Below are 105,143 nucleotides of genomic sequence, written 5' to 3' on the forward strand. Positions count from 1 at the left end.
ATATAGCGCAATTCATAATACAGTTATTTTAAAACTTATAATAACAAAAACATATTAAACCCATCAACTACACGATAAACCTTTAATAAATAAGTCCTATTTTGTATAAAACCATTTCTTCCACGTTCCTATTTATAAAATATTTATCCATTTTCTTTATTCTTCCAATTAATTTTCACTTTTATTTTAATTGTGTATTGATTGATCAATTAAAACTTTATATAAATAAATATACGATACCAAAAAATAAATAATTCAATAAAAAAGTATCAATTAAAAATCCTAGTCATCACAGGAAGATGCACAATGAATGATAACAACCTAGAAAATATGCTCGGCAGGAATGAGCATGAAACCAACCACTCACCCGAGCATACGGTACAGAAAGAGCAAGAACTTCATACCCAAGAAAGCTTCGGCTATCAATGGTATGTCGTTGTGATCTGTATGGTGGCTTATATTCTTTCTTTTGTAGATCGCCAGATTCTGTCCTTGATGATCGAACCGATTAAACAAGATCTCATGTTAACTGATACGCAGTTCAGCTTATTACAAGGATTAGCTTTTTCGTTGTTCTATGCATTTATGGGCATTCCGATTGCTGCGCTTGCAGACAAAAAATCACGAATCAAGATTATTTCTATAGGCATCGCCTTCTGGAGTCTTGCTACAGCAGCATGTGGCTTGAGTAAAAACTTTATCCAGATGTTTATTGCCCGATTAAGTGTCGGTGCGGGCGAAGCCGCTTTATCACCAGCATTTTATTCGATCGTTACAGACCTATTCCCCAAGGAAAAACTGGGGCGTGCTTTAGGTTTATATGCGATTGGGGCATTCATTGGCTCAGGTCTGGCCTTTCTAATCGGCGGTTATGTGATAAGCCTGTTAAAAAATGTGGATATGGTCGTTTTGCCTGTGATCGGACAATTAAAAACATGGCAACTCACCTTTTTCATCGTAGGATTACCAGGTGTTTTGCTGGCTTTAGTCATGATTCTGACTGTGAAAGAACCTAAACGTAAAGGTTTAAAGCTGGATCAGAATGGACAGGTCATACAGGCATCGTTTAAAAACTCCATTGCATTTATCAAAACCCACAAAAAAACCTTCTTTTGTCATTTTATTGGTTTTTCTTTCTATACCATGATGCTGTACTCACTGCTGGGCTGGGCGCCTGCATTCTATATGCGTCACTTTGGTTTAGATGCTAGCCAAACAGGTTATATCCTCGGGAGTATCATTTTAATTGCCAATACCGCAGGTGCATTATTTTGTGGATGGCTAATCGATTATTTTTCTAAAAAAGGATATAGCGATGCTGCCATTCGGGCAGGTATGATCGGCTGTGCCGCGCTTGTACTACCAAGTGTTTTATTCACTCAAGTTGACAATATGTATCTATCCTTTGGCCTAATTTTTATCGCCATGTTCTTCTCAACTTTTCCAATTCCCGCCTCGGCAGCGGCCACCCAAATGCTCACTCCAAATCAATTACGCGCTCAGGTTTCAGCCAAATTTTTGCTTATCTCTAATCTAATTGCATTAGGTGTTGGCACAACAGCAGTCGCGTTATTAACTGATAAATATTTTGAAAATACACTGATGGTTGGAAACTCCATTTCGATTGTGAATGCGATTGCAGGAATAATTGGTGTTTTCTTGCTGTTTAAGGGATGCAAATATTATCGGGAAAGCATCTTGCTTGAAAAACTGAATTAAAACAGTCTACTTCAGGCCTTTCTTATTTGTAGTTTAAGGAAGGCTTGAATCTAAGTGTTCAAATAACAACGCTATCTGGAATAACATATTTCTAAATCTGAATAAAAAATTTGACTGGCGAATCCATCTAACTAAATTATTCTAGACCAAAACTTTTGCCAACCTTCAATCAGCTAAACTTAAACTTTGTCATTTTGGTCAATTTTTTTAAAAATTATTTTTCTGATATTTTTTAAAATACATAAAAAACAAAAACCTATAAAAATTTAAATAGGCATTTTACCCTTTATCTTTCTCCAGTCTGCATGTCAAACAAGACATAGTCTTTTGATCAGGAGCATGTCAGCATAATTTTACAACCATCCTTCAGGATATAACCATGTCGAATATGATGAATAAGGCTCAAGGGTTTGGGCTATCTTTGATCACAAAAATCGCAGGAAGCGAAGTACTTGATCAACTCAAATTAAGAAAATTTGTAGAAAAATCATTATATCAAGGTTCAAAAACAGGCTTTAAGGTACTTAATAAAACTCAAAAAGCATTTAAGCCTCAACCCATTGATAAACAACGTCTTCCGAATCAGACCAACAAAAATCTGTTTGATCTCAGCCTGACCGAAGAGCAGCAAATGACCGTTGACGCGATGTCACAATTTGCAGAAGAGGTCTTATATACGCTGGCACACGATGCAGATCACCACGCGCAGTTTCCAGAACAACTCTGGCAACATCTGGTCGATCTGGGTTTAAACTACTACGCACTTCCAGAAGCCTTGGGTGGCGTTGCAGCAGAAAAAAATATTGTTAGCAATATCCTGATTGCAGAAAATCTAGCAAAAGGTGATTTCAGCCTGACTGCGGGTCTATTGAGTACTTTCAGCGTGATCAATGCCATAACCCGTTGGGGATCTACTCAAGTTCAGTCCATGTATTTACCTGTATTTGCTGAAGATACCGATGTCACCGCAAGTTTTGCCTTCCAAGAAGCAACACCCGCATTTAACCCATTTCAGTTAAAGACCAAAGCCACAGAAGCCAATGGACAATTCTATATTACTGGTGAAAAAACCTTAGTAATTTTAGGCGATACCGCGGATGTCTTTCTGGTTAGTGCAGAATTTAACGGTCAGCCTGATATTTTCGTGGTGCAATCCAATGAAACTATTGCCATCAAAGCCAATCCAGCGATGGGTTTAAAAGCTGCTGAAACCGCAACACTCCAATTCAACCAGACTCCCGCTTTACGTTTAGGCGACAGCGATTTTGATTACACCGCTTTTGTCGATCTAGGCAATCTGATGTGGTGTGCCATGGCCGTTGGAACCTGTGAAGCCATCAAAGCCTACTGTATTAAATATGCCAATGAGCGTACAGCCTTTGGTGAACCTATTTCACATCGTCAAAGTGTAGCTTTCATGATTGCGGATATGGCAATTGAAATCGATGCCATGCGTATGCTGGTACTCAATGCTGCAAGCTTGGCAGAAGCCGGACAACCGTTCCATCGTGAAGCTTATCTTGCTCGCCTGCTTTGTGCTGAAAAATCAATGAAAATCGGTACGGATGGCGTACAAATTCTGGGTGGTCATGGCTTTACCAAGGAGCATCCTGTTGAACGCTGGTATCGCGACCTTCGTGCAACTGCAATCCTGCATTCTGGCCTACACGCTTAATTTTGGAGAACAATAATGAACTTACAAAATCCGAAAAAATTCAAAATGCTGGTGGATCAGGCACACGAAACTGCGCTGAATGTTTTACGACCTATTTCCCGTAAATATGACAAAGCCGAACATGCTTACCCGAAAGAACTGGACATGCTTGCTGCCTTACTAGATGGCATGAATGAAAGTGGCGAAGGTGTCGGTGCAGCCAATGCCAGTAAACGCGGCACGGTAAACCCAGATACCGTTGTAAATGGTGGCAATATGTCAGCAGCGCTGGGCATTATTGAAATGTGTTACGGCGATACAGGCTTGTTGCTGAGTATGCCTCGTCAAGGTTTAGGTAACTCTGCGATTGCAGCGGTTGCCAACGATGAGCAGTTAGAACGTTTCAAAGGCACTTGGGCCGCGATGGCGATCACAGAACCCGGTTGTGGTTCTGATTCGGCAGCAATTCGCACAACGGCAACCAAAGATGGCGATGACTATATCCTGAATGGTGAAAAAATCTTTGTCACTTCAGGTGAACGTGCCGATTCGGTGGTGGTGTGGGCAACATTAGATAAAAAGTTAGGTCGTGCTGCCATTAAATCATTCGTGGTACCCAAAGGTACATCTGGAATGAAGGTTGAGCGTCTGGAACATAAACTCGGAATTAAAGCCTCTGACACCGCGGTGATTAGCTTTATTGACTGTCGTGTGCCTGCTGCCAATCTGTTAGGTAATCCTGAGATTGACGTGGCAAAAGGCTTTGCTGGCGTGATGGAAACCTTTGACAATACCCGTCCACTGGTTGCAGCAATGGCAATTGGTTGTGCCAAAGCCTCGTTAGAGCGAATTAAAGAAATCTTCAAAGATCAGCTTGATCCAGACTACAAAACACCCTACTTACAAACTTCAAATTTAGCTGCGCAAATCTATCGAATGGAAGCCGAATGGGAAGCAGCCCGTTTGTTAATGATTAAAGCAACGTGGATGGCCGACAATAAAAAGCCGAATTCAAAAGAAGCATCGATTGCCAAAGCGAAAGCTGGACGGGTTGGCAATGAAATTACACTAAAATGTGTCGAGCTGGCTGCCAGTGTCGGTTATGGCGAAGATGAATTACTGGAAAAATGGGCACGTGACTCAAAAATTCTGGATATTTTTGAAGGTACACAACAGATCCAGCAATTGATCATTGCCCGTCGTGAATTGGGTAAATCATCCAGTGAATTGAAATAATTGTTGTTTTACTTATTCAATGCGAAGAAAAAGGACGTGTTCAGCACGTCCTTTCTATTTTAATAAATTATGCCTTATCTCATCGTCACAAACTCTTCTGCTGAGGTTGGATGAATGGCAACGGTATTATCAAAATCTTTCTTGGTTGCACCCATTTTCAAGGCCACCGCAAAGCCTTGCAGAATCTCATCCATGCCAAAACCGATACCGTGGATACCGACAATTTTTTCATTTTCACCCACACAGACTAGCTTCATTTTAGTCGGCTGACGATGTTGCGTAATGGCGCTGTACATCGCAGTAAAGGATGAGTTATACACTTTAACCGCTTGTTGCCCATATTGCTCAATGGCTTCTTTTTCAGTAATCCCCACTGTACCAATGGGCGGATGACTAAATACCACGGTGGGAATATTGCCATAATCTAAGTGCTCATCTGGTTTATGATTAAATAATCGCTCAGAGAGTCTCCGCCCAGCAGCCACAGCAACCGGAGTCAGTTCCATTTTCCCAGTAATATCACCCACCGCATACACGCCTTGCTGTGAAGTATTCTGGAATTTATCGACTTGAATATAGCCTCGCTCATCCTGTTGGACATTGGCTTTATCCAGATTCAAACTCGCAGTATTTGGCTCTCGCCCCGTTGCCCAGATTAAGCAATCAACCGTATAGGTTTCGCCATTTTCTAAATGTAAAGTAACAGAATCATCGTCATTTTTTGTGATTTTCTTTGGTACAGCTTGAGTATGGACGCTGATACCATCGGTTTGCATGACCTCCACCAAAGTTTCACTGACAAATGAATCAAAGCGTCTTACGGGTAAATCCTTACGAATAAACAATCCAACTTGCGAACCCAAAGCATTGAGTACACCCGCCAACTCAACCGCGATATAGCCTGAACCAATCAAGGCAGTTGTTTTAGGTAAAGCTGTAAGCTCAAAGAAACCGTTCGAATCAATACCATATTCAGCCCCTTCAATATCTAGTAATGACGGCTGTGTCCCTGTTGCAATCAGAATATGATCTGCTGTGAATTTCTCACCGTTGACTTCGATAGTATTTTTATCAATAAAATGAGCCGCGCCATGAATTAAATCAACTTGATTCTTGCTTAGGCTATTTTGATAGGACTGATGAATACGATCGATATAAGCCTGTCTATTCTTAATTAAAGTCTGCCAATCGAAAGATTCAACTTTACTGTTAAAGCCATAATCTGGGCCATATTTATGGATGGCCTCAGCCACATGGGCCGCATACCACATGACTTTTTTAGGCACGCAACCCACGTTGACACAGGTTCCACCGATCTCAGCTTTCTCAATTAAGGCACATTTTTTCCCGTACATGGCAGCACGATTCACTGATGCAATGCCACCACTACCAGCACCAATCGCAATATAATCATAATGTTTTGTCATCTTTGCCTCATAAATCGCTTATAAGATTATTCTTAAGTTATACATAGATATACAGCAAGAAGATGCAAAATCTGTACTTGGTTAAAGTTTTAATACAAGAAAATAAAAAGGCACTGATGATGATTCACCAGTGCCCTGCTTTTAGAGTGTTTTTTGGATTATGCAGTTGCTACCTGTTCTGTAGAAACTTCATTTAATGATTGGTCAACCACACCAAATTTCTTAAATAGTTTGGCACGACGTTTTGGATAAATATTGGCTTTATTCAAGTCACCTTTATAGTGATCAAAGACGCGCTTATCCATCATTTTTGACCATAGTGGTGGAATCAGAGCAGGTAATAACATACTTGCATAACCACTCGGTAATTCTGGCGCTTCATCAAAATGACGCAATGCCTGGAATGGACGGGTTGGATAAGCGTGATGGTCTGAATGGCGCTGTAATTGATATAAGAATAAGTTGGTCACAATATTATTATTGTTCCAGCTATGCTCAGGCATGGTGCGCTCATATTTGCCATTTTTGTCTTTTTGACGTTTTAGGCCGTAGTGTTCAATATAGTTAATAATTTCAAATAAACTAATGCCGTAGAACGCTTGAGTTGCTAAATAAGGAATTACGCCCTTACCAAACAGACCGACCATTGAGCCATGAAACGCGGCACTCATGCCCCAGCCTTGTAGCAATTCATTGTCCCTTGACCAGAACTCTTTGCCTTTACGTTTTAAACGCGTCGTTTCAATTTCAATTGCTGATTTGAAAGAGCCAATGACCGTACGTGGCCAAAACTCATAGAATGTTTCACCCATTTGTGAAGATGCTGGATCTTCAGGTGTCGCAGCACGTTTATGGTGACCATAAGGATGTTCAACACGGAAATGGTTATACCCTGTTGGTACCAACGCCAAATGTGAAAGAATATGGTCAATACGATCAGATTTATGACTTAGCTCATGTGCAGTATTAATGGCAATCCCATTAATTGCGCCCATTGAAATACCAAGAAAAATCTTATCAATGAAAGAGGTTTCTTTACGGCTTGATAAATAACATGCATAAACATTGGCTGCATATTGTAGTGGAATAAAGCTTTTTACCAATCGAGAATAATATGGGTCTTTTTCTAACAGCTTAATATCTTCATCGGTTGGATTATTGGCGTCTTTCCCAATAATCGTATCAATTGTTGGAATCACAATGTGTAAAACAATTGGACCACCTAAAGCAAAGATTTTTTTCAATGGGCGTGGTGCAAATTGATAACCTGCCAAAATACCAATTCCGATTACAGGTAAAGCTGGGCTAATGGCCCATAAATAACGTTTCCGATCCAACTGAGTTTTTGACTTTGGAATGCTTACTGGCGTAAGTTCTTGCTCAACATTTACTGGCGCATTCATCATCGAATCCATGTCTTTGTATATATAAGTATATTTTGAGGAATTATGGAATTCATGACAGTTGCAAGCGTCCAAAAAAGCTATGTCAAAGTCTTTGGCATCATCCTCCCTGTTTTTGTCCTATAAACACATATTGAGTTATTGGCACAGCTCTCTATAATTTAAATGAATACATCGTTAAAAAATCATATGGATGCTTTAAGTAAAATATTTGCTGATATTCATTTAAATCACACTGAATATATCTACTTGAAAACTCAAGGAGAATGGAGTTTTATCTGCCAAGATCAAACTGCTTTAATTGTTCATATTGTTTTAGTTGGTTCTGTTTTTATTCAAATTGATGCGCAAAATAGTTTAACTGCACATGCGGGCGAAATTGTGGTGATTCCTTCTGGGAAAGCCCATACAGGTGCAGATAATGCGATTACCAAACTGGTCGATGCCGTTGATATTTCAAAATTGTTCGATGGTCATAAAGAAGAAGCCATCGAATTCGGCACACAGTCATCCGAAAAAAATCTCATTCTGACGGTACGCTGCCAGATTGACACCATTATGGCGCGTCCTTTTATTCAGGCCTTACCACCGATTATTCATCTCCAGCACGGAGATACCAATGCGCCCGAATGGCTACAAATTGGCTTACATTTCCTTGCCTTAGAAACACAAAATATTCAGGCAGGCCGAGATATCATCATTGATCATCTCGTGAATATCTTATTAATCAAATGTATTCGAGATCATATTCAACAAATCTCAACTCAACATGGTTGGCTCAGTGCCTTAAATCATCCAGAACTCAGCAATAGTCTAGCTGCCATCCATAACCATCCCGAAGATGCCTGGACGGTTGAATCATTGGCAGAACAATGCTGTATGTCACGCTCCAAGTTTGCCAGCCTCTTCCACGAAGTGATTGGCGAATCACCTCTCGCCTATTTACAACAGCATCGCATGCGTCTGGCAAGTCAATATCTGCGTAAAAGCAATCACTCAATACAACAGATTGCCAATAAAGTGGGTTACTCCTCAGAAACTGCTTTTAGCCAAGCCTTTAAACGCACGTTTGAGCATTCACCTAAACAATATCGACAACAATTTGTAGAAGAAGAAAATTGAGCATAAAAAAAGACACTATCGTGTCTTTTTTGCTTTGCATTATCGATTAACGCACAATACCACGTGTGGACTGTTCCAATGAATCGATGAATAGCTGAGCCTCAGGTGTTTTGACCAGAATTTCATTACGAATCTGTTCAATCGCCTGTTCAGTGGTTAAACCAGATTTATAGATCAGCTTGTAAGCTTCTCGTAAACCCTGAATCGTATCACGAGACCATCCTTTACGACGCATCCCTTCAATATTCATACCATAAGCACGCGCTGGATTACCAGAGGCCATGATATAAGCAGGTACATCTTTAAGAATAAGCGCTGCACCACCGATCATGCTATATGAGTCGATTTTGCAGAATTGATGAATACCCGCATTACCACCGACAATCACATGATCGCCGACATGGACATGCCCTGCAACACCAACATTATTAGCAAAAATATTATGGTTACCAATAACACAGTCATGGGCAATATGCGTATTGACCATTAACAGGTTATGGCTACCAATTTTGGTCAGGCTGTGATCCTGAACCGTGCCACGATGCAAAGTACAATGCTCGCGAATCGAGTTATGGTCACCGATTTCCAACCAGGTTTCTTCGCCTTGATATTTTAAATCCTGACAAATTTCCCCAATACTCGAGAACTGGAAAATATCATTATTTTTACCAATTCTCGTAAAACCACCAATGACAACATGTGAATGTAATTTTGTACCAGAGTCAATACTTACATTTGGACCCACAACACAATACGGACCAATTTGCACATCATTTGCAATTTCTGCAGACGGGTCAATAATTGCTGTGGGATGTATTAAATTCTGACTACTCATGTCTGCTCAATTTTCTGGTGTGAAATAATAATCTCTGCCGTTGCAGCAACAATGCCATCAACGCTAGCAGTACAATTGTACTTGTAAATGCCACGTTTTTGCATCACAAGTTCAGATTTTAAGACAAGCTGGTCACCTGCAACAACTTGTTTTTTAAATCTGATCTTTTCTGCGCCTGCAAATAAAAACAATGAACCTGCTTTCGGCTTTTGATTAGTTAAGACAAAACCCAAGATTCCAGAAACCTGCGCTAATGCTTCAATCATTAGTACGCCAGGCATAATTGGATAAGTCGGGAAATGCCCTTGGAAAAACTCTTCATTAATCGAGACGTTTTTATAACCGACAATACTGTTCTCAGTTATTTCCGTAACGCGATCAACTAATAAAAATGGATAACGATGGGGTAAATATTCACGAATGGTAAGAATATCCATTGGTAATTCAGGCATCGTAAATGCTGGAGATGTAGACTCAGTCATAATAAATTATTTACGTAACTTAAAGGTTGATTCAAGGGACTCTAATTGAGCTTGCATATGATCAAGCCTTTTAGTGATTTGGGTCAATGGCACATCTGCTAATTGTCTGAGACGTACAATTGTCTTTTTCCAGTGACTATTTTCAAAAAGTCCCATACCAGAAGAATACGTTCCAGCCTCAGAAATATTTCTTGTGACCATTGACATTGCAGTAAGTGTCACATTATCTGCAATTGTAAGGTGTCCAACCACCCCTGATGCACCACCTAGAATACAGTTTTTGCCAATCCGGGCACTCCCTGCGATCCCACAATTTGCAGCGATGGCTGTATTTTCACCAATGTGCACATTGTGAGCAACTTGCACAAGGTTATCAATAATGACACCATCTTCCAGAATGGTGTCATCCAGTGCACCACGATCAATACTACAATTTGATCCAATTCGAACATCATTTCCGATACGAACCGAGCCTAGTTGTACAATACGGTGCCACTTACCCTGATACGGTGCAAAACCAAAACCTTCCGTACCAATGACGGTATTGGCGTGGATACGCACACGATCTTTCAGTTTTGCAGCACCTGTAATCGTCACATGCGCATCAATAAAACAGTCTTTACCAATTTCGACTTCATCATCCACAAAAGCATGTGCCTGAATAATTGTATTGTTACCAACAACACAGTTTTCACCGATTACAACATAGTGTCCAATATACACATCATCGGCAATCATGGCAGATGGATGAATTTTGGCAGTACTTTCAATGCCACGTTGGGTAATCTTTTTTTCAAATAAATGCGTTAAAGTCGCAAAAGCTAAATAAGGATTATCAACAACAATAAAATTTTGTTTATTGATCAGTTGTGATTTAAGTGAAGCTGTGACGATATATACACCCGCATGGCTTGCTTCTGCCTGCGCGAGATATTTTTCACCATTCACAAAACAGATCTGATTTTCTTGTGCATGTTCTAAACTTGCCAAGCCCGAGATCTGAAAATCTTGTGCACCGAAATACTCACCTTTTACAAGGTGAGCAATTTCTTCTAAACGATAAGTACGTCTATTCATTGATTATTTAATTGAATTAACCTTTTGAATCATTTTATCAGTTAAATCATACTGAGCGTCAGAGGCAATCGTAGAATTTTTATTCAAAATGAAGTCTAAGTTGTTCTCTTTACGCAATTGTTCAGCAGCTTGCTTCACACGTGTTTCAAAAGTTGTATTCATTGCCTGCAAACTAGACTGAACTTTAGTTTGTAAACCTTGCTGAGTTGAGTTGAATTCACTCAGTTTTGACTGATATTGAGCGGTTAACTTTTGAATATCAGCCTGATTCATTTTCTGGCCTTCAGTCTGTGCTTTTTGTTGCAAAGACTCTAACTCTTTACCCAATTGCTCAAGACGAGTTGAAGTCGGTTTTACCGACTGGCTCAAGCTCGCATTTTGTTGCTTGAGATAAGTACTGCTTTCTACAACTTTAGCCAAATCTACTACAGCCAAGCCAGCAGCGTTTACTGTCGCGGAAACCGTTAAACCCAAACCCAACATCAGCTTTGTTAATGTTTTCATTATTGCATCCTTTATATATCTTACAGCGCTAAGCAAGGCCGTACTTAGAAAGTACGACCGATTTCGAATTGGATAGATTTAGTATCATCGCCTGGCTTATCATTTAACGGATATGCATAGCTAAGTGACAATGGACCAATCATGGTAATCCATGTAAAGCCGACACCCACGCTATAGCGCATATTGCCAAAATCAAACTTGTAGTTGTCATTACAGTATTGCTTGATATCGATATCCGCACCATTCATGCGCATTTTTCCAGTTGGGACATCACATTTAGTATCAAATACTTGTGCGCCTTCTGCGAACAACACTGGACGAACTTGACGAGTCCAGTCGCCTTTGAATGGTAAAGGTAAAGCCAGTTCTGTACCAAACTGAACTAAAGCATTACCACCAACTTCCTCTGGATCTGGATCGTTCTTATTAGTTTCCTGGAAAATAACACTTGGATATTTTGGTCCTAAAGTACTATTGTCATAACCACGTACCGAACCATAACCACCCGCATAGAAGTTTTTATAGAACGGTAAATCGTTACCGTAACCTAATTTACCATAACCACGAAGTACGAATCCGGCACCTAAAGATTTAAAGGCTTGCGCATCATAAGTCATCTTTTGATAGTCAACATCACTACCCGGTAAACCAATTTCTAGACCCACACGATGAGACATACCCGAGGTAGGGAAAATTGGTCGATTGAGTGTGTTATAAGACCAACCAAGATTTAACATATAGGTTAAGAAAGTACCTTCGAAAGCACTCTCATAAGTATCGTAACCGCCAATACATATTGGCAAACCATTTTCATCGAGTTTTAATGTACCATCTTCATTTCTATCGTATTCATCACTTAAACAACGCTGAGCAGAATTTGTCGCTTTACCACCATTCGCTTTTAAATAGTCACGAATATAAGTTGAAACGCTTGGACCTGTACGAACCTTAGTCTGGTCAATACCTAAAGATGCACTTAAACTCTGATTTTCATCAATTGGATAACCAAAACTTAAACTACCACCTATACTATCCGTCACATAGTTGTTAACGTTATAGTCTTTATTTAACTTGGTTTTACGGTAGTAAACGTTATAACCACGACTCACGCCATCAATGGTGAAGTATGGATCCGTCACACTTAAGTTATAGTAATCTTGAGTTTCTGAACGAGACAAATCAATCGCTACACGATTACCTGTACCCATAAAGTTGGTTTGACTTAAACCTGCCTGGAAAGTTACACCACCATTTTGTGAGTAACCTACAGCAAGTGTGGTTGTACCAGAATGCTGCTCTTCAACATTCACGTTTAAATCGACTTCGTCAGGAGAGTTTGGTACGCGAACAGGTTTTACATCAACAGTCTTAAAGAAACCGGTACGTTCTAAACGAACTTTAGAAAGATCGATTTTCTCGTTACTTGCTAATGCACCTTCCATCTGACGCATTTCACGACGTAAAACTTCATCTGCAGTTTTACTGTTACCTGTGAAGTTGATACGACGTACAGTCACTTGCTGACCTGGATTGATATAATAATTCAGGTTCACAATGCCAGTTTCATTGTTGATTTCAGGTACAACATTTACTTCAGCGTAGTAATAACCTGCATTACCATATTTACGAAGCAAAAGTTGTTTAACTGCATTTACTTTTTCTTGCGAATAAGTTTCACCATCTTTATAAAGCTTAAGCGCTGTTAGCTCTTCTGGTTTATAAAGTGCATCACCCAAGAATTTGGTTTCACCAAACTTGAACTGGCTACCTTCATCTACTGAAACTTCGATAAAGATGTGCTTTTTATCTTCACTGATGTTCAGTTGTGAATTGATAATATTAAAGTTGATATAACCTTTATTTAAGTACAAAGCACGTAAAGCTTCCAGACTGGCAGCCATTTTTTCACGTGCATAGCGGTCATTACGGGTAACGACAGATGCCCAGCCACTCTCTTTCACAGCGAAAGCTTGCTTGATATCGCTATCACTAAAGACTGTATTACCGATGATGTTAATATCAAATACTTTAGCAGCCGTACCCTCATTAAAGTTTAGCTTTAATTCAACACGGTTATTTGGACGTGCAACTGTTTCAACCGAAACATCAGCATCATAACGACCTTGCTGGGTGTATTGTTGCTCAAGCTCAGTTTCAATAATCTGTAATGCAGATTTTTTGAAAACTTCACCTTCCGCAATACCCATTTTCTTTAAGCCTTGCTCTAAGGCTTCTTTTGGAATCAGTTTATTGCCTTTGAATTCCAGCTTTGAAATAACTGGACGTTCAACAACTTTAAAGACCAAAACATTATTTTCTTTATAGGTTTTGATGTCATCAAATAAACCTGAAGCATATAAAGTACGGATTGCCTCAGCAATCATAGGATCACTTACTCTATCGCCACTATTTATTGGTAACATAGAATAGATACTTGCAGGTGTTAAACGCACTAAGCCATCAATTCGTATATCTTGTGCAAGAAACTCATCTGCAGCGTATGCTTGTTGTACCACTGCCATCGCACTAACCAGTGCCAAAGGCATTAATAAATGTGTGTGACGCATGCCCATATATTTTCCAGTAAGTTAAATTCCATTTGCGTTGTTATAAACGCATGAAGTCGTTAAATAAAGCCAAAAGCATCATGCTACCGAGCAGTACCATACCAACTTTTAGACCAAACATCTGTATTTGTTCAGAAACAGGTTTACCACGAATTGCTTCGATAAAGTAATACACCAAGTGACCACCATCAAGCATCGGAATCGGTAATAAATTCAAAATCCCTAAGCTGACACTCATCAAAGCCATGAAGGAGATAAACGTTTGCCATCCCATTTCAGCACTTTGACCAGCCACTTTCGCAATCGTAATTGGGCCAGATAAGTTATCCAGTCCAATTAAACCGCGCACCATCTTGATAATAGAGTTAAAAATCATGCCCGAGAGCTGAGTGGTCTTATCCACCGCGACACCCAAAGCTTCAATCGGTGAATATTGAATAGTTTGTTTGTATTCGTTTGGAATCGTGATCTTACCTGCATCACTCTTCACCCCAAGCACACCCGTGGTATTGCCCATATTGTCGCGTTGACCTTGAGGCATGACTTGCAAATGCACAATCTGACCTTCACGCAATACATCAATATTCAGCAACTTTTCTGGAGAGCTTTGAACCACATCAACCACATCAAACCAGTCTTTCATTGCAACATTATCAATTGCAACGATCTGATCACCCACCTTCATGCCTTGACGCACTGCCGCACCATCTGCACTGAGTTCTTTCACTTTAGCAGGAATCACTGGACGGTAAGGCAAGAAACCCAATACATCCAATGGAGACTGACTTTGATCTTTCAGGAAATCTTTAATCGGTAAACTAAACTGTTTTTCAGTGCCCGCACGATCAACAATAATCGAGACTTGCCCAGTTTCACCAACACGATTTACCAAAGCGTAATTCAATTTTTCCCATGTTGGCGTTGTTTGTCCGTCAACATTGATAATCTTGTCACCCACTTTCAAGTCAACTTGTGCAGCAGGTGTATTTGGCATCACTTTGCCAATACGTGTATTCAGTTGTTCTTGCGCAGGAAGGAACAAAATCCAGAACAGGAAAACTGCAAAAAACAGGTTAATCAATGGTCCCGCAGCAACAATTGCAATACGTTTCCACGGAGATTGTCGGTTAAATGCATAAGGTAAATCTTGCTCTGCAACATTACCTTCGCGCTCATCCAGCATTTTGACATAGCCACCAAGTGGCAAAGCAGAAAGCTGATATTGGATACCTGATTTTTTAGACTGCCATTTTAATAATGTTGGCCCAAAACCAATCGAATAAACTAGAACTTTAACGCCTAATCTACGCGCGACCCAATAATGACCAAATTCATGAATTGCGATCAGAGGACCAAGCAATAAAATCGCTGCAACAATCATAAATAGTGCATTCATACGATTTGGCCTCCTTTTCTCACAATATACTTTTCTGCAATCTGTCTAGCGATCATATCAGTCTGTAAAATGATGTCTATGTTTTCTGCTTTAGCATTTTGTACAGCTTGCAAAGTATGATCGACCACTTGAGGAATCTCGGTGAATCGGATTTTTTGCTTCAAAAACGCAGCAACTGCAATTTCATTTGCTGCATTTAATACTGTAGGTGCCAAACCACCTGCACGCATTGCCTGACGTGCCAAGTCCAATGCTGGGAACTTAACAATATCTGGTTGCTGAAAATTCAATTGAGCAGTCTCAAATAAATCAAGTGCAGGAACATCTGTTGCCAACCGTTTAGGCCAAGCTAATGCATGCGCAATTGGCGTACACATATCTGGGTTACCCATTTGTGCCAAAGTTGATCCATCCACATATTGCACCATGGAATGAATAATACTTTGTGGGTGAACAACAACTGTAACAAAATGTTCTGATATTGAAAACAAATGGCAAGCTTCGATCAATTCTAGACCTTTATTCATTAAGGTCGCCGAATCAACCGAGATTTTTTGTCCCATTGACCAGTTTGGATGCTTGCATGCCTGTTGCGGTGTTACATCATGCAGTTGTGCCAAGGAATGGTTGAGAAAAGGCCCACCTGATGCGGTCAGCAAAATACGAGACACGCCCAATTGTGGCTGTCCTGTTCTTTCTGCATTGAGATAGTCATGCGGTAGAGACTGGAAAATCGCATTATGTTCAGAATCAACTGGCAACAATAATGCATTATGCTCGCGTGCCGCCTGCATCATGATGTCGCCCGACATCACTAATGATTCTTTGTTGGCTAATAAAACACGCTTGCCTGCTTTTACTGCCGCAAGCGTGGGTAACAAACCTGCCGCACCTACAATGGCCGCCATGACGATATCAACGTCAGCATGCTCAGCAATTGCAATTAAGCCAGCCTCATCTGTGAGGATTTCAATATTTTTTAAATTTTCTTGATTTAAGCGTTGTTGTAACTCAAATGCTTTTTCATTTGGCACAACAACTACTTTTGGATGATGTTTTTTACAAATTTCTAAAAGTTCATCTAAACGACTATATGCAGAGACTGCAAATACGGTGTATTGGTCTGGGTGTTGTTCCAATACTTTTAAAGTACTTTGACCAATTGAACCAGTAACACCCAATATACAAACAGCTTGAGTCATTTAAAGATCTACACCAATAAGTTTTAATATATACATACCTGTCGCAAAAATCGGTGCAGCAGCAAGTAAAGAATCAATACGATCAAGCACACCACCATGTCCCGGTAGTACACGCCCAGAATCTTTAATTCCAGCACGGCGCTTAATCATGGATTCAAACAAGTCACCCAGCACGGATGCAAACACAGTAATGATCGAAAGAATTAAGAATAAGATTAGCTGTATTGCGGTTAAGTTTAAATAGAAATATTGCACAACCAGCATAATGATGACCGTTGTCGCAATACCGCCATATAAACCTTCCACTGATTTATTCGGGCTAACAGAAGGTGCAAGTTTTTTCTTACCAAACTTACGACCAACAAAATAAGCACCACTATCCGCTCCCCAAACCAGAAGGAACAAATACATCAGCCACCACGGTGAGCTATGCCAAACGGCATAAAGTGAAGTTACCGCAGCAGAAATCAGGATAAATCCGATGATATAGAGGGATGGATTGTACCAATTGTCCGATTCAGGATAATTCTTGACCCAATAGATGCTTCCCAACCATGTGAGAATCGATGCTGCCCAAAGTAAAAGAGCAACATCATCAAAAAATAATGCAAGTGTTGATACTGCTGCAACACAGCCACCATATACCCAAGCCTTCGGCTTTGAAACAGCGGTTACACTACGTGGCATAAGCTTAAACCATTCGTAGCCTGCAACCCCTGCAGCTAAAATCATAAGCATAAACATTGGATAATGTGATTGCGTTGCAAACATGCAACTTAAAACAACAGCAACTAACACCAATGCGGTAATAATCCGCTCTAACATTATTAATTCTCTATTTTCGCTTGTTGAATCTGTTCTGATGTCTTGCCAAAGCGTCGTTCACGTCCTGAAAAAACACGAAAGGCATGATCTAGCTCTTCTATGGTAAATTCTGGCCACAAAGTATCGGTAAAATACAATTCTGCATAGGCAGCTTGCCAGAGTAAGAAGTTAGACAAACGATAATCCCCACCTGTACGGATCAATAAATCAACAGCAGGAAGATCATTTAGACTGACATATTTATCAAATAAATCAACATTTATCTGATCTGCTTGAAGCTTTCCTGCAAGCGCATCCTGAGCAATCATTTTCGCAGCTTGCGCCATATCCCACATTCCACCATAACTAATCGCAATGGTCAGTGTCATAGAGCTATAGGCTGCTGTTTTTTGCTCGGCATATTGCATCAAATCACGCAATTCATTAGACAACCGAGAACGGTCACCAATAAAACGCAGTGCAATATTGAACTTTTCCATACGCGGCAGTTGCTCATGAATTGTTTCTTCCAACAATTTCATTAACAAATCAACTTCGTATTGGGGACGGTTCCAGTTTTCGCTTGAAAATGCAAAAACGGTTAAAGCGCGAATGCCAACTTTCTTGCAATGCTCGACAATCGGATCCAAGACATTTTTGCCTTCACGATGCCCATCGCCTTTTTGCATTTGATTTTTTTTGGCAAAACGATTGTTGCCATCCATAATGATGGCAACATGTTGAGGAAGAAGCTGTTCTTCTTGCGAGGTCATAAAAATCAGACCTTCATCAATTCTGCTTCTTTTGCTGCAAGACGTTTATCAACCTCTGCAACATATTTATCAGTGATTTTCTGAATATCATCTGATGCACGACGATCATCATCTTCAGAAATTTCTTTTTCTTTCAATAATGCTTTGAGATCACCTAATACATCGCGACGAATGTTACGAATCGCAACTTTGGCATTTTCAGCTTCAGCACGTGCAACTTTTTGCATATCACGACGAGTTTCTTCTGTTAACGCAGCCATTGGTACACGGATTGCATCAGCAGTAATAGGGTTCAAGCCCAAACCTGCTTCACGAATCGCTTTATCGATCGCAGCAACCATTGAACGTTCAAATGGTTGAACCAACAGCGTACGTGAATCTTCAAGCCCGATATTTGCAACTTGATTCAACGGAACATCAGAGCCGTAGTAAGAAACCATCACACCATTTAAAATAGATGGGTGCGCACGACCTGTACGAACTTTGGCAAAGCCCAACTCTAAAGAGTCAAGCGACTTCTGCATGCGCTGTTCGCTATCTTGTTTGAGATCGTTAATCATATGATCTTCCTTACTTATTCATTAGGTATTACAAAATATTTAAACATTAGTATAAAGAGCTTTATGGCTCACGTACATTAATTCGTAACGTGAGTACCCTCTTTTTCGCCCATTACCACAGAAAGTAATGCACCAGATTTGTTCATATCAAAAACTTGTAATGGCACATTGTGGTCACGACATAAACAAATTGCCGTAAGATCCATCACGCCAAGCTTTTCATCAAGCACTTGATCGAAAGTTAAATTGTCATATTTAACCGCATCATCGTATTTGCTTGGATCTTTGTTATAAACGCCATCAACTTTGGTCGCTTTCAAGATCAGGTTCGCTTCGATTTCGATACCACGCAAGCAAGCTGCGGTATCTGTAGTAAAGAATGGGTTACCTGTACCAGCAACAAAGACACACACTTCGCCTTGGCTTAAGTGACGGATCGCATCGCGGCTTGAGTATGGTTCAACAACCGTACCAATCGACAATGCTGACATTAAGCGTGTTTTGATATTACGGCGCACCAATGCATCACGCATTGCCAAACCGTTCATCACAGTCGCCAACATGCCCATCTGGTCGCCTGTTACACGTCCAACCAGACCATCTTTCTGTAGCTGGCTACCGCGGTATAAGTTACCACCGCCAACAACGATACCCACTTGCACACCCAAACCTACCAAGTGAGCAATTGAAAGTGACATTTGATCTAATACTTGGGCATCGATACCCATATCTTTATTACCTGCCAAAGCTTCACCAGAAAGCTTTAGCAAAATTCGTGCATAACGTGGATTTTTAGAAGCTGACATACTTTTACTCCAAACCGACCAATCTCAAAATTTTCTTAAATTTAATTCAACATCAAGCAGATTTAATCTGGATTAACTTTGCAAATAAATCGTATTCATCTGCATCGGTAATTTCGACTTCAAGCAAATCACCTGCTTTAATCACGCTCTTATCGATATCTTCAACAAAAACGTTGCCATCAATTTCTGGCGCATCTGCATAAGAACGGGCAACAGCAACTGGGAATTCATCTTCCAGACTATCAACTAGCACAGTCATTTTCTGACCAATACGCTTTTGTAGTTTTGCTGCTGAAATGGCTTGCTGCACTTCCATGAAGCGTTCATAACGCTCTTGTTTGATCTCTTCTGGCACATGATCAGGAAGATCGTTTGCAGTTGCACCTTCAACTGGTGAATAGGTAAAGCAGCCGACACGATCTAACTGCGCTTCTTTTAACCATTCCAGCAAAATTTGGAAATCTTCTTCAGTTTCACCAGGGAAACCCACCACGAATGTTGAACGAATTACCAATTCAGGGCATTTTTCACGCCACAATTTAAGGCGCTCTAAGGTATTTTCACTATGCGCTGGTCGCTTCATCAATTTTAAGATGCGCGGACTGGCATGCTGAAAAGGAATATCTAAATATGGCAGGATTTTGCCCTGCGCCATCAAATCAATCGCAGCATCAACATGTGGATATGGATAAACGTAATGTAAACGCACCCAGATACCTAACTGACCGAGGGCTTCACACATGTCATAGAATTTGGTTTTAACAGGCTGACCATTCCAGAAATCCAGCTTATATTTGGTGTCTACACCATAAGCAGAGGTATCCTGAGAAATGACCAGAATTTCTTTTACACCAGCACGTTTTAATGCAGCGGCTTCATCCAGCACTTTTCCGACCGGACGAGACACAAGGTCGCCACGCATACTTGGGATAATGCAGAATGTACAACGATGATTACAGCCTTCCGAGATTTTTAAATAAGCATAATGCTTCGGTGTTAAACGAACACCTTGCTCAGGGACTAAGTCAATAAATGGGTTGTGTTTTGGCGGTGCTGGTACATATTCATGTACTGCTTCCATTACATCTTGATAGGCTGCTGCACCTGTAACTTTAAGAACATTTGGGTGCATCTGGCGAATTTTGTCTTCATCTTTACCTAAACAGCCTGTAACGATGACTCGGCCATTTTCGCTCATGGCTTCGCCAATCGCATCTAAAGACTCTTGTACTGCAGATTCAATAAAACCACAGGTATTTACAACTACCAGATCCGCACCATCATAATCTGATGCAACTTGATAACCTTCAGTCTTTAACTGAGTTAAAATTCGTTCAGAATCTACCAATGCCTTAGGACAACCTAAAGATACAAAACCGACTTTGGGGGTCTTCATGAATCTGCGCTCCACTTGAATCGGCGTATTGTATGACTTTTCTTGGCTTACGCATAGCTGCAAAGCCATCTCTTTGTGTAATGCACCAAAATACGACCAAAATTTTAAATAAAATCCACAAGCGCACTATTTTGGAACATAATAATTTATTGAAATCACTGCATGTATGTGAAAAATACTGCATAAATCCCTTTTTTTAGAATTAAGTTGTTGAAATTTCATTAATACAAAGTTGGCTTGTATTTTGCATAAAGTACATTTTAGAAGTTAATGGCTATTCATTAAAATTTATATTTATTGCGCCATTTTAAAACAGGATGATTCACAAATGGATCAACAGAACATTATCGACTATCGGCTCTTAGTAGATAATTTGAGCACTGCCATTTTACTGGTCGATAGTCAGCTTAATATTTTTTATTTAAATTCTGCTTGTGAAGCATTATTTGATATCAGTTTGCTGCGTGCATCGGGTCAGCCTGTTCTTAACTTGTTACATGCACACGACGACACATTCAACACACATGAAGCTTTATTAAACACTTTGGAAAGTGGACAACACTACACCCGTCGCGAAGCGGTCATTAATGTTAACTTTAAAGCGATTCATGTCGACTATACCGCTTCTCAACTGAATGCGGGCAAAAGCTATCACCCTCTTTTATTGATTGAACTCAACCCGATTGACCGTATGTTGAAAATTTCAAAAGAAGAAAATCTGGTTCAACAGCATCAAGTGGCTCGCCAGTTAGTGCGTGGTGTTGCACATGAAATTAAAAACCCGTTAGCAGGTATTCGTGGTGCGACTCAATTACTGGCACGTAGTTTAAATGATGATCGTTATGGTGAATTTACCGACATTATTATTAGTGAAGTCGATCGTTTGACCAATCTGGCGGATACGATGCTCGGCTCACGTCAATTACCGAGCTATGAACATGTCAATGTACATGAACCACTGGAACGTGTTCGCTCGCTGATTGCCAACCAGACAAAAAAGAAAATCAAGATTACCCGCGATTATGACCTTTCCTTACCCGATGTCATGGCAGACCGCGATCAACTGATTCAGGTCATGCTCAACATTAGTGTCAATGCTGTACAGGCCATGACCGAAAATAAAGACTTTTTTACTGACTCAGAACCAGAGCTGGTGTTGAGAACCCGCATCCAGCGTCTAGTCACGATTAACGGCGTCCTCAATCGATCAACCGTGCGTATTGATATTGAAGACAATGGCCCCGGCGTTCCTGAAAGTATTCTGGAATCAGTTTTCTATCCTTTAGTCACAGGACGCGCCAAAGGTACAGGACTGGGACTCAGTATTGCTCAAAATATTATGCATCAACATAACGGAATGATTGAATGTCAATCAGTTCCAGGAAAAACCGTATTTAGCTTATATCTACCTTGGGAGTTAAACCATGTCACGAAATAAAATTTGGGTAATAGATGACGATCGTGCCATGCGTTGGGTACTGGAAAAAACCTTTAAAGAGGAAGGTTTCGATGTCACCAACTTTGAAGAAGCCCAAACTGCGCTTGAACGCTTACATGAGGATGCACCAGATGTCATTCTGACGGACATTCGTATGCCTGGGATTGATGGCTTAACTTTTCTTTCTAAAGTGAAGAATACTCATCCTGACTTACCTGTCATTATTATGACCGCACACTCAGATTTAGAGTCTGCTGTCTCAAGTTATCAAACAGGTGCATTTGAATATTTACCGAAGCCTTTTGATATTGATGAAGCATTAGCGCTGGTTAATCGTGCAATTTTGCATATTAATAAGTTACAGCAACAAGAAGCCACCAAAGCAGCTTCTCCATTACAGTCGACTGAAATCATCGGTGAATCGCCTGCGATGCAGGAAGTTTTCCGAGCCATCGGTCGCTTGTCACAATCGCATATTACCGTATTGATTAATGGTGAATCGGGCACAGGTAAAGAGTTAGTTGCTCACGCCTTACACAAGCATTCACCTCGACGCGCCAAACCTTTTATTGCGCTGAATATGGCGGCGATTCCAAAAGACCTGATCGAAACCGAATTATTTGGTCATGAAAAAGGTGCTTTTACAGGTGCAAATACGCAACATCAGGGTCGTTTTGAACAAGCCAATGGCGGTACTTTATTCCTTGATGAAATCGGTGATATGCCCTTTGAAACCCAAACACGTTTGCTACGTGTTCTGGCCGATGGTGAATTCTATCGTGTGGGTGGGCATATTCCCGTTAAGGTCGATGTACGTATCGTTGCGGCAACCCATCAAGATCTTGAGAAATTAGTCAATGAAGGCCGTTTTCGTGAAGACCTTTATCATCGTTTGAATGTGATTCGAATTCACATTCCAAAACTGTCTCACCGTAGCGAAGACATCCCAATGCTGGCACAGCATTTCTTAGCACGTGCAGGCAAAGAACTTGGTGTCAGTCCAAAAATCTTACGTACTGAAACCACTGATTATATGCAGCAGCTCCCTTGGCCCGGAAATGTTCGTCAATTAGAGAATACTTGTCGCTGGTTAACAGTGATGATCACGGGACGTGAAGTTTATCCTGAAGACCTACCTGCTGAACTGAAGCAAGCCTCTGTCCAAAAGACAAGTGATAGTCAAGCAGCATCAAATACCAGTCCTGCTTTAGTTGAGCGTATCGCAGTTCATCATTGGGATGAGCTATTAGGTCAATGGGCAATCCAGAAACTTAAAAATGGCGAAATGAAGATTCTTGATATCGCTACCCCAATGTTTGAACGTACGCTGATTAATGCGGCCCTACAACAAACGCGCGGCCGTAAGCGTCACGCAGCTGAACTTTTAGGTTGGGGCCGAAATACCCTGACTCGGAAATTGAAAGAACTGGGCATGGACTCGACAGATGACGATGAAGAGGAAGAAAGCCGCTCTGCTTAAATAACACCAAAAAGCGAGTCGAAATGACTCGCTTTTTTAACATTTTGAGATCTTTTGAAACACACCTAAATTTCATAGTCATACAATAGATATGGTTTTTGTTATACTAGTAACACCCCAACATCCCAAAAGTAAATAATGACCGATCTTTGTTATCCAAGCTGTAGTAAACCGCAAACCCGTCGAGGACATGAACGTCGCCTTGCCCTATTATTGTGCGCAACCGATTTATTTCTTGAGAAAGGTTATGAAGCGGTTTCTCTGGATGATATTGTCAATCATGCGGGTGGTTCAAAAACCTCTATTTATAAATATTTTGGCAATAAAGAAGGTCTGTTTACTGCAATTTGTGATTATCGTCGGGAAGTTTTCTTTCAAGGGGTATGTTTGCCTTATGTTCCAGAAAAAACTGATTTAAGAGCCTACCTGACCCAGACACTGCATCGTTTTTATCAGCATATTATTCAGCCTGAAAATATTGCTTTTATGCGCATGTTTACTGAACAATCACAAAAAGATATCCAGCTCGCTCATTATTTCTATAATCAATGCGCGCTCAATATTCAAAACACCATTGCCTATGCACTTGAGCATGCACATAACAACAATGAAATTTTCTGTGCTCAACCTAAATTTTCTGCAATGATGTATTTTGGTACGCTAAGAGATGTCGAATGGCGCAATCTTATGGGGTTAGATGTGCCAGAAAACGACATCGAAATCATTGATTATATTAACTATTCTGTAGACTTGTTTTTAAAGGCTCATCAAAAGGTCTAATTCTTTTGCATTTTCTTGAACCTATAGTATAGTAGTCAATTCTTTTTTATCCACCACTCGTCAAACAACAATTAATTATTGATTTTTCTCAATAATTATTGTGGGAGTAGCTATGGCGCTTCGGCATTTCCTAACTTTACGTGACCTATCCACACTAGAACTGCAACGCATTTTAGATCGTGCACAAGAACTCAAACGCATGCAACATAGTCATACGCTGTATCAACCGTTTGCAGGTAAAGTTTTAGGAATGATTTTCGAGAAATCGAGTACACGTACACGTATTTCTTTTGAAGCGGGTATTTGCCAATTCGGTGGTAGCGCGATCTTCCTTTCTCCACGTGATACACAATTAGGACGTGGTGAGCCAATTGAAGACTCAGCTCGTGTTATTTCAAGTATGCTGGATATCGTGATGATCCGTACTTTCGGACATGACATCGTCGAACGTTTTGCATCATATTCAAAAGTTCCAGTCATCAACGGTCTGACCGATGATCACCACCCTTGCCAGCTACTTGCTGACTTACAAACTTTTCAGGAACACCGCGGTAGCATCGAAGGCAAAACGGTTGCATGGATTGGTGATGGCAACAATATGTGTAACTCATATATTGAAGCTGCACATATGATGGGCTTTAAACTTAAAATTGCTTCACCAGAAGGCTATGAGCCAAAACCTGAGTTTTTAGCTGAATTTGCGGATTGCGCAGAAGTATTCAATAAAGCAGAAGATGCCGCTGTCAATGCCGACCTGATCGTCACTGATGTATGGGCAAGCATGGGACAGGAAGAAGAACAGAAGCTACGTGAGAAAGCCTTCTCAGATTTTCAGGTTAATGAAAAACTCATGGACTTGGCGCATCCTGATTGCCTCTTCATGCACTGCTTACCAGCACACCGTGGTGAAGAAATTTCAGAAAACATGCTTGACCATAAAAATGCTGTGGTTTGGGATGAAGCTGAAAATCGCCTGCATGCTCAGAAAGCATTGATGGAATTCTTACTCAATGAGAATCTTAAGAAAGATTAAGTAATAAAAACAGCATCTTTTGATGCTGTTTTTATTTGTGCGCTTTAAATTGAACACTGAAATAAAAACACTTATAGTAAGCTAAGCCCTTTAGAATAAGTTTCTCATCATATGAGAACCTCACTCAACACACAGCGGACGTTATGACTTCACTCGAACAAGCATTATCTCAAATACCAAGTTTTTCTTTGGTGCATGAGCATCTGTTTAGCTCAGCTCAACCAACAGCCGAGCAATTACAACAGATTAAGGAATATGGTTGCAGTACGGTCATTAACCTTGCGACCAGCAAATCAGAGCGCTATTTAGCGAATCAGGATCAAATCTGTCTGGATTTAGGTCTGAATTATATTCACATTCCAATTGATTGGGACGTACCTTGTTCTGAGCAATGTTTATTAATTTTAGATTTAATTGACCATTTGGTTCAAAACGAGATCGTTTGGCTACATTGCACTGAGAATACACGTGTAAGTAGCTTAATGTACTTATATCGTCAGTTTTATCTCAATATGGATCTACCGACTGCACAAGAATTACTACATCAGATCTGGGAACCGAATGAAACATGGACGGGTTTAATTCATAGTATTACTCTACAGCTGCAAGGCCGTAAAGCAACACAAGAATTAGAGCAGTCACTCATCAATACCAATCATTTTGCTTGATAGAAATTATATAAACACGCATCAAGATTTAGATGTGTGTTTATATAAGATGTTAGTTACTAATTATCAACTTTAATTAGTTGTAATGCATTATTCATAGAACCAGATGATCTAATTCTAAATTTGGTAGAGCCATTAGGAACTAAATTTAACTCTTCTGTTACTCTTGCATATGGACAAAAGCCAGATGGCGAAAATTCGACTTCAATCGATGTAGATTGAGGCTTAACATAGATCATCGCCTGTTGATTTGATTTAATCGTTAGAATTTTTTTGTTATCAATAGATACAATAAAATTGCAAGCACTACCCCAAACACCCTTATCTCTTAATATCACTAGACTTGCATTTCGCTCATCTGTTTTTGACTGATACTCTGGTTTAAAAAACTTATTAATTTGTACTGTTGAAGCTTTCTCTATAGTCGTTGCTGTAGTACAACCAGTAATAGAAACGATACAAACTAAACCCAGAATTAAATTTTTCCCTCTTTTACCACTTTTTACATCTAAAAAAATTACTTTTAAAACTTGAAAAATTCATCTTATATCAAATGAAAATTACTAATTTCACATTATTTTGCTTGATGTGAAACCAATACGGTTGCAGTTGCCAGAATTCCTTCTTGACGACCTGTAAAACCAAGCTTCTCTGTCGTTGTGGCTTTAATGCTAATTTGAGTCACATCCACATCTAATACATCGGCAATACTTTGGCGCATTTCCAAATTATGTTTAGCCAGTTTTGGACGTTCACACGCTACGGTAATATCCGCATTATTCAGCTGATAACCACGATCTAAAATCAACTGGTATACATGTTTTAGCAACAAACGACTGTCTGCACCTTTATATTCTGGATCTGTATCTGGAAAATGCTGTCCAATATCACCCAGCGCCAAAGTACCCAATAATGCATCACTCAGTGCATGCAAGACCACATCGCCATCCGAATGTGCTTTTAAACCATGCGTATGTGGAATTTTGACGCCAGCTAAAGTAACAAAGTCACCATCTTCAAATGCATGTACATCAATCCCTTGTCCAATACGAATTTGAGCAACCATATGATTTTCCTTTTACAATATACCGAACTAATCTTGTATTCAGGCTTTCTATTTCGCTATAGTACGTTGAGCAAATTAGACTGAAAGTATAAGTGATTATGCTGTTTAACACTGTAAGAAATCAATTAAAGAAATCTGGTTATATCATCACATTGGGTTGTTTTTGCTCAACATTTGCCTATGCGGAATCTATTGACTGCAGCAGCACCGCTTTGGAAGCACAAAAAATATGCACCAAGCAATATAAAGAACAGCGTCAAAAGCTGAATAGCAAGTTTTTAACAGCGTATCTGGTGACGGATGCGCCTTTACAATTGTTACATGATACGCAGACACAGTGGCTCAACCAGATACAGCAATGTAAAACCAAAACCTGTTTTCAGCAGCAATTTGAAGCGCGTCTGGATGACCTGAACTTTTACACGTCAATGAACCAGACTTTGACCCAACATTACCTAAAATATGAACAGGGCAAAATCTCATCTCAACCTGTTCATCTGCAAATTCATCAGCTCGATAAAGACAAGTTAAAAATTGAAGGGATCGCTTACCGCAATCCCAACAATCGTCTAGAAACTCAAACCATGTCATTGCTTGCTTACAGCACCCCTGAGCAAAAAAATCAGATCATTGATAATGAAAAAAAATGCCAATATCAGTTTGATTTTCAGAAAGCACTTTTGATTGTCAAATCAGAGCAGAAAGGTTGTGAGCGTTTTACAGGGATTTATCGTCTGTACGATTAAAGCTTCAGTAAAGTAAAGCCGATGTTCTAACATCGGCTTTATTGTTTCAGCTTGGGAATTTTTGCGCAATTTCCTGACTAATCAACACTGCCGTTGCAGCAGATAAAGTCCAGCCTAGATGTCCATGCCCCGTATTATAAAAGACTCGTGCTTGCTTACCTTGTTTTACCACAGGCAGCATATTCGGCATCATTGGACGTAATCCTGCCCACGGCACCACATGTTCAGTCGAAATATCGAAATTCTGGTTGACCCAGTTAATTAAAGGTTGAATCCGGTCAGCACGAATATCCCGATTATAACCATTAAACTCAGCCGTTCCCGCAATACGTAAACGATCTGCACCTAGACGAGAGGTTACAATTTTTGCACTCTCATCCAGCAAACTGACCCACGGCGCATTATTTACACTACGCTCATCTTTAAGCTGGACAGTGATCGAATAACCTTTGACTGGATACACATTTACACTATCCCCCAACATATCAGCCAATTGATAACTGCCGACTCCACCACAAACCAGCACCACATCTGCAATAATTTCCGTTATACCATCCGCAGTTGGGTTCACATTTTCCGAGCTGTTTTTGCAATGAACAATTGCTTTGTCTTGATTGAACTGAACATCAACCACATCCAGACCAAAACAATATTTTGCCCCATATTGCTGAGTTCTTTCTGCTAACCCCACAGAATATTTATGGATATCCCCCGTTGCATCCCCAGCAGTGTAATAACCACCAAAATATTCGCCTGTTAAGGTCGGTTCAATTGCTTTCATTTCCTCAGGCGTAATTGCATTCCGCTCAAGTTTGCCTTCAACCAGTACATCGTTGACTCTTTTGGCAATCTCATAGTCTTCTCTGGTGTGATACATATGTAAAATGCCACGTTTTTCCAAATCAAAAGAAAGACTTTCTTTTTCAGCAACTTCAAATAGACGTTGTCGAGCCAACAATGCCAAACGCACGGTTTCAATGGTATTGGCTTTATAGTTTTTAATATGCGTTAAAAATTCAATTAACCAGCGATATTTATGCGCACTAAAGGATGGGTTGAGCAGCAATGGTGCATCTTTCTTACTCATCCACTTAATGCCTTTCAGCACCGTGGCTTTCTGGTTCCAGACTTCTGCATTACAAGCAGATAATTGTCCGCCATTGGCAAACGAAGTCTCCATTGCTGGAAAAAGATGACGATCGATCACCGTCACTTCATAGCCCAGTTTAATTAATTCATAAGCAGACGTTACACCCGTAATCCCCGCACCAATAACAACAACATGTGGCATAGCAAACTCCTTGAAATGCATAACATTTCATAATGCTTAGCCCCATCTGTCATGGTACCTGAGAGTTTCGGCAGATGATTACCAATTAATCATTAAGCCTTCCCCTTCGGTGAGTGTTTATCGTAGAAGAAAAATGTCCTGTGTTCCTACAAATTGAGCACTGCTCTCCAGATTTTATGTCTATTATTACAGTCCTTCTGCCTGAGAGTTTCCGGGGTCGTTGCTCCTTCGGCGAGTTCATTGAAGAACTTCTCTCCCGCAATAATATTTATATCCTTATAAGCAATATATATGCCGTTCCAAAATACGCACACTAAAATCTTGTAAATGTTTGTAGATCAAGATTTATACGTATGTACTTATTTATCGAGCATAAAAAAGCAGACTCGATGTCTGCTTTTAAATCTTAGAATTTACATTGCAAAATTTGCTCGGAGAATTGACCTTTCCAAAGTTCACGCAATGTTGGTAAATAGAATTTTTCACCAATCATCACCAGTTCAGCATCAATCAAGGCATGAATCTCATGCATTAACACATAGTCCAAGGCAATCAAGGATAATTGAGGTTGTGCCTGTGCAATCTGCTTACGCTTAACTTGTGCTTTTTTAACCAGCTCGTTGGCAAAGTTCTTATCTTTATAAGTCGTAATCGCACTTAAACGAAGCTCAATCACGCCCCAGCCTTCCAGTAACTTTTTAAATACTTCAAAATCTTTTGAGGTTGCTTCCCAAGTTACATTTTCCAGATTATTGTCTTCTGGCAATACAGGTAACAGTAAATCAGCCGTACTTGGAAAAATTTTCTTTAAATTCAACAGAAACTTAACAGGATTTTCATTGGGTAAATCAGAGAACTGAATGTTGGTTTTAGTATCTGTTAAATAAATAGAGAGCATAATGAAGCAACAGTTTGGTCAATCAAAAGTGTATTGTACGCAGTTCACTTTATAAAAACTACTCTCATAAAAAATCCTTCTATAAGCAGAAGGATTTTTTATCTTACTGATTAAATATTTTTATTTGCTATTTGGCGAAACCATATTTTCAGGTTTAACCACTTCATCAAATTGCTCTGCTGTCACTAAACCTAACTCCACAGCCACCTGTTTCAAGGTTTTATTTTCCTTGTAAGCTGTTTTCGCAACTTTAGCAGAGTTTTCATAGCCGATCACAGGATTCAGTGCTGTCACCAACATCAATGAATTATGTAAGAAGTGATCAATCTTGTCGCGATTCGGTTCAATACCGACCGCACAATGGTCATTAAAACTATTACATGCATCACCAAGCAACTGAATGGATTGCAATAAATTATAAGCAATCACTGGCATAAACACATTCAGCTCAAAGTTTCCTGATGCACCCGCCACGTTAATCGTTGTGTCATTCCCTAAAACTTGAGCCACCACCATGGTCATCGCTTCACTCTGAGTTGGATTGACCTTACCCGGCATGATACTCGAACCAGGTTCATTCTCAGGAATACGGATTTCACCAAAACCACAGCGTGGCCCACTTGCCAACCAGCGAATATCATTGGCAATTTTATTTAAACTTGCAGCCAAGGTTTTCAAGGCACCCGATGCAAATACTGCTGCATCACGACCTGCCAAAGCTTCAAACTTATTTGGCGCAGTCACAAATGGCAGGCCAGTTAATTCAGCTAATTGCTCAGCAGCTTTCACCGCATAATCAGGATGAGCATTTAAGCCCGTTCCAACCGCTGTACCACCCAAAGGCAATTCGTACAGTCCAGCCAAAGCCTGTTGTAATCGTTTTAAACCATGTTCCAGTTGTGATACATACCCACTAAACTCTTGTCCCAAAGTTAAAGGCGTTGCATCTTGTAAATGGGTACGGCCAATTTTAACAATGTCATCAAATTCTTCTGATTTACGCTGTAAGGTATTTTTCAGCTTTTCAACAGCAGGAATGAGTAGTTCATTGATTTGAAGACTTGCTGCAACATGAATTGCAGTCGGGAACGAATCATTGGTAGATTGAGCGCGGTTAACGTGATCATTTGGATGCACAGGTTTTTGCGCGCCTAATGCCTGACCTAGTTTCTGGTTGGCAATGTTTGCAATAACTTCATTACAGTTCATGTTACTTTGCGTACCAGAACCTGTTTGCCAAACCACCAAGGGAAATTGTGAATCCCATTGTCCAGCAATCACTTCTTCGGCAGCACCAACTATATATTGACTTAAATCTTCAGGAAGTTGTTTTAATTCAGCATTGGTGATCGCAGCAGCTTTTTTTACTAAGCCCATTGCACGAATCATCGGGCGTGGTAAGCGCTCCTGACCAATTTTAAAGTTCTGTAAACTTCTTTGCGTTTGCGCACCCCATAAGGCTTCATTCGGAACCTCGATTTCACCCATGGTGTCGTGTTCAATTCGCATTTGCATAAACAACCTCTGCTCTATTTGGTTAAAATTTTCACGGGCTGAAGCAAGCTAATGCTTTGGCTGGTTGTGGATATCCTAATCAAACCAGCTAAATATGTAAATAAGAATCATTATCTTAATTGCCTTTTAAGGTATTCAGATAAAAACGCCATTCATCTTCAATCATTTGTGCTAAAGGCCGTTTCGGTGTCCAGTTTAAAATACGCTGTGCTTTATCTATATTTGCACCAAGCTGAGCTAATTCCTCATGTTGATAGATTGCAGGCTGAACGCGAACTTCGGCCTGCGTCACCTTTGAAATCTCATCCAATAAACTTTGAATAGAGGTCAGTTGCTGATGGGCAATATTAAATGACTCCAGACATCCAGATTGCGTTTTTAGCCAATTCAAGGTCATTAAAATGGCATCACAAGCATCCAGAACATGTAAGAAACTACGCTCCACCGTGCCATCTTTGGTCTGAGCCTGATTTTGCAGTTCAATACAATCACGTTGCATCGCTGCAACTTGCAATGCTAAAGGCACAATATTTTTAGGGAGCTGAGTAACATACTCACCTAGAACGCCATGCTCGAATGCGCCAACAATATTAGATAAACGTAGATTGACTATCTTCCACTCAGGATCAACTTTATAAGTATCGGCAATAATGTCTTCTACCATTTGCTGCGAGCGGATATAAGGATTGGCATAACCGTAGTTAAAGACCGTATCTTCAGAGAGTGCGGTATCCGACTTGCCATACACCGCCAGACTGGACAGGTTTAATAATTGTCTCACGCCCATTCGTTGCATAGCACGTAACAAGCTCATAATGCTACTGACATTATCATTATAATATTCGAGCGGTTTTAGGGCCGATTCTTCAAGCGACTTAAAGCTTGCTGTATGAATAACGGTATCAATTGAATATTGTTCAAATACTTTATTTAAAGCAGGCGTATTACGTACATCTAGTTTTGCAAAAGGAATATACATGCCTGAAATATATTCCAAACGTTCCAAAGTTTGTAAAGTTGAGTTAGCCAGGTTATCAACAATGACAATCTCTTGCCCATGAGCCAATAAACTCAAAGCAATATGTGAACCGATAAAGCCTAAACCACCTGTCACCAAAATCATTGTATACTTACCTTCTTTTTAATCTGTCCATCATCATTTTGCCTACTATGACCATAGTGAATGTTCAATGAGTACACTACTGTTAATTACTTCCTCACCAACTTCTGTGATCGCATGGCATGCATTGGGTTTAGCGCAAGCATTACAAAATAAGCATGAAGAATTTCGTGTTTTCTTTTACCAAGACGCTGTTCATGTTGCGAACGATTTACAGTGGTTTCCTGATGATCAACGCAACCTGAAACAAGAATGGCAAAAGCTGGGCATTCGACTCCCTGTCTGTGTCAGTGCTGCCCTTGCTCGGGGAATCACTGATGCAAGCAATGCACAACGTCATTCGCTTCAACATCACAACTTGGCACAAGGTTTTGAGCTGGTTGGGCTTGGAGAGCTGGCTGATGCAGTGCAAAGCTGTTCTCGTTTAATTCAATTTTAATTTAAGTTCTTTAATAGAGTGTTGCTTTAAAAAGGTAAATTGTGTGAAATCTGTACTTGTCATCCTAACGCAGCCTAATTTAACGAATTTGCAGACCAATGAAAGTCTGTCTGCCACTATGGTTTTAGCAACCTTTGGTATTTCTGTCAAAGTATTATTAAGAGACGCTGCCTTGAGTTTATTGGACAATAAAATAGAATTTGACCAGCTAAAACATGCCTTTAAAATTGCAGCCAATATGGTGGACAGTTTTGAGTTCTATGATTTGACTCCAATCTTGGTTGAGACTAAAAATCAACAACTTAACATCATAAAGAATACCGATCAGGAAATTGAATTTATCGAGATTACCCCTGAACTCATCCGCTCATTTGATCATGTCTTGTATTGGTAAGGTATTTCACAATGAAAAATAGTGTTTTATTTTTAATCCAATCGCCTTATAGCAATCTCGATAAAATCTGGGAACAGTTGGTACAAATGGCACAATCTGATGATCATATCGTTATTATGGGTGATGCGACGTTGTCTATTCCATCTTCAGTTTTTAGCCACTATCCTCATCTTTACTGCTTAGCGAATGAACAGGAGATGCTGAGTAAGGAAGATCAGGAACAGGTTAAATCCATTGATTACGCAGCATTTGCAGATTTAGTTTTACAATTTGAACGTTGTATCACGTTAAAATAATGCTTTGATTCGATTTATTTAAAATTTACTTAGGCTATTTATGCAATTAGAGTTAGATCAAGACGGTCATCTGGTCGATTACACCATCTGGAATCCTGATGTTGCTCAGGAACTGGCGAAGACGCTGGACTTAGAACTTACCGATTGGCATTTTGATGTACTTCATGCAGTGCGCCAGTTTTATCAGCAGTTTGGACATTCGCCAGCAACCCGCCCACTGATTAAGTTTTTAATGAAAACTGTCAGTCCTGAGATTAATAATGCCGAGTTACAGCAACGATTTAATACAGGTCTGGTCGCTCGTCATTTAAGTCGCTTAGCGGGCGTACCCAAACCTGCAAACTGTTTATAAGAGTTCACGCAAATTTCTTTGCACACGCCACACATGCAATGACTGCAACCGTTACCGCAAACATTGCGATACTGACCTGCTCATGCAGAAGTACCGCTGCAATGATTAGTCCAAATATCGGTTGCAGGAGTTGTAATTGGCCTACAGTGGCTATTCCACCTTGCGCCAAACCCTTGTACCAGAAAAAGAAACCGATCAGCATACTGAACAATGAAACATAAGCTAAACCCAGCTTGGCAGAAATCGAGATCTGGTCAAAACTCACCGGCATATAGAGATAAGAAACCAGAAGCATAATCGGCAAGGTTAAAATCAGTGCCCAGCAAATCACTTGCCAACCACCCAAATGTTTCGAAAGCTGCCCACCTTCTGCGTAGCCAAAACCACAAAGCAATATCGCCAATAACATAAACAGGTCGCCATAATTAAATGACCATGTTCCTGTCTGGATCAACATAAAACCAAAAACCAGTGCGCCACCTAATATCGCAAATAACCAAAACACCAGATTAGGCCGTTCACCCCCTCGTAATACCCCAAAAATCGCAGTCGCCAATGGCAATAGCCCAACAAACACAATGGTATGTGCAGCACTTACATATTGAAGCGCCAAGGCAGTAAAAAGCGGAAATCCAATCACCACCCCGATGGCAACGTAAAATAAGGACAGCCAGTCTTTTTTCTGGGGTAACTTCTGACGTGATAATAAAACCAATGCCAAGCCTAAAAGTCCTGCTATCGCGGCTCTTGCTGCGGTTAAAAAGGTCGGACTAAAATCCATCACCGCAACACGGGTGGCTGGTAAAGAACCCGCAAAAATAACCACGCCAATGAATCCATTTATCCAGCCACTGCTTAAAGACTTCATTTAAATTCTCCAGATCTATATGCAGAATTTAAACTGTGCTATGGTGAATGCACCATACACAATGCAGTACAATTTTAAATAACTGTACTGGTATAAAGTCCAATACGGTCAGGCATAAACACATGAAAAGTACAAAAATCGATTTTGTGATACAGCATATTCATGAACAGATTAAAAACCGCTCTTTAGTGCCTGGCTCTCGGCTTCCTTCCGTTCGTGCATTGGCAGGCCTTTTAAATCTGTCTATTTCCACGATTGTAGAAGCGTATGAACGTCTAGCAGCACAAGGCCTGATCGAAGCAAAAACAGGTTCAGGCTTCTTTGTCGCAGGCCCGATTGCGCCATTATCTATCTCGGAAATTCATCCTAAAATTGACCGCAATATTGATCCCCTCTGGATTTCGAGACAAGCTCTAGAAGCAAAACAAGGGGTATTAAAACCCGGATGTGGCTGGTTACCAGATGACTGGATGCCCCATGAAAATATACGTAAAGCAATTCGCAAAGTCTCCAAAGCCAATTCAAGTATTCTCACTGATTATTCAACGCCGCTCGGTTTAGCGCCCTTGCGTGAATTACTTTCTCGTAAGATCTTAGCAAAAGGCATTGAAGCAGTTCCGAATCAGATTTTATTGACGGATTCTGGAACTCAAGCCATTGATTTAATTTGCCGCTATTTTCTGAAACCGAATGATGTCGTGCTGGTCGATGATCCGTGTTATTTTAATTTTCACGCCTTACTCAAAGTTCACCAAATTCAAATTATTGGTGTGCCTTACACACATACTGGGCCAGATATTGAGGCATTTGCGGAAGCGATTCACAAGCATAATCCCCGCTTATACATTACCAATTCAGGAATCCACAATCCGACTGGCGCAGTATTAACCGCATCCAGAGCCTATCAGGTATTAAAACTGGTTGAGCAGTCAAACCTGATTGTGATTGAAGATGATATTTTTGCAGATCTGGAACTTCATACGGTGCCACGCCTTGCAGCACTGGATGGCCTGTCTCGCGTTATTCATATTGGCAGTTTTTCTAAAACCTTATCGGGTGCAGTCCGGACAGGTTATATTGCAACCAAACCAGAATGGATTGAGGATTTAACTGATATCAAAATTGCAACCAGTTTCGGTGGTAATAATCTTTCCTCGGAAATTTTATTTTCAGCCTTAACGGATGGCAGTTATCGTAAATATCTCGATGAACTCAAAATAGATTTGGCAAAAGCTATGGACGTCACGGTTAAAAAATTAGAAAAAATGGGAATTACACCGTGGGTGAAACCTCAGGCAGGTTTATTTTTATGGTGTGAGTTAGCAGAGCATTTTGATACGGCACGAATCGCTCAATATTGTCTGGAACAAGGCGTTATTCTGGCGCCCGGCAATGCCTTTAGCCAAAGTCAGAATTTTAAAAATTTTATTCGTTTTAATGTAGCACAATGCCAAGATCCAAAAGTGTTCGAGGTGCTATCGCATGCAATTCAACAGGAAATAGCACATCAAAATCTTTAAAACCTAATAAGGAAATGATCATTTCATGGCCTTTTAGCCGATAAAATAATCCATGACTGGAATTTTACTCACTCCACATCAAGCACTTTTTTGTTTTTGCTCGATAAATGCAAAATAACCGGGCCCCGCAGCAACACGTACATCTTTAACATGGATAGGTTCATTACAATCTGAACAAATCACTTTAGGACTGATTTTCTTGCCACAGGTTTTATGCGTAAATTCGATTGGCTTGCCCAATCCCATATCCATCCATTTATCCGCCCATTGCACCATCGCCAGAAGGATCGGATACAGATCTAAACCTTTTTCGGTCAGTTGATACTCAAAACGTTCCTGACGGTCAACATAAGGCACTTTCATTAAAATCTCGTGCTCGACCAAACGCTTTAAACGTTCTGAAAGGACATGACGGGTTAAGCCAAGACTACGTTGAAAGTCATCAAAACGGCGTACACCCATAAATGCGTTGCGTAAGATGAGCATTGTCCAACGATCACCTAATACTGAAAGCGTCCGAGCCACTGAACATGGCTGATCGCCAATTTCTTCCCATTTCATTATTATCACCTAATCATTTTTTTAAAGTTTTTGCAGACATGGAATCTATGTCTTGAACCGTCGAAATTTGCCAAGGGGGTCGCCATTGCCTGCATTTCATGCCTTGTTTAAGTCGTTTTAACCAATAACATAATGCATGGACGAAATGTCAACAGCCCCTAACCAAGCAATATAAAATATACACTAAACCACCTTGTCCATCAGATGCAATATTGGCACTTGGCTAAAAGTGACAAAATTCACAAATTTTACTCATTTCTGCTGAACCTTTAATTGCGAATGAATACGCCGTTCACTTCCATTCCTGCTTCAGGCTGAATATGGGCAGGAATACGCACCAGACAGTTAGCCTGCATCAAATTACTCAACATATGCGATTGTTGCTTGGCAAGGCTTTTCAGCTTGAGCTGACCTTGTTCAAAATAGGCATGCATCCTTAAAAATCGTTCACGTGCATCGGACTTCAAATCATGGGTCAGTATTGCACTAAACCATTCCAGAGATTGAGTCTGGTTTTGTAAGGCATCGAATAGCGATTTACCATACATCTGCATACATACATAGACAGCTGCCGGATTGCCTGGCAAACCAAGTATGTAACAGTGATGATTTTGCGCTGTATATTCGGCAAAAAATAAAGGTTTACCCGGTTTTTGTTTCACCTTCCAGAAAACCTGCTCAAAGCCTGCTTCAAAGGCACAAGGACGCACAAAATCATAATCGCCCACAGAAACACCACCGGTAGTAATAATGACATCATAATGCGGTTTGAGCTGTTCGAAGCATTGCGTCACCTGTTCTGCTTCATCGGCAATATGGCGTATTTCTACCGCTAATCCATAATCTTGCAACCAAGCTTTTAACAGTGGGCCATTGGCATCAAACACTTTTCCAGCCTGTAAATCGTCAGGTGTTTCCGCAACTTCATCACCTGTAATCACGACGGCAACTTTAGGTTGTTTAAACACTTCAAGAGTTTTTACCCCAGCCATGCTCAGTGCTGCTAAAGCCCCAATATTAATGCGCTGCCCAAGCTCTGCCAGTTGCTGCCCACACTGAATTTCTTCACCTGTAAAGCGGATATCTGCCTGAGCCTTGATATGTTCAGTCAACCGAATCAGCTTATCGCTTTCAATATTTACAATTTCCTGTCGAGCGACATGAGTGGTTCCTTCAGGGATTTTCCCACCAGTAAAAATACGAACGGCTTGTCCATCCCTAAGCTGTACATCAGACTCACTGCCCGCTTTAATTTCTCCAATCACCGAGAAAGTAGCATCTTGCAAGTTTTCACGAGCGCTATGGATTGCGTAGCCATCGACTGCACTTTGTGAGAAGCTCGGTAAATTCACCTGAGAAACGATGGCTTGAGCCAGATAGCGATTGAGACACTCACCTAAAGGCAAGGTCTCGGTGGCTAAGGTTTTAGCTTGGCTTTGGATCAGTGCGAATGCCTCATCAATACTGATCAATCCTTTTTCAGCACCACATCCTGACATTATTCATAACCTCCCGGATGAGGTAAGTCTCGACATACATCAAAAATATGCACCAACGCTGGTAAAATCGCCGCCATAGATTCACTGGCGCCGCCACGGCTACCCGGTAACGTCACAACCAACGAACGATCAATAAATCCTGCAACACCACGTGACATCGCCGCATAAGGCGTCCGTTTCTGTCCAAATGAACGTGCCGCTTCCATCAGACCATCCAGCTTTCGTTCTAATAGCGGCTCAAGCGTATCCACCGTAATATCACGCTTGCCAATCCCTGTACCACCAACCGTCATGATGCAAGCATAAGATTTGGTTAACTCCAGAACCAGATCTTTTAATTGATCAGCTTCATCAGGCAGGATCTGATAATGAATCGGATCAAAGCCTGCTTCGGTCAAGGTCTCTACTACGGACTTTCCTGCAGTATCAGGTTTACGCCCCGCAGCCACCGTATCCGAAAGGACAATAACAGCCGCAGAAACAGGTTGGCGTAAAGTCCGCTTAAAATGGGATTTACCACCTTTTTTCTTCAGCAATTTGCATTGATCCAGACACAGCTCTTCAGGTTCACAATGCGGTTTCAGCATGTCATATAGCGTTAAGCCAGCCAGACTTGCAGCTGTCAAAGCCTCCATCTCGACACCTGTTGGCCCAATGGTTTCCACTGTGGTTAAGATCACCACATGATCCTCTTGCAAATCATACTCGACATCAGCACGATAAATCGGTAAAGGATGGCATAATGGAATCAGTTCATCTGTTCGTTTTGCTGCCAGAATGCCTGCAATACGTGCCGTTTTTAAAGCATCGCCTTTTTCGGTATTTCCATCACGCAGTAACTGAATACAATGTGCGGGTGCATGTAAAATTGCTTGTGCTTCTGCTACACGGTAACTTTCGGGTTTCATCCCAACATTTTTCATTTTTAACTTCCTAACGCTTTATTCGTGTGTATGCGCATGTGTGCAATTTTCTGGATGATGAGCATGTTGATGCCTTTCAGTGTGAGACGTTGATTCAGCAGTATCTTTGCGGATACAACAACCTTCAACATAGTGACTGGTACCATCCATGAAAAATTCTTCTTTCCAGATCGGTACTTCATGTTTTACCCGTTCTACGGCTTCTTCGCAGGCTTGAAAAGCTTCACGGCGATGAGCAGCATAAGCAATGGCAATAATGGCAGTTTCACTGACCTCTAAATAACCAATACGATGCATGACCCGAACATAAGAGACTTGATATTTCTCTTTGACTTGCTGCTCGATTTCCCGAATCATCTTTTCAGCAACTGGCGTATAGGAGGTATATTTCAATGCCTTGACTGCTTTACCTTCATGATGATTACGCACGGTTCCAATAAAGATATCAACGCCACCACATTCAGGAAATGCCTGTATTGGGTCGAAACTGTCGAGGCTTAAAGCCTGATCTTGAACTCTGGCAAATTCACGCATATTTATCCCCCTGCCACTGGCGACAACAGTACTAAAGTACAAGATTGATCTAATTCCATTTGACGTGTCACAATATCTTCTCCTATTGCACAGGCACATTTTTCCATTGCCTGATGTGCTTCTGGATAAAGCGTTACAATATGGGTTAATACATCTTTAACACTTCGATTTTCTGCAAACTCAAATGCAAGCGCCTTTGGCAACAACCTTTCAATTGCGCCAAAAGCTTCAATTTTGATCTCAATGGTTTGCATATTTTCTCCAGATCAATTGCTCTTTAACCACCCAGCATGTGCATACTGATTTTACGGGCTTGTTGATGTTGTATCGCATGATAGCCTTTGGCTTTATGCCAGATGTAAGGCTTAACCTGTTGGTCGAGTTGCAGCAATGCACTCTGCTTTGACTCATTATTTTGCTGAATTAAATCGTGTAAATAGGGCTTAATATTTAAGCCTTGTTGAGCAAATAGACAGTTATACAGTTCGCCCTGAGCCGTTAAACGGATTCGATCACAGTCCCCACAAAATGAATGGGTAATAGTCGAAATAATGCCAAGTGGATAATGTCCATCAAGCTGATAAATACGCGCAGGCTCATGCTGCTGTTGTAAGACCTGAACATCATAATGAGGCTGGAGCTGCGCTAAAATTTCTGCTTCACTCACCACAGCATCATCTGTCCAATGCTGATCTCCATCCAATGGCATAAATTCAATAAAGCGCAATGGAATGTTCTGTTGTTTTGCCCACTGTACCATCGGCAAAATCTGGTCATCATTATGACCTTTCATCAACACACAATTGAGTTTAAAGGGTAGCCCTGCTTTTTTTGCAGCCTCTATGCCACTCAGTACGGGTGTAAGTTCTTTTTTGGTCAGTTGCTTAAACTGGGTCGGATTCAGGCTATCCAGACTAATATTGAGATCATCTAAACCCGCCTGTTTCAATGCTTCGGCATATTTTGCCAAATAATGGGCATTGGTCGTGATCGAAATCCGTTTTAAGCCGAGTGCTCTTAACTGTTGTAAATCAGCAATAAAATGAACCACGCCCTGACGCATTAACGGTTCACCGCCCGTAATACGAATATTTTCAATTCCTTGTCCAACCATATACTGGCAAAAAGCAAATAAGGCTTCGAAACTGAGCAAATCCTGTTTCTTCATCCATTCAGGATGCTCAGGCATACAATAAATGCATTTGAAATTGCAGCGATCTGTCACGGAAATCCGTAACTTACGCTTAATACGACCATACTGATCCTGAAGAATCGGTAAAGTCGTTTTAAGTTTCTCATGCTTCATCATACGCACTCATTTGTAGATCTTTTTACTGGCCAAGCACAAGTTCTGTGCAAGCTTGTTCATATATCGAGCTAAAGCTTTTTATTACAGCAATAATTATTCCAAGCACATCCTTTGTTCAGGCTTGTTGTTGCTTATTCAAACAAATAAGCAACACTTTCAATTTACGCATAAAAATATCTGATGTCTTGCATATTTTTGTTCAAAATCCTTTGCACTATTTTCAGGCAGCTTTCCTTGTATTGATAACATTTAGTGCATGATGCTCATAAAATCAATATGCTGATCGTCTAAACCGTCAAATGCTGTAAACGCACAGGTACATATTTATGATATGGCGTCTTGGACAACGGATCACAATGCCCTGTTGAGGTCAGACGGTTCAATTGTGGCCCGACTGGCTCAGCGCCAGCATAACTTAATCCATAACCATGCGGTAACGACACTACACCTTTTCGCATCCCTTCATCAAGCTCAACCGTAACCTGAATACGCCCATGCTCTGAAATACATTGCAGCATTTGTCCTGTTTCAACACCTAACGCCAAGGCATCATCAGGATTCATTCTTAAACGTCCTTCTGCATCCACTTTACGCCATGCTGGATCTCTATAGATCTGATTCGCATTGTAGCTACGTCGTTCACCTGCCAGTAAAATAAAAGGATAATCTGCTGTGGCTGCAAATTTCTGATGCTTTAATTCAGCCAGCTCTATAAACATTTCTGGAATTGCCAAACGAATTTTTTTGTCTTTATAGGCAATCAGCTCCCAGACATCAGCATAATCATGTGCAGACAATACAACGCCTGAACGCTTTTTCAAAATGGCCTGAAAAAGCGTTACCCCAAGATTAAAACGATTGCCTTCATAGCCCGCCCGCTTCACTGCTTTGAAATGCTGTGCTGCGTATTGCATACATAAAGGCAATAACAAAGCTGTCGAGGCAGCATCATCGGGTAATGTTTTGCCCAAAGTGCGATATACAATGGATGCCGCATAAGGAATCAGCTTCTTATTTTTTACAAAAGAGGCGCCAAGCGCTGCGAAATAGGCAAGATAAGCTGTTTTTGCACGATCTTTTTCCGCAATTTTGCTCAGGAGTGGAAACTGTCGGGGAATAACCTGCATGGCTTCCAGTAATCGCGTATAAATTTCCGCTTCAGGTAAAGTATTACCTTGTGCTTTAAAAAGTGGATGCCTTAAATGAAAGCCATTTTTAGGAAATTCTAAGTTGAATCCCGTAAATTCCCATTTTTCGAATTGGGTATGCGCTGGTAAAACATAATGTGCCAGACGCGCAGTTTCTGTCATTGCCACATCAACCACCACCAAAAGTTCCAGTGACTGAAAGGCTTGCTCATAAGCGCTAGTATCAGGATAAGTCAGTAAAGGATTGCAACTATCCACGAATACGGCACGAACTCGTTTTTCCCCAGCCTTTAAAATTTCATCAGGCAAAATATTCGGAGGAAAGAAACCAGAAATGGGGAACATTTTATGGTGAACTGTACGGCGATACTTTGGATTCCGCTCATCGGTATTGCTCAGGATTGGAATAAACATGGTATGTAGGTTATTGGTTCCCTGCTGACCAAAATGTCCTGTAAGTAAATACAAAAGTTTTTCCAAATAACCATTCAATGTCGTATTTAAAGTGTGTTGAATACCTAAATCAATACGTACACAGCCACGTTTGGCTTTGGCAAAGTCACGCACGATCTGATAAATCAACTCAACCGAAACATCCGCTTTCTGGATATATTCCGCTATCGGAATCGCTTTAAACGCCTGTTTAACTTCGTCAAAACCATGTGTATGTTGCTGAATAAATTGCTGATCATACAATTCCTCTTTCAGCAGGATTGCGATCATGGCAGACATCAGATAGGCATCTGTTCCAGGCTTCAGTTGTACATGAATATCGGCTTGTTTAGCCGTTTCGGTAACACGTGGGTCAAACACCACCATCGTCCGATTCGGATCTTTCTTAATATGTTTCAAGGTATCACGGGCATTGGGAATGCCGTGTGCCTGAAAAGGATTGGTTCCAATAAACAGGACATAGTCCGCATGCTCGACATCCTCCGTGGTATGACAGGCTTGACTTCCGAACAAACGACCATTGACCCAGAAATCTCCGGTTTTTTCTTGGGCTAAGGAGTTATAAGAATAAAAACTTTTCATGGCATATAACAGTTGCCGACCATAGGCAGCTCCCAAATGGTTTCCCTGCCCACCACCACCGACAGAAGCGAATGCCGTTCCCCCATGCGTATCCCGAATCTGTACAAGCTGATCAGCAATCTCCTGAATTGCTTGATCCCAACTGATTTCCTTAAATGAACCATCGACTTGACGTTTTAATGGCGCGGTTAAACGATCTGCATGCTGCTGGTAATGCTGCAAACGTGCTGCTTTTTGGCAAATATAGCCTTGAGAAAAAGGATGCTGGGTATCACCTTTTATCTTTTTAAACTGATTATCTGCAATTTCAACACTCAGCCCACAGTTGCGTGAACATAAAATACAAGCCGTTACATCCTGTCTTGGTGCTGTTCCAGTCGTCATTGTTCTCACCTTATTGTTTTATGAATATTGGCCCATTAAACAGATTTGCCCTGCTGAACCCACCACACGAATATGTTGCTCAGTGCTGATTTCTACTTGGTTATGTTTTGAGGGTAATTTAACAGGTTTTAAAAAACGAACATCAATTTGCTGAATTGGCTCAGGAAGCAACTCAAAGCTACGTGCAAATACGCCAAAACCATGTAGGACTTTTTGTCCAAAGCTCGATAGTTTTGCTAACGGCCCAACCCAATGAATTGGATTAAAATCACCCGTCAATAATGCAAACTTAAAACCGTCATCGGCTGTCGCAGACCATTCGCCTAAACCGTGCCAGCTTTCATTATCTGTCGTTTCAGTACGCTTGGTTTTCTCAAAATTGGGTAAAATAAATGCCATATGCAATACCGCTTCGACCAGCGTTGGCTGAGTGATCGTACCCGTGATAATTTGCACTGAAACACGTGCCAAGCCATTACGCTCATCCACAGATGCGATCTTGGCCTGAATCAATAGCTTTTCATTTCTGGGAATGTCACCATGAATCTTTAGGCTCACACCTTGATTGATGACCTGACTAAGCGGGTAATTTGTTTGTAAAAGCAGACGGGTTGCAAATGAAAGCCCCCATTGCGAAACCATATGTGCGGGGATTGAATCTGGATATTTATGGGTTGATGCTCCACTCCATTCAATATAATGCTTCACCAACTCATCGCTTGGTGGCTGAATAATTTCTTTAATCGGTGCCAGCGCTTGCCAATCACCTTGCTGAACTTTAGCTTTTGAGAAGCTTCGCAATACAATTTTCCCAAGCCCAGCCAAGGTTGCCTGATGCTCGAATAAAAACTGCAATGGAATCTGCTGATAACGAACTGCCCTCATCTCTTACTCCTTCTTCCTTTTATTTTTCTATTACGATGTTCACTGCACGCATACAAGTATTGGCTTAATTGCATCGAGCCTGACATGTTTGAAATTTAATTCAGTTCCAAAATAGAACTCAACAAAAGAAAGGTCAAGACCTTCTGTCTGAATTAGGAAATAATGACAGACGCATGCAAACGACCATTTTTATTTATATCTTATAGAAATAATAAATAACGATATAAAAATTTAATTAGTGATTAATACCTCATGTCTTTTATTTAGACATGATATTCTCACAAAGAATTAAAATGCATACCAAACATCCTAATTTAATAAACAAAAAATTAGACAAAATATTTCCTTTATATCTCAAACAATTACCTAAATATCAAAATTAAAACAGGCTAAAATACTGATAATAAAAAAGGACCTTTGCATATTAATACAAAAGCCCTTTCATATGAGACATATTACAACAAACTGATCCAAGAATGATTAACCAATCACATAATACTCATCAATATATTAACTTCTTATGTTTTAACATTAGATCTTTCTTTTCACTAGATAATTGCTCATTCATATCTTTTGATTGATACATCTTGTTTCTTTTAAACATAAATTCAGGCTTATAATTTCCTTCCTGATCATAATTAGCAGGATTAAATTCAGGAAAATCATCATAATAATCAGATACTTTTTGCATATTCATCTCCTATGACCCAATACAGATTATTAAAAACTAATATATTAAAGTATGTACCACAACAGAGCCATGCACTATATAAATAGTAAACGCTAAAAGATTCTATATGAGAAATGTAAGGAAAATTTACGATGTATTACAAGCATTACTAATGTAAATTACGTTCTGCTTGTGTTTACTTATTGACAAATCAACTATTATAAAAATTTTATCACTCTATAATAAAATAAAATGGCAATAAGAGAGATTAAAATTGAACAACAGAATAGATAAAACAAGTTCAACATTAGATTACTTACAGAGTTTGAGAGATAAACTTAGCTCAAATTATAATAAGCCATGTCTATTTCTAGATATAGATGGAACTTTAGCTGATTTTCAACTCGATCCAAATGACTGTTTTATTCCAGCTAAGACTTTAAATACTCTAGAAAAAATAATTTCAAATAAAATCCCTGTGGTTGCCGTAACAGGACGGGATATTGATTCTGCACGTAAATTATTTGAATCTCTTGATCTTCCAATTGCTGCATTGCATGGATTAGATATATACCTTGGAAAAGAAAAAGAATTACATGTATCCAAGAATTTCCTAGAAATTTCTTATATTTATAATATGTTAACTAAGGCATGTATTCCATATCCAGATTTACTGATTGAAAATAAGAAATCTTCAATTGCACTACATTATCGAAAAGCACCAGCGCTGGAATCTATAGCAAAAAAAATAATATTGGAAAGTCAGCAGGTATTCCCCAACCTAAAACTGATTCAAGGAAAATTCGTTTATGAATTAATCCCTGCTCAAGCGAATAAAGGCTTGGCAATCGAGGAAGTTTTAGCGCATTTCAACCAGCATGATCTTTATATTCCCGTTTTCATTGGTGACGACGTCACGGATGAAGATGGTTTTTATTTTGTGAATCAAGTGGAAGATGGCATCTCAATCAAGGTCGGTCAAGGGCTTACCCATGCCAGATACCAGCTTCAAGACACAAAACAAGTGCATGATTTTTTAGAATTATTTTTAGAACACATTCAGAACTATGACAACAAGGTTAAGGGTAACAACAACTTAGGTGGAGAGAAAATATGTCTAAATTAATTATTTTATCCAATCGTGTCAGTATTCCAAATGGAGAAAAACCTGCCGCAGGCGGACTTGCTGTCGCCATACAAGATGCGTTAGATGATATTGGCGGTGTATGGTTGGGATGGAATGGAGAAAAAGTCGATACACAAGAGGAAGTTCATTTTAATATCCTTCGTAAAGACAATGTTGAATATATCACCTGCCCTTTAACACATAATCAATATTCAGATTATTATGCTGGATTTGCCAATAATACGCTTTGGCCTGCTATGCATTATCGTTCAGACCTGATTGAATATAAGTCATCAGAATATGAGGGATATCAGCAAGTCAATTATTTATTCGCTCAAAAACTTGCTGAAATTGCACAACCAGATGATACCATTTGGGTGCATGATTATCATTTTTTAAGTGTGGCAAAATATTGTCGTGAATTGGGTATGCAAAATAAGATCGGATTTTTCCTGCATATTCCCTTTGCACCTTTATTTATCTGGCAAAGAATTCCGTGTGCCCAACAATTAATTGAGGATTTATGCCAATACGATGTGGTGGGTCTACAAACGGATAAAGATCAAAAAGTCTGTATGCAAGTATGCACCTCTTTATTGAAAGCACAGAAGATTCAACAGACTTTAGTCAGCTATCATCAGCGTTTGACTATGATTAAATGCTACCCGATTGGGGTAAATCCAGCAGCGATTCAAAAAGCGGCCCAACAGTTTATTGATGTACAAGACTTGCTTACCCGCCCAGTTGAGCTGAATGCTGCGAAAACCATTATTGGCGTAGATCGGATTGATTATTCAAAAGGTTTGCTGGAACGTTTTCTATCCTATGCAGAGTTCTTAGAGAAATATCCTGAGTATCAGCAACATATTCAACATTTACAGATTGCCTGCCCCTGCCGTTTGGAAGTTCCAGCCTATCAGCGTTTATTTGAGCGTTTCAAGATTAAGATCGAGATGATTAATCAGGAATTTGCACAGGAAGACTGGCAACCGGTGGAATGTATTTATGATGCAATGAAACATCATCATTTGATGCAAATCTATCGTCAAGCGGATGTGTGCTGGATCAGTTCAATACGAGATGGGATGAATCTGGTCGCGAAAGAATATATTGCCGCGCAAAATCCATCGAATCCTGGTGTACTGATTCTATCCAAATATGCAGGTGCTGCGGAGCATATGTCAGAAGCACTACTGGTTGATCCGACCGACAAAACGGCAATGGTCGATGCGTTAAAAACAGCACTGGAAATGCCACGACAAGAACGTATTTCACGCTACAAACAACTGATGAAAGGTTTAAAAGATTTTGATATTAATGACTGGCGCAATGCATTTCTTAATGACTTACAGTACAAAACTGCTTTGCAGGATTTCAGATTTATGGGCATGCGTAACGTTAACCCTATTTATCAAAATTTATAGTACTTCGATTTGTAAGGAACTGGCAGTATCCAGATATTGCCAGTTCAGTTCACTCTGACGCCTATTTCACGTAAGTAAAACGATTTAAAGCCACAATCAATAATAATAGAACGGATAACGCCATAAACACTGTACTTAAACCAATCAGCTCACCAATCATTCCAATGAAAGCAGGTCCAACCAAAATACCGGTATAAGCCAAAGTCGAAACACAAGACAAAGCAACTGCGCTTGCCATCACCGTCTGACGTCCAGCACGGGAAAACATGATCGGAACGATATTGGAACAACCTGCGCCAACCAGTGTATATCCCACTAAAACCAGCCACCAATGCGGTGCGATACCGACCAAAGCCAAACCTAAAGTTGCGCAAATCGCGCTATAGGTTAAAAGCTTTTTCTCACCAAAATAACGGATCAGGAAATGCCCTGTAAAACGACCTGTGGTCATGGCAATCGCGAAGAAGGTATACGCCAATCCTGCAAAAGCGGCATTAACCCCATATTCATGGGTTAAATAAATACCACTCCAGTCCATCGCCGCGCCTTCTGTCATGAAAATGATGAAGCAGGCAATACCAATTAACACAATTAAAGGCCGCGGCAAACGCTGACGTATCGACTTTTTCACTGTCGATGCTGCTTCTGAATCCGTATTTTCCACCGCTTTTATGCTGAATGGCACTGACAGAAAAGCAATAACCGCCAATAGTAAACTCACAGCAAGTGCACTAACTACAGGCGAAATATTTAAAGCAAGCAATGCAGTAATGGTTAGCACCCCTGCTAATCCACCGAGACTTGCCATACCATGAAAGCCAGACATTAATGATTTTAAGCTATTCTTCTCAACCACTACGGCCTGAATATTGAGTGCAACGCTCAAACTTCCTGCTGCTGTGCCAAATAAGAATAAGGTGATCGCCATCATTAACGGCGTATTCCATAAGCTGAGGCTTGGCAATAGAACGGCAAGCAAGAGTAAAGCGAACCCGATCGGCGCACGACAGCCAATACGCTGAACAATTTTACCTGTCGCAGGCATAGCCAGCATTGCACCTAAGCCACTGCATAAGAGTAATAAGCCAAAATCTGCATGATTAAAATGCAAACGTTGCTGAGCAAAAGGAATCAACGGCGCCCATGCAGCCGTGGCAAAACCAAGACCGAAAAAGCTAAAACGAGTTGAAAGACGTTGAGCACTTAATTGAATTTCAGGATCAATAAGAGCAGTTCTGGAAAAAAGGATCATTTAATACCATCCACACAAATTAACTCAGATCTTCCATCTCAGATAAATCTCCATAGAAAAACCCCTGCTAATCTATAGAGAAGTTCTATAAATCCACAGAGGCTTTTATGGCGAAATTATACACAAAATTACGGTAAAAACACTATTTTTTACAAATATAAAGTTATTATATTTCAATAACTTGGTTTCAAATTTACAATAAAATTAAAGTACTTATTTCTAAGGATTTTTTAATTTACATCAATATAATAAAGAATAAATTGATGCATATTCACCACTTAGTGTTTTTTAATCTAAAAATCTGAAAGTTTTCTTGTCTTAAAATATTTGCATATTAAAAAAATGATCAACTTGAGTTTCTTTGGCAGATAAAAGGTTCAATGTGCAACAAAAAAGCCTCTGCCCGTGTAGAGGCTTAATCATTGTTATGTTATAGAAACAGATTTAGATTTTGGCATGTGTACCATACTTATCAATCATGATGGAACTGGCTTCATTCAAACCACGTACGGTGACATGTATCCCATTTTTCTGGAATTTGCTGATGACCGAATCCAGCATTGCCACGGAAGTGACATCCCAAATATGAGAATGGGTTAAGTCGATAATCACCGCTTTCACGCCTTCTTTAAAGTCAAAACTCTGTAAGAACTTTTCTGACGAACTAAAAAAGATTTGCCCATGCAGTTCATACAAACGTGTAGCGCCTTCAAATGATGTCTTCACATGAATATCATTTTCCAGTTTATTGGCAAGAAATAATGCGGATAACAGTACGCCTGTTAATACACCTAAGGCCAGATTATGCGTAGCGACCACAACAGCAACTGTCGCGATCATCACCACATTACTGCTCTTTGGATTAGCGGTGAACTGGGTAATGGATTTCCATTCAAAGGTGCTGATTGAAACCATGATCATCACGGCAACCAAAGCAGCCATCGGAATGACTTTGAGCCAATCACTCAGAAAAACCACCAGAATGAGTAAAAATATACCCGCACAAAAGGTCGATAATCTGGTCAAACCACCTGATTTTACATTAATCATCGATTGACCAATCATGGCACAACCAGCCATCCCGCCCATAAATCCTGAAGCAATATTGGCAATACCCTGACCTTTACATTCCTGAAACTTGTCACTTGGCGTATCGGTCATTTCATCCACAATGGTTGCCGTCATCATCGATTCCAGCAGTCCGACGACAGCCATCGGAATCGAATAAGGCAAAATAATCATGAGTGTTTCAAGGTTTAAAGGAATATCAGGCAATAAAAATATAGGAAGCGTATTGGGTAACTCACCCATATCGCCTACCGTTCTAAGGTCAATTCCCATCGACATGGCGATCAGGGTAATGATGATAATGCAGACCAACGGCGATGGCAGAAGCTTTCCTAGTTTTGGAATTAGAGGAAATAAATAGATAATGGCTAAACCCAGAGCGACAAAAACATATACATGCCACGTTACGTTCATCAGCTCAGGTAACTGCGCCATAAAAATCAGAATCGCCAAAGCATTCACGAAACCAATGACCACTGACTTCGATACAAAACGCATCAACTTGGCCAGCTTCAGATAACCCGCAATAATCTGGAAGATACCTGTCAAAATAGTGGCTGCAAGTAAATATTGAAGTCCATGTTCTTTAACTAACGTGACCATGAGCAAAGCCATAGCCCCTGTTGCAGCAGAAATCATGGCTGGACGACCGCCGACAAAGGAAATCACAACCGCAATACAGAAAGAGGCATACAAGCCAATTTTAGGATCGACACCAGCAATAATAGAGAAAGCAATCGCTTCTGGAATAAGTGCCAGACCGACCACAAGTCCAGACAAAATATCCCCGCGAATATTGGAGAACCACTGTTCCCGAACATTGGATAACATAGAAATAGCCTATTTGTATAATTTTAAATCAAGGCTAGTGATGTGATATATACATGCACACGACTACACCACATCACTAGTCAAAGTGATGAGTTAATTTTCAAGCAAGAGAAATCAACTAGGGTGGCGTAAGCTGCATAAGATAAATGAAGAGATCAGAATGAATTGTGGCGCTAGACTAACATGGGTTCAAAATGATGTCATCTGATCATCTCCTTATATTTCGCTCTGACTCTTTCTTTGAATAAAAAAATACCGCCTTTAATGGCGGTACGCTGCAGTCCAGCGATTGCAGAAGTATGAGGGGTTCGGAGCCTCATACTTCTTTAGCACAACTTGTTTAACTCATTGAATGTTGTTTGAATTCTTCACTTTTAAAATAGGATACCAACTCGTCGTAGCAGTTCTCCTGCTGAGGACGAACCAGTTTTTCAAGCTGATAATGTACTGTAAATTCAGGTGGAATATTCTCAAGAATTGGCGGCAATTTTTTCTTACCTCCAATAGTAATTCTCTCAATAAACCCTGCCAGCCATAAAATGAATTCGTCCCGATGTTGATGATGTGGCACCAAGCTCACATCAATATTCAAGGCATCTTCGCGTAAAGGCTTTTGGAAACCTTCCTGAAAATCGATATACTGGTACAGCAATTTCATTTCTGTGCCCTTGATTTCCTTTCTCACCTCTTTAATTAAAAAATTTAGATACTCAATAGGCTTTTGCGTAAATTTTTTTTCATCTTTAAACTTGTTATATACTTTTTCCGCTATACGCAAATATTGTGGCATTTCTTATATCCTCCATTTATCTATACAAGATAAATTATGGAGATATCCTAGTTATCATTTGTAATGATTGTTTAGTTTTATTTTTACTATGTAACTGTAATGTTTAAAGAAAATTCTGAGCAGTGCAGTCAGGATTCACCATTAGATCAAGTAAAAAGAGTGATATTTTTAACATTTTTGAATCTTAATGATATCGGTTAGATGCTTTCCTGTTTCCCTCTCTGTATGTTGATATACAATTTGTAATATTTGCTTCGTCTCCAAATTTTTTAGGAAAAGAAGAATATTTTGCATCTCCTCAATATCATAGCCATATCCTATAAATAAGAACTCACCGCCCCCCTAGCCTCGTAATACTTTCTTCAAGCCTAAACATTTTATTCATAGCTTTACCTTATTATTTACGCACTACTATTTTATAATAAGATAAAATCATTAATTAGAAGTTATTCTACAGACTTCAACAACAACCAATATTCAAATATTATTAATCCAACTTATAAATTTACAATAAAATATTTTCCAACAATTCCACTCACAATAAAAACTAGACTATTAATTTAAATAAAAATCATTTTTAATCAAAATTAATCATAAGAACAAATAATTACTATTTTTTAAAATTAAAAATATAATTTACACTTTACTCTACAAAATTCTCTTAATTATTCTAATGCTGATTCAGTATTTATGCTCCATAAGCGGAGAATAAATTCAAGTTAAATTTAAGATGACAATGCACAAAAGTGGATGCCTTAAAGCAAGACCAGAACAATACATGAGCTTAAATAAAAGCTAAAGATGAGATAGATAAGCACACAAGAAATCACTGCTCAGCGCACGCCACTAATCGAGTCAATCTACTGAATCTCAAGGTTACACGTGATAATAGTATTAACAATTTAATAAATAAATTTAGTTAAATCTTACATTTAATCGGGTTTTACTAGAGATAATGCTTATCACTTGAAGAATGAGATCAAATGACGTACCAAAACGAAATACAGACTTTAACCAATCTTGCAACCACCTTTCGGGAAGCTTTGGATCACGTGACGAATGGCTTTATTACAGGGGCATTTAGTAAATTCCCAAAGGAATGTGGTTCTGATGCCTGTGACCTATTGCAGTATTATTTACTCAATGTCCATTATATTAAGTCTGATTATCGGGTCGGAAAAGTTCAGATTTCTTCACGCACACCAGAAATCGCGCACTGTTATCTGGTTGTGAATGGCGTTATTCTTGATCTTACAGCCGATCAATTTCATAAAGAATGGTTTCCTAAAGTCATTGTTTGTGAAAGTGCCCAGTATCCTTTGACACCCTATTTTAAATATGTGCGTAGTAAATCTGGACAAGACCTTATCCCATTAAACCCTTATTTACAGTCTATTTATGATCAAGTGTTAAAATATTTACAAAGAAAATAGGTTTATCTTTCAAGTGAAATATTCGAGTATAAAATACAGCCTTATTATTTTATACTCGAACAAAAAAGAGTAAAGTCTAGCGATACTCTAAAAATAAAAGGTGCTGTATTGTCTAATCTCTTTCTACTACCCGCATACTGCTTCTGTATTCGCATTTGAATGTGACATCGTCTGTAAATGCTCAAAAAAATGATGCATATTGGTTGCCCATTTGCTCATATCTTTATCTGCAATCAGATAAGTGTTGATATCTCCAACAAAATCCATGTCATGTATCTGCACCCGATCAGCAAAATGTGATTGCTGTACATAACTCACAGGCAAAATCGCAAGCCCAACGTCTAGGCTGACGCAACTGACGATGCCATCTAGACTGCCCATTTCTATGATATTCGCTGCCGGAAGTTGAAATGATGAAAGAAAGGAATCAATTGCTTTGCGATAACTACAGCCTTGCTTGAAGGCAATAAATTTCTGTTGAACCAGATATTCCTTTGAAAGTTGTTGTGGTGCTTTTTTTGAAGAAATTAAGACCAGTTTCTCTGTCCAAACATGGAAATTAAACATACCTTCGATCGGGGCATGATTGGCAACAAATGCACAATCCAGCTTGGAGGTTTTTACCAAATCGATCAGCTCCCGACTCGGGGCAGTCGATAAGGCAAAAGGAAAATCGGGCGCAGATTCTTGTAAATCACGAAATAAGGCTGGAAGCCTCACCGCCGCTGTTGTTTCCATACTGCCAATTTCTAAAGGACAACGGGCTGCCAATTGGGTATTACAGAAGGTATCCAGCAGCTCTTGTTGTAGATCGAGCATTTTTTCTGCATAACCATATAACTGTATACCTGCCCGAGTCGGCTGAATTGGATTCTGCCGATGCAACAGTTCAACTTTAAGTTCGGTTTCTAGTTTCTTGATATGACTGGTGACATTGGACTGTACCGTATGCAATCGCTTTGCGGCTTCGGAAAAACTGCCTAACTTCACCACTGCCATGAACATTTCTAAAGACTTAATCTGCATCGCTATCACTATTAAAGATAGTTTGTATCAATTCAAATCATTTTACATGATTAATGACTCTTGTTTAAATTTTATTGAATTTCTCCAGATATCATGCTGATTCAAAATGAACGTGTCTAAACTTATATTTCTCATCTGTATTCTAAGTTGTTTTAGCTATGGGCTTTTTCTGGTCGATAGCAAAATCTTTGGCAAAGCACGACCTTTAGATCACATCAACTATAGCGATTAAATTTTGGTGCTGAACATGATCAAGACTAAAGGAATAAACGCTCATAAGCAGCAAACACTGCAATCCGCATTCTGTGCAGCGCTGATTATGGCGATTGGGATGGGATTTGGCCGCTTTGCATTCACGGCGGTCTATCCACATATGATTGAGGAAGGCATTTTAAATTTGCATAGTGCCAGTGTCGCAGCATCCGCTAACTATGCAGGCTATTTGTTTGGGGCTTTATTCGCAATTAGAATCCAGTCGCAGCACAGCTATTTCACCTGTGTATTTGCAACGCTAGGTACAGCACTTTGTCTCACCCTTCTTGCTTATCTAGATTCAGCTTCGGTCATTATTCTTATTCGTGGTCTTGCGGGTGTATTGAGTGCCTTCGCTATGATTTCAGCCTCGTTATGGCTGTTAGAACAACAGAAACAAGTGCATCAAGCCCCTATTTTATATGCAGGCGTTGGTCTTGGGATTGCCTTGTCCGCTGAACTTTTAGCTTTTGGTACAGAACTTGGGTGGCAGAGTAAAAGCTTATGGTTATTGCTTGGGCTGTCCAGTTTTGGCCTTGGCTTCGCTGCTATTGTGGGTTTATCTCGAGCTCAGCCCAGACAGGTGTTAAAGTCGCATCTCTCTCATGGCAATACTCAACTGCCCAAAGCTGTCTCACTGATTCTGATTTATGCCTTGGCAGGTTTTGGCTACATTATCACGGCAACCTATTTACCCTTGCTGGTTAAACAGGCGTTACCGAATATTGATGCGGCACATATTTGGGCGATCTTTGGTTTGGGTGCGATTCCTTCCTGTTTTTTTTGGCATTATCTCCACGACAGACTTGGGACACGAATCGCACTATCTTCTAATCTGGGAGTACAGGCTGTCGGCGTTGTATTACCCATCATGCTGCCAACCGCTTTGGGTTATCTGTTGAGCGCATTACTGGTGGGTGGAACCTTTATGGGAACTGTGACCATTGCCATGCCTGTCGCACAGCGAATCGCACGTCAAAGCAAAAATAATTTAATTGCTATCATGACCGTTGTCTATGGTCTCGGTCAGATCATCGGACCAATCACAGCAAATGTCCTATTTACAGTCTATCACACCCTCAATAGCTCACTAATAACTGCTGCGGGTGCATTATTGATTGCCACACTGATGAGTCTAAAATCAACTAAAGCGATTCATTAAGCTAAAATAGATAGATTAAAAAACCTTCATCTGCTTGTATTGTTGCAGCTCATCTAAGGAGTTAATGCTATGACAAAACAGGCTTTGTTTTTGAAATGCGACCGTCTGTGCATTCAATTGTTTAAAACAATCTCGCAAGCTGAGTTTGTTCTCAGCGATTGCTTGTTCCAGCACCGACAAACTTTCTCGCTTTAGCAAACAAAATGGATATAAAGCATCTCCATTCATTGTGACGTAGGCTACTTGTGTTTGAAGATTCTTGTGTAAAGCTCGATGCAGTTTGACTAAAACCTGATTGGGAATATAAGTCACATCACAGGGAATAAATAAAACATAGTCAGCTTTAATATGCGACCATGCGCTTTTCATGCCCATTAATGGGCCTAAAAAACCCTGCTGATCATCAGCATAGCATTGAATATCTGGTTCAATCTGTTGGTAAATCGAACGATCACGATGGCTATTCACCCAAATCTGTTGTACTTGGGTCTTAAAATGCTCACAAATTTTTAACAGTTGAATCTGATCATCGAACTGTTGCAGTAGCTTGTTCACGCCATTCATACGACGCGCTTGTCCTCCCGCCAAGATCACCAGATCTGTAGCAGGATATTCGGTATTCATGCTTCTGCCTCCAGTTGACAGTTTTTGATCAAGCCACGAATTTCAGGTAAACAGGAACCACAATTTCCGCCTGCTTTTAAACATGCCGTGACTTGTTTTTCATGCGTGATATTTTGCGTTTTAATGGCTTCAATAATCTTATTTTTACCCACTTTAAAGCAACTACAGACCAATGGTCCATCATTATTTGCAGCGGACATTGGCATACCCGCCAGCAGTGCTTTACGATGCAGGGCACTTAATCTTTCACGTTTAAATAGGCTCGCCACCCAATCCCGATCAGGCAATAGATCGGCAGGTGCAATATATAAACTGGCAACCAGAATGCCTTCTTTTAAAATCACACTATGACTGAGTTGCGATGAAATATCTTCAAGGCTTAACCATTCATAAGTTTCATCGACAAAAGGCAGGAAGCTTTTTAAATTCTTTTGGGTTTGATCAATACTCTGACGATCGGCAATTTCATAACGAATGGCTTTTGCAGTTTTGATCTTGGTCCACCATGCACAATTTTGCAATGAAGCTTTGATATGATGTTCAAAGCCTTCACGTACATAGAGCACGCCTTGCCAAGTGGTATGAAATGGCTGAATCGCGACAGGGGTATGTTTAAATTCAGGTTCACCTGAAATCGCATCCACCACAGGATTGACCACTTTACCAATCCGCGCATCAGAAGCGACTTGCTCAGTCCAGTGAATCGGTGCAAAGATTTGGCCACGGCGAACCCCTTGTGCCAAGGTCACACGCAGCACACAACGGCCCCATTCCGAGCGAACTTCGACCAAAGCTTTATCACGAATACCAAATTTTAACGCATCATTCGGGTGAATCTCACAAAATGGTTCAGCGCGATGTGTGGTGAGATTTGCCGATAAACCCGTGCGAGTCATGGTATGCCACTGATCACGGATACGCCCCGTATTCAACACCAATGGATAATCTTCAGAGATCGCATGCACTGGATCTATGGCAACGGTTGGAATCAATTTGGCTTTTTGGTTTTTATGACTAAAACGACCTCGATCAAATAGCTGCTCCACCGCAACACTTTGACCTTTCTCCCATACAGGCCATTGGATTGGGCGTAGATGATCATATTCATCCAGACTTAAATTCATGAGGCCTTTTAAATTGAAATAACGGAAATTTTCAACTTGGTCACGTTGGTCAACACTGGCATTTTGATAAGCCGATAAAGCCGCATGTTCATTAAAAATGTCACAGGCATGATTAAAATCAAAACCATTAAATCCCAGTTTTTTTGCAACCTGAGCAACTGCCCACCAATCAGCTTTGGCTTGTTTTGGCGGCGTTAAAAATGCACGTTGACGTGAGATACGGCGTTCAGAATTGGTGACTGTGCCATCTTTCTCCCCCCAACCCAGCGCAGGTAACAATACATCTGCATACGCCGTGGTATCGGTATCTGCACAAATATCAGAGACCACCACAAACTCACATTTTTGCAATGCACGTTTGACTTGATCTGCATCGGGTAAGCTCACCACAGGATTCGTTGCCATAATCCAGATGGCTTTGATTTTGCCGCTTTCCACTGCTTGGAATAAATCAACTGCTTTTAAGCCTGCCTGCTTGGCAATCACAGGGCTATTCCAGAAATCTTGTACCAGTTTTTGATGTGAAGAATTGTCCAAATCCAGATGCGCAGCCAACATATTGGCGAGCCCACCTACCTCACGGCCGCCCATGGCATTGGGTTGACCTGTCATTGAAAATGGCGCTGCACCTAATTTGCCAATTTTCCCAGTCAGTAAATGACAGTTGATAATGCTATTGGCTTTGTTCACCCCTTGAGAGGATTGATTAACGCCCATTGAAAATAGCGTAATCACTTTCTCCGTCTTGGCAAATTTATCAAAAAAAAGTTGTAATTTTTCTGCGGAGATCCCTGTCCGTTTCACTAATCCATTAAAATCTTGTTCGCTGCTACTCGCGTCTAAAAGTGCCGCTAAACCTTCGGTATAGGTCTCTACAAAATGCTGATCGATGTAATCATTGCGATATAAATACTGAAACAAGCCGTTAAATAAAGCCACATCTTGACCAGGTAAGATCGGCAAATGTAAATCCGCTTGCTCACAGGTACTGGTAAAACGAGGGTCGACCACCACCACAAATAAATCTGGATTCTTACTTTTGGCCTGCATGATGCGTTGATACAAAACAGGATGACACCATGCCGTATTAGAGCCAACTAAAACAACCATGTCAGTATATTCAAAATCTTCATAACTGGCTGGAACAATATCTTCGCCAAAAGCACGTTTATGTGCCGCAACCGCAGATGACATACATAAGCGTGAATTGGTATCAATATTGGCAGTACCTAAATAGCCTTTTACAAACTTATTCACCACATAATAGTCTTCCGTCAGCAACTGACCTGAGACATAAAATGCAACACTGTCTGCGCCATATTGATCAATACAGGCTTGAAATTGATCTGAAATTTTCTCAATCGCTTGATCCCATGTGGTGACTTGACGATGGTTTTTACGACCAAACATCGGATGCAAGACACGGGTTTCCAAGCCCAATGTATCTGCAAGATTGCTGCCCTTGATACACAACCGTCCAAAGTTTGAAGGATGATTCATATCACCGGCGACTTGTACCGTCGTGCCATGCGTTTTATGTTGGACACTGACATCCACACCACAGCCCACGCCACAATAGGGGCATGTTGTTTTTGTTATGATTGTTTCTGCTTGATCGGAGCGACTGTGTTCTAAATTTTGAATACTGTTCATGACTGCCCCTTTTACCTAGTTAATCTTTTTAAAGATGCATACTCTCGGGAGTCTTACCGAGTTCTCATCTTATTTTCAGGCTAAGCCTTCGGCTCGACCTACTTTTCATTCGGGAAAAGTAGGCAAAACCATTGTCATCTGCAAAACCTGTTCTCTTCTGTCACCTGTTTAGCTTCATCGCAGAAACATTTCTTACAAAAACTATGCAGGTTGCAGATGACCCTTCCGAGTATCAAATTACTTACTGAGGAATTTAATCTCTTAGAAATATTACCCTGCCTTTTTCATTGCAAAATCCTTACCAAATAACAGCTTGTTTCTAAAAGTAGAAACGGGTGTTTGATCTGCAATCAACTCGGCATACCACATGCCATCTTCCGTATCACCAAACAGAACAGCACCAATCACTTTGTCTTTCTGGATAATGATACGTTTATATATTTGACGCTTATCATCATTGAGGATGATGTCTTCATAATCTTCCTTCGGCTCGCTATTTTCTAAATCAATTCGCCCAGCCGAGAATACGTCGACACCACTGACTTTTAACTGTGTTGGTACGGTTGGTGATTTAAAGGTTAAGCTGCCATGTTCAGCCAAATGCGTTGCACAGATGAATGCTTGTCCCCATAAGGGTTCAACCAAACCAAAAGTTTGATTACGATGCTCGATGCATTCGCCCACAGCATAGATACTTGGATCAAAGGTTTGCATGGTGTCATTCACCAAAATGCCACGATTACAACGTAGTCCTGCACTTTGAGCCAAAGCAATATTTGGACGGATCCCGACCGCAAAAATGACTAAGTCAGCATCCAGTACAGTTCCATCTTTAAGACGGACTTGACTGACATGCCCCTCTTCACCAATCAATGCTTCAGTATTGGCTTCAGTAATGATATTGATGCCCTTTTGTTCAATACTATGGCGCAACATGCGGCTGGCACGACCATCCAACTGACGTTCCATAATTCGATCCATCAGGTGTAGAACGGTCACATTCATACCGCGTTGTTTCAGTCCATACGCCGCTTCCAGACCCAGCAAACCACCACCAATCACCACGGCATTTTTCTTGGTTTCGCAATATTTGATCATGGTGTTGACATCGTAAATATCACGGAAGCTGATCACGCCTTTTAAATCCACACCTTGCACAGGTGGAATAAACGGTGATGAACCTGTTGCAATGATCAAACGATCATAATCAACGCTTTCGCCTTTCTCTGTATGTACAATCTTGCGAGTACGATCAATTTTTACAGCAGGATCATCAGCAATGAATTGAATCCCTTTATCGCGATACCATGCATGTGGATGCAGCATGATGTCATCAATGGTTTTTTCACCTGAAAGCACTGGTGACAGCATAATACGGTTGTAATTGCCCCAAGGTTCTTCACCAATCACCGTCACCTCATAGCGATCTGGTGCCATGTCTAGTAAATCCTCTAAGCAACGCATCCCCGCCAGACCATTGCCAATCAGCACCAGTTTCAGCTTTTCTTGTGCAGCGCCATTGTTGGTAATATAGGTTTTTTGCGGAACAGAACCGACCCAAACACGACCATTTTCAATTTTGGTTGGAAAAACCAATAACTTTTGGTCTTTATCTTCCAGACAACGACCGGTCGCTAAACTGAAATGTTGCTTATAAATCGGCGATGCAATGACACGTTCACCTTGTAAATCGCCAATAATGCCACGACACATCACGTTGGCTTGGCTGAACGGATCCTTATTGCTTAAAGCATAAATACGTTTTTCATACCCAACACGAAACAGTGCCACTGATTGACCTTCAATCAATGCGCCGACACCTGTATTTGGTGTGATGTCATCCAAAGCACACACCTCAACCCATTGATTTTCTGGCAGCATATTCATGTTCTTTAAACTGGTCATTTGAATTCTCCTTATGCTTCAACCATTGGGATACGATCGACTGAACGCTCAGCGTCATTTAATGGGCGAATCTGATCACGCACTTGAGTAAATTGAATATGTGGATCAGCTTGCTCTTCTGCACTGGCGTTGATATAGGTTTGGAAGCGTTTACGGATTTCAGGGTCTTCAACCGCGGTACGCCATTCATCTTGATAAGTGCCAATCACATGGCTCATACGGCTTTCGAGTTCTTCGGCAAGCCCTAGCGAATCATCGACAATCACTGATTTAAGATAATCCAAACCACCTTCCATATTGTCACGCCATACACTGGTGCGTTGTAAACGATCCGCAGTTTGAATATAGAACATAAAGAAACGATCGATATAACGAATCAAGGTTTGGGTATCAAGATCAGATGCCAATAGCTCTGCATGACGTGGTTTCATGCCGCCATTCCCACAAACATACAGGTTCCAGCCTTTCTCGGTGGCAATTACCCCGACATCTTTACCTTGTGCCTCTGCACATTCACGGGTACAACCCGACACAGCCATTTTCAGTTTATGTGGTGAACGTAAACCTTTATAACGATTCTCAAGTTCAATCGCCAAGCCCACAGAATCATCCACGCCATAACGACACCATGTACTACCGACACATGATTTCACGGTACGTAACGATTTACCGTAAGCATGACCTGATTCAAAACCTGCTGCGTTGAGCTCTTCCCAAATAAATGGCAGTTGATGGATTTGCGCACCAAATAAGTCGACCCGTTGTCCACCTGTGATTTTGGTATACAGGTTATATTTTTTGGCAATTTGACCGACAGCGATTAAACCATCTGGCGTAACTTCACCACCTGCCATACGCGGAACAACCGAATAAGAACCATCTTTTTGAATATTGCCCAAGTAGTAATCGTTACTGTCTTGTAGACCCGCATGGCTTGGCTCAAGTACGAAATCATTCCAGCAGGATGCCAAAATATTGGCCGCCATTGGCTTACAAATATCACAGCCTAGACCATGACCATGTTGCTGAATCAAATCATCAAAAGTCTTGATTTCATTGACACGAACCAAGTGATAAATCTCTTGGCGTGAGTATGGGAAGTGCTCACAAACATGGTTATTGACCGTTACCCCTTGACGCTGTAACTCAGATTTCAATACTTGAGTCACTAACGGCGCACAACCACCACAGGCCGTCGCCGCTTTGGTACATTTTTTCAACGCACCCAAAGAGGTTGAGCCATCACAAATCGCTTGGCAAATATCGGCTTTAGAGACGTTGTTACATGAACAAATGGTTGCACTATCGGGTAATAAATCAACACCACTGCCACCTGCTTTCGCACCTGAATCGGCAAATCCCGGCATGATCAAACTTTCAGGCGTTTCGGGAAGCGTCAAACCATTCAACATCATTTGTAGCAGATCATTGTATTCTTTGGCATCACCCACCAATACCGCACCAAGCAATTTGGTTTTGTCTGCGTCAACCACAATTTTTTTATAAACCAATGCATCCTCATCAGCATAGAAATAGCTGAGTGAGTTTGGCGTCATGCCATGCGCGTCACCGACGGAGGCAACATCAACACCCATCAATTTCAATTTGGTGCTCATATCTGCACCTGCAAAACAATGCGTATCTTCAGCGAGGATATGTTTTGCCGCGATTCGTGCCATGTCATAGCCCGGTGCAACTAAGCCATAGATTTTGTTATCCCACAGTGCACATTCACCAATCGCATAAATATTGTCATCTGAGGTTTGGCAATAATCATTGATTTTAATCCCGCCACGTTCACCCAATGCTAAGCCACTGACACGCGCTAATTCATCACGCGGACGAATCCCTGCCGAGAATAAAATGATATCGGTTTCAAGTTCGCTACCGTCGGCAAATTTCATCACATGTGTTGCGCTTTCACCTGCTTCAATACATTGTGTGGCTTTTTGCGTGTGAACTTTAACCCCAAGATTTTCAATTTTACGGCGCAATACTTTACCGCCAAGATCATCTATCTGTACCGCCATCAAACGTGGTGCAAATTCCACCACATGCGTTTCCAAATTTAAATCACGTAGTGCTTTGGCTGCTTCCAATCCCAATAAGCCACCACCAATCACCACACCTGTCTTCGCATTCAGACTTGCTGCACGAATCGCATCCAAGTCTTCAATGGTACGATAGACAAAACAGTTTTCACGGTCATTGCCTGAGATTGGAGGAACAAAGGCATAAGAACCTGTTGCCAATACCAATTTGTCATAATGAATCACATCACCAAAATTGGTGGTCACCGTTTGCTCAGTAGGATTGATCTCAACCGCTTTGGTGTTTAATCGGAGGTCAATCCCATGCGCGTCTGCAAAATCAAAACGCGCCAGTGATAAGTCTTTTGCTGTTTTACCAGAGAAATATTCAGTCAAATGTACGCGGTCATAAGCAATACGAGGTTCTTCCGCAAGAATGGTAATTTCTAATTCATCATCCGCTTTCTCCAAGATGGCTTCGATGAATTTATGTCCCACCATACCGTGACCAATCATCACTAATTTCATTGTGTTTCTCCTAAAATCTGACGAATGATTAAGCTATGCTGCTTTGTTCTGAGCCACGTTCTAAAACGGCCTGCTCAAACAGACGTTGTTCTTTTTCTTTATGTTCGACTGAAAAGCGAATCAACATGACTGAACCTGCTGCAAAGACGACTAGGCCACCTAAAACCATCAAACAGGTTTGAATATCGACCATGCCTTTTAATAGGAAGCCTGCTGCAACTGCACCCACATTGCCACCTGCCCCAATAATGCCTGCCACGCCGCCTAAAGCATCACGATCAATGAATGGAACTAAGGCATAAGTTGCACCACAAGCCATATGGGTAAATAGTGCAAATACCGTCATACTCATCATGGCAAGTGCAACGCTATTCATTTGTGAAAACAGCATCAGGAATAAGCCTTCACCCAAGATCAGGATAAACAGCACTTTGGTACGACCGTCCAGTCCTTTTTTCAGTGCGACTTTGTCTGAAACCAGTCCACCTAAGGCACGCGCAAATAGAGCCAATAAACCAAAGATTCCCGCAGCCAGCCCCGCTTCTTTTAATCCAAAATTGAAGTGCTCGACGTAATACATCGCAATGATGTTGTGCATGAAAATTTCGATACCAAAACACGCGGCATAAGAGGCAAACAATATCCAGACACGATAGTTGCGTGCTGCGTGCATCAAGATTGCAACACCACCTTTTTTGTCACTTCCAACCACAACACCTTGCTCGCGCAATGCTTTAAAGTCGCCTTGAGGACAATCTTGGGTAAGCTTCCAGTAAAGAATACCGACGATCACCATCATCACACCTGGAACGATCAGCGCAATTCTCCAACCCATCGCTTGTTCAACACCAAACATCACCAATGCAGCCAATAGCAATGGCATCAAAGCTTGTGTAGCACCACCACCCGCATTACCCCAACCCGCTGAAGTAGCATTCGCGGTTCCCACCACATTTGGCGCAAACATAATGCTGGTATGGTATTGCGTGATCACGAAGCTGGCACCGATGGCACCAATCAGCAAACGGAAGAAGAGAAAGGATTCGTAACTGTTGGCTGCGGCTACACCAAATACAGGAATACTGCCGATGAGTAACAAAGCGGTATAGGTTTTACGTGGGCCATACTTATCGCACAGCGGCCCGACAATGAGGCGGACTACAATGGTGATTGCAACAGCAGCAATATTGATATTTGCGATTTGGTCTTTGGTTAAATGGAATTCACCTGCGATCACCGGCATTAACGGCGCACAGGCAAACCAAGCAAAGAAGCAAACAAAGAAAGCCAGCCAGCTCATGTGGAATGCCCGCATTGCTGGTGCAGAAAAGTTAAATAACTTGATTGAAGTTGCTTTTTTAGCAGATAAATCTAAAGACATAGCCATCTCCCATACTGAACGTAATTTGCTTTGTTGACACATCAGGTTGTGTAAACAAATCGATCAGATCGGACATCGTTGGCCGTCTTATAACTTTACAAGTCATCTTTGACTCATGAGATATTTAGCAATTGCTATGCCAACTTTTTAAAATACAACTTCAAAAACAGCATAAATAATTGTTTTATATTAATTATAATTAAAGGCATTCTCCTAAAAATGCATTCTATTTTATTGCTATATTCATAAAAATAAGAAATGAACTGTTTTATAGCAGCATTGAAACCGCCTCAAAAAAACTCTTTTTCCGCACCAAAAATGCGCATATTTATTTTGTGTTGGCTGGTCACATCTTTTTCATTTTTCTTTCTATCAATCGCAGTACACTAATCTCTATGAAGCATCTGGCCATGAATGCAGATCGAGATTTAACCCCTCATTGACTGGCATTAAATTTGCTTCAAAACAATCGTCTCTATCCTATACCGCACATGACCTTAGATGTGCTTTGACTTAGCGTTTGACCTTTATACTTATGCCGAAACTCAAGATCGCTCTTATTGATGACGACCAGGCTCGGGCTGAATACCTAAAAGCATGCTTGATTGAACATGACTTTGATGTGGTGGCTTGTTTTACGCTGGATCACTTCAATCTATTTAAACTCGAACACCTCCAAGCAGATGTGATTCTGCTGGATATGGATCATCCACATCGTGATGTAATCGAGAGTTGTGTCAGCAACTTTGATCTACCAACTGTCCTATTTACCAAAAATGCAGATAAGGACACCATTAAACAAACCATTGAAGCGGGTATTACCGCCTATATCGTCGATGGTATTGACCCAAGCCGCTTACATACCATTCTCGATATTTCCATTGAGCAATATAAGAAACATAAAAAGCTGGAAGGTGATCTCAAAGATGCCAAGACCAAACTGGCAGATCGTAAAGATATTGAAAAGGCCAAAGTGTTGCTGATGCAATTACATGGGTTGACCGAAGATACCGCCTTTCAACTGCTCAGAAAAAATGCCATGAGCCATCGCATGACCATTGGAGAAATGGCGCGGCGCCTACTCGATGCTCAACAACTGTTAAACAATCAATTAAAGGATGAGTAAATGGTTCATTCTATCGTATTAGAAAAAACGGACTTACAACTGGGCTATATTCCTTTACTCGACTGTGTTGCACTGCTTTGGGCCAAACAGCGTGGTTTTTTTGCCGAAAATGGATTAAATGTTCAACTGATCAAAGAGGCGTCTTGGGCAAGTTTACGAGACCGTTTGGCTTTTGGTCTGCTGGATGCTGCCCATTGCTTATCTGCCATGCTTCCTGCTGCGGCTATAGGCGCTGATCAGATTGGTATTCCGCTGCAAACACCCTTAGTGCTAAGTGAAAATCGTGCCTTTATTAGCATCAGCCAAAAATTATGCTATCAACTGAATATTGATTGCCAAGATTCGGCTGAGTCCTCTGCCCATAACGTCGTTGAATATATCCAGAATAACCATCCTTTATCTCTCGCTCATGTATTTCAGCATTCAATTCATCATTATTGCTTAAGAGAATGGCTGGCCTTGGCCAGTCCTGAATTAGCACAATCTATTCAGTTAAAAACATTACCACCACCCTATATGGTTGAAGCCATCAGCAATCACCTGATTGATGGATTTTGTGTGGGCGAACCGTGGAATACACAAGCTGAAATTCAGGGCCTGAGCCATATCGTCTGCTCCAGTCAACAAATCATTCCTAATGTTGCAGATAAAGTGCTTGCCGTAACACAAGACTGGGCCAAACAGCACCCCAATACACTCATTGCACTGAGCCGTGCGATTCTGAAAGCACAACAGGAATTACGAGAATTGCAAGACTTTACGCAGGTATGGCAAATGCTGATGGACTTTGATGTGATTCAATTTCCATGTTCAGCAGAGATTCACGTCGAGAAATATTTTAGTATTCAGAAGATTATTCGGAACTTCGTACAAAATAGTGCTGAACCCAAAGCAGAAGATTTTGAATGGCTATTTCAACAAATGTATAAATGGAATGATGTGACGTCAGAAAAAACCACCTATCTTGAGCAAGCACAGCACTGTATCTTGGGCTCGATTTATCAAGCTGCCAAAGAAAGTTAAATCTTGGACAAAAAAAAGCTGTCTTGAAGTACCAAGACAGCATTGAAAGACCCATAAAAGATTACGCCAATCAGATGTAATCTTTTAAGTGATTGTTATCATATTGAAGTCATGCATATCTTTTTCGGACATTTTTATGTCATTAACTGCCATCCAGAATCAGGGATTTCATCATTTTTGCCAATGGCAACAACAAGCAGAGTGTTCAATCCATAAGCAGCACAATAGGTCTCTATATCGTACCTACCCACGAAATGAGAATACTCAGATGAAGGGAGAAGAATTTAAGCCTGATCATTTGCTACAGCCGATTAAAACGAGAACAAAAACCAAGATTAAAAAACATAAAATCAATAGTTTACAATAAAAAATATAGATTCCATTATTCAGGTTTTCAAACACTAGTTTCCACGATACATTGATCGACAAGTCATGTAAAAACAAACAGGCTTCGGCAAGATTGACTGCTGAGTTACACAAATCCCATGAACGAATTGGGGCAATTCAGTTTAAAATATAAAAAAACGAAAATACGCTGAAATTTGTCATATTTTAACATTGCCAATTCCTTGCAAAGTTTTCATTATATGCACCATGCTTGGTATGCAACTTTCTTCATCAATTAAAAGAATTTATAAAAAAATTGCAGAAATTTATGCCATAATAAGCAAACTTTGCAGACATCTTGCAAAAAATATTTGCAGTTTTAGAATTGGAGCAGGCTGAATGAGCTCAACCATTTTGGTGATTCACGGACCGAATTTGAACTTGCTAGGAAAGCGCGAACCAGAAGTTTATGGTTATCTCACTTTAGATGATATTAACCAGCAACTCACCGCTCAGGCTAAACACGCATCACTTACACTAGATACTTTTCAAAGCAATTGGGAAGGTGCGATTGTCGATCGCATTCATCAGGCACAAGCTGAAGGGGTAAAATTTATCATTATCAACCCTGCTGCCCTGACTCATACATCAGTTGCTTTACGCGATGCCCTTCTCGGCGTTGCCATTCCATTTATTGAGGTTCATTTGTCAAATGTTCACGCCCGTGAAGCATTTCGTCATCACTCATATTTATCAGATAAGGCCATTGGCGTGATTTGTGGCTTAGGTGCAAAGGGTTATTCCTTTGCACTCGATTACGCTATCGAAAAAATTCAATCTTCTAACTAATTTTAAACACATTAGGAATGCTCACTCATGGATATCCGTAAAATCAAGAAGCTCATCGACTTGATGATTGAATCTGACTTACAAGCGATTGAAGTTAAGGAAGGTGACCAGTCCATCTCATTAACTCGTCCTACTCCTGTTTATGCAGCAGCACCTGTTGCGGCAGCGCCAGCAGCTTCTGCTCCAGCGGCTCCAGCAGCTAAAACACCACGTGGTGCAGTTGAAACATCTCCAATGGTTGGTGTGTTCTATGCAGCACAAAGCCCGGGTGAAGCACCATTTGTAAATGTAGGTCAAACAGTTTCTGCGGGTGAAACACTTGGTATCATCGAAGCGATGAAAATCATGAACCCGATCGAAGCAACAAAGAGCGGTGTTATTGAAGAAATCTTAGTGAAAAATGGTGAAGTGATCCAATTCGGTCAACCACTTTTCCGCTACCGTGCTTAATTTGTTTGGGGATTCCGATGTTGCAAAAAGTATTAATTGCAAACCGTGGTGAAATCGCTTTACGAATTACTCGGGCTTGTAAAACTCTTGGCATTAAAACAGTTGGTATCTACTCAGATGCTGACAAAGACTTGATGCATTTACGCTTCGTTGATGAAGCTGTATGTATTGGGCCAGGTACCACAAGTGAAAGCTATTTAAATATTCCTGCGATTATTACTGCTGCAGAAATTACAGGTGCAGATGCAATCCATCCTGGTTATGGCTTCTTGTCTGAAAATGCTGAATTTGCTGAAATTGTAGAAAGCTCAGGTTTCATTTTCATTGGCCCTCGCCCTGAACATATCCGCCTCATGGGAAATAAGGTTTCTGCCATTATTGCCATGAAAAAGTCAGGTGTTCCAACCGTACCGGGTTGTGACCATGCAGTTACGATTCACAATGCACTTGCTGAAGCCAAAGAAATTGGCTTCCCGTTGATCGTAAAAGCTGCCGCAGGTGGTGGTGGTCGTGGTATGCGTATTGTAGAACGTGTCGACACCCTACTTGAATCTGTTCAGGCTGCACAGCGTGATGCTGAAATGTGGTTCGGTGATGACACCGTATATATGGAACGTTTCTTACAGAAACCTCGCCATGTCGAAGTTCAGGTTCTTGGTGATGGTAACGGCCATGCGATTCACTTATATGATCGTGACTGTTCTCTACAACGTCGCCATCAAAAAGTGTTAGAAGAAGCACCTGCACCAAACTTACCTGAACAAGCACGTGCTGATATTCTGGAGGCGTGTGTCAATGCATGTAAATTGATGCAATATCGTGGCGCGGGAACATTTGAGTTCTTGTTTGAAGATGGCGAATTCTTCTTTATTGAAATGAATACACGTGTTCAGGTTGAACATCCTGTGACTGAGATGGTGACAGGCGTCGACATTATTGAACAGCAACTTCGCATTGCTGCTGGTTTAGGCCTAGAGCTTGAACAGGAGCAAATCGAAGTTAAAGGTCATGCGATTGAATGTCGTATCAATGCCGAAGACCCAACTACATTCCTGCCTTCACCAGGCAAGATTGAAAGTTTCTATGCACCAGGAGGTGCGGGTATTCGTCTAGACTCACATATTTATCAAGGTTATAGCATTCCGCCTTACTATGATTCAATGATTGCAAAATTGATTGCTCATGGTAAAGATCGTGAAACTTCTTTGGCACGTATGCGCCAAGCCTTAGATGAAATGATTTTGACTGGGATTAAAACCAATATTCCATTGCATAAAGATCTTATCCTGCAAGATAAGAACTTCTGTGAACAGGCAATGGATATTCATTACCTAGAAAAGCATTTGCTTAAACAGCTTGAACCGCAAGCTGAAAAAGCCTAAATAAAAAAGCCTCTTCAATAAGAGGCTTTTTTATATCTACCGATTCATTAAGGTAAGACACGACGCAAGGTAGCAAAACATTTATCGCCCTTCTCGCTGGCACAGAAATCAATGGTGTGATCGTTTGACCATTTCACAAAATACTGAGAAACCTCGCCTGTTTGATCCTGAGCCTGACCAGAACAATCTTTTTCATTATTGTCATACTTGATCTGTAAGATCAGCGCAGGTAAACGCTCTTTATGATCTTCAGAAGGTTGATAATCATATAAACCGTAAGACCATTCCTGTCCGCTTTTAATCACCACATCGCTGGAACCACGAAAATTATAGTACTCAACACATTTTTTATTATTTGGAATTTCCATTCCCCATAAACCCATAATTTCAGGGCGTGTTGTTACACGAATCGCATTCGCTTTAGCCACTTGCTGAGGCGTTGGCGCTGCCTTGTTATTTACGACCGTCTCTGCCATAGTCCATGTTGAGCAAGCCCATAATAATCCAATAATATAAATATTTTTCATAGATTTAATTAAGTCGTCATCTAAAACGGTGCATGCGCTTAAATTAGCATATTTTTTGATAAAAACACGCATTCATAACCATATAAACACAATATTTTTAGCACGTAATTTAATTGATTGTTCTGTTATTTTTTTCGGGTATTCTATTTCGCAACTTAGATTTATTTTTACTTTATAACAATTTAGCTTTAGGGATAAAAGCCATGAAATTTTCAGAATATGTGCAATACGATGGTCTTGGATTAGCTCACTTAGTTAACACAAAACAAATCCTTCCTTCCGAATTACTAGACATTGCATTACAACGCACTCAACAGGTCAACCCCAAGCTCAATGCGATCATTATTCCCATGTATGAACAGGCAAAACAACGCGCAAGCCAACAACGTTCTGGCACATTTGCAGGTGTTCCCTTCTTGGTAAAGGATCTGTTTCAGGAATACCAAGGCATTCCGACCTCCTATGGTAGCCGTGCACTTAAAAACCGCAATTACATCCCTGATTTTAATGCTGAAATTGTCAATCGCTGGGAAAATACCGGTATTGTCACTTTTGGCCGTACCAATACGCCAGAGTTTGGCATTAAAGGTATTACCGAACCTAAGGCATGGGGTGCATGCCATAACCCGTGGAATTTAAAACATAATAGTGGTGGTTCTTCAGGCGGTTCAGCATCTGCGGTAGCGGCAGGCCTTGTCCCGATTGCCGGTGCTGGTGATGGCGGCGGTTCCATCCGTATCCCTGCTTCTTATTGCGGTCTATTTGGCTTAAAGCCTAGTCGTGGACGCACGCCGTGGGGGCCACAATTCAGTGAAGCCATGCATGGCGCAGCAATGCAGCATGTTTTAAGCAAAACTGTGCGTGATAGTGCAGCCATGCTTGATGCCGAGCAAGGCCCAGAACAAACTTCACTCTTTAGAATTGAAGCGCCAGCACAAAAATACAGTGATATCATTCAACAAACACCTAAAAAGCTCAGAATCGCGTTTAACACCCAATCCCCGATTGGCACCAAAGTGTCTAAAGATGCGATTCAAGCAGTGCAACACACTGCAAAACTGCTGGAATCATTGGGTCATATTGTGGTGGAAGATCACCCAAAAATTGATGGTTTGGCATTGGCAAAAGACTTCGTAACCACATGGTTTAGCCAGTTCTCTTATATGCAGGCACAAATCAAACAACAATATGGGGCAACCGATCAGGACTTTGAACTGGATTCCATTGCATTGGCGGCTTTTGGGGCAAAAACCACGGCAACAGAATATATTCACACTCTGGATAATTGGGGCGTGTATAGCACCCAGATGAACATCTTCTTTGAACAATATGACCTGTATCTCACTCCAAGCACAGCATCGGTTGCACCCAAGAATGGTGAAGTTGCCACGCCAACGTGGCAGAAACCCATCTTAAAAGGCTTGTTAAAACTTGGTAAAGCCCACTATCTCGCACAAGGGAAACTGGTCGAAAAAATGGTACAAGACAACTTGAGCTGGGTTCCCTTTACCCAGTTAGCCAATGTTACTGGCTTACCAGCCATGTCGGTGCCGCTGTACTGGAATCAACAAGGCCTGCCGCTTGGCAGTCAGTTTATCGCGCCGTTTGGACGTGAAGATCGCTTACTTCAACTGGCAACCCAGCTCGAACAAGCACAACCGTGGATGCCTCAATATCAAAACATCCAACTCTAATTTAGCTTTTGGCTGCTGTTTCAATGTGATTCGGCAGCCAGAACACCAGTAATAGTCCCAGCAACACCACTACACTTGCACAGAAAAAGATGGTCATACCTGAAAGCATCTGCCAGTAATGCCCTGCCAACAAACTTCCAGAAGCAACGCCTAAGCCCCACATGGTGCTATACAGCGCTTGTCCACGTCCCTGTTGCTCTGCCGAGAAGTTCTGAAAAATCACTTTCATGGCAATTAGATGGAACAACCCAAAACTAAATGCATGCAGGCATTGGGTCAGCAATTGTCCGATATAATTTGTCTCCAACATCCCCACTAGCCACCAGCGAAGACTGGTCAGCAGTAGACAAATCACCACCAGTGTCCGCCAAGAAAAGCGAGTGAAAAATACTTTTTGCGCGACTGCAAACATGACAATCTCGGCGATAACACCCATCGCCCACAAACTGCCAATTTGTGTAGTACTGAAACCAATTTCTTTGAGGAAATTACTATAGAAACTATAAAATGGCGCCAGTGAAAACAATAAAATAAATTCAATGCTAAAGAATGCAGCAACAATAGGTTTTTTCAGAACAGGCCATAGCGGTTGTAATTTTTTTTGTGAGCTTGGTGCATGCTCAGGCTCTTTAATACTAAATGACCATAGAAAAGCAAGAAATGAAATCGCTAAAAGTAAAACTGGCAACATCGCAATTGGAATAATCTCCAATAATGCGCCAATCAAAAACACTCCGACAATAAAACCGACCGAACCCCACTTACGCACTTTGCCATACAGTTCAGCCCGTTTTTCACCCAGCCAAAATAATGTCACCCCTTCAAATTGAGCCAGAATAGCATTCTGGAAGAAGCTAAAAATCAGCATCAGCAAAGCAACCGATTGAAAGCTGTTTGGAATCACAAATATTGCAAACCAGATACAGGCTTCCATCCATGTGGCAATGCGCACTAGTAGCATGCGCTTGCCGGACTTATCGGCGATCCAGCCCCAGATGAGTGGCGCAAAAAAACGGGTAATAATCGCAATTGAAGAAAGAATACCAATCTCTTGATAGTTGAAACCCTGATCTTGTAGATACAGGTTCCAATAAGGCATGAATGTACCAACGATGGAATAGTAGAAAAAGTAAAAACCACCTAAGCGCGTCTGGATATTCAGAGATTGAAACAATTCAAAACCTTAAGATTTATTACTTGATATATGAGTGAATCTTATCTTATTTAAAAATTTAATTCGTGCTCAATAATCACGGAGACTCTATTTTTTAGATATCGCCAATAAAAAAGGGCTGAATAACTCAGCCCTTCTATTCACATCATTTATTCAAAACTTATGCATCTGTATTCAATGCCACACTATGTTGCGTATTTCTTAACTTTCGCTGTTTAAGAAAATAAGCCAGCATCAAACATAGAATCCACGCAGGAATCATCATCACGGCAATACGCATATCAGGTGTTAATGACATGACCACCAAGATTCCCAGCATAAAGATCATGCAGAGATAATTACTAAATGGATAAGCAATACTTGGGAATTTGGTTGTTACGCCTTCTGCTTGCATGGCTTTACGGAACTTGAGATGTGTCCAGGAAATCACCACCCAGTTAATAACAATCGCAGCAACCACCAGCATCATCAATAAACCAAACGCTTTTTCAGGAAATGCATAGTTCAACAACACACACAAAACCGTCACGAAAGCTGAAAGATATACCGCATTGGTTGGAATACCACGCTTATTGATATGCTTGAGGAATTTCGGTGCATTGCCTTGTTGGGCCAAACCTAACAACATACGGCTACTGCAATAACTCGTACCGTTATATACCGATACTGCCGCAGTCAAAATCACAAAGTTAAGTAAAGTCGCTACACCTTGACTGTCCAGTGAAGCAAATACCATCACGAACGGACTACCACCTGCTGCCATTTGATTCCAAGGGAATAATGCAAACAGAATGAAAAGTGTCGCAATATAGAAAATCAGAATACGGTAAATAATCTGGTTCACTGCTTTTGGTAGAGTTTTATCTGGCTCACGTGCTTCGGCTGCGGTAATACCAAATAATTCAATGCCACCAAATGCAAAGATGATCACCGCCATTGCCATGACTAAACCTTCAACACCAAATGGGAAAAATCCACCCAATGCCCAAAGGTTACTGATGCTCGCCTGTGGCCCTGCTGTACCTGTTGCAAGTAAATATGAACCAAAGGCAATCATGGCGAGGATAGCCAAAATTTTGACGATGGAAAACCAGAACTCCATTTCGCCAAAAAACTTTACATGTAACAGGTTGATACCGTTAATTAAAATAAAGAAAGCCAGTGCTGAAACCCATGTCGGTATTTCAGGCCACCAATACTGAATATAGAGACCAATTGCACTCAACTCTGCCATACACACCAGAACATTGAGTACCCAATAGTTCCAGCCCGACATAAAGCCTGCAAATGAGCCCCAGTATTTATAGGCAAAATGACTGAATGAACCACTCACCGGCTCTTGTACCACCATTTCACCTAACTGACGCATCATTAAAAATGCAATCAGTCCTGCAATCGCATAACCCAATATGACCGAGGGGCCTGCCAACTTGATTGATTGGGAAATCCCGAGAAACAGACCTGTACCAATTGCACCACCTAGCGCGATAAGCTGGATGTGCCGATTGCTTAGACCATGTTTCAGGTTTCCTTGCTCCTGTTTTGACATATGATTATTCTCGTCCTTGTAGCGTAATTTTTTTGTCTAAAATTACGTATATCATAAATTAATCACCAATGCCTACCTCTAATCAAAAAATATTTGATTTACTTTTCAGATAACCGCGCATATAAACAGAAAATTCAATAAATAACAAATATTATGAATAATGTAATTAAATTATGTATTGCGTAATTAATTATTTTCAGTATGATAGAAATCATAAAGTCGATATTTCTTGCTTGAGCCAAGACAACTCAATGGATAAGACGAAAAATATGTATCGTTTTTTCAAAAGCTTGAACATAGCAAGATAAAAATTTAAACGTTTTTCACAGAATGAGAGACAAGGAAGGTACAACATGGTGCAACAATTAAACTCTTTTCTTGAGATTGATCCACAATCAGATTTCACAATTCATAATTTGCCTTACGGAATCTTTAGCGAAACAGCACAAGGTGATAAACGTGTAGGTGTTGCGATTGGCGACTGGGTACTCGATCTTGCAGCATTAGAAGCGCATGGCGTGTTACACAGCAACGTCCCAAACTGTTTTAATCAAACAACGTTAAATAAATTTATTGAAACAGGTAAGCAAAACTGGCAAGCCGTTCGTAAAACCTTGCAAAGCCTATTGTCTGCTGAAAACCCTGCATTACGCGATAACGCAGACTTACGCCAGAAAGCATTATTGAAACAAGAGGCCGTTACGCTACATTTACCAGTACATGTACCGGGCTATACCGATTTCTACTCATCTAAAGAACATGCGACCAATGTTGGTACCATGTTTAGAGATCCGAAAAATGCCTTGTTGCCAAACTGGAGTGAACTACCAGTGGGCTATAACGGCCGTGCCAGCTCTGTGATTGTCAGCGGTAAAGATATCGTCCGTCCTTCTGGTCAGATCAAATTACCAAATGAAGAACGTCCTGTTTTTTCAGCGACGCGTAAACTCGACTTTGAACTGGAAACTGCTTTTATTGTAGGTAAAGCCACTGAACTAGGTGAGCCGATTGCGATTGAAAATGCATGGGATCATATCTTTGGTATGGTGTTGCTAAATGACTGGTCTGCGCGTGATATCCAGCAATGGGAATATGTTCCGCTCGGCCCGTTTAATGCCAAGACTTTTGCCAGCGCAATTTCCCCTTGGATCGTTACCATGGAAGCTTTGGAGCCATTTAAACTCAAAGGCCCAGAACAACAGCCACAACCACTCGGCTATTTACAGGAAAATGTTGCAAACAGCTATGACATTCATTTGAGTGTTGAAGTACAAACACCTCAAGCACAACAAGCAGAAGTGATTTGCCAGACCAACTTTAAATATATGTACTGGTCGATGGCGCAACAACTCACCCACCATACCATTGCAGGCTGTAATGTACAGGTTGGCGATCTCATGGGTTCTGGTACGATTTCAGGGCCAACTGAAAACTCTTACGGCAGTTTGCTTGAGCTGACGTGGAATACCACCAAGCCACTTCACCTTTCAAACGGCGAAACACGTGGCTTCCTTGAAGACGGCGACCGTGTTGTCATGAAAGGTTATTGTGAAAAAGATGGTATTCGCGTGGGCTTTGGCGAAGTTGCCAACACCATTTTACCAGCACGTCACTTTAGTTTTAACGAACAAAAGGACGAGCGCTATGAAACTGTATAGTTATTTTCGTAGCTCGGCCGCATACCGTGTCCGTATTGCGCTGAACCTGAAAGAGATTGCCTATGAAACCCAGCCTGTTCATTTGGTCAAAAATGAACAGCAACAGGAACAATATGTTGCGCTGAATCCAAGCCAGCTTGTTCCTACGCTGATTGATCAGGATCAGGCGCTTTCACAGTCACTCAGTATTCTGGAATATCTGGAAGAACAATATCCAGTAAACCCATTGTTACCGAAAGACAGTATTGAACGCGCCAAAGTACGTGCATTTGCTCAGGTTATCGCCTGTGATATTCACCCGCTGGATAATCTGAGAGTGCTGAAATATCTCAAAAATGATCTTGCAGTCAGCGATGAGCAAAAAAATCAATGGTATCAGCACTGGATTATTGAAGGCTTTAAAAGTCTGGAAAAACAGTTGCAGCATTCCAACGGACAATTCTGTTTTGGTGCACAAGCCACGATTGCCGACTGCTGCCTGATTCCACAAGTTTATAACGCAAAGCGCTTCAAAATAGATTTAAGCGCTTTCCCAAAAATTGAATCGATTTATCAACATTGTTTAACCCTTCCAGCATTTTTACATGCTGCACCAGAACAACAACCAGATTGGGAATAGGGATAAAAGGAGTTTTATCATGAGCTTTGCAATTAAAAAAATTCACCACGTGGCCTATCGCTGTAAAGATGCTAAAGAGACTGTGGAATGGTATAAAAAAATGCTCAACATGGATTTCATTCTGGCATTTGCTGAAGACCATGTCCCTTCTACCAAAGCCTTTGATCCTTATATGCATCTATTTCTCGATGCTGGACAAGGCAATGTACTGGCATTTTTTGAATTACCGACCCAACCAGAAATGGGACGTGATGAGAATACCCCACAGTGGGTTCAACATATTGCCTTTGAAGTTGAAGACCAAAATGCATTATTAGCAGCAAAAGCACATCTTGAAGCCAATGATGTCAAAGTATTAGGCGTTACCAATCATGGTATTTTCCATTCAATTTACTTCTTCGATCCAAATGGTCATCGTCTGGAACTGACCTATAACGATGTGCACGCAAATGCCAAAATCTCACGCATTACAGAAGAAATGAAAATGGAAATGCTGGATGAATGGAGCCGTACCAAACGTGCTCCACACCATACTCACTTCTTGCATGAAGATGAGCTAGGAGCATAATTCAGGCTCAAACGCTCGGCATTGGGGTTCTATCGCTTCAATGCCGATTTTTATTGCCTGAATATAAGGCATGTATACGCTTTTTATGGCTTATGCTTATGATACGAATATAGTGTAAGGTGATTAAAAACAATTGTATGCTTATACAATTCACCTATTTAAATCATTTAAAAAGATGATTTCTATTTTAGGTCATGCTCAGGCATTATGTGCTGCATGTAACACTAAATATTGACAGTAAACGCACACAGCTAAATGTATGCAGATTAAGGGTTATTGAATGATTGAAGAAAAGTTATCTGGTGGGGTTCAATCACTTGAGGTCGGTCTAGCCGTACTCAATGCCCTTTTGGAACACAATAAACCGATTATATTAAAAGAATTATCTAGCCGACTGGATATGCATCCTGCCAAAGTTCACCGCTATCTGGTCAGCCTGATCCGCATGAACTATGCAAAACAGCTTGAAGATGGCCAATATGCCTTAGGTGATCAGGCATGGCGTCTGGGTTTAAACTGCATTCAGCATACCGATGTATTACAACTGGTACAGCATCTTATTTACGAATTACAAAACAAGATCGGTTGCGGTATCCAGATCAGTAAATGGTCGCCTAGAGGCCCATTAGTAGTACAATCAATTGAGTCAAACCACCCGATTTCCATCGTCACCAAAGTGGGCTCGGTTATGCCGTTAATCAACTCCGCTGCTGGGCGCGTATTTGCTTCATATATGCCTGAGGCCATCATTAAGCCGCTTATGCTGGCTGAATGGGAAAAAGCGACACAAAACCACTACCCGATCAAACCAAGTAATTGGGATGGGTTCCTTGCGCTTAAACAAACTACACTACAACACGGCATGGCGATTGCACAAGGCGACTTGCTGGTCGGAATCAATGCAGTGGGTTTACCAATTTTTAATGCACATCACTCGATGGAGTTTTGTATTGTTGCACTGGACAGTGAAATGTTCTTCTCGGTGCAGGAAGGCAGTGAAAAATTGGAACTATTTAAACGTGAAGTGGCTGCGATCAACCAGTATATTCAAACTCGTTAATTTTTATTCATCCATAAAAAAGCCAAGAAGTAAACTTCTTGGCTTTTTCGTTTTTTTCAGTTTTAGCTTATTTTGCTTCTAACACACCACGGCGAATCTGGTCACGTTCGATCGACTCAAATAGTGCCTTAAAGTTGCCTTCACCAAAACCGTCATCATCTTTGCGTTGAATAAATTCAAAGAAAACTGGCCCAAGCATGTTTTGAGAGAAAATCTGTAATAACAGTTTTTTCTGACCATCTTTGGTATTGCCATCCAGTAAGATACCGCGTTTTTGCAGTTCTTCAGTTGGCTCGCCATGATCCGGTAAACGGTCTTTCAACATTTCATAATAAGTTTCAGGTGGCGCGGTCATAAACTGCATACCCATACCTTTTAACTTATCCCATGTTGAAAGCAGATCATCGGTAATAAAGGCAATATGTTGAATACCTTCACCATTAAAGTCCGCCAAGAACTCGGCAATTTGACCATTGCCCTTGTCTGAATCTTCATTTAATGGAATACGAATCATGCCATCGGGTGCAGTCAACGCTTTCGAAGTCAAACCTGTATATTCGCCTTTAATGTCGAAGTAACGAATTTCCTGAAAATTAAAGATTTTTTCATAGAAGTTCGCCCAATATTCCATACGTCCTTTATAAACGTTGTGGGTTAAATGGTCGATTTCGTTTAAGCCCGCACCTTTTGGATTACGCTCGACATCATCAAAGAAAACAAAGTCATTTTCATAAATATCACGATCTACCAGGAAAATTGGCATTCCACCAATTCCTTTAATCGCAGGAATATTCAATTCCATTGGGCCAGCTTGCGAGTACATCGGCTCTGCGCCCAGTTCGATTGCATTTTTAAATGCCTTCGCTGCATCACGGGTTCTAAAGCCCATTGCACATGCTGACGGGCCATGTTCTTTAAAGAAGAATGAAGCATAAGATTCTGGCTGGTAATTCAAAATGATATTGATATTACCCTGACGCCATAAATAAACTTTTTTAGATTTATGCTTCGCCACCTTGGTAAAGCCAATTGTTTCAAAGATTTGGTCTAATCCATTTTCCGTCGAAACAAATTCAATAAAAGCAAAACCACATAGTTCTAATGGGTTATCTAAAATGTCCATCTAGTTTCCCTTATTTAGATAAATTCATCCGTTGTTAATGCAAAGTACCGTATTTTGTTTTGGCTAATCTCAGCTCACTCAACAAATCAGCACTTATACGCATTACTTTTAGAAAAGGTCACAGGTGTTTTTATAAGTATGTTAAAAGCATCCGTGTTGAAACCTTTCCTTCCATAAGTAAGCCAATGCAACCATAAAGTATGAACTTTCTTTGCATAGGCCCTCAACCATAAATTCATGCTACAAGAAAGATTAAATTTATGCAATACATAATTAAATTATGTTATGTGTAATTTGCTGGTTTTTTCTTGTCATATATAACGTGTTTTAACTCAATTCGAAGCAGTAGCTACTAGAAGGCAGAATTTAAAAAGAAAAATGCCTCCAACTAAATCAGACATTGGTCTCAAGCTCAAAAAGTCAGCACCTTAGAAGCAGAATATGATTTTGAAGCAAAACAAAGGAGGTAGCGAGATGAGGGAGATAGAAGATGAGAAGCATCCCGACAAGATATTATCGGGATGCGCTTATTTTAAGATGGAAATGCCCAAAGATCTTTGGAATCAACCGTATCCGATAACAATCTAAAAGCAGCAGGCTCCAGATCCTGATCGACTACGACATAACCTTTTTCATTATTTTTTAAGGCTGCACATTTATTTTCAGTGAATTGATAACTTGCAGTATTTGCCAATGAACTCTCACTGATTTTTGCTGTGAAGCTACAGTTTTGATCAAGTGAAATCATTTGTCCTTGAGCTTTTACCTCAACAGGAATCGAACTGCCGTCAGCCAAAGATAAGGTATAGCTTCCCACCAGCTCATTCAAACTTAGCTTTTGATCAGCAATTTTTTCATAATGGGCAAATTCAAGTTTGAGATTTTTATCGCTTTGATTGCTGTGCCATGTTTTAGTTGCTACATCATAATGCATCACAATCTGAGCGCGATCTTGCTCATCATTTAAAACCACCAGCTTGGTGCCATCCGTACCTGAATAGTATTTACCTACTGTAGGTAATTCCTGATCGGTTTCGATACTAACCGAATAAGTACCCACTGCTAATGCAGGAACTGGCTCTGACTTCTCGGCTGGCTGTTCTTGTCGATCATTATTGTCATCATGACAAGCGCTCAAGGCTAAGCCAAGAAGTAATATCCATAAACAACGTTGCATTGGCCTTCCCCTTACTTGAACAGGTTCTTAAGACGGATCTTTAGCCATTCTTGCGCTGCAGGACGATGGTCATAGGCCACTTGCATTGCAGTCACTGCAATCTTGCTTTGTACAACAGCACTTTCATCTGTTGCTTGTGCTGCTGTTGGTGCATTGGAATTAATGCCAAAACCTAAACCGTATTGATTGCCGCCTTTATCATCTTTGCTGACTTTAAAATTAAAGTTATACAAGTCATAGCTACCAATTTTCGAGAACGCGAACGGCGTGCTGGTGCTTAAGTTCTTTGGAAAGTTGACATTCAAGGTAATGCCTTTAGGTAACAAAGCACCCTGACCGGCTTTATTTTGCAGCTCTTTCAATAATACGACTGTCTGTTTTGCCACAATCACGGAATTGGCATTATTTAAAGTCTTATCATCCACCGTATTTGGATCTGCACTTAAGGCAATCGAAGGAATTCCTCGAGCTGCCGAAAACTGTACATTACCAATCGTGCCCGAATGAACCACAACCCGACCAACATTCTGTCCTTCATTTGGCCCTGACAAGACAAGATCAGGTGCTTTGCCCCAGCGCTTATTGGCAACGACATCCAGACCATAAGCAGTTGCCATGACGGGTGTGCCGTGCACATAACTCCAGTCCCCATTGGTATAACCTGCTTTGGTAAAAGCACCTGCTGCTGGTGCGCCAATCGCCGCCGCCCCATTATGGCAACCATTTTCAGCCGCAATCTGCTTATCATTATCCGCCGAAATTACGCTAGCGCTGTACATCACAATTGCCCCACCACGTCCGCTTTGTGGTGAACATGGCACAGATACAGCCACACTATGACCATTGGCTTTTAACTCATCATAAAGCGCTTTGACATTACTGGTTAAGCCATCATCATTGACAATTAAAATATTTAAAGCAAAAGTCTGCGTCGAACATGCAGCTAAAATTAATCCACCCCAAAAACTCTTTTTCATCGTCCTATCACTATTCAAAATATTCGCCAGAAACAATAGTGTTGAAATATGAAAAATTTATGACGTATTCGAGCAAGAGCTTTAGCAAACCACCTGATTCAGATTCTATTCGCTGTCTTAAATTCTTAACAAAGTTCGATTAGTTTAAATAAATAATTGATAAAGACCACAGCGATAATTGAACTATGAACGAGATATCAACCTTTGAAAAACTGACCCAACTTATTGATTCTTATAGCCATGAGCATGGTGCCAGACCACAAAAAATTTTAATCGGTTATAAAGCCTATTATCATCTTATGGGCAACTCGAACTTTGCCACAGAAGTGACAGATTCAGCATTAAATCCAAATAAAAGAAGGTATAAAAAGATAAAGATTAAGGTCACTAAAGATGATTATCAACTTGAGCTAGAATGATGTTCTAGCCAAAAAATACAGATCATTAAGTCTGCAATTTATACGTTTAAATCAGAATTTCATTTTCGTTATAATATTTTTCCAGTTCAGCAATCAGCTGTTCTTTGCCATCCATGCCATATAATTCAAAATTAATCTTTTCCAGATAATTGACAATAAAAATTAAGCGACTATTTTCATCATTCTGCCGCTTCTTTTCTTGCAGAAACTGTTTATACGCGACAAAGAGTTGATAACTTTGACGCGTATTTCGTCTTCTATTTAAGCTTGTTGTGTTGTCTTGCTCAACCATACTTTACATTTTACCCCTTATGAAATAAAAACCCACCGAAGTGGGTTCAGAAGCCATCAGAATGTTGTGTCAGAAAACATCAAAATTATTATTTTTATGCTCTAACCAACTGTTTCTTGTTCTTATAGAATTAGAATAATCTGATGTTATGACAGTTCAATGACCAATAGAATTTGATTAAAATTCTCTATCCATCAGGTAACGCTGAGCGATATGCACAGCCTGATTTGGTTTAGGCTGACATTGCGTCCAGATCCCGTCTGCTTGAAGCTCCCAGGCACGGCGGTTGTCCTTGAGATAATTATTCAAGCCATCTTCGATAATCAATTTCTTGAGTTTCTTGTCTTCAATCGGGAAGCAGGTTTCGATGCGGGAAAACAGATTACGTCCCATCCAGTCCGCACTGGCGCAATACAGCTTAGCATCACCATCATTATAGAAATAGTAAACACGAGTATGTTCTAAATAGCGCCCCACGATCGATCGAACACGGATATTCTCCGAAAGCCCTTTCACTTGCGGTCTTAGACAGCAGATGGAACGAATGATCAGATCAACCTGCACTCCCGCCTGTGATGCTTTATAAAGTGCATGAATCAATTGTGCTTCAGTCAATGCATTGACCTTAATCATGATATGCGCTTTTTTACCCGCTTTGCTGTTTTCGATTTCTTGCTGAATCAGATCAATCAGTTGTGCATGTAAGGTAAAAGGTGCATGGAAAAGCTTCTTTAACTTGGCCATTTTCCCCATGCCCGTCAATTCCTGAAAGACCTTATGGACATCTTCGCAAATGTCATCGTCACCCGTGAGTAGCCCATAATCTGTATAAATTTTTGCATTGGTTGCGTGATAATTTCCCGTACCCAAATGTACATAACGTTTAATCTTGTCTTGCTCGCGACGCACCACCAGAATCATTTTTGCATGTGTTTTATAACCAACGATGCCATAAACAACAACCGCACCTGCCTCTTGCAATACATTCGCCACTTCAATATTTGATTCTTCGTCAAATCGCGCTCTTAGCTCAATGACAGCGGTGACTTCTTTACCATTTCTTGCAGCTTCGGCAAGGATTTTCACAATCTCGGAATCCGCTCCACTTCGGTAAAGCGTTTGCTTAATCGCCAGAACATTTGGATCATAGGCAGCATCCCGCAAAAGCTTGATCACAGGAGCAAAACTGTCAAATGGATGGTGTAACAGTACATCGCCTGCCTTGAGCACATCAAAGATTGGCTTTTTGCTATAAAGTGCTTTAGGAATCTTTTGTAGATAAGGCTTAAAGCGTAATTCCGGTAAATCAAAATTTGAGATAAAACGCGCCAGATTGACAGGGCCATCAACAAAATATAAATGTTCTTTTTCGAGTTCAAATTGTTCCAGTAAATAATCAGCAATATGATCTGGACAGTTTTTATTGACTTCAAGTCGGACGGCACGCCCAAAACGTCTTGCAGACAGCTCACCTTTTAATGCCACCGCTAAATCTTCGACATCTTCTGATACTGTTAAATCAGCATTTCGGGTGACACGGAATTGATAACAACCTGTTGCCTTCATGCCGGGAAACAAGTCAGAGATATGTTCCTGAATAATCGCCGACAGTAAAATATAGTGTTCTGCGCTACCCGAAACATGATGAGGTAATTTTACCAGTCGAGGTAAAGATCTTGGTGCGGGTACAATCGCTAAATCAATTTCACGGCCAAATGCATCCTTGCCTTCCAAGGTAACAATAAAGTTCAGACTTTTATTGGCTAATCGTGGAAATGGATGAGCCGGGTCCAGACTGATCGGTGTGACTACAGGCTGTACTTCACTGTAGAAATAATCTTTGATCCAAGCCTTATGCTTTTCCAGAATATCGGTATGTTGTATGTAATGTACGCCATGACCTTGTAACTGGGGCAAAATCGTATAATTCAGTATCTTATATTGTTCTTCTACCGCCTCATGAACCACTTTAGAAATTTGCTGCAACACCTCTGCAAGCGGCATTCCATCTGGCCCTGTGACCTGAGTCGACATATTGATTTGTTGTAGCAGACTGGCAACGCGGATTTCAAAAAATTCGTCTAAATTGCGAGAGAAAATAATTAAAAAATTAAGTCGTTCCAGTAGCGGATGTTCAACATCTTTTGCCTGTGCAAGCACACGTTTATGAAACTCTAATAGCGACAACTCTCGATTTAGATATGTTTCTAAACTATGTTCTTGAGCATTTTTGAGTGCATGCAGTGAGGTCATTGATTACTCTTTTTTATATATAAATTACTTTGCGATAAAGCAACTGGAAACGGATTTTTCAATCTCCTATTTTCTTAAAAATATATTGCAGATTAATGACATAAATAAATTGCTTGCCCAAAAAACAAACCATTTGATCTCGTTCAAGTTAAAAAGATACGAGACCAAATGAAAGAGATGAATCAATAGCGGTTCAAAACAACACTACGATTAAAACATCTCCCTGTCTAAGGTCTAAAATTTATAACCCAGTTTAAGACCATATCCGATGGAGTGATTTTGACTAAACTCAGCCACGTAATAATCACTGCCAGCCTGTGCACCCAGTTGTGCTTTTGCATCACCCAGCCAGAAATATTTCACGCCACCTGAAATAAAAGTTTGAGCTATGGGACTATATTGTGCACCAATCCCAACATTATAGTAGCCTTTCACAGGCCCACCACTTGACACTTTCTCCCCAGCCCCTGAATCCCACCCAACCGACATCGAAGCAAACCATTTCTGAGAAAGTTTTTGTCCTAGCCCAAGATTTGCTGACCATTGATCATCATAATAACGAACTAAATTAAAACCATCTGGTCGACTTGGCGTAGACAAACTACCCACAATCTTGGAAATTTCGCCAAAACGATAAGGCTGAAAAGAAAAGTCACTCCAGTTCACCCAGCGTACATTACCAAATAACAATGTTCCTGGGCGCAAGCCAGTTTGGAACTCAAGATTAACGGAATCCGGTGTCTTGAACTTGGTGGTTCCAGAGCTATTTGCATTCGGCAGTTCAGCCACAATATGGTTGAGTGCTGCTTTATTCTGCTCGGTCATTTTCCCAATCGAAACCATATAACTTAAATGCTGGTCGACCAGATCACGTCCTTGCTGAGTACTTAACATATCAATCAACGGCGCATTTTCAGTTGCATTGACTTTATGTTCTATTTCAGAACGATAGGTTAATGAGGCTTTCAGGCCTTTTTCTGGAATCTGATACGCAAAACCAGCCAACCAGCCCCAGTCACCTACGGCTTTGCTGTGAAAATCATAGCCATTATAGAGGCTGAACACCGCACCTCTAAGTTCAACCTGACTCTTAAAATTTTCATAGGTCGGGCCGAGATAAAAATTCCAGTTTTTATTGGGCTGATAACCAAAAATGAAACTTAAATTCTGAATATCAAAGCTGGATTTGGTATTGCCTGTTGGCGCGTTATTGGAGGTCGTTTGGGCAATTCTCGTGGTCATCATCCCTGGCAATAAAACAATATCATTTGAGGTGGCGACAAAGCTGTTATTACCTGAATACTCCGTATCTGACCCAAAAGGTTCATCATAAATAAAACCAAAAGAAAACTTTGGCGCGAGTTGTAGTTTTAATGCGGCTGAGGGCCAGTAACTTGAATTTGCAATATCAGAGATCGATTGACGTGAAGCATTGATACCCGCTTCTTGCCCTTGTAGGGAGCTATCCGTGACTGATAAGCCTGCTTCAAAATAATTTCCTGGCTGCAAAAAGGCTGAAATGGATTGTCCATTTCGATCAAAAGCAGCGGCATTTACTTGTGTTGAAAAAACTATTAACAGTAAATAATTGATTTTATGATTCATTTTACATTTCCTTGTAGAATGAAAGGGAGCTTTTTTATTGCTCTACTCCCTTTGATTTTCTTAAAATATTAATTAATAGTCTGGTCGAGTCAAAATTGGAAAATTAGGCGTCGGTTTTTTAAATAGCGCAAAGAATTGTCCAACTTTCATCGGATTGCCCTTTATCTCGCTGTCTTTAGATTGCAGCAGTTTGGCAGGATTGGTTTCACCACTGATCAGTCTCAAATACGAAAGCTTGGTGAGGCTTAATGTCGGACAGTCGGCTGGTAAACGATTACGCTCTATTTTTTCAAACAGCATGACTGAATTCTCGATCCGCAATGCAAAGCTTTCATTGCGATCAGTTAAGACCAGATTCAGGCACTGATTTTCATTTTTTAAATTTTCGACATCCAGATTGGTAGCCATAGCCTCCAAAAATCTTTCGGTTGGCGTATGAATCAGTAAACCTAAACGACTCGAGGTATTTTTAACTATCGGCTGGCCTTGCAATTCTTGCGCCCCCATTAAATAGAAATTACGCCAGGTTGACGCTTCCGCAGTGTATCCAAGTTGACGGTATGTTTTAGCAAGCAGCTGTCTCGCCTGAGCATTGTCAGGGTTGTTAAAGACCAGATGTTTTAATACTTCTGCTGCCCATCGATACTCCGCTTGGTCATAAGCTTTCTGGGCATTTTTTAGTGCGTTAGCCTCTCCTCCAGCAAGCTCAATATATTTCTTTGCCGCATCTCTAGGGGGCAATGGATCAAGATTGGAAGGATTCGCATCAAACCAGCCCATATAGTATTGATATACCGCTTTGGCGTTGTGCTTTAAAGTACCGTAATAACCATGTACATATAATTTCTGATCCAGCTCTGGTGGCAGTTTAATTTTTTCAGCGATTTCCGCACCATTTAGCCCTGAGTTCATATAACGAACCGTCTGATCATGGATAAACTTATAAACATCTCTTTGTGTTTTAATAAAGTCCTGAATATTGGCATTGCCCCAAACTGGCCAGTGATGCTGGGCAACAAAGACTTCCGAATTTTTGGTTTGTTCTAGCGCCTGATTTAAATAACCCACCCACTTTAAGGTATCGCGGACTTTTGCCCCTCTCAAGGTATAAAGGTTATGCAACGTATGCGACAGAATCTCCGCGCCATTGTAGAGTTTCAGCGAAGGAATGGAGAATGTCAGTTCTGACGGTGCTTCTGAGCTGGGTACATTATAAAAAACGAAATCCAGACCATCGATCTTGAGCTTCTGTTCTGGCTGTGTAATCAATTTATTCGGTTCTAAAATTCCCATTTGTCCGACAGCGACCGCCTTCCCCAGACCATTATCGACTAGACCATCGATACGTTTAGGCAAATATGTTCCATACATATAGCTGGCACGGCGCGTCATCGCAGGACCCGCCATTATATTTTCACTGGTGGCCTCTTCCATAAAGCCTTCTGGTGCAACAATCGGTATCTTTCTTTGCTTCAACTCTTCAGCTGAAATCACGCCTAGCGCACCACCGAAGTGATCCACATGACTATGGGTAAAAATAATTGCCGAAATTTTTTGATCGCCCAAATATTGTCGAGCAAACTTGATCGCAGCATCAGCCGTTTCTTTTGCTGTTAAAGTATCAACAATAATCCAGCCTGTTTTCCCTTGAATAATGGTCATATTGGCTAGATCAAAACCGCGAATCTGCCAAACACCATCTGTCACCTTAAACAAGCCCGCATTATTATTTAACTTGGCTTGGCGCCATAGACTCGGATTTACCGTATCAGGGGCAGCACCGCTAATAAAATTAAAGGCATCGAAGTCCCAGATCACATCGCCTTGTTCATTTTTGATCTGACCGCTCGGCTTGGCAACAAGCCCTCTTTCTGCATTTTTAAACTCTTGTTCATCCTGTAAATTATATTTATTTTGATAGAGCGCATGAGATTCAATCACTGCCTTTTCTACATTGACATCCGCTGCGCCAACATAAAACGGTAAAACACATAATAATGACGCTGTAACGACTTTAATCTTCATATTACTTCCTTATAACTTCTTTTATCCCGTTCACTGTTATATTTCAATGTGTCTTAGGATGCTCAAAACCGTAGGTAAAACCAGATATATACTTAAAACTTATGTTTAAATAACAATGTATTAACCGCTTCTATTCTCCTTTTTATGATGCCAGAAAGATCTAAATCCTTTTATAAATTCTCCATATAACGTTGTCTCTTTTTGACCAAAGTAGATTGATCAATTCCTAAAGCTTGGGCTGCTTTTTGCGTGGTTTTAAACTCTGTCAGTGCTTTGGCAATAATGCCGTATTCAAATGCCTCAACCTGTCTTTTTAGATTTCTCTCTGTCGGTTGTGAGGCAGATACATCAATGAAAGATTGAGGTTCATCAAAAATATTGGCTGGAATATCGGAAGGCTGAATCTGATCAGACAAACTCATGACCACGGTCTGTTCGATAAAGTTAGTCAATTCCCGAATATTTCCAGGCCATGAATACTGCTTCATCATCTGGATGACCGTTTTGGAATAGGTTCTATTGAGCTGATATTTATGATTAAAAAACTTGAGATAATGATTGGTTAAAGGTTCGATTTCACTAATACGATCTTTTAAATCATCTAAATGTAACTTAGCCACACACAGTCGATAATAGAGGTCATTTCGGAATGTTCCCTTCTTCATTAGTTCCTGTAAATTATGATGTGTCGCGGAAATAATCCTTACATCGGTATAAATATAATCACTGCCGCCTACAGGAATAAACCGATTATCTTCAATCACTTTTAATATTTTTGCCTGCAAGGCCAGTGGCAAATCCCCCACTTCATCAAGAAATAAAGTGCCGCCATTCACCGCTTCAAATAAGCCTTTTTTGCCTTTCTGCAATGCGCCTGTGAATGCACCAGGCACATAGCCAAACAGTTCGGATTCTAATAAACCGTCAGGCATGGTGGCACAATTGATTTCCAGAAAAGGCTTATCTTTCCTTTTGCTACGATTATGGATATGGCGTGCCAACATGGTCTTGCCCGTGCCAGTGCTGCCTTGAATCAGCACTTTAATATCAGATGCTGCAAGCCGATCTGCCAGTTGATAGATCTGGTTGGTTGAATCACTCAAGTGTTCAAACAAATCTGCAAAGGGCTTGGAATGAGAGTACTTTTCCTGAGTATTTTTAATATCTTCCAGCTCACGCTGAGCATTTTGAGCCCGTAATAACGCCGTAATATCACGTACAGAAGTAATCACTGCAATCAAGCTATTGGTGGTTTCATGAAAAACAGGATGACCTGTAACCAGTAATTCTTTGCCATTTTTTAGTGACTGCAAGATCGTGGTTTTTTTACAGCTTTTAATGACTTCCAGTGAAACAGAGCGCGAGAGTACACCTGCATTGACCAGCTCCTGAATGGAATGATCAATCAGATCATTGCGTTCCAGACCCGTCAGCATCAAATAGGCATCATTTGCAAATAAGATCTGTCCCATCCCATCTGTAATAAATACACCATCATCAATTGCGTCCATAATTGAAATGAACATTTTTTTTGAAATTCTCACGTCCCTTGAGTTTTCCTTATCAAAGAAATTTATCCAGTCCATTGTCTTATCTCTAAATACCGTTCTAAGTGATGATTTAGAACATTGCTAAGTTTTACAGCATCTCATCTGTATGCTTTCAAAAACATATTGGTATTTAATTATTTATCTTTCAACTAATAAATCTGATTAAGCAAGTATGATGCCAAAACATATTATCCATAATTATCAGTCAGATATAAAAACAAAGACTTTTAAGTTAATGAAAAAAAGCATTATTTATGATTTTTTTCATCATAAAAATACTGAACAAATACAGGAGGCTTATTTTGGAAAATGATTTTTATTGTTGATGTACTATGAATAGCAGTGAAGTTTATACATCATCGCTCCTACAGAAATACAATTTAGGCCAGAGCTAGATGCAATCAGGGCATCAGAAATAGAACGCGAGTGCATATGATGGGTTTTGAGGAAAAGTCCACGCCCTTTTTTGTTTGACTTGCATACGGGTAAAATATATACATAAATAATGATACAAGCTGTATCAGGATATAAAAATACAAGAATCAAGAATAGGATGAATAACAATGTCTCATCAAATTAATCTGCCAAGGATTATGGAAATTGGCAAAAATGCACGAAGCAAGCTTCCCCTGATTCTGAATAGTTTAGGTGCAAAAAAACCACTGATCATTACCGATAAAATGATGGTTTCACTGGGATACATCGCACAGATTCAAGAAATATTAAAAGCCGAACTTATCGACAGTGATTACTTTGATGAAACCATTCCCGAACCTACCTCTGGCTCGATTGAAGCAGGTGTTGATCATGTCAAAAACCATGATTACGATGCCATTATCGCGATTGGTGGCGGCAGCCCGATAGATAGTGCGAAAGCGATCAGCATTTTAAGCAAGCACGGTGGTGTCATCGCGGATTATAAATTTCCCCGACAAGTCAATGAAATAGGCCTTCCAATTATTGCCATCCCGACCACAGCTGGGACAGGATCTGAATGTACACGTTTCACCATCATCACCAATGACCTGACCAGCGAAAAGATGCTCTGTGCGGGTTTAGGCTTTTTACCTGTTGCAGCAATTATAGATTATGAACTGACCATGTCACTGCCTGCCCGAACCACAGCAGATACAAGCATTGATGCACTTACCCATGCAATAGAAGCTTATGTGAGTAAAAAAGCGAGTCCATATAGTGATGCGCAGGCAATCGCGGCAATGAGATTGATCGGACCAAATTTGCAAACAGCGTATCACCAACCCAGCAATGAATCTGCTCGTGAAAAAATGATGCTTGGATCAACTTTGGCTGGCATTGCCTTTTCCAATGCCTCCGTTGCGTTGGTGCATGGCATGAGCCGACCGATTGGTGCCTTTTTCCACGTGCCTCATGGTTTATCGAATGCAATGCTGTTACCTACAATCACTGCTTTTTCAATTCAAGCCGCCCCTGAACGCTATGCAGAATGTGCCAAAGCAATCGGATGTGCAAATCATGATGATTCGAATGACGTCGCCAATCAGAAGCTCATTGATACGCTGATCGAGATTAATCGAGATTTGGCAGTACCCAGCTTAGCTGAGTTTGGTGTCAGTCAAAGTGATTTTGATCAGGTCGTACATACGATGGCTGAACAAGCATTGGCTTCAGGTTCACCATTAAATAATCCAGTCGTACCAACGATTGAACAGATCATCACGCTTTACCAACAACTTTGGCAAGAGCAAAAACCAGCACTTATTGACGAGAATAAACTTACTGAGGAAAGCTACACATAAAACTGATCTAAAAAGCTGCCCGTGATCGTATATCTGTCAATCAAATATAAAATAAGCGATGAATACTTGATCTAGGAATCTCGAGTTCAATCGAATTTTTTTAGCGGGCGATTCATTTTACCGAAAGAATATCTTTTTAGATTTACAGCAGTTGAAATAGCAATTAAAAAAGGATATTGAATAAAATACTTATTCAATATCCCTAGCTTTTTATTAAACAATGGCTTAGGCAGAGAAAGCCTGTACATTATTTAATGCAACAATACGGCTTAATTTAGCTGGTAAAACGTCCGTATTCATCACGTTTTTGATTACCGCGACCGCGGCTACCACGATCATCATAATCATCGTCATCATCACGGCGGCTATGACCGCGACCACCTGAACGGTTGCTACCGCGATCATCTTCATCGTCGTCATCGCGACGGCTACGACCGCGGCCACCTGAACGGTTGCTACCGCGATCATCTTCATCGTCATCATCACGACGGCTACGCCCACGACCACCTGAGCGGTTGCTACCACGATCATCTTCATCGTCGTCATCGCGACGGCTGCGACCGCGACCACTAGAACGGTTGCTACCACGATCATCTTCATCGTCGTCATCGCGACGGCTGCGACCGCGGCCACCTGAACGGTTGCTACCATGATCATCTTCATCGTCGTCGTCGCGACGGCTGCGACCGCGGCCACCTGAACGGTTGCTACCATGATCATCTTCATCGTCGTCATCGCGACGGCTACGACCGCGGCCACCTGAACGGTTGCTACCGCGATCATCTTCATCGTCATCATCACGGCGACTACGACCACGTCCACCTGAACGGTTGCCACCGCGATCATCTTCATCGTCATCATCACGGCGGCTACGACCGCGACCACCTGAGCGGTTACCACCGCGATCATCTTCATCGTCGTCATCGCGACGACTGCGGCCGCGGCCACCTGAGCGGTTACCACCGCGATCATCTTCATCGTCATCATCGCGACGGCTGCGACCGCGTCCACCTGAACGGTTGCTGCCGCGATCATCATAATCATCGTCGTCATCGCGACGGCTGCGGCCTCGACCACCTGAGCGGTTACCACCGCGATCATCATAATCATCGTCGTCATCACGACGGCTGCGACCACGACCACCTGAATGGTTGCCACCGCGATCATCATAATCATCGTCATCACGACGACTGCGACCGCGTCCACCCGAACGGTTGCCACCACGATCATCTTCATCGTCATCATCACGACGGCTACGACTACGACCACCTGAATGGTTGCCACCGCGATCATCATAATCATTGTCATCATCACGACGGCTGCGACCGCGACCACCTGAACGGTTGCTACCGCGGTCATCATAATCATCGTCGTCATCGCGGCTGCTAGAACGACGACCATTTTTATGACTTAAAGAACCGGCTTCACGCGCTTCTTCTGAAGTAAATTCATGTGCATTTCCCCGTGAATGAGCCATACGTCCAGCCTCACGGGCTTCTTCGGTGGTAAATTCATGCGCATTTCCACTTGCATGGGCTGCGCGTCCGCCCTTACTCGCTATTTCCCGTAAGCGATCTGGATCCATGCTGGCGAATCCACGGTTTGAGGTACCTGAATTATTATCTTGATCATCTTGTCTAGAATCTTGATTAGCCATGATTATCTCTTCCTCTATTAAAATTATAGATGCACCGTTATATAGCGGCTATATTCACCATAAGAGATAAAATGCTTTTGCTCTAACCCTGCTATGTTTCAATACTTTTAAATGTTGCCAATTTATTTTTTATAAAACTGATATCATCATGTTATATGAGCAACTTTTAAGTATTATATTTTAAACTTCCTATATATTTTTTACGCTTTAAATAACACAGAGAAGAAAGCATTAATAAAGACAACAAATAAACATTCTTTTACAACCCCAATCAAAATCATTAAAGTGGATATAAAAAAATACAAAGCACACATTTAAAGAAACAATAGAATTTTAGACATTAAAAGATGCGATTGAATAAATTTTCAGGAGATTTAAAATGAATGAAAAAATGGAAGTCAGTTCAGATTTGGAACTACAACCTAGCTTTATGACATTACTTAGCCCTGAAATTTTGCTGGCTCATTTAGATACAGATAACCACGACTGGCTGGCATATGATTCGGACTGGTTTTACAAAGTAGAAAAAAAAGACATTACATTACCATTTCAGCGCATTCTACACATTACTAACAATATGAAAAATATTGAAATTTATAGCGATAAGTACGAACATCCTAAGGCGCTAGAATCTCAACGATCATCGATCAATAACGAACAATTACAGGAAGCCGAGAAAATAATTAGACTAATCCTCAATCTAGAACAATCCACAGCCATTGAAAATTGGACCCAAGATACTGAAAATAGAACACTTGTCGAAGATATTATAGCCAGTCACCATATTAAGATTTTATTTCTCGTCTAGCAGTCATTTGAGAATGGATAAAATTTATATTTTTTTACTAGCGTCTACGGAATAAATACAATTCCAACTAATCAAAACATTGTCCTTACCGAAAATAACATCTTTTTTAAAGATGATAAAAAATAATCGAATCAAAGGACTTTAGAGATGAGCAACAATCCGAATCAATATCCAACTTCTGCGCCTGCCCAAGAACAACCCCATCAACCAGGCAAGCAACAAGTGATGCATCCAGAACCTGAAATCATCAAGTCGACGCATCAAGGCAGCAATAAACTCAAAGATAAAGTTGCACTGATTAGTGGTGGTGACAGCGGTATAGGCCGTTCTATTGCCGTATTATTTGCCCGTGAAGGTGCAGATATCGCAATTATTTATCTGGAAGAACAAGAAGATGCTGAAAAAACTAAACAACTGGTTGAGCAAGAAGGACGACAATGTTTACTATTTAAAGAAGATATAACTGATCCTGACGTCTCAGAAAAGTGTGTTGAGGAGACTGTAAAGGCTTTTGGGAAAATTAATATCTTGGTTAATAATGCTGGCGTTCAGTTTCAGCAAAAAGATTTAATCAATATTAGTAATGAACAATTAGAGAGAACTTTTAAGACCAATATTTTCTCGATGTTTTATTTAACTAAAGTGGTACTGCCTCATTTAAAAGAAGGAGACAGTATTATTAATACCACCAGTATTACCAGTTATCACGGGCACGATGAGTTAATAGACTATGCCAGTACCAAAGGCGCGATTACAACATTTACCCGCAGTTTATCGACTAATCTCATGAAGCAGAAAAAAGGCATCCGTGTGAATGGTGTTGCCCCTGGCCCGATCTGGACCCCGCTCATTCCAAGTAGTTTTGATGCAGAAACGGTAGAGAAATTTGGTCAGGATACACCCATGGGACGAATGGGCCAACCAAGTGAAGTAGCGCCTGCATACTTATTCTTGGCTTCCGATGATGCCAGTTATATTACAGGACAGGTTATCCACGTGAACGGCGGTGAAATTATCAATGGCTAAGCCAGTATAAAACCTCCTATGGGAGGTTTTTTAATAACAATAAGAGGCTAAAAAATGAATCAGCATTTTACTATGGAATGTATACAGCAAAGGGCTTTGCACTATTTACTCCATTTTTTAGAAGAACAGCATTATCGTTTTACTGTCATTACACCGCTTAGTCATGAACGGATTTTGAAGCGCAAGAAACACTTATCCAATACAGCGAGGAGCTTAAAGGATATTTTTGGCTGGAATCTACCCTTTTATCCTGAAGCTCTGGATCAACAACTTTTTCTGATCTTAAAAAATGCCGACCTGATCCATCTTGAAGATCAGCAATGGTTGAGTACAGTTCGAGTGGCATCTCTGGATGAAAAGTTATTTATCCATTCAGCTTTTCCAACACTTGAAACCGATGCGGTGTTCTTTGGGCCTGATACTTATCGTTTTTATTATCATCTTAAACAATACTTACTCCACCAGACACATGTTATACAGCGTAGTGTGGAACTTTGTTGTGGTGCTTCGCCTGTCGCCATTACGATTGCTAAGTTAATTCCTGAGGCTACTGAAATTTTTACTGCGGATATTAATCCTAAAGCACTGTTTTACAGTCAGGTGAATAAAGATTTTACGGGGTTGAGTAATATTTTCCCCACACAGAGTAATCTTTTTTCCGATCTGGAGGGGCATTTTGACCTGATCTTTGCAAATCCTCCTTACCTGATGGATCTGCATGAACGTCAATATCGGCACGGTGGTCATGTGCTGGATGGCACTGATTTATCCTTTAATATTCTCACCGAAGGAATCAAAAGACTGACGCCTCAAGGCACGTTATTTTTATATACTGGCATAGCGATCAGTCAGGACGGCAATAAGTTTTTAGAAGCAGTCGATAGCTGGATACAAGATTATCCAGACTTTAACTACAGTTATGAAGAAATTGACCCTGATGTGTTTGGGGAAGAACTTGAACAACAAGCCTATCAACATATTGAAAGAATTGCTGTGGTTTTGATCAAGCTCTCTGCTGCCTGATTTTTTTAAAGATATAAAAAAAGCTCCATGACGGAGCTTTTTAGCATTAGGCAGGTATGGCTTCTGCCACGCCTTCCCTCGCCCAAACACGATGATGACGGAGCAACTGTTTCAGCTTCTCGGCCACATGACGGAAATCATCTTGCAATAGCGTGCCTTCATCTGGCACTAAATCAAGTTGATCCAGTAATTCAGCCTTATCACCCAAGAATACAATTGGTTTTAAATGCTTATAGGCTTCCAGTAAATAATGCTTGGTCACACCATCCGCCAAAACAGCATCTAAATTATCGCCATCTGCAATCACCACAGCATCATAGATAATAGAAGGTTCCGCTTTCTGCATGCCATCCGAGGTAATCACTTCATCGCGTGACCCTTTTACTGGTGCCAGCATTGGCGTTAATAAATGTACAATGGCATTTTCCTGAATCGACCAGTTAATGATCGTGCGTAATGTCTCCGCATTGACTTTGTCATGAATCAGTACGGCGATTTTACGGCCCTGAATATCCTCAGGAATAAACGCCTGCATAGAAAGTTTTTCAGATTTTTCAATGCTGGCCTGCTTAAAGTTTTCTTTTAAGTCCGGCACCTCGATTCCAAGATTTTGTCCAACTTGTTTCGCGAGATCGGTATCAATATTGGCCAGCACTTCCTGAACTTCACGCTCACGGATATGCGGTCGCTGTACCTTGCTTAATTCAAAAGTATAGGCATCGACCACATGTTTTTGCTCATGCGGTGCCAAGCTTTGATAATACAAACGCGCTTGTGAAAAATGATCCGAGAAAGATTCACTACGCTGACGAATTTTATGTCCGTCAATGCGCTCCTGATAACTTTCAAAGCCACCATTTTGCGCAGCAGCAGGAATCTCAATTGGCCAGTTATTATCAATCGAATTCGGCTGATATGAGGCCTGACCTTTATGGATTTGATGTTGATGAATGCCATCACGCTGATTATTATGGAATGGACATACAGGCTTATTGATGGGAATCTGATGGAAATTCGGGCCACCCAAACGACTTAATTGAGTATCGGTATAAGAAAATAAGCGAGCCTGCAATAGCGGGTCATTAGTAAAATCAAGCCCTGGTACGATATGCCCTGGGCAGAATGCAATTTGCTCAGTCTCTGCAAAGAAATTATCCACATTACGATTCAACACAAACTTGCCAATTGGCGTAATCGGAACCAGTTCTTCAGGAATAATTTTGGTCGGATCGAGCAGATCAAAATCAAAGCTCATTTCATCTTCTTCTTCAACAATCTGCACACCCAGTTCCCACTCAGGATACAGACCCTGCTCAATGGCTTCATACAGGTCTCGACGATGAAAATCAGGATCTTTACCTGCCAGCTTCTGTGCTTCATCCCAAACCAGTGCACTTAAACCCTGTTTCGGTGTCCAGTGAAATTTCACAAAACGAGCTTTTTCATGCGCATCTACAAAACGGAAAGTATGCACACCAAAGCCTTGAATCGAGCGTAAATTACGTGGAATCGCACGATCAGACATTGCCCACATCACCGCATGCGCGGACTCAGGCACCAGTGAAACAAAATCCCAGAAAGTATCATGCGCAGTCGCCCCAGTCGGAATTTCTCTATGGGGTTCAGGTTTTACCGCATGTACGAAATCTGGAAATTTAATCCCATCCTGAACAAAAAATACGGGAGCATTATTGCCGACCAGATCAAAATTGCCTTCTTGGGTATAGAACTTAATGGCAAAACCACGAATATCACGTACTGTATCCGCCGAACCACGTGGCCCCTGAACTGTCGAAAAACGCACAAAAATAGGCGTTTGTATGCTTGGATCAGTCAGAAAACCCGCTTTGGTAAAACGTTCATTGCCTTCATAAGCCTGAAAATAACCATGTGCACCGACACCACGCGCATGCACAATCCGTTCTGGAATACGTTCATGGTCAAAGTGCGTAATTTTCTCACGCAAAATAAAATCTTCGAGTAAAGTTGAGCCTCGTACTCCTGCTTTTAAGCTGTTCTGGTTATCTGCAATTTTCACCCCTTGATTGGTCGTTAATGCTTCGTCGGTGGCATCACTTCTCACCTGATCAAGCTGTCTGGTCTTTTCAGTCTGATTACTTTTGTCTGGTGTATTCCCAGCTAAAGCACTTTTAGTATTGTTATCTTTAAGATCGTCATTCATTGGGCTACCCTGTTTTATTGTTGGCTAAATAAAATGATTAAATGGTGTTGTGGTTTTCCTGACTTAACGCGGTGAGGCAGTTAAATAAGGAAATAACAATTCGGCATACTTCTGAGTACTCCATAGACCTATGCTTTTGTGATGAGATTCGGGGGCCAGAAAAGGCGTCAATTTACAAAGCTTGAGTGCAAAATTGTCTGTCTGACTAACTCTGGTTTGTAAGTGTTCCAGTTCGCCATCCGAGATGTAACTGAATAGATAATCATGCAATGGTTGTTCTTTACTTAGGCTATTTTTATAAGGCAAGACATGGGTTGAGTATTGATCGCCAGCAATCCAGTCATGAATAATCTGTCTTTCTGCGGGTGTAAACACACCATACATTTTCCCATCTTCATGGCTAATCATGCGCCAGAATGGGCTCTCCTCAGGATCACAATTAAATCTAATCCAACGCTTTTCGACCAGTTGATTGATAAAACTCCCAATCTGTTGTGGATTGGCTAGCCACTGATTAATGGATTTGCATCCAACAAATTGTTTTTCGTTATGAACCAGTTGCCCAATTAAGGCTTTGCGTTTTAAGATTTTATGAACAAAATTTTCAAGATTCAGATCTTTAATAATTTGTAGTGAAGACATTCCTTGCTGATTTAAGGCATAACCCCGTTTTACCTTCGCCATAAAAGCGTCTTTATCTTTGTATTTTTTATAAATATTTTCAAAAGCCTTTAAAGACTTATGCGCGTGACCATTGTCCAGATTATCAATGGTAATATGCAAATTGAAATATTTGGCTTCGATTCCCAGCTCTTTAAGTTCATAGTTGGTAATTAAAAGATGTAAAGGAAGCTGCTCATAGCCGAGATTAAAACCAATGATTTCAGGAATAAACTCTGGTGGTGCATAAGCTAAAGCCAGTTGGACTGCTGAGTGATGGTAATACTCGTCGTCTAGGAAAAGTTCAAAATCATCCAGCCCCAATACACGCAATAAGTCATCATAGATACAGACATGGTTGGACTTCGCCTGCCCCAGACCAAGCTCTTCTAAATAGATTAAAATGAGGTCATGAAAAACAGGATCATTCCAATAATTTACGAGGCTATATAACCAAGAACCGTCTACTTTTTTTACAGGGGCAACTTTTAGTAAAAATTCAAATGCCTGCCCGATGTTTTTAAAATATTCTCGCTGGCTCCCTGCTTGGCGCTGGCTTAAATACTCTTGATAGCTGAGACATACTTTACGATTTTCATTGTTATACCAATTACGGATTTCCTCAATCTCATTGGGCAAAGAAGTCTTATTCGGCTTCATCGTATCAAATTCTTGTGTTAAGAAATTAACTGCTTTTTTCTCTTTTTCAAAGTTAGATATATCCCCATCAAGGAAGAAAGAAACTAACTCGTAATAATTTTTATGATCGTCCTGCAACAAATCAAGTAATCTTTTTTTTACGACAACAGACATTTCCATTCTCCGAATCGAAAATATAAATTTACCTTACGTTGCTCATCCTTTATTCCTACCAACATTTTGTTAAAACAAGTTAAGATTGAAACAAATAAAAATCAAAAACCTTTTATATCAACAAAATAGGAAAATCACTTTTTTACATTTCAATATTTTGAATTATTTAATCAGAAAATAGATTAAAAAATAATTAATAATTTAAGTAATAAATTTGGTGAGAAAACCTATGTTTAAAAAATCATGCGAATTACTGGATCAAAAGAAGCTTTCTATTTTCTTTCTTGAAAGTGCTTCCGCAGGTTATTTATCCTATCAATTTTCTTTGAGTCCATTTTCTGGAGACATTCTTATAGGAAGTTTGGTTTGTTATGACTTAAAAGTAAAAGAAAAGGTGCTAAAAATTTCTCCAAAACTCATTAAGAAATATAGTGCTGAATCCATTCAGGTCACAGAAGAGATGATTAAAAAGGGAAAGAAAATCTTTAAATCAGATATTTATATTTCCTGTACAGGATTGCTTAAGAAAGGAGGCTCTGAAAGCAAACAGAAACCTGTCGGAACATTCTTTTATTGTATAGATTATAAAAATAAAACCTATATATTCAAAAAGATATATAAAGGAAGACCCGAAGCAAAGCTAAAAAATCTACTCAAGGATATATGCCGTAATATTGTTAAGATTATCAATAAAAAAGATATCCCAAACAAATGACCTTATTCTTTGTTGCAGTTTGTTACTTTAGTATAAACTTATATTAAGACTGTTCTATTTAAAAACAAACACAAATACTTAACTTGTTAAAAAATCATTATTTCCATAAAAAAACTGCATTACATTTAAATATAGTGAAACAGGCTCACCCTATGATTAAAATAAAAATATGTTTTAATTAAATCATCTGATTTACTCAGATATTATCAAAAACCAAATGAGGTGTACGATCATGAGTAATACAAATAACCAAAGCAATCAAGAACGCAATAATCAGCAGCAGCAACAACAAAATCAGCAAAACCAGCAGAACCAAAACAATGACAACCGTCAGCAGCAACAGCAGCAAAACGACAACCGTCAACAACAAGGTTCGAATCAAAAAAATTCTAACCAACAAGGATCAAACCAAAATAATCAACAGAAATAAAATTTGATTATTTTGATATCCGTAAATATTTAGGAGAATAAATTAATATTCTCCTAAATTTTATATAAGTTAGAACTTGCTGGAGAACGATAATGACAAATCAGAATATTACTGATCAAAATAATCAAGCTTCACGTGTAAGTATTGATCCAAATGATCATTGGCGTGAAAGTTATGTAACTCGCCCTTATTATCAAGAAGCTTCACTGGATACACCAGATCTGGATTATGATCGGGATTTTTCCAAAGCATATGAGCTAGGTAGTCGCGCACGTTCTGAGCACGACCGCAACACTCACTTCGAAGATGTAGAAGGTAATCTCAAAGAATCTTGGGAAGAGCTAAAAGCTGAATCAAGATTAAAATGGGAACAGGCCAAGCAAGCCATCAAAGATGCGTGGGATAAAGTCTAACTTTCCCCTTCCTATACAAAAATGAGCTTATTTAAAACATAAGCTCATTTTTATTGCATAGAATATAATCACTTACAAACTATAAGAAAGAGTATATAAAAATGGATCTCATCGGTGTTTTCATTCACGATACGACTTGGGAATTGGTCGTAGAAATCATCATTCGTTGCTGTGTCATGTTTCTACTCATTCTGATTTTCTTGAAACTCTCAGGAAAACGCGGCATCAGGCAACTTTCGATATTTGAAGTCGCCATTATTCTTAGCTTAGGTAGTGCGGCTGGCGATCCGATGTTTATAGATGATGCGCCGATTGCCCAAGCTTTTGTGGTGATGTGTACCATTATTATTTTATACCGGCTTGTAACTTGGGCCATGATGAAAAGCAAAAAAGTTGAAACGCTTCTGGAAGGAAAGCCACTTTGTATTGTCGAAAATGGGTTGATGGTCATTCAGGATATGAGAAAAGAAAAATATTCACATGATGAGTTTTTTGCCGAAATGCGCCAGCAAAGTGTTGAGCATCTTGGACAGGTAAAAGTCGCGTTACTTGAAACCGATGGCTGCTTAAGTATTTTATTCTATGCCAATGACGAAACAAAATGGGGTCTGCCTCTATTTCCAAATCACTATAAAAAAACAGATTATTTAAACCCAACGCTTTTTTATTCGTGTATGTATTGTGGGAGGACTCAGCACTTAAAACATCTTGAGGAAGAATGCCCACGATGCAAAGGAAAAGATTGGGCAGAATCTTTAAATACATTGCATATCAACTAATGCTTTCTTATGCTTAACAATCACTTATAAACTTGGCGCCGAGTTTTTAAGTGCTGTAAAGCGGATCGTCTTAGCTGCTAAGGCGAAAAACTTTTCCCGTCCGTGGATGAGTAAAGGTTAGGTCATCATTGAGTTCGATCACTTTATCCGTGATCACAACTTTAAACAAAGGCGACCAGGAAAAATCATTGATATTCACATCCATTGTGGGCATCTTCTCATAAATTTGCTCCACAATAATCTTGTCTCCCGCCTCACTACTCGCATCAACTTCTTTTAACATATATTGTTTCGACATCTCAAAAACTCCTGTTTCAAAATAATCGTGGCAAAATACGAGTGATTATTTTATTTCATTAAATCGGTTCTTTATGCTTAAAGTATGAAACAATCTCTTCACCACTATTTTTAGACTTATCGACTATATTTCCCAATTCATCGTAATAATAGCTTGGTATCACCACTTTATTTTTTAATTTTGCTTCTGTTTTTTTTGTAGAAACAATCAACTTTTCCACAAAGCCAGATAGCCACAATATGTATTCACCTTTATTTTTACTTTTAGGTAAAATACTCACATCCAGATTAATAGATAATGCTTTTGACTTCATTAATAAATCTTCAAAATTAATGTAATTGTAAAGCATTTTGAAATTTGATTTTTTGACTACAGACCTTAACTCAATCATTAAATTATTAAGGTCTTCTACATGATCATCTGTGAACCCATGTTTAGATTGAACTTGCTCATAAATTTGTTCTGCTATTTTTAAATATTGATGCATGACATTATTCCTTTATATTCTATTTAGGAATTTTGCAGTATTTACAGTAATCAATTGTTAATAATGTTGTGCTTTATGAAATAGCTCTTAAATTTCATATACATAAACACCACACAATAAGTGATTAGAACTACACTAATAAAAATTAGCGTGATTAACATCACAATAAAATGTATTGTTTATACTTCAACTTATTCTAATTCGCTATAAACACTAAAAATGACTAAAGTAAGGTCAGGCTACTTTAGTCATTTTCCCGTCATGCTTCTTTAATTAAGATGCTGGGGATTGACCTGAGTTGGAAGTCACATTGCCCGTATGAACCTCTGATGAGCCATGCTCTTCCATCATCGCTGGCGCTGATGTATGTTGCGTATCATCATGAATTTCATTATTTGGACTTACAGGCGCTGCTTCCATCGAATGAGGTGTCGTTGTTTCACCTCGTGTCATCGGATCATCAGCAGTCCGGTTCTTTTCACAGCCTGCAAACGTAAAAACACAACATATTGCTAGACTTTTCACCAATAAATTCTTCATTTTCATTACCTCTCGCTTGGTTTTATGAGTCACTAAGATTGTTCTCAACGATCTACTCTATTCATCCATCATCCACATACATTTCTTTTTCCGTTCATGCGCCAATCTGCATTTTCGACGCTCAGATAAAGACTTATGATGTCTAGCTGAGTCTCGTTCCCACTCATCTAGATCCATCATACGATCTGGAATATATTGAGAACTGGAATGGAAATTAGAACCGATCAATTGATTATCTTTAGCACTCATATTTTATTTCCTTATATTTATACTCAATTTTATATTTACCTAAATTTAGGCTTTATATAAAAAGAAGCTTGATCACAAGCTCCTTTTTTTAGATTATTTTAAGAACTTACTCAGCACTTTCTTGCCTTTTACGCTATCGTCCATGCTCAGATCATCATCTTTTTTCTCATCAGATAGTTTAGTTTTATCTTTATGAGATTTATAATAACAACCTAAAGCAACACCTGTTCCTAAAGTCAGAATTGTTTTTAACATGTGGCACCTCTTAATGTATTTAAGCAACCTCTATACTGAACATCTTTTATGTAAATTTCCCTGTTAGTTTTTTTACTTTTCTTAAGAAATGAAATCTTATGTAATCATATAAAATAGAAATATTTAGTCAAAAACACTTTAAATCATTAAAAATAATAAATTTATCTACACATTAAATT

Annotated in this window: 95 protein-coding genes and 2 riboswitches; of the genes, 38 read left to right on the top strand and 57 right to left on the bottom strand. The window is 40.3% G+C overall.

Annotated features, from left to right (window positions below):
* Window positions 1–306: 306 nt before the first annotated feature.
* The 3 genes from AWW72_RS14975 (at window position 307) to AWW72_RS14985 (ending at window position 4,609) form a co-directional block, all read left to right on the top strand.
* Complete coding sequence (locus AWW72_RS14975; protein WP_062847870.1) at window positions 307–1,719, top strand: spinster family MFS transporter; 1,413 nt, start codon at window positions 307–309, stop codon at window positions 1,717–1,719.
* Between the two features lie 388 nt (window positions 1,720–2,107).
* A complete protein-coding gene (locus tag AWW72_RS14980; RefSeq protein ID WP_171254736.1) occupies window positions 2,108–3,394 on the top strand; it encodes an acyl-CoA dehydrogenase family protein in 1,287 nt (428 codons plus the stop codon).
* Window positions 3,395–3,409: 15 nt separating this feature from the next.
* Complete coding sequence (locus AWW72_RS14985) at window positions 3,410–4,609, top strand: acyl-CoA dehydrogenase family protein (RefSeq protein WP_062847872.1); 1,200 nt, start codon at window positions 3,410–3,412, stop codon at window positions 4,607–4,609.
* Window positions 4,610–4,683: 74 nt separating this feature from the next.
* Here the strand turns inward: AWW72_RS14985 and gorA are convergent, their stop codons facing one another.
* Both gorA and AWW72_RS14995 read right to left on the bottom strand, forming a co-directional pair.
* Complete coding sequence (gene gorA / locus AWW72_RS14990; RefSeq protein ID WP_062847873.1) at window positions 4,684–6,036, bottom strand: glutathione-disulfide reductase; 1,353 nt, start codon at window positions 6,034–6,036, stop codon at window positions 4,684–4,686.
* A gap of 158 nt (window positions 6,037–6,194) precedes the next feature.
* Complete coding sequence (locus tag AWW72_RS14995; protein WP_047427165.1) at window positions 6,195–7,439, bottom strand: alkane 1-monooxygenase; 1,245 nt, start codon at window positions 7,437–7,439, stop codon at window positions 6,195–6,197.
* A 189-nt stretch (window positions 7,440–7,628) separates the two neighbouring features.
* Between AWW72_RS14995 and AWW72_RS15000 the strand changes: the two genes are divergently transcribed.
* Entirely contained in the window at window positions 7,629–8,561 is a 933-nt protein-coding gene (locus AWW72_RS15000) for an AraC family transcriptional regulator (RefSeq protein WP_062847924.1), read from the top strand.
* Between the two features lie 46 nt (window positions 8,562–8,607).
* On the opposite strand, the gene lpxA is transcribed toward AWW72_RS15000, so the two are convergent.
* The 12 genes from lpxA to rimO all read right to left on the bottom strand — a co-directional run bounded on the left by lpxA (window position 8,608) and on the right by rimO (window position 20,963).
* Complete coding sequence (gene lpxA, locus AWW72_RS15005; protein WP_062847874.1) at window positions 8,608–9,396, bottom strand: acyl-ACP--UDP-N-acetylglucosamine O-acyltransferase; 789 nt, start codon at window positions 9,394–9,396, stop codon at window positions 8,608–8,610.
* Entirely contained in the window at window positions 9,393–9,878 is a 486-nt protein-coding gene (gene fabZ, locus AWW72_RS15010) for a 3-hydroxyacyl-ACP dehydratase FabZ (RefSeq protein WP_004772011.1), read from the bottom strand. The genes lpxA and fabZ overlap by 4 nt, the downstream gene beginning before the upstream one ends.
* Window positions 9,879–9,884: 6 nt before the next feature.
* Entirely contained in the window at window positions 9,885–10,955 is a 1,071-nt protein-coding gene (gene lpxD / locus AWW72_RS15015) for a UDP-3-O-(3-hydroxymyristoyl)glucosamine N-acyltransferase (RefSeq protein ID WP_062847875.1), read from the bottom strand.
* A 3-nt stretch (window positions 10,956–10,958) separates the two neighbouring features.
* Window positions 10,959–11,459: an OmpH/Skp family outer membrane protein gene (locus AWW72_RS15020; protein ID WP_004772009.1), complete on the bottom strand. Its 501-nt coding sequence runs from the start codon at window positions 11,457–11,459 to the stop codon at window positions 10,959–10,961.
* Between the two features lie 44 nt (window positions 11,460–11,503).
* The gene (gene bamA / locus AWW72_RS15025; protein WP_062847876.1) at window positions 11,504–14,032 is read right to left on the bottom strand and encodes an outer membrane protein assembly factor BamA; all 2,529 of its coding nucleotides are present in this window, start codon (window positions 14,030–14,032) and stop codon (window positions 11,504–11,506) included.
* A 34-nt stretch (window positions 14,033–14,066) separates the two neighbouring features.
* A complete protein-coding gene (gene rseP / locus AWW72_RS15030) occupies window positions 14,067–15,422 on the bottom strand; it encodes an RIP metalloprotease RseP (protein ID WP_004772007.1) in 1,356 nt (451 codons plus the stop codon).
* Entirely contained in the window at window positions 15,419–16,624 is a 1,206-nt protein-coding gene (gene ispC, locus AWW72_RS15035; RefSeq protein ID WP_062847877.1) for a 1-deoxy-D-xylulose-5-phosphate reductoisomerase, read from the bottom strand. Before ispC ends, rseP begins: the two co-directional genes overlap by 4 nt.
* A complete protein-coding gene (locus AWW72_RS15040; protein ID WP_004772005.1) occupies window positions 16,625–17,449 on the bottom strand; it encodes a phosphatidate cytidylyltransferase in 825 nt (274 codons plus the stop codon).
* Window positions 17,450–17,451: 2 nt separating this feature from the next.
* Window positions 17,452–18,201, bottom strand: coding sequence for a polyprenyl diphosphate synthase (gene uppS, locus AWW72_RS15045; protein WP_005257328.1), 750 nt, complete (start codon window positions 18,199–18,201; stop codon window positions 17,452–17,454).
* Between the two features lie 5 nt (window positions 18,202–18,206).
* On the bottom strand, window positions 18,207–18,761 hold the full coding sequence (gene frr, locus AWW72_RS15050; RefSeq protein ID WP_004653307.1) for a ribosome recycling factor: 555 nt from the start codon (window positions 18,759–18,761) through the stop codon (window positions 18,207–18,209).
* A 77-nt stretch (window positions 18,762–18,838) separates the two neighbouring features.
* Window positions 18,839–19,567 (bottom strand): UMP kinase, encoded by a 729-nt coding sequence (gene pyrH, locus AWW72_RS15055; protein WP_004772000.1) that lies wholly within the window; start codon window positions 19,565–19,567, stop codon window positions 18,839–18,841.
* A 52-nt stretch (window positions 19,568–19,619) separates the two neighbouring features.
* A complete protein-coding gene (gene rimO, locus AWW72_RS15060; protein ID WP_005230215.1) occupies window positions 19,620–20,963 on the bottom strand; it encodes a 30S ribosomal protein S12 methylthiotransferase RimO in 1,344 nt (447 codons plus the stop codon).
* Between the two features lie 328 nt (window positions 20,964–21,291).
* Between rimO and glnL the strand changes: the two genes are divergently transcribed.
* The 5 genes from glnL to AWW72_RS15085 all read left to right on the top strand — a co-directional run bounded on the left by glnL (window position 21,292) and on the right by AWW72_RS15085 (window position 26,362).
* Window positions 21,292–22,401, top strand: coding sequence for a nitrogen regulation protein NR(II) (gene glnL, locus AWW72_RS15065; RefSeq protein WP_004771998.1), 1,110 nt, complete (start codon window positions 21,292–21,294; stop codon window positions 22,399–22,401).
* Window positions 22,388–23,881, top strand: a complete 1,494-nt coding sequence (gene glnG / locus AWW72_RS15070) for a nitrogen regulation protein NR(I) (RefSeq protein ID WP_004771997.1) — start codon at window positions 22,388–22,390, stop codon at window positions 23,879–23,881. The genes glnL and glnG overlap by 14 nt, the downstream gene beginning before the upstream one ends.
* A gap of 138 nt (window positions 23,882–24,019) precedes the next feature.
* Window positions 24,020–24,661, top strand: coding sequence for a TetR/AcrR family transcriptional regulator (locus AWW72_RS15075; protein WP_004771996.1), 642 nt, complete (start codon window positions 24,020–24,022; stop codon window positions 24,659–24,661).
* Between the two features lie 112 nt (window positions 24,662–24,773).
* Complete coding sequence (gene argF, locus AWW72_RS15080; protein ID WP_004771995.1) at window positions 24,774–25,694, top strand: ornithine carbamoyltransferase; 921 nt, start codon at window positions 24,774–24,776, stop codon at window positions 25,692–25,694.
* 143 nt (window positions 25,695–25,837) lie between these two features.
* A complete protein-coding gene (locus tag AWW72_RS15085) occupies window positions 25,838–26,362 on the top strand; it encodes a protein tyrosine phosphatase family protein (protein ID WP_004771994.1) in 525 nt (174 codons plus the stop codon).
* Window positions 26,363–26,936: 574 nt separating this feature from the next.
* Here AWW72_RS15085 and ispF read toward each other — a convergent pair.
* Window positions 26,937–27,428: a 2-C-methyl-D-erythritol 2,4-cyclodiphosphate synthase gene (gene ispF, locus AWW72_RS15095; RefSeq protein WP_062847879.1), complete on the bottom strand. Its 492-nt coding sequence runs from the start codon at window positions 27,426–27,428 to the stop codon at window positions 26,937–26,939.
* A 98-nt stretch (window positions 27,429–27,526) separates the two neighbouring features.
* Between ispF and AWW72_RS15100 the strand changes: the two genes are divergently transcribed.
* The gene (locus AWW72_RS15100; protein ID WP_062847880.1) at window positions 27,527–28,174 is read left to right on the top strand and encodes an A1S_1983 family putative colistin resistance protein; all 648 of its coding nucleotides are present in this window, start codon (window positions 27,527–27,529) and stop codon (window positions 28,172–28,174) included.
* A gap of 46 nt (window positions 28,175–28,220) precedes the next feature.
* Here AWW72_RS15100 and AWW72_RS15105 read toward each other — a convergent pair whose 3' ends face one another.
* The 4 genes from AWW72_RS15105 to AWW72_RS15120 all read right to left on the bottom strand — a co-directional run bounded on the left by AWW72_RS15105 (window position 28,221) and on the right by AWW72_RS15120 (window position 33,001).
* Window positions 28,221–29,465: a D-amino acid dehydrogenase gene (locus tag AWW72_RS15105; protein WP_062847881.1), complete on the bottom strand. Its 1,245-nt coding sequence runs from the start codon at window positions 29,463–29,465 to the stop codon at window positions 28,221–28,223.
* A 36-nt stretch (window positions 29,466–29,501) separates the two neighbouring features.
* Window positions 29,502–29,643: riboswitch (glycine riboswitch) on the bottom strand.
* A gap of 1 nt (window position 29,644) precedes the next feature.
* Window positions 29,645–29,734: riboswitch (glycine riboswitch) on the bottom strand.
* 137 nt (window positions 29,735–29,871) lie between these two features.
* Window positions 29,872–30,363 (bottom strand): hypothetical protein, encoded by a 492-nt coding sequence (locus AWW72_RS15110; protein ID WP_004771986.1) that lies wholly within the window; start codon window positions 30,361–30,363, stop codon window positions 29,872–29,874.
* Window positions 30,364–30,483: 120 nt separating this feature from the next.
* Window positions 30,484–31,878, bottom strand: a complete 1,395-nt coding sequence (fumC, locus tag AWW72_RS15115) for a class II fumarate hydratase (protein ID WP_062847882.1) — start codon at window positions 31,876–31,878, stop codon at window positions 30,484–30,486.
* Window positions 31,879–31,993: 115 nt separating this feature from the next.
* Window positions 31,994–33,001: an NAD-dependent epimerase/dehydratase family protein gene (locus AWW72_RS15120; protein ID WP_005257319.1), complete on the bottom strand. Its 1,008-nt coding sequence runs from the start codon at window positions 32,999–33,001 to the stop codon at window positions 31,994–31,996.
* Between the two features lie 67 nt (window positions 33,002–33,068).
* Here AWW72_RS15120 and tusD point away from each other — a divergent pair, with 67 nt between their 5' ends.
* The 4 genes from tusD to AWW72_RS15140 are packed head-to-tail and all read left to right on the top strand — an operon-like array spanning window position 33,069 to window position 34,479.
* The gene (gene tusD, locus AWW72_RS15125) at window positions 33,069–33,437 is read left to right on the top strand and encodes a sulfurtransferase complex subunit TusD (RefSeq protein ID WP_005257318.1); all 369 of its coding nucleotides are present in this window, start codon (window positions 33,069–33,071) and stop codon (window positions 33,435–33,437) included.
* 43 nt (window positions 33,438–33,480) lie between these two features.
* Window positions 33,481–33,831, top strand: coding sequence for a hypothetical protein (locus tag AWW72_RS15130; RefSeq protein ID WP_005257317.1), 351 nt, complete (start codon window positions 33,481–33,483; stop codon window positions 33,829–33,831).
* An 11-nt stretch (window positions 33,832–33,842) separates the two neighbouring features.
* Window positions 33,843–34,127 (top strand): hypothetical protein, encoded by a 285-nt coding sequence (locus AWW72_RS15135; RefSeq protein ID WP_062847883.1) that lies wholly within the window; start codon window positions 33,843–33,845, stop codon window positions 34,125–34,127.
* A gap of 40 nt (window positions 34,128–34,167) precedes the next feature.
* Entirely contained in the window at window positions 34,168–34,479 is a 312-nt protein-coding gene (locus tag AWW72_RS15140) for a TusE/DsrC/DsvC family sulfur relay protein (protein WP_062847884.1), read from the top strand.
* A 4-nt stretch (window positions 34,480–34,483) separates the two neighbouring features.
* Here the strand turns inward: AWW72_RS15140 and AWW72_RS15145 are convergent, their stop codons facing one another.
* Complete coding sequence (locus tag AWW72_RS15145) at window positions 34,484–35,347, bottom strand: DMT family transporter (protein WP_005257313.1); 864 nt, start codon at window positions 35,345–35,347, stop codon at window positions 34,484–34,486.
* Between the two features lie 122 nt (window positions 35,348–35,469).
* Here AWW72_RS15145 and AWW72_RS15150 point away from each other — a divergent pair, with 122 nt between their 5' ends.
* Complete coding sequence (locus tag AWW72_RS15150; protein ID WP_062847885.1) at window positions 35,470–36,867, top strand: aminotransferase-like domain-containing protein; 1,398 nt, start codon at window positions 35,470–35,472, stop codon at window positions 36,865–36,867.
* Window positions 36,868–36,945: 78 nt separating this feature from the next.
* On the opposite strand, the gene AWW72_RS15155 is transcribed toward AWW72_RS15150, so the two are convergent.
* From AWW72_RS15155 to AWW72_RS15195, 9 genes are all read right to left on the bottom strand, one after another.
* Window positions 36,946–37,428: a winged helix-turn-helix transcriptional regulator gene (locus tag AWW72_RS15155; RefSeq protein WP_004771974.1), complete on the bottom strand. Its 483-nt coding sequence runs from the start codon at window positions 37,426–37,428 to the stop codon at window positions 36,946–36,948.
* Between the two features lie 269 nt (window positions 37,429–37,697).
* A complete protein-coding gene (locus AWW72_RS15160) occupies window positions 37,698–38,927 on the bottom strand; it encodes a molybdopterin molybdotransferase MoeA (protein ID WP_062847886.1) in 1,230 nt (409 codons plus the stop codon).
* Window positions 38,927–39,850 carry a bifunctional molybdenum cofactor biosynthesis protein MoaC/MoaB gene (gene moaCB, locus AWW72_RS15165; RefSeq protein ID WP_062847887.1) on the bottom strand — a complete coding sequence of 308 codons (924 nt, stop codon included), beginning with the start codon at window positions 39,848–39,850 and terminating at the stop codon, window positions 38,927–38,929. Before moaCB ends, AWW72_RS15160 begins: the two co-directional genes overlap by 1 nt.
* A gap of 18 nt (window positions 39,851–39,868) precedes the next feature.
* Entirely contained in the window at window positions 39,869–40,384 is a 516-nt protein-coding gene (locus tag AWW72_RS15170) for a molybdenum cofactor biosynthesis protein MoaE (RefSeq protein WP_062847888.1), read from the bottom strand.
* A gap of 2 nt (window positions 40,385–40,386) precedes the next feature.
* Window positions 40,387–40,638 (bottom strand): MoaD/ThiS family protein, encoded by a 252-nt coding sequence (locus tag AWW72_RS15175; protein ID WP_004771968.1) that lies wholly within the window; start codon window positions 40,636–40,638, stop codon window positions 40,387–40,389.
* 23 nt (window positions 40,639–40,661) lie between these two features.
* A complete protein-coding gene (gene moaA / locus AWW72_RS15180; RefSeq protein ID WP_062847889.1) occupies window positions 40,662–41,693 on the bottom strand; it encodes a GTP 3',8-cyclase MoaA in 1,032 nt (343 codons plus the stop codon).
* A 287-nt stretch (window positions 41,694–41,980) separates the two neighbouring features.
* Window positions 41,981–44,260, bottom strand: coding sequence for a molybdopterin-dependent oxidoreductase (locus tag AWW72_RS15185; protein ID WP_062847890.1), 2,280 nt, complete (start codon window positions 44,258–44,260; stop codon window positions 41,981–41,983).
* Window positions 44,261–44,278: 18 nt separating this feature from the next.
* Complete coding sequence (locus AWW72_RS15190) at window positions 44,279–45,145, bottom strand: MaoC/PaaZ C-terminal domain-containing protein (RefSeq protein ID WP_062847891.1); 867 nt, start codon at window positions 45,143–45,145, stop codon at window positions 44,279–44,281.
* Between the two features lie 502 nt (window positions 45,146–45,647).
* Entirely contained in the window at window positions 45,648–45,836 is a 189-nt protein-coding gene (locus tag AWW72_RS15195; RefSeq protein ID WP_004771964.1) for a hypothetical protein, read from the bottom strand.
* A gap of 253 nt (window positions 45,837–46,089) precedes the next feature.
* Here AWW72_RS15195 and otsB point away from each other — a divergent pair, with 253 nt between their 5' ends.
* Both otsB and AWW72_RS15205 read left to right on the top strand, forming a co-directional pair.
* Window positions 46,090–46,941, top strand: coding sequence for a trehalose-phosphatase (gene otsB / locus AWW72_RS15200; RefSeq protein ID WP_062847892.1), 852 nt, complete (start codon window positions 46,090–46,092; stop codon window positions 46,939–46,941).
* Entirely contained in the window at window positions 46,929–48,365 is a 1,437-nt protein-coding gene (locus AWW72_RS15205) for a trehalose-6-phosphate synthase (RefSeq protein WP_062847893.1), read from the top strand. The genes otsB and AWW72_RS15205 overlap by 13 nt, the downstream gene beginning before the upstream one ends.
* A gap of 61 nt (window positions 48,366–48,426) precedes the next feature.
* Here AWW72_RS15205 and AWW72_RS15210 read toward each other — a convergent pair whose 3' ends face one another.
* The 3 genes from AWW72_RS15210 to AWW72_RS15220 form a co-directional block, all read right to left on the bottom strand.
* Window positions 48,427–49,617: an MFS transporter gene (locus AWW72_RS15210; RefSeq protein WP_062847894.1), complete on the bottom strand. Its 1,191-nt coding sequence runs from the start codon at window positions 49,615–49,617 to the stop codon at window positions 48,427–48,429.
* A gap of 444 nt (window positions 49,618–50,061) precedes the next feature.
* The gene (locus tag AWW72_RS15215) at window positions 50,062–51,516 is read right to left on the bottom strand and encodes a SulP family inorganic anion transporter (RefSeq protein ID WP_062847895.1); all 1,455 of its coding nucleotides are present in this window, start codon (window positions 51,514–51,516) and stop codon (window positions 50,062–50,064) included.
* 340 nt (window positions 51,517–51,856) lie between these two features.
* Complete coding sequence (locus AWW72_RS15220; protein ID WP_062847896.1) at window positions 51,857–52,306, bottom strand: hypothetical protein; 450 nt, start codon at window positions 52,304–52,306, stop codon at window positions 51,857–51,859.
* Between the two features lie 983 nt (window positions 52,307–53,289).
* Here AWW72_RS15220 and AWW72_RS15230 point away from each other — a divergent pair.
* Complete coding sequence (locus tag AWW72_RS15230; protein WP_004771956.1) at window positions 53,290–53,739, top strand: hypothetical protein; 450 nt, start codon at window positions 53,290–53,292, stop codon at window positions 53,737–53,739.
* 126 nt (window positions 53,740–53,865) lie between these two features.
* On the opposite strand, the gene AWW72_RS15235 is transcribed toward AWW72_RS15230, so the two are convergent.
* Window positions 53,866–54,765: a LysR family transcriptional regulator gene (locus tag AWW72_RS15235; protein ID WP_081410391.1), complete on the bottom strand. Its 900-nt coding sequence runs from the start codon at window positions 54,763–54,765 to the stop codon at window positions 53,866–53,868.
* Window positions 54,766–55,012: 247 nt separating this feature from the next.
* Between AWW72_RS15235 and AWW72_RS15240 the strand changes: the two genes are divergently transcribed.
* Entirely contained in the window at window positions 55,013–56,179 is a 1,167-nt protein-coding gene (locus AWW72_RS15240; protein ID WP_062847897.1) for a YbfB/YjiJ family MFS transporter, read from the top strand.
* 15 nt (window positions 56,180–56,194) lie between these two features.
* On the opposite strand, the gene AWW72_RS15245 is transcribed toward AWW72_RS15240, so the two are convergent.
* The 5 genes from AWW72_RS15245 to AWW72_RS15265 form a co-directional block, all read right to left on the bottom strand.
* Complete coding sequence (locus AWW72_RS15245; protein ID WP_062847898.1) at window positions 56,195–56,803, bottom strand: NTP transferase domain-containing protein; 609 nt, start codon at window positions 56,801–56,803, stop codon at window positions 56,195–56,197.
* Entirely contained in the window at window positions 56,800–59,580 is a 2,781-nt protein-coding gene (locus AWW72_RS15250) for a nitrate reductase (protein ID WP_062847899.1), read from the bottom strand. Before AWW72_RS15250 ends, AWW72_RS15245 begins: the two co-directional genes overlap by 4 nt.
* A gap of 270 nt (window positions 59,581–59,850) precedes the next feature.
* A complete protein-coding gene (nirD, locus tag AWW72_RS15255) occupies window positions 59,851–61,485 on the bottom strand; it encodes a nitrite reductase small subunit NirD (protein WP_062847900.1) in 1,635 nt (544 codons plus the stop codon).
* Window positions 61,486–61,496: 11 nt separating this feature from the next.
* Window positions 61,497–64,043, bottom strand: coding sequence for a nitrite reductase large subunit NirB (gene nirB / locus AWW72_RS15260; protein ID WP_062847901.1), 2,547 nt, complete (start codon window positions 64,041–64,043; stop codon window positions 61,497–61,499).
* 28 nt (window positions 64,044–64,071) lie between these two features.
* The gene (locus AWW72_RS15265; RefSeq protein ID WP_005257281.1) at window positions 64,072–65,424 is read right to left on the bottom strand and encodes an MFS transporter; all 1,353 of its coding nucleotides are present in this window, start codon (window positions 65,422–65,424) and stop codon (window positions 64,072–64,074) included.
* Window positions 65,425–65,959: 535 nt separating this feature from the next.
* Between AWW72_RS15265 and AWW72_RS15270 the strand changes: the two genes are divergently transcribed.
* The 5 genes from AWW72_RS15270 (at window position 65,960) to accC (ending at window position 70,581) form a co-directional block, all read left to right on the top strand.
* On the top strand, window positions 65,960–66,550 hold the full coding sequence (locus AWW72_RS15270) for an ANTAR domain-containing response regulator (protein WP_062847902.1): 591 nt from the start codon (window positions 65,960–65,962) through the stop codon (window positions 66,548–66,550).
* The gene (locus tag AWW72_RS15275) at window positions 66,551–67,573 is read left to right on the top strand and encodes an ABC transporter substrate-binding protein (protein ID WP_062847903.1); all 1,023 of its coding nucleotides are present in this window, start codon (window positions 66,551–66,553) and stop codon (window positions 67,571–67,573) included.
* A gap of 726 nt (window positions 67,574–68,299) precedes the next feature.
* Window positions 68,300–68,749, top strand: coding sequence for a type II 3-dehydroquinate dehydratase (aroQ, locus tag AWW72_RS15285; protein WP_004771942.1), 450 nt, complete (start codon window positions 68,300–68,302; stop codon window positions 68,747–68,749).
* A gap of 27 nt (window positions 68,750–68,776) precedes the next feature.
* Window positions 68,777–69,199, top strand: coding sequence for an acetyl-CoA carboxylase biotin carboxyl carrier protein (accB, locus tag AWW72_RS15290; protein ID WP_004771941.1), 423 nt, complete (start codon window positions 68,777–68,779; stop codon window positions 69,197–69,199).
* Between the two features lie 17 nt (window positions 69,200–69,216).
* Window positions 69,217–70,581, top strand: coding sequence for an acetyl-CoA carboxylase biotin carboxylase subunit (gene accC, locus AWW72_RS15295; RefSeq protein WP_004771939.1), 1,365 nt, complete (start codon window positions 69,217–69,219; stop codon window positions 70,579–70,581).
* A 47-nt stretch (window positions 70,582–70,628) separates the two neighbouring features.
* Here the strand turns inward: accC and AWW72_RS15300 are convergent, their stop codons facing one another.
* Window positions 70,629–71,108 carry a hypothetical protein gene (locus tag AWW72_RS15300; protein ID WP_032864027.1) on the bottom strand — a complete coding sequence of 160 codons (480 nt, stop codon included), beginning with the start codon at window positions 71,106–71,108 and terminating at the stop codon, window positions 70,629–70,631.
* 203 nt (window positions 71,109–71,311) lie between these two features.
* Here AWW72_RS15300 and AWW72_RS15305 point away from each other — a divergent pair, with 203 nt between their 5' ends.
* On the top strand, window positions 71,312–72,802 hold the full coding sequence (locus tag AWW72_RS15305; RefSeq protein ID WP_062847905.1) for an amidase: 1,491 nt from the start codon (window positions 71,312–71,314) through the stop codon (window positions 72,800–72,802).
* A gap of 1 nt (window position 72,803) precedes the next feature.
* Here the strand turns inward: AWW72_RS15305 and AWW72_RS15310 are convergent, their stop codons facing one another.
* Both AWW72_RS15310 and AWW72_RS15315 read right to left on the bottom strand, forming a co-directional pair.
* The gene (locus AWW72_RS15310; RefSeq protein ID WP_200045279.1) at window positions 72,804–73,976 is read right to left on the bottom strand and encodes an MFS transporter; all 1,173 of its coding nucleotides are present in this window, start codon (window positions 73,974–73,976) and stop codon (window positions 72,804–72,806) included.
* Between the two features lie 160 nt (window positions 73,977–74,136).
* Complete coding sequence (locus AWW72_RS15315) at window positions 74,137–75,525, bottom strand: amino acid permease (RefSeq protein WP_047427053.1); 1,389 nt, start codon at window positions 75,523–75,525, stop codon at window positions 74,137–74,139.
* 353 nt (window positions 75,526–75,878) lie between these two features.
* On the opposite strand from AWW72_RS15315, the gene fahA reads away from it, so the two are divergent.
* The 4 genes from fahA to AWW72_RS15335 all read left to right on the top strand — a co-directional run bounded on the left by fahA (window position 75,879) and on the right by AWW72_RS15335 (window position 79,430).
* Window positions 75,879–77,183, top strand: coding sequence for a fumarylacetoacetase (gene fahA, locus AWW72_RS15320; protein ID WP_062847906.1), 1,305 nt, complete (start codon window positions 75,879–75,881; stop codon window positions 77,181–77,183).
* Window positions 77,170–77,802: a maleylacetoacetate isomerase gene (gene maiA, locus AWW72_RS15325; protein WP_062847907.1), complete on the top strand. Its 633-nt coding sequence runs from the start codon at window positions 77,170–77,172 to the stop codon at window positions 77,800–77,802. The genes fahA and maiA overlap by 14 nt, the downstream gene beginning before the upstream one ends.
* 19 nt (window positions 77,803–77,821) lie before the next feature.
* A complete protein-coding gene (locus AWW72_RS15330) occupies window positions 77,822–78,370 on the top strand; it encodes a VOC family protein (protein ID WP_005257261.1) in 549 nt (182 codons plus the stop codon).
* Window positions 78,371–78,650: 280 nt separating this feature from the next.
* The gene (locus AWW72_RS15335; protein WP_062847908.1) at window positions 78,651–79,430 is read left to right on the top strand and encodes an IclR family transcriptional regulator; all 780 of its coding nucleotides are present in this window, start codon (window positions 78,651–78,653) and stop codon (window positions 79,428–79,430) included.
* Between the two features lie 67 nt (window positions 79,431–79,497).
* Here the strand turns inward: AWW72_RS15335 and hppD are convergent, their stop codons facing one another.
* The 3 genes from hppD to AWW72_RS15350 all read right to left on the bottom strand — a co-directional run bounded on the left by hppD (window position 79,498) and on the right by AWW72_RS15350 (window position 82,707).
* Window positions 79,498–80,553, bottom strand: a complete 1,056-nt coding sequence (gene hppD / locus AWW72_RS15340; protein ID WP_004771926.1) for a 4-hydroxyphenylpyruvate dioxygenase — start codon at window positions 80,551–80,553, stop codon at window positions 79,498–79,500.
* A gap of 532 nt (window positions 80,554–81,085) precedes the next feature.
* Entirely contained in the window at window positions 81,086–81,730 is a 645-nt protein-coding gene (locus AWW72_RS15345; protein ID WP_062847909.1) for a hypothetical protein, read from the bottom strand.
* A gap of 11 nt (window positions 81,731–81,741) precedes the next feature.
* The gene (locus AWW72_RS15350; RefSeq protein WP_047427039.1) at window positions 81,742–82,707 is read right to left on the bottom strand and encodes a 5'/3'-nucleotidase SurE; all 966 of its coding nucleotides are present in this window, start codon (window positions 82,705–82,707) and stop codon (window positions 81,742–81,744) included.
* A gap of 185 nt (window positions 82,708–82,892) precedes the next feature.
* Between AWW72_RS15350 and AWW72_RS19565 the strand changes: the two genes are divergently transcribed.
* Window positions 82,893–83,126, top strand: coding sequence for a hypothetical protein (locus AWW72_RS19565; RefSeq protein WP_005257255.1), 234 nt, complete (start codon window positions 82,893–82,895; stop codon window positions 83,124–83,126).
* 46 nt (window positions 83,127–83,172) lie between these two features.
* On the opposite strand, the gene AWW72_RS15360 is transcribed toward AWW72_RS19565, so the two are convergent.
* The 5 genes from AWW72_RS15360 to AWW72_RS15380 all read right to left on the bottom strand — a co-directional run bounded on the left by AWW72_RS15360 (window position 83,173) and on the right by AWW72_RS15380 (window position 90,812).
* Window positions 83,173–83,418 carry a hypothetical protein gene (locus AWW72_RS15360; RefSeq protein ID WP_062847910.1) on the bottom strand — a complete coding sequence of 82 codons (246 nt, stop codon included), beginning with the start codon at window positions 83,416–83,418 and terminating at the stop codon, window positions 83,173–83,175.
* A 177-nt stretch (window positions 83,419–83,595) separates the two neighbouring features.
* Window positions 83,596–85,671 carry a polyphosphate kinase 1 gene (gene ppk1, locus AWW72_RS15365; RefSeq protein ID WP_062847911.1) on the bottom strand — a complete coding sequence of 692 codons (2,076 nt, stop codon included), beginning with the start codon at window positions 85,669–85,671 and terminating at the stop codon, window positions 83,596–83,598.
* A 234-nt stretch (window positions 85,672–85,905) separates the two neighbouring features.
* Window positions 85,906–87,276 (bottom strand): OmpP1/FadL family transporter, encoded by a 1,371-nt coding sequence (locus tag AWW72_RS15370; RefSeq protein WP_062847912.1) that lies wholly within the window; start codon window positions 87,274–87,276, stop codon window positions 85,906–85,908.
* A gap of 72 nt (window positions 87,277–87,348) precedes the next feature.
* Complete coding sequence (locus tag AWW72_RS15375; RefSeq protein WP_062847913.1) at window positions 87,349–89,301, bottom strand: alkyl/aryl-sulfatase; 1,953 nt, start codon at window positions 89,299–89,301, stop codon at window positions 87,349–87,351.
* Window positions 89,302–89,471: 170 nt separating this feature from the next.
* Window positions 89,472–90,812, bottom strand: a complete 1,341-nt coding sequence (locus tag AWW72_RS15380; RefSeq protein WP_249409179.1) for a sigma 54-interacting transcriptional regulator — start codon at window positions 90,810–90,812, stop codon at window positions 89,472–89,474.
* A gap of 602 nt (window positions 90,813–91,414) precedes the next feature.
* On the opposite strand from AWW72_RS15380, the gene AWW72_RS15385 reads away from it, so the two are divergent.
* On the top strand, window positions 91,415–92,629 hold the full coding sequence (locus AWW72_RS15385; RefSeq protein ID WP_062847915.1) for an iron-containing alcohol dehydrogenase: 1,215 nt from the start codon (window positions 91,415–91,417) through the stop codon (window positions 92,627–92,629).
* Window positions 92,630–92,903: 274 nt separating this feature from the next.
* Here AWW72_RS15385 and AWW72_RS15390 read toward each other — a convergent pair whose 3' ends face one another.
* Complete coding sequence (locus tag AWW72_RS15390) at window positions 92,904–94,286, bottom strand: KGG domain-containing protein (RefSeq protein WP_062847916.1); 1,383 nt, start codon at window positions 94,284–94,286, stop codon at window positions 92,904–92,906.
* Between the two features lie 379 nt (window positions 94,287–94,665).
* On the opposite strand from AWW72_RS15390, the gene AWW72_RS15395 reads away from it, so the two are divergent.
* The 3 genes from AWW72_RS15395 (at window position 94,666) to AWW72_RS15405 (ending at window position 97,143) form a co-directional block, all read left to right on the top strand.
* Window positions 94,666–95,094 (top strand): hypothetical protein, encoded by a 429-nt coding sequence (locus AWW72_RS15395; RefSeq protein ID WP_062847917.1) that lies wholly within the window; start codon window positions 94,666–94,668, stop codon window positions 95,092–95,094.
* 147 nt (window positions 95,095–95,241) lie between these two features.
* Window positions 95,242–96,120: an SDR family oxidoreductase gene (locus tag AWW72_RS15400; RefSeq protein ID WP_062847918.1), complete on the top strand. Its 879-nt coding sequence runs from the start codon at window positions 95,242–95,244 to the stop codon at window positions 96,118–96,120.
* A gap of 54 nt (window positions 96,121–96,174) precedes the next feature.
* Window positions 96,175–97,143: a N5-glutamine methyltransferase family protein gene (locus AWW72_RS15405; RefSeq protein WP_062847919.1), complete on the top strand. Its 969-nt coding sequence runs from the start codon at window positions 96,175–96,177 to the stop codon at window positions 97,141–97,143.
* 46 nt (window positions 97,144–97,189) lie between these two features.
* On the opposite strand, the gene katE is transcribed toward AWW72_RS15405, so the two are convergent.
* Together katE and AWW72_RS15415 are read right to left on the bottom strand one after the other, a co-directional pair.
* Window positions 97,190–99,325: a catalase HPII gene (katE, locus tag AWW72_RS15410; protein WP_062847920.1), complete on the bottom strand. Its 2,136-nt coding sequence runs from the start codon at window positions 99,323–99,325 to the stop codon at window positions 97,190–97,192.
* Window positions 99,326–99,388: 63 nt separating this feature from the next.
* Complete coding sequence (locus tag AWW72_RS15415; protein ID WP_062847926.1) at window positions 99,389–100,798, bottom strand: iron-containing redox enzyme family protein; 1,410 nt, start codon at window positions 100,796–100,798, stop codon at window positions 99,389–99,391.
* Window positions 100,799–101,027: 229 nt separating this feature from the next.
* On the opposite strand from AWW72_RS15415, the gene AWW72_RS15420 reads away from it, so the two are divergent.
* The 4 genes from AWW72_RS15420 (at window position 101,028) to AWW72_RS15435 (ending at window position 103,135) form a co-directional block, all read left to right on the top strand.
* Window positions 101,028–101,513 (top strand): CinA family protein, encoded by a 486-nt coding sequence (locus AWW72_RS15420; protein ID WP_062847921.1) that lies wholly within the window; start codon window positions 101,028–101,030, stop codon window positions 101,511–101,513.
* A 232-nt stretch (window positions 101,514–101,745) separates the two neighbouring features.
* The gene (locus tag AWW72_RS15425; RefSeq protein ID WP_047427002.1) at window positions 101,746–101,943 is read left to right on the top strand and encodes a hypothetical protein; all 198 of its coding nucleotides are present in this window, start codon (window positions 101,746–101,748) and stop codon (window positions 101,941–101,943) included.
* Between the two features lie 107 nt (window positions 101,944–102,050).
* The gene (locus AWW72_RS15430) at window positions 102,051–102,356 is read left to right on the top strand and encodes a hypothetical protein (protein ID WP_264822108.1); all 306 of its coding nucleotides are present in this window, start codon (window positions 102,051–102,053) and stop codon (window positions 102,354–102,356) included.
* A 101-nt stretch (window positions 102,357–102,457) separates the two neighbouring features.
* Window positions 102,458–103,135: a DUF421 domain-containing protein gene (locus AWW72_RS15435; RefSeq protein ID WP_062847922.1), complete on the top strand. Its 678-nt coding sequence runs from the start codon at window positions 102,458–102,460 to the stop codon at window positions 103,133–103,135.
* A 70-nt stretch (window positions 103,136–103,205) separates the two neighbouring features.
* Here AWW72_RS15435 and AWW72_RS15440 read toward each other — a convergent pair whose 3' ends face one another.
* The 5 genes from AWW72_RS15440 to AWW72_RS19485 form a co-directional block, all read right to left on the bottom strand.
* Entirely contained in the window at window positions 103,206–103,433 is a 228-nt protein-coding gene (locus tag AWW72_RS15440) for a hypothetical protein (RefSeq protein ID WP_004771901.1), read from the bottom strand.
* Between the two features lie 58 nt (window positions 103,434–103,491).
* A complete protein-coding gene (locus AWW72_RS15445) occupies window positions 103,492–103,920 on the bottom strand; it encodes a hypothetical protein (RefSeq protein ID WP_062847923.1) in 429 nt (142 codons plus the stop codon).
* A 273-nt stretch (window positions 103,921–104,193) separates the two neighbouring features.
* A complete protein-coding gene (locus AWW72_RS15450; protein WP_047426987.1) occupies window positions 104,194–104,460 on the bottom strand; it encodes a hypothetical protein in 267 nt (88 codons plus the stop codon).
* Between the two features lie 57 nt (window positions 104,461–104,517).
* Window positions 104,518–104,709 (bottom strand): hypothetical protein, encoded by a 192-nt coding sequence (locus tag AWW72_RS15455; RefSeq protein ID WP_047426986.1) that lies wholly within the window; start codon window positions 104,707–104,709, stop codon window positions 104,518–104,520.
* A gap of 93 nt (window positions 104,710–104,802) precedes the next feature.
* Window positions 104,803–104,964 (bottom strand): hypothetical protein, encoded by a 162-nt coding sequence (locus tag AWW72_RS19485; protein WP_004771897.1) that lies wholly within the window; start codon window positions 104,962–104,964, stop codon window positions 104,803–104,805.
* Between the last annotated feature and the right edge of the window lie 179 nt (window positions 104,965–105,143).

The organism is Acinetobacter sp. NRRL B-65365 (assembly GCF_001605865.1).
GTDB lineage: Bacteria > Pseudomonadota > Gammaproteobacteria > Pseudomonadales > Moraxellaceae > Acinetobacter > Acinetobacter vivianii.

Excerpts from the sequence above, each read along its gene's own strand:
- AWW72_RS15315 (WP_047427053.1), bottom strand. The coding sequence starts at position 75,525 with ATGTCAAAACAGGAGCAAGGAAACCTGAAACATGGTCTAAGCAATCGG.
- AWW72_RS15425 (WP_047427002.1), top strand. The coding sequence starts at position 101,746 with ATGAGTAATACAAATAACCAAAGCAATCAAGAACGCAATAATCAGCAG.
- glnG (WP_004771997.1), top strand. The coding sequence starts at position 22,388 with ATGTCACGAAATAAAATTTGGGTAATAGATGACGATCGTGCCATGCGT.
- AWW72_RS15405 (WP_062847919.1), top strand. The coding sequence starts at position 96,175 with ATGAATCAGCATTTTACTATGGAATGTATACAGCAAAGGGCTTTGCAC.
- AWW72_RS15145 (WP_005257313.1), bottom strand. The coding sequence starts at position 35,347 with ATGAAGTCTTTAAGCAGTGGCTGGATAAATGGATTCATTGGCGTGGTT.
- AWW72_RS15040 (WP_004772005.1), bottom strand. The coding sequence starts at position 17,449 with ATGTTAGAGCGGATTATTACCGCATTGGTGTTAGTTGCTGTTGTTTTA.
- AWW72_RS15155 (WP_004771974.1), bottom strand. The coding sequence starts at position 37,428 with ATGAAATGGGAAGAAATTGGCGATCAGCCATGTTCAGTGGCTCGGACG.
- AWW72_RS14985 (WP_062847872.1), top strand. The coding sequence starts at position 3,410 with ATGAACTTACAAAATCCGAAAAAATTCAAAATGCTGGTGGATCAGGCA.
- glnL (WP_004771998.1), top strand. The coding sequence starts at position 21,292 with ATGGATCAACAGAACATTATCGACTATCGGCTCTTAGTAGATAATTTG.
- AWW72_RS15190 (WP_062847891.1), bottom strand. The coding sequence starts at position 45,145 with ATGAGGGCAGTTCGTTATCAGCAGATTCCATTGCAGTTTTTATTCGAG.
- AWW72_RS15360 (WP_062847910.1), bottom strand. The coding sequence starts at position 83,418 with ATGGTTGAGCAAGACAACACAACAAGCTTAAATAGAAGACGAAATACG.
- AWW72_RS14995 (WP_047427165.1), bottom strand. The coding sequence starts at position 7,439 with ATGAATGCGCCAGTAAATGTTGAGCAAGAACTTACGCCAGTAAGCATT.
- AWW72_RS15150 (WP_062847885.1), top strand. The coding sequence starts at position 35,470 with ATGAAAAGTACAAAAATCGATTTTGTGATACAGCATATTCATGAACAG.
- rimO (WP_005230215.1), bottom strand. The coding sequence starts at position 20,963 with ATGAAGACCCCCAAAGTCGGTTTTGTATCTTTAGGTTGTCCTAAGGCA.
- AWW72_RS15445 (WP_062847923.1), bottom strand. The coding sequence starts at position 103,920 with ATGCATCAATATTTAAAAATAGCAGAACAAATTTATGAGCAAGTTCAA.
- moaA (WP_062847889.1), bottom strand. The coding sequence starts at position 41,693 with ATGATGAAGCATGAGAAACTTAAAACGACTTTACCGATTCTTCAGGAT.
- lpxA (WP_062847874.1), bottom strand. The coding sequence starts at position 9,396 with ATGAGTAGTCAGAATTTAATACATCCCACAGCAATTATTGACCCGTCT.
- AWW72_RS15160 (WP_062847886.1), bottom strand. The coding sequence starts at position 38,927 with ATGTCAGGATGTGGTGCTGAAAAAGGATTGATCAGTATTGATGAGGCA.
- AWW72_RS19485 (WP_004771897.1), bottom strand. The coding sequence starts at position 104,964 with ATGTTAAAAACAATTCTGACTTTAGGAACAGGTGTTGCTTTAGGTTGT.
- AWW72_RS15300 (WP_032864027.1), bottom strand. The coding sequence starts at position 71,108 with ATGAAAAATATTTATATTATTGGATTATTATGGGCTTGCTCAACATGG.
- fumC (WP_062847882.1), bottom strand. The coding sequence starts at position 31,878 with ATGCAAATGCGAATTGAACACGACACCATGGGTGAAATCGAGGTTCCG.
- AWW72_RS15075 (WP_004771996.1), top strand. The coding sequence starts at position 24,020 with ATGACCGATCTTTGTTATCCAAGCTGTAGTAAACCGCAAACCCGTCGA.
- AWW72_RS15375 (WP_062847913.1), bottom strand. The coding sequence starts at position 89,301 with ATGAAGATTAAAGTCGTTACAGCGTCATTATTATGTGTTTTACCGTTT.
- maiA (WP_062847907.1), top strand. The coding sequence starts at position 77,170 with ATGAAACTGTATAGTTATTTTCGTAGCTCGGCCGCATACCGTGTCCGT.
- AWW72_RS15215 (WP_062847895.1), bottom strand. The coding sequence starts at position 51,516 with ATGTTATCCAATGTTCGGGAACAGTGGTTCTCCAATATTCGCGGGGAT.
- AWW72_RS15395 (WP_062847917.1), top strand. The coding sequence starts at position 94,666 with ATGAATGAAAAAATGGAAGTCAGTTCAGATTTGGAACTACAACCTAGC.
- AWW72_RS15105 (WP_062847881.1), bottom strand. The coding sequence starts at position 29,465 with ATGCCACATGTTGTTGTTATTGGTGCGGGGATTACGGGTGTAACGTCT.
- fabZ (WP_004772011.1), bottom strand. The coding sequence starts at position 9,878 with ATGACTGAGTCTACATCTCCAGCATTTACGATGCCTGAATTACCAATG.
- AWW72_RS15270 (WP_062847902.1), top strand. The coding sequence starts at position 65,960 with ATGCCGAAACTCAAGATCGCTCTTATTGATGACGACCAGGCTCGGGCT.
- AWW72_RS15170 (WP_062847888.1), bottom strand. The coding sequence starts at position 40,384 with ATGCGTGAATTTGCCAGAGTTCAAGATCAGGCTTTAAGCCTCGACAGT.
- AWW72_RS15380 (WP_249409179.1), bottom strand. The coding sequence starts at position 90,812 with ATGGACGCAATTGATGATGGTGTATTTATTACAGATGGGATGGGACAG.
- AWW72_RS15135 (WP_062847883.1), top strand. The coding sequence starts at position 33,843 with ATGAAAAATAGTGTTTTATTTTTAATCCAATCGCCTTATAGCAATCTC.
- AWW72_RS15245 (WP_062847898.1), bottom strand. The coding sequence starts at position 56,803 with ATGAATACCGAATATCCTGCTACAGATCTGGTGATCTTGGCGGGAGGA.
- AWW72_RS15230 (WP_004771956.1), top strand. The coding sequence starts at position 53,290 with ATGACGTACCAAAACGAAATACAGACTTTAACCAATCTTGCAACCACC.
- pyrH (WP_004772000.1), bottom strand. The coding sequence starts at position 19,567 with ATGTCAGCTTCTAAAAATCCACGTTATGCACGAATTTTGCTAAAGCTT.
- AWW72_RS15400 (WP_062847918.1), top strand. The coding sequence starts at position 95,242 with ATGAGCAACAATCCGAATCAATATCCAACTTCTGCGCCTGCCCAAGAA.
- accB (WP_004771941.1), top strand. The coding sequence starts at position 68,777 with ATGGATATCCGTAAAATCAAGAAGCTCATCGACTTGATGATTGAATCT.
- fahA (WP_062847906.1), top strand. The coding sequence starts at position 75,879 with ATGGTGCAACAATTAAACTCTTTTCTTGAGATTGATCCACAATCAGAT.
- AWW72_RS15335 (WP_062847908.1), top strand. The coding sequence starts at position 78,651 with ATGATTGAAGAAAAGTTATCTGGTGGGGTTCAATCACTTGAGGTCGGT.
- AWW72_RS15390 (WP_062847916.1), bottom strand. The coding sequence starts at position 94,286 with ATGGCTAATCAAGATTCTAGACAAGATGATCAAGATAATAATTCAGGT.
- AWW72_RS15110 (WP_004771986.1), bottom strand. The coding sequence starts at position 30,363 with ATGCTCTCTATTTATTTAACAGATACTAAAACCAACATTCAGTTCTCT.
- AWW72_RS15250 (WP_062847899.1), bottom strand. The coding sequence starts at position 59,580 with ATGAACAGTATTCAAAATTTAGAACACAGTCGCTCCGATCAAGCAGAA.
- AWW72_RS15420 (WP_062847921.1), top strand. The coding sequence starts at position 101,028 with ATGTTTAAAAAATCATGCGAATTACTGGATCAAAAGAAGCTTTCTATT.
- AWW72_RS15435 (WP_062847922.1), top strand. The coding sequence starts at position 102,458 with ATGGATCTCATCGGTGTTTTCATTCACGATACGACTTGGGAATTGGTC.
- AWW72_RS15385 (WP_062847915.1), top strand. The coding sequence starts at position 91,415 with ATGTCTCATCAAATTAATCTGCCAAGGATTATGGAAATTGGCAAAAAT.
- AWW72_RS15175 (WP_004771968.1), bottom strand. The coding sequence starts at position 40,638 with ATGCAAACCATTGAGATCAAAATTGAAGCTTTTGGCGCAATTGAAAGG.
- AWW72_RS15085 (WP_004771994.1), top strand. The coding sequence starts at position 25,838 with ATGACTTCACTCGAACAAGCATTATCTCAAATACCAAGTTTTTCTTTG.
- AWW72_RS15205 (WP_062847893.1), top strand. The coding sequence starts at position 46,929 with ATGTCTAAATTAATTATTTTATCCAATCGTGTCAGTATTCCAAATGGA.
- AWW72_RS19565 (WP_005257255.1), top strand. The coding sequence starts at position 82,893 with ATGAACGAGATATCAACCTTTGAAAAACTGACCCAACTTATTGATTCT.
- AWW72_RS15455 (WP_047426986.1), bottom strand. The coding sequence starts at position 104,709 with ATGAGTGCTAAAGATAATCAATTGATCGGTTCTAATTTCCATTCCAGT.
- AWW72_RS15265 (WP_005257281.1), bottom strand. The coding sequence starts at position 65,424 with ATGTCTTTAGATTTATCTGCTAAAAAAGCAACTTCAATCAAGTTATTT.
- AWW72_RS15120 (WP_005257319.1), bottom strand. The coding sequence starts at position 33,001 with ATGATTTTGGTGACAGGTGGTTTAGGCTTTATCGGTTCACATATTGCT.
- ispF (WP_062847879.1), bottom strand. The coding sequence starts at position 27,428 with ATGGTTGCTCAAATTCGTATTGGACAAGGGATTGATGTACATGCATTT.
- AWW72_RS15000 (WP_062847924.1), top strand. The coding sequence starts at position 7,629 with ATGGATGCTTTAAGTAAAATATTTGCTGATATTCATTTAAATCACACT.
- argF (WP_004771995.1), top strand. The coding sequence starts at position 24,774 with ATGGCGCTTCGGCATTTCCTAACTTTACGTGACCTATCCACACTAGAA.
- AWW72_RS15345 (WP_062847909.1), bottom strand. The coding sequence starts at position 81,730 with ATGCAACGTTGTTTATGGATATTACTTCTTGGCTTAGCCTTGAGCGCT.
- AWW72_RS15185 (WP_062847890.1), bottom strand. The coding sequence starts at position 44,260 with ATGACGACTGGAACAGCACCAAGACAGGATGTAACGGCTTGTATTTTA.
- ispC (WP_062847877.1), bottom strand. The coding sequence starts at position 16,624 with ATGACTCAAGCTGTTTGTATATTGGGTGTTACTGGTTCAATTGGTCAA.
- AWW72_RS15440 (WP_004771901.1), bottom strand. The coding sequence starts at position 103,433 with ATGTCGAAACAATATATGTTAAAAGAAGTTGATGCGAGTAGTGAGGCG.
- bamA (WP_062847876.1), bottom strand. The coding sequence starts at position 14,032 with ATGGGCATGCGTCACACACATTTATTAATGCCTTTGGCACTGGTTAGT.
- AWW72_RS15140 (WP_062847884.1), top strand. The coding sequence starts at position 34,168 with ATGCAATTAGAGTTAGATCAAGACGGTCATCTGGTCGATTACACCATC.
- accC (WP_004771939.1), top strand. The coding sequence starts at position 69,217 with ATGTTGCAAAAAGTATTAATTGCAAACCGTGGTGAAATCGCTTTACGA.
- AWW72_RS15330 (WP_005257261.1), top strand. The coding sequence starts at position 77,822 with ATGAGCTTTGCAATTAAAAAAATTCACCACGTGGCCTATCGCTGTAAA.
- tusD (WP_005257318.1), top strand. The coding sequence starts at position 33,069 with ATGAGTACACTACTGTTAATTACTTCCTCACCAACTTCTGTGATCGCA.
- AWW72_RS15020 (WP_004772009.1), bottom strand. The coding sequence starts at position 11,459 with ATGAAAACATTAACAAAGCTGATGTTGGGTTTGGGTTTAACGGTTTCC.
- AWW72_RS15100 (WP_062847880.1), top strand. The coding sequence starts at position 27,527 with ATGCTGTTTAACACTGTAAGAAATCAATTAAAGAAATCTGGTTATATC.
- lpxD (WP_062847875.1), bottom strand. The coding sequence starts at position 10,955 with ATGAATAGACGTACTTATCGTTTAGAAGAAATTGCTCACCTTGTAAAA.
- AWW72_RS15220 (WP_062847896.1), bottom strand. The coding sequence starts at position 52,306 with ATGCCACAATATTTGCGTATAGCGGAAAAAGTATATAACAAGTTTAAA.
- gorA (WP_062847873.1), bottom strand. The coding sequence starts at position 6,036 with ATGACAAAACATTATGATTATATTGCGATTGGTGCTGGTAGTGGTGGC.
- AWW72_RS15210 (WP_062847894.1), bottom strand. The coding sequence starts at position 49,617 with ATGATCCTTTTTTCCAGAACTGCTCTTATTGATCCTGAAATTCAATTA.
- AWW72_RS15275 (WP_062847903.1), top strand. The coding sequence starts at position 66,551 with ATGGTTCATTCTATCGTATTAGAAAAAACGGACTTACAACTGGGCTAT.
- nirB (WP_062847901.1), bottom strand. The coding sequence starts at position 64,043 with ATGAAATTAGTGATGATTGGTCACGGTATGGTGGGACATAAATTCATC.
- AWW72_RS15305 (WP_062847905.1), top strand. The coding sequence starts at position 71,312 with ATGAAATTTTCAGAATATGTGCAATACGATGGTCTTGGATTAGCTCAC.
- rseP (WP_004772007.1), bottom strand. The coding sequence starts at position 15,422 with ATGAATGCACTATTTATGATTGTTGCAGCGATTTTATTGCTTGGTCCT.
- frr (WP_004653307.1), bottom strand. The coding sequence starts at position 18,761 with ATGATTAACGATCTCAAACAAGATAGCGAACAGCGCATGCAGAAGTCG.
- AWW72_RS15450 (WP_047426987.1), bottom strand. The coding sequence starts at position 104,460 with ATGAAGAATTTATTGGTGAAAAGTCTAGCAATATGTTGTGTTTTTACG.
- AWW72_RS14980 (WP_171254736.1), top strand. The coding sequence starts at position 2,108 with ATGATGAATAAGGCTCAAGGGTTTGGGCTATCTTTGATCACAAAAATC.
- ppk1 (WP_062847911.1), bottom strand. The coding sequence starts at position 85,671 with ATGACCTCACTGCATGCACTCAAAAATGCTCAAGAACATAGTTTAGAA.
- nirD (WP_062847900.1), bottom strand. The coding sequence starts at position 61,485 with ATGACCAGTTTAAAGAACATGAATATGCTGCCAGAAAATCAATGGGTT.
- AWW72_RS15415 (WP_062847926.1), bottom strand. The coding sequence starts at position 100,798 with ATGTCTGTTGTCGTAAAAAAAAGATTACTTGATTTGTTGCAGGACGAT.
- katE (WP_062847920.1), bottom strand. The coding sequence starts at position 99,325 with ATGAATGACGATCTTAAAGATAACAATACTAAAAGTGCTTTAGCTGGG.
- AWW72_RS15370 (WP_062847912.1), bottom strand. The coding sequence starts at position 87,276 with ATGAATCATAAAATCAATTATTTACTGTTAATAGTTTTTTCAACACAA.
- AWW72_RS15235 (WP_081410391.1), bottom strand. The coding sequence starts at position 54,765 with ATGCAGATTAAGTCTTTAGAAATGTTCATGGCAGTGGTGAAGTTAGGC.
- AWW72_RS15195 (WP_004771964.1), bottom strand. The coding sequence starts at position 45,836 with ATGCAAAAAGTATCTGATTATTATGATGATTTTCCTGAATTTAATCCT.
- uppS (WP_005257328.1), bottom strand. The coding sequence starts at position 18,201 with ATGACCTCGCAAGAAGAACAGCTTCTTCCTCAACATGTTGCCATCATT.
- hppD (WP_004771926.1), bottom strand. The coding sequence starts at position 80,553 with ATGGACATTTTAGATAACCCATTAGAACTATGTGGTTTTGCTTTTATT.
- moaCB (WP_062847887.1), bottom strand. The coding sequence starts at position 39,850 with ATGAAAAATGTTGGGATGAAACCCGAAAGTTACCGTGTAGCAGAAGCA.
- AWW72_RS14975 (WP_062847870.1), top strand. The coding sequence starts at position 307 with ATGAATGATAACAACCTAGAAAATATGCTCGGCAGGAATGAGCATGAA.
- AWW72_RS15350 (WP_047427039.1), bottom strand. The coding sequence starts at position 82,707 with ATGAAAAAGAGTTTTTGGGGTGGATTAATTTTAGCTGCATGTTCGACG.
- aroQ (WP_004771942.1), top strand. The coding sequence starts at position 68,300 with ATGAGCTCAACCATTTTGGTGATTCACGGACCGAATTTGAACTTGCTA.
- AWW72_RS15240 (WP_062847897.1), top strand. The coding sequence starts at position 55,013 with ATGATCAAGACTAAAGGAATAAACGCTCATAAGCAGCAAACACTGCAA.